This window comes from Klebsiella ornithinolytica NBRC 105727 = ATCC 31898 (assembly GCF_001598295.1).
Lineage (GTDB): Bacteria > Pseudomonadota > Gammaproteobacteria > Enterobacterales > Enterobacteriaceae > Klebsiella > Klebsiella ornithinolytica.
The window spans coordinates 56,072-169,341 of sequence record NZ_BCYR01000005.1 but is presented as its reverse complement, the minus strand read 5'-3'; the positions used below and the strand labels follow the sequence as shown (position 1 = coordinate 169,341).

The following is a 113,270-nucleotide window of genomic DNA, read 5'->3' as shown; positions in this document are numbered from 1 at the left end:
TCTGATCCATAGATATAATTTCCCCTTATGGTTGTGGTTGCATGTATACGCGTCACGTTGCAGATTGCTTCGCTGCCCGCTTCGGGAGCGCTTCTGCGGCCGCCCGATGCAATCTGAATGATTTTGTATTTCTTTTTTTATTATTCGGCCCTTGAAAAGACCGATTTTCCGACTATAACACCGGGAATCGTTAGGCAAGCAAGGAAAAATTATCCAGACAGCAAAATTTATAATCTGGCGTCAGTCATAACTAAAAACGATGACGCCAGTGGCAGGGAATTAGCGGGGAAGATCGGCGGCGCGTTGGGCAATAAACGCGTTCAGTAGCGGAATATCTGCCGGAGCAAGGTCGAAGGCGAGCGCCTCTTGCGGCGTGCACCAGCGCAGCTGACGGTGATAGTGGGCGGCGGGAAGGCCGCTAAAGCGCGCCACCCACCAGGCGTGCAGGTGAATCAGGCGGCCGGAGACCTCCCGTTGATGGCTGGCGATATAGCGCTCAACCTCCGCCGTGATGCCGAGCTCCTCCTGCAGCTCGCGGATAAGCGCCTGCGGCTGGCTCTCGCCGGGCTCCACTTTGCCGCCGGCAAATTCCCATAGGCCGGGCTGATCGGCATGGGGCGGGCGTTGCGCCAGCAGAATTTTGCCATCCTGTTCAATAATGGCGGCTACAACATCAAGCGTTTTTTGCATCTGAATCATCGTTCCGGGCAGGATAATGGCCTATTATCACCGCCTTTATCTTTGCCAGACAACCTTTAGCCCATCGGAGATATGCTGTGCTCGATAGTCATCTGCATCCTCGCCTGAAACCCTTGCTCAATGTTTGCGCCGCGCGGCTGGAGCGCCTCGGCGTCTCTGCCGACGGCGTGACCCTGACGGGCTTCGCCATTGGTGTTCTGGCGCTGCCGTTTCTGGGGCTTCGTTGGTACGGGGCGGCGCTGGCGGCGATTGTCGTGAACCGGCTTCTCGATGGCGTAGATGGCGCGCTGGCGCGTCGCCGCGGGTTGACCGACGCGGGGGGATTTCTCGATATCTCCCTCGACTTTCTGTTTTATGCCCTGGTACCGTTTGGGTTTATTATCGCCGATCCGGCGCAAAACGCCGTGGCCGGGGGCTGGCTGCTTTTTTCTTTTATCGGAACCGGCAGCAGTTTTCTCGCCTTTGCCGCGCTGGCGGCAAAACATCAGATAGCCAACCCGGGCTATGCGCATAAGTCGTTTTACTACCTGGGAGGATTGACGGAGGGGAGTGAAACCATCCTGCTGTTCGTGCTGTGCTGCCTGTTTCCCGCATATTTCGCCTGGCTGGCGTGGTTGTTCGGCGCGCTCTGCTGGCTGACCACCGCCACCCGTATTTACAGTGGCTACCTGGCGCTGAAGCAGCTTCAGCGCCAGGCATAACGCGGTTACTGGCTGTTATCCGGGCCGCGCACGCCGGTTTGCACCGGGTTTTTCGGGTCGCTGCTCCACTCGTACCAGCCGCCATCGTACACCGAGATATTTTTCCAGCCCATGGCGCGGGCGTACATAAAGGTCTCTGAGGCGCGCCAGCCGGTGCCGCAGTAGAAAGAGACCTGCTGGTCGGGACGAATATTCCACTGTCGCCACATGGCGGTGATATCCTCCGCGCTGCGCATGGTGCCGTCCGGGTTGTGGAAGTCTTCCATGTGGGTGGAGTCGCTCCCGGCGTGCCCCCAGCGGGCGCCGGCAATCTCGCCTTTTGGCTTGATATAGCTGTAGCCGCTGGTGGTGCCGATAAACTCCGGCCAGGAACGGATACTGACCAGCGACGCATCCTGACGATGCAGCAGCGCGCGCGCCTGCTCCATATTCAGCATCAGCTGCGGCTGGCCGGGAATCGGCGCGCCGAAGTCAGGCGCCGGTTTTTGTTCCGGCGGCATGCCGCGTTCCACCGGCAGACCGGCATCGGACCAGCTTTTCCAGCCGCCGTCGAGCAGACGCACGTCTTTCACCCCGGCGTACAGCAGAATCTGCGCCACGCGGGCGGCGGCGTAGACGTCGCGACCGTAGAGAATCACCGTGGTGTCATGACGAATGCCCTGTTTCGCCAGCAGTGCTTTCAGCTGGGCATCGGAGACCTTATTCCACAGCGGTTCGCTTTCGACCTCGTTGGTGTCGATATATCCGGCGCCGGGAATATGATTCAGCAGATAGAATTTGGGCGCGCCCCAGGCGGCTTCAATCACTTTCCACTGTCCGGCCGGAGCGGCGGTCACCGCTTTACCCTGCTGGAGATCGTGCAGCCACTGCGGGTAAACCAGCTGCTCAAAGTGCGGCAGTTTTTGCAGACGTTCGGGGTGACTCAGCGCATCGCTAAGGGTACTGAGATGGGTAAACCCGGCGGCCTGCAGGCGTGCGGCGACTTTCGCGTTGTCTGTATCGCTGCCGTACAGCGCAACGGGGGTATCGGCCCGCAGCTGATGCTGTTGGGCCCACGCGCTAAGCTGTTCATCGTTCATGGCGCTGAGCCAACTGGCGGAGAGATTCAGCGCCTGCGGTTCGTGACCCTGCGGGCCGTTAGCCTGTTGGGGCCAGCCGTTGTAGAACGCGCTGAGGCGTGTATCAATCGCGATACCGTGCTGCTGTTGGAGCGCGGAGAGCGTCAGCGTTGGCATGGTTTCAGCGGCGAAGGAGGGGGAAGCAGCAAGCCCGATCAGCAGGGCGAGTGCGGTCAATTGAGAAACACGTTTCATCGAAATGCCCGACAAGAGAAAATTGAGCGCACATTTTCCGCTGCCTCCGTGGGGAATTCTTTGCGATAACGCAGGTTAGCAGGGTTTTCATTGCCAGTCGCGGATATTCAGACAGCGGCCGCGGTCGGGAATATCGCCACTGTCGTGGGTCACCAGCACCGCCGGAATGGCGAGGCGCGCCAGCTCATCAAATACCCAACGGCGAAAACCGGCGCGTAGTTCGGCATCCAGGCGGTTAAACGGCTCATCCAGCAGCAGTGCCAGCGGGCGCGCCAGCAGGGCGCGGAGCAGGCTGACGCGGGCGCGCTGGCCGCCGGAGAGTGTCGCCGGATCGCGGGAATAGAACCCGGCCAGCCCGGCCCGTTCCAGCGCCTGCTGCACCTGAATTTTGCGCGCCGCGCCGCGGATGTCGGCCGGCAGCGCCAGCAGCAGGTTTTGCCCGACGCTGAAGTGGTCGAACAGCAGCGCATCCTGAAATAAAATCCCAATCCGCCGTCGCTCGGTGGGGCGTTCATCGCAGCGTTCGTTGTAGAGCCACAGTTCGCCGCTGGCGTGAAAAGGGGCCTCCAGCGCGCCAATCATCCAGGCGAACAGCGTAGATTTGCCGCTGCCGGATGGCCCCATCAGCGTCAGGACTTCTCCCGGAGAAACGGAAAAGGCGATTTCCCGCAGCAGGGGACGATGATGCAACGTCAGGGTCAGATTGTTTACGGTGAGCACTAGCGTAATCCTCGTCGATAGCGGCCAGCCAGCCATGCCAGCAGGGCGGTCAGGGAAAAGACCATCGCCGGTAGCAGCAGTTGCCATAATGCCTGCGCGGCGAGCGTTTGCGTATCGCCGCCGCTGCTGAGCGCTACGGCTTCGCTGGTTAATGTCGGCGTCCGGCCGGCCCCCAGCCACAGGGTGGGCAGATACTGGGCAATGCTTACCGAGAAGCCGACCGCCAGCGCCATCAGCAGCGGGCGCACCAGCATCGGAAGTTTTACCCGCCAGACGCGTTGCCAGCGTCCCCAGCCAAGGGTTCTCGCGACCAGTTCCAGACGCGGATCGCGGTGACGCCACGCCGGACGCAGAACAAACAGCATCCACGGAACCACCCACAGCAGATGGCCCCACAAGACGGTGGCAAATTGCCCATCCTGCCAGGTATACAGCGCCAGTTGATACTGACCGTCGGCCAGCGGCAGCGCGGGCAGAACCAGCGGTAGCCAGACCCAGCTATCGCCGCGGGAAGGACCGCACTCCAGCCACAGCAGGCAGACAAGCGCCCCTGCCAGAGAGGCGAGAAGCGCCAGCCCCAGGCTGTTCGCCAGGCTATCGCTTAGCGGAGAGGCGCTCTGCGCCAGCGCCGCCAGCAGCAGCGCGCAAAGCAGGCCGCTCAACGGCAGGCCGATTGCCAGCAGCCGTCCGGCAAGCGCGCGCGGCTGCGGACGACGAATGCCTCGCAGGTCAGGGATCTGTCGCTGCCAGAGACGCCATCCACCCCAGGCGCAAACAAGCATCCCTCCCAGGATGAGCAGCAACAGCAGGCTGGCGAGGGCACCTTTCGCCTGCTGCATATCATCACCCTGGTTTAACCATTGCCAGGCGAGTACCGCAAGCGTAGGCGGGTTGCCCGGGCCGATCACCAGCGCGACATCCACCGTCGACAGGCTCCATGCGGTGGTGGCCACCAGAACGATAGCAAGTGAAGGCAACAGCGTCGGCAGTATCAGCCAGTTGAGACACTGCCAGCGGCCGTATCCCTGGCTTTTCAGGACCGTAGCCTGCTCGGCCAGGCGTTTTTCGCTCAGAAGACCGTAGATCGCCCACAGCAAAAATCCGCTCTCTTTGATGGCCATCGTCAGCCCCAGACCAATGCCGTAGCGATCGGCCGGCGGGGAGCAAACGGAACAGACGCGATACAGCCAGCCGCCTTCGGCGAAAAGGAGCAGCGCGCCGGTGGCAAAGGCGACGTGGGGCACGGCTAACAGGAGCGGCAGGCGTCCCGCCAGCTGCCGCCAGCCGCGGGAGGGCCAGAGCGCGGCGACGAGAGTCAGACTTATCAGCAGCGCGCCGCCGACCGCGAGGAGCGTGGAGATCAGGGTCGCTGCCAGCGCCTGCCAAATCTGAGGATCGGCGAACAGCGCCTGCCAGCAGGCGAGGCGGAACGCCGGCGCGAGCATGAGCGCAATGGCCGGGAAGACGGGCAGGTAAATCAGCGCCATGATTCCCCAGGCCAGCAGAATCAGTGGGTACCGTAACGGCGCAGCCATTCCTGCTCCAGGGCATCAACCCAGGCCGCGTGGGGTTCCGCCAGTACCGGCGGCGGGTTCTGCGGAGCCCGCGCCTGCAGGGCCTGGCGCTGGTCGTCGGGTAAGCTCTGCGGGTTCAACACGCTGGGGTCGCCCCACACCGCCGGATCGGCTTTACGCAGCTGCGCCGCCGGGGAGAGCAGGAAGTTGGCCACCACTCTGGCGCCCGCCGGGGCGCGCGCATTGGCTGGAATGGTCACGAAGTGCACATTGCCGAGCATCCCGCGCTCAAAACCAAAGCCATAGCTGTCCTTCGGCAGCTCGCCGCTGACCGCTTTTTGCCGGGCATGCAGCGGGTTAAACGTCAGCGACAGCCGAAGCGTACCGGTTGCCAGCATGGCATCCATGCGGGCCGGCGAGGCCGGGAAGTCGCGCCCCTCCCGCCACAGCAGGGGATGAAGCCGGTCGAGATAGCGCCACAGCGGTGCGGTGACGGCGGCAAACGTCTGTGGCTCCGGGGGGCGACGCAGCGCTTCCGGGCGTTCCGTCAGAGTCATCAACAACTGTTCGAGGAAGGCGGTACCGGTAAAGTCCGGCGGACGCGGATAGGTGACCTCGCCGCGATGCGCGGCGGCAAAGGTCAGCAGCGCCTCCGGGCTGTCTGGCGGCGTCGGCGTCTGCGTACGTCGGGCGATAAAGGTGAGCTGCGCGCTGCCCCACGGGGACTCTGCGCCTTCGGTCGGCAGGGAGAAATCTTCACGCACCGGCTGGCGGGTATCAACATAGCGCCAGTTTGGCAGCGTCTCCGCCCATCCGGTTTGCAGCAGGTTGGCGGTTTTCAGGGTACGGAAGTTCTCGCCGTTGACCCACAGCAGATCGACGGAGCCATGATGCTTGCGCCCGGCGCGGGCTTCCGTTTGCAGGCGCTTTACCGTATCTGCGGCATCGGCGATATGCACAATGCGCAGGTCGATAGCATAGTCGCGTTTCACCTCCGCGCTGACCCAGTCGAGATAGCGATTTACCGCCGGGTCGCCGCCCCAGGCATTAAACCACACCGTCTGTCCGCGGGCCTGGCGGGCGATCTGTTGCCAGCTATCGTCGGCGTGAGCGGCAAGCGGGGCCCACAGCAGCGCCGCGAGCCAGAGTAAACAGTAGCGCATGATCCGCTCCTTATGATTTGGTGTCTTCTGAAGAGGTTGGCTGAGGGATCTGGCACAGGCCCTGAGCCGGGATCGCCATGGCGGAATTAAACCGTGCCGACAAATTTTGTAAGCCGATCAGCGCCGTGAGTTCGGTCAGGGCCTGGGCATCAAATCGCGCCATGAGTTTGCCGCGCAGCGCATCGTCGACGGTTGGCGGCGTAAGGCTGGCGGCTTCGGCATACTCCAGCGCCAGACGTTCGTCTTCGCTGAACAGCGGGCTCTGGCGCCAGCGGACGACGGCGAAGAGCTTCTCGGCGCTGCCGGTGCGTTCAGCCAGCTTCATGCTGGTGATATCCACGCAAAATTCGCACAGACACATCTGAGCGATGCGGGCGCTGACCAGCGCGCGTAGCACCGGATCAAGGGGCGAACGCTTGCGTTCAAGATAGCCGACAAACATCGACACCAGATAAAAGACCAGCGGAATACGCCCCCACCAGCGAATAGGGCTAAGCACCTCGCCGTAGTGGCGACGATGCAGCCAGGCCTGCGGGCGCAGGATCAGGGGGATGGTACGCAGCGGCGGCAACCTCATCAGGATTTCCTCTTATGACGTTCGAGATAGCAGGCTTTAGCAATAAAGATAATCAGCGTCAGCGCAAACAGAACGGATAAGGCGGTCATAAACCAGAATGTCCCGCCGGTTAACTGGCTGCCCACCCACGAGTACACTATCGTGGCGGGCAACTGGCCGATGCCGGTGGCAAACATAAACTGGCGAAAGCGAATCGACGTCAGACCCGCCGCATAGCTGATGGGATCAAAGGGGACAAATGGCAGCAGCCGGCAGATCAACACCGTCTGGTGGCCGTAGCGGTCGAAGAAAGCGTCCATACTGCGCAGCACCGTTTTTCCGGTCAGCTTCTCAACCGCTTCACGGCCCAGCACCCTGGCGATAAAAAAACACAGCGCGGCGCCGGCCATGGCGCTGACCCAGGAAAGGGCACCGCCCCAGAAGGCGCCAAACAGCGACGCGTTTGCGAAGGTGATCAGAAAGGCGGGGAGCGGCGCCACGACAGCCTGCAGGATCATTAAGGCGAAAGAAACCAGGGCCGCCTGCGGACCGTAGGCGTGAATAAAGCGCTCAATGGCGTGCTGATCTAAGGCGGAAAAAACCGCCAGACTGTGCTGAATAAACGCATTCACGGCGGGGATACGCCACCAGGCGACGAGCCCGGCCACGACAATGAGGATCAGCGCCGCGCGAGCGTACCAGATGAGACGGGCGTTATTTTTCTTCATGGCTAACCTGCAGTTTGTCGGGATCGATCTGCCGCCGCCGGGCAAAGATTTTGGCGCCCTGAATAATGCCAAATAAGGCGAGGCCGGCCAGACTCAGTTTCAGCATAAACCCCAACGTAATGCCCTCTCTGGCGAGTTCGCTCGCCATCAGGGTATAGATAAACAGCCCTGGCAGGGTTGTCAGGACCGAGATCAGCATAAATGAGCCGAACGGAATGGCCGTCAGACCATAGGCATAGTTTTGAATGTTGTACGGAAACAGCGGCACCAGGCGGGTAAAAATCAGGAAATCAGTACCGCTGCGGGCAATACCACGTTCAATCGCCTGAAAGGTCGCGGTATGTCCGGCATATTTCAGCAGCAGATCCCGACCCAGCCAGCGGGCCAGCAAAAACGAGAGCGCCGAGGCCACCGTGGCCGCACACAGCGATAACAGGGTGCCCCATACCGGGCCAAAGACCACGCCTCCGACCATCACCAGGATACTGCCCGGAATCAGGCACAGGGTCGCGACGATAAATAAGGCAACATAGAGCGTCCAGCCGAGCGGGCCGCTGTGTTGAATCAGCGACTGGAGATGGCGGAAGTGGGTCACCAGATCGGCAAAGCCGGAGAAGGAGATCATCGCCAGCGTGGCGCAGAGCAGGGCGAAAATCAGCAGCAGCCGGGATTCTGCTTTATGACGGCTTCTTTTCCATGGGGGATCTCCTGTTTTAACCGCGTTCCGTGAACCTCCACCCCGCTTGCCAGGGTGTGCGCGACAGTATAATAAATGGCGAGCTACAACAATGTCTTACCGCGGATTTATTGATTTTGCTCAGGATAAGCGGACTCTCCGCGACCGTCAGGCCGGGAGAGTCGACGGAGAAAACGCGTTACGGTTTGAAGGTGGCCCAGACCGGCGCATGGTCAGACGGTTTTTCCATACCGCGAATGTCGTAATCAATACCGGTTTCTACGCAGCGCTGCGCCAGCGGAGAGCTTGCCAGCAGCAGGTCGATACGCAGACCGCGGTTATCGTCAAAGCCTTTGGAGCGGTAGTCAAACCAGGAGAAGCGATCCTGGTTGTCCGGGTTGGCCTGACGCCAGGTGTCAACCAGACCCCAGTCCAGCAAACGCGCCATCCACTCGCGCTCTTCCGGCAGGAATGAGCACTTACCGGTGCGCAGCCAGCGCTTGCGGTTCTCTTCGCCAATGCCGATGTCAAGGTCGGTTGGGCTGATGTTCATATCGCCCATGATCAGCAGCGGATTATCTTTGTTCAGTTCGCTATCAAGATAGTTTTGCAGGTTCTGGTAGAACGCCGCTTTTGCCGGGAACTTGGTTTCGTGGTCGCGGCTTTCGCCCTGCGGGAAGTAGCCGTTGATCACCGTGACATTCCCGAATGCCGACGGAATTTCCGCCATGATGATGCGGCGCTGGGCCTCTTCGCCATCGTTGGGGAAACCGCGGCGTACGGCGACCGGCGTCTCTTTGGTCAGCAGCGCCACGCCATAGTGCCCTTTTTGACCGTGGTAGAACACGTTGTACCCGAGCTTTGCAACCTCTTCGAGCGGAAACATGTCGTCGTGTACTTTGGTTTCTTGTAAGCCAATGACGTCAGGCTGATGTTTGTCGACGATGGCGGCCAGCTGGTGGGGGCGGGCACGCAGGCCGTTGATATTAAAAGAGAGAAATTTCATAGTCGCTGCCACTGTGCAAGGTGAATAGTGCAGGGATGGTAGCAGAAATTCGCCGGGCTGGCTGCCGGAAGGCATTTTATTGTGCCTGTTGTTCCGATTGGCGTCGCTGACGTAACCCGCGCGCACCATTCTGGCGCAGGCCGCGCTAAAAAAGGGCGGATATCTACGATAAATTTCGTAGAGGATCACAAATACAGAATTATATCTTACCGATGCATAAACTATTTGATTTATTCACTGTTATGGCCGGCGAATAAGATATTTATTCACTATTTATGCATTTATTGTGCATAAAACGAAATCGTAACCTATTGATATTCCTTACTTGACTCTGATTTATGCATTTTCCCCTCTGGCTGGCACGAAGCGTGCAATCTACATTTACAGCGTAATAACCCATAATTTTTAACATTATTCATACTTTTTATTTACCGGAAGAGGTCGATATGTCTCAGTCAATTACGCGTAACAATTTTGATGAATGGATGATGCCGGTCTACGCGCCAGCGGCTTTTATTCCGGTACGCGGTGAAGGTTCACGCCTGTGGGATCAGCAGGGAAAAGAGTATATCGATTTTGCCGGCGGCATTGCGGTGAATGCCCTGGGACATGCTCACCCTCAGCTCATTCGCGCGTTGACGGAACAAGCCGGAAAGTTCTGGCACACCGGCAACGGGTATACCAATGAGCCGGTCCTGCGCCTGGCGAAACAGCTGATTGACGCGACGTTTGCCGATCGCGTTTTCTTCTGTAACTCAGGCGCAGAGGCTAACGAAGCGGCGCTGAAGCTGGCGCGCAAATATGCTCATGACCGTTTCGGCAGCCATAAAAGCGGTATCGTCGCGTTCAAAAATGCCTTCCACGGTCGCACCTTGTTTACCGTCTCCGCGGGCGGCCAGCCGGCCTATTCTCAGGATTTTGCCCCGCTGCCGCCGCAGATCCAGCATGCTGTCTATAACGATCTCGAATCAGCCCGGGCGCTTATCGATGACAATACCTGCGCGGTCATTGTCGAGCCGATGCAGGGCGAAGGGGGCGTGGTGCCAGCCGATCCGGCTTTCCTGCGCGGCCTGCGCGAGCTGTGCGACGCCCATCATGCGCTGTTGATTTTTGATGAAGTCCAGACCGGTGTGGGTCGTACCGGTGAACTGTATGCCTACATGCACTATGGCGTCACGCCGGATGTCCTGTCGACGGCGAAAGCGCTGGGCGGCGGTTTCCCGATTGGCGCGCTGCTGGCAACGGAAGCCTGTGCCAGCGTTATGACCGTCGGGACGCACGGTACCACCTATGGTGGTAATCCGCTGGCCAGCGCGGTGGCCGGCGAAGTGCTGTCGATCGTCAATACGCCGGCGGTACTGAACGGCGTGAAGCAGCGCCACCAGTGGTTTACCGAGAGACTGAACGCCATTAACGCGCGTTATGGTCTGTTTAAGGAGATCCGGGGGCTGGGATTGCTGATCGGCTGCGTCCTCAATGATGCCTGGGCCGGAAAGGCGAAAGCCATCAGTACCCAGGCGGCGGAAGAGGGGCTGATGATTCTGATTGCCGGCGCGAACGTGGTGCGTTTCGCTCCGGCGCTCATTGTGAGTGAGGAAGAGGTCAAAACCGGGCTGGATCGCTTTGAGCTGGCCTGCCAACACTTCCTCGCGGGAGCGTCATCATGATGGTGATTCGTCCTGTAGCCGCCGAAGATCTGGCCGGTCTGATGACCCTGGCCGGTGAAACCGGCGGCGGCCTGACATCGCTGCCTGCCGATGAAAAGACGCTGGCGGCGCGGATTGAACGTTCACAGAAAACCTGGCGAGGGGAGCTGCCAAAAAGCGAACAGGGCTATGTTTTTGTGCTTGAAGAGACCAGCAGCGGCGCGGTGGTGGGGATTTGCGCTATCGAAGTTGCGGTGGGGTTGAACGATCCCTGGTACAACTACCGCGTGGGGACGCAGGTTCATGCCTCGAAAGAGCTGAATGTCTACAATGCGTTGCCGACGCTGTTTCTCAGCAACGATCACACCGGCAGCAGCGAGCTGTGCACGCTGTTTCTCGATCCGGCCTGGCGTAAAGAGGGCAACGGTTATCTGTTGTCGAAATCGCGCTTTATGTTTATGGCCGCGTTCCGCGAACACTTTAATGAAAAAGTGGTGGCGGAGATGCGCGGCGTGATTGATGAACAGGGCTATTCCCCGTTCTGGGAAAGCCTCGGCAAACGCTTTTTCGCCATGGAGTTCTCTCGTGCCGACTACCTGTGCGGGACCGGGCAAAAAGCCTTTATTGCCGCCCTGATGCCGAAGCATCCGCTGTATATCGACTTTCTATCCGATGAGGCGCGCGCGGTGATCGGCGAAGTGCACCCGCAAACGGCGCCGGCACGTGCGGTGCTGGAGAAAGAAGGGTTTCGCTACCGCAACTATATCGACATTTTCGACGGTGGGCCGACGCTGGAGTGCGACATTGACCGGGTACGGGCGATTCGTAAAAGCCGGCTGGTGACCGTTGCGGAAGGGCAGCCCGCACCGGGGGAATGGCCGGTATGCCTGGTTGCCAACGAGCAGTATCTGCAGTTTCGCGCGCTGTTGGTGCACGCCGATCCGGATACCGATCGCCTGCTGTTAAGCGCGCGCGAACTGGATGCCCTGAAATGCCATGTCGGCGACCGGGTGAGACTGGTGCGTCTGATTCCGGAGGAGAAAAAATCATGAGTTTATGGATCAACGGTGACTGGCAGAGCGGACACGGTCCGGCGCGGACAAAAACCAACCCGGTCAGCCAGGCGCTGCTCTGGCAGGGTAACGACGCCGATGCCGGACAGGTGGCGCTGGCGGTCAGTGCCGCGAGACGAGCCTTCCCGACGTGGGCCAGACAGCCGTTCAGCGTCCGTCAGGCGATCGTGGAAAAGTTTGCCGCGCTGCTGGAAGCGAACAAAACAGAGTTAACCGCCATCATTGCCGCGGAAACCGGTAAGCCGCAGTGGGAAGCGGTAACGGAAATCAGCGCGATGATCAACAAAATCGCTATTTCCCTGAAAGCCTACCATAGCCGTACCGGTGAGTCGCAGACGGCTATGGGCGACGGCTCGGCGACGCTGCGTCATCGCCCGCATGGCGTGCTGGCGGTGTTTGGTCCATACAATTTTCCCGGCCATTTGCCCAATGGGCATATTGTGCCGGCGCTGCTGGCGGGGAATACGCTGGTGTTTAAGCCCAGCGAACTGACGCCACACAGCGGCGAGGCGGTGGTGAAGCTATGGGCCGAGGCGGGACTGCCGCCGGGGGTTCTGAACTTGCTGCAGGGCGGACGAGAAACCGGCGAAGCGCTCAGCGCCCAGCCGGATATTGACGGGCTGCTGTTTACCGGCAGCTCGGCGACGGGGTTTCAGCTGCACCGCCAGCTCGCCGGCCAGCCGGAAAAGATTCTCGCGTTGGAAATGGGCGGCAACAATCCGCTGATTGTCGACGACCCGCAGGACATCGATGCGGCGGTACATTTGACCATCCAGTCAGCCTTTATTACCGCCGGACAGCGCTGTACCTGTGCTCGTCGCCTGTTGGTGAAGCGCGGCGAGAAAGGCGATGCGTTTCTTGCCCGTTTGGTGACGGTGTCACAAACTTTGGTGCCCGACGCCTGGGATGCGTCGCCGCAGCCGTTCCTTGGCGGGCTGATCTCGCCCCAGGCGGCGCAAAAGGTTCATCAGGCCTGGCTCGGGCACGTTACTAACGGCGGAAAAACGCTGCTGGAGCCGCGGCTGCTACGGGCCGGAACCTCGTTGCTGACGCCGGGAATCATCGAGCTGACGACGGTGGCGGAAGTCGCCGACGAGGAAGTTTTTGGTCCGCTGCTCAGCGTCTGGCGCTATGACGATTTTGCTGAGGCGATTACTCTCGCGAATGCCACTCGATTTGGGCTTTCCTGCGGGTTGATTTCCGCAGAGCGCGAGAAATTCGACCGTCTGCTGCTGGAGGCGCGGGCCGGAATTGTCAACTGGAACAAACCGCTGACCGGCGCCGCCAGCACCGCACCGTTTGGCGGCGTGGGGGCCTCCGGTAACCACCGTCCGGGAGCGTGGTACGCGGCCGATTATTGCGCGTGGCCGATGGCAAGTCTCGAAACGCCGGAACTGACGCTGCCGGAGACCCTCAGTCCCGGTCTCGACTCCCTGCGAGGTGCCGGACGATGAAAGCCTTTGAGGTAAATTTTGACGGGCTTCCCGGTCTGACCCATCACTACGCCGGACTCTCTTTTGGCAATGAGGCGTCGACACGGCATCGCTATCGGGTATCGAACCCGCAGCTGGCGGCGAAGCAGGGGCTGAAAAAGATGAAGGCGCTGGCGGATGCCGGCTATCCCCAGGCCGTCATTGCGCCACAGGAACGGCCGAATGTTCCCCTGCTGCGCCAGCTTGGATTCAGCGGCAGCGATCCGCAGGCCATCGAGAAGGCGGCCCGCCAGGCGCCGGATCTGCTGTCGGCGGTGAGCTCGGCTTCGTCAATGTGGGTGGCCAACGCGGCGACGGTTTCACCTTCCGCCGATTCGCTGGATGGCCGGGTTCACCTGACCGTGGCCAATCTTAACGATAAATTCCACCGCGCCAGCGAAGCGCCAACGACCGAGGCGCTGCTGCGCGCGATCTTCCCCGATGAGCAGCGCTTTGCTATCCATCCTCCTCTACCGCAGGTGGCGCTGTTTGGCGATGAAGGGGCGGCGAACCATAACCGCCTCGGTGGCGAGTATGGCGCGCCGGGTCTGCAGCTTTTTATTTACGGTCGTCAGCAGGGCGGCGAGGGAGAAAGCCCGCAGCGCTACCCGGCACGGCAGACGCTGGAAGCCAGTCAGGCGGTTGCGCGCCTGAATCAGGTTAACCCGCGGCAGGTGATTTTTGCCCGACAGAATCCGGCGGTGATTGATAAAGGGGTATTTCACAACGATGTGATTGCGGTGAGTAATCGCCAGGTGCTGTTTTGCCATGAGCAGGCGTTCGTCGATCAGCCGCAGCTGATGCGCCAGCTTGCCGGGCAGGTTGCCGGGTTTACGCCCGTTATCGTACCGACTCAGGCGGTGACGGTAGAAGAGGCGGTGGCGACCTATCTGTTTAACAGTCAGTTGCTGAGTAAGCCCGATGGAACGATGCGGCTGATTCTCCCTCAGGAGGCACAGGAACATCCTGGCGTCTGGCGCTACCTGAATACGCTTCTGGCCGCAGATAATCCGATTGATGAACTGCAGGTTTACGATCTGCGCGAAAGTATGGCGAACGGCGGGGGGCCGGCCTGTCTACGCCTGCGAGTGGTGTTGACGGAGGCGGAGCTGCGGGCGGTGAATCCGGCGGTGTTGATGAACGAGGCGCTGTTTGTGACCCTCAATGACTGGGTCGATCGCTACTATCGCGATCGTCTCACCCAGGCGGATCTGGCGGATCCACAACTGCTGAACGAAGGTCGCGAGGCGCTCGATCGGCTGACGCAAATCCTGCAGCTGGGTTCCGTTTATCCGTTCCAGCAGTCGCTGTGACTCAGTTTTCGTTTCAAGGAGGCGTCGTGGACGACTTTCTGGCATTAACTCTGGCGGGGCGTTTGCCTCACCATTTTCATGGCGAAACGGCGCATTTTCGCTGGCACTGGCTGGACTGCGGGGTGTTGCAATTGACTCCGCATGCGCGCTGCGAGCGTTCGCTGGTTCTGTCCGCGGGTATCCACGGCAATGAAACCGCTCCGGTGGAGATGACCCATCTGCTGCTACAGCAGCTGTTTAGCGGTGAGCTGCCGCTGCACTGGCGGCTGCTGGTGATCTTTGGCAACCCGCTCGCGCTGCGGGAAAATAAGCGCTACCGCGACAGCGACATGAACCGGATGTTTGGCGGGCGCTGGCAGCGTTTTCCCGTCAGCGACGAGACGGCCAGAGCGCGTCAGCTGGAGCAGGTACTGACGCGGTTTTATGGCGCCGGCACGGGCAGCCGCTGGCACCTTGATTTACATACCGCGATACGCGGATCGCTGCATACGCGCTTTGGCGTGCTTCCGGCGCGGGAAACTCCGTGGGATGACGGGTTTTTAAGTTGGCTGGGAGGTGCCGGGCTGGAGGCGCTGGTCTTCCATCAGCAGCCGGCGGGGACATTCACCCACTTCAGCTGCGAACGCTTTGCTGCGCTCTCCTGTACCCTGGAACTTGGTAAGGCGTTACCGTTTGGCGCTAACAATCTGACGCAATTTAACGTCACCCAACGGGCGCTAATGCGTTTGCTGGTGGGCGATCTGACGGTCGTTGACGCCGATCCGGCGCCGCTGCGCTATCGGGTGGTGCAGCAAATTACCCGTCATAGCGATAATTTTCATCTCTGTATGTCGGATCAGACGCTCAATTTTACCGCCTTTCCTGGCGGAACCTTGCTCGCCGAAGATGGTGATACCCGCTATGTGGTAGAAAAGGCACAGGAGTTTGTTCTGTTTCCTAACCCGTCCGTGGCGCGGGGGCTGCGGGCCGGGTTGATGCTGGAGCGTTTATCGTAGCCGCTCGCCGAATATTCTGCCGCTCATTCGGGCGGCCGTTTAATTTTGTATAGTCACCTCCTGTGCATAATTTTATTTTTTCGTGCGCGGGGGGCTGATTGCAGATTATTCCTGGATAAATGCTTTGTTTTTAATCTCTGCTGCTTTATAATCCATCAAAACCAATAAAAAACAATGCGTTATATATTTTTTGTTGCAATTCCCTCCTTAATTTCCTTATTTTCTCCACAATTGGTGAGAAAATGTTTTTTACACTTTCATTGTTTTACTCTTGCTCTGACTAATTGACGATAAACGTCGTAAAGTTTATCTCGTCAACACGGCAACACGCCGTAAGAATAACTTAAAGTAAGGACTGGATATGAAGAAGATTACTGCTCTGTTTGTTGCCTCTACACTGGCTCTGGGTGCCGCTAACCTGGCTCACGCTGCTGATACCACCGCGGCTCAGCCTGAAAGCAAACCGATGATGCACCATAAAGGTATGCATGGCGGCCAGCACGAAATGATGTTCAAGGGGCTCAATCTGACCGATGCGCAAAAACAGCAGATCCGCGACATCATGAAGGGCCAGCGCGAAAACATGAAACGTCCGTCCCTGGACGAACGCCGCGCGATGCATGAGCTGATCGCCAGCGATACCTTCGATAAAGCGAAAGCGGAAGCGCAGATCGATAAAATGGAAGCGCAGCATAAAGCGATGGCGCTTTCCCGTATGGAAACCCAGAACAAGATTTACAACATTCTGACGCCGGAACAGAAAAAACAGTTCAATGCGAATTTTGAGAAGCATCTGACAGATCGCAAAGCGCCAGAAGGTAAAATGCCTGCACCAGCTGAATAACTCAGCGCTATGAATGAAGACCGCCGGTCTTGCCCAACATCGCCGTCAGGCATTGGGCAGGACCGGCGGTTTTTTTTGTGCTAGCGAGGGGAGAGCGGATGCAGCGTAAAGCGACCGCTCAGCAGCGGTTTGCAGAGAATTTTGTAGCCGTCATGATCAAAACCGGCCGGCTGGCGCGTTAAGGTCTCGGCCTGCTCCAGCGTCTCGACCGATCCCAGCCACAGCCAGTTATGAATGACGTGATAGTGGGTGAGGTCCGGGCCTTTCTCCTCCAGCGCGACGGCCCCAGGCCACGGCCAGCACACCAGCTGCATCTGCGCCATCCGGGCGCGGAGTCTTTCATGATGTGCGGCAAGACTTTCCCGACCGCAGCAGGCGCCGGCGCAACGCCCCAGCGCGTGTCGGAAACAGGCGCGGCCCGGAGTAAGCGTCTCCAGTCCCAGCAGCCCGTAGCAAAGATGATGTTCGTCAGCGAGGGTTTTCAGCGCCTGCAGCGCTGCCCGCCGGTTTGCAAACAGGCCATACAGATGATTGTGGTGGGAAAAATCAACCTCGCGGGCGTACACCACCTGCGGGCGGATGTCTTCCAACAGCAACGAGCAGAGCTGCTTATTACGCCGCAGGCGTTTATTAAACAGCGGCTGACGTTCTTTAATCAGCTGCGCCTCCAGCAGCAGCGCGCCCAGCTCTCCCGCGGTACGTTGCCAGCTGATGCTTCGCGCCTGACGCAGCATGGCCGCCTCTTCGGGAGTACGCAGGTGCGACAGCACCCGACTGCGGAGATTCACGCTCTTACCGATATACAGCGGGAGCGTATCGCTCTCGCCGTGAAACAGATACACGCCCGGCAGATTAGGCAGTGCCTCGACCCACGGACGCAGATGTTCGGGATATTCATAGATAGCCGCGGCGTCGAATTCCAGACGCGGGGCAGATTGCCTTCTCACCACACGGGCTCCTGATGCTGGTTATATATCCAGTATAACAGGGCGTGCAGGCAGCGAAAAGTGCAAAAAATAACCCCGGCGATGGCCGGGGTCAGAGAAATGCGGGGAGAGCGCGTTATTTTTTCCAGAAGTCATCGAAAACGGTGATCGGCGTCCGGCGCTTATGCTCGGTTTTCAGATACCAGCCTTCAATAATTCGGGCGATGCTCGCATCCAGCGTTTTACCTTCCAGATAGTCATCAATATTGTCGTAGGTTACGCCCAGCGCAGCTTCGTCCGGCAGCGATGGGCGATCGTCTTCCAGATCGGCGGTCGGCAGCTTCTTATACAGATGCTCCGGGCAGCCCAGCAGCGCCAGCAGCTGCTTGCCCTGGCGCTTATTGAGACGGAAGATGGGGTTGATATCCGTGCCGCCGTCTCCGTACTTGGTAAAGAAGCCGGTAATCGCCTCCGCCGCATGGTCAGTGCCTACCACCACGCCGTGGGTCATCCCGGCAATACTGTATTGTGCTTTCATGCGTTCACGGGCTTTCTCATTGCCGCGAACAAAGTCGCTGAGCTCAATCCCGGCTACTCGCAATGCCTGCTCGCTGGCCAGTACCGCACCTTTAATATTCACCGTCAGCACCCGATCCGGTTGGATGAAGGCGATCGCATCCTGGCAATCTTGTTCATCCGCCTGGACACCGTAAGGCAGGCGTACGGCAATAAACTGCAGCTTTTCATCGCCGGTTTCGGCACGCAGTTCATTAATGGCCTGCTGACAAAGTTTGCCTGTCAGGGTTGAATCCTGGCCGCCGCTGATTCCCAGAACCAGTGACTTAATAAAAGGGTAGGTCTGCAAGTACGACTTCAAAAAGTCCACGCTGCGGCGAATTTCACCCTCAGCATCGATCTGGGGCTTCGCGCCCAGCGCCTGAATAATTTCTTGTTGTAGCGTCATCGCGCCCTCCGGAAAGTGAATCTGTTTGGCTGCCAGTAGGGGTTAAAGCTACCTCTTTGCCGGGAAAACGACAAGGATCACAGAATTGAGTGGCGCAAAAGAGAGCAATCAATGACATAGGATTTTTTTATTAGAAAAAGCTTAAATTTGCTCCTTTTGTACCTTCGGCTTGAAAAATAACGGTATTTATTCCAGGCTTATTAACACGCAGAAGAAAAGAGGACGCAATATGAACAAGAATTTAGCAGGATTTCTGGGCGCAGCAGCAGTTTTGACCATGCTGGCAGGGTGTACGGCTTACGATCGTACCGCCGACCAGTTCACTCAACCGGTCGTCAAAGATGTCAAAAAAGGGATGACCCGGTCACAGGTTTTACAGATTGCAGGTAAACCGTCTTCTGAGGTCACCATGATCCACGCACGTGGAACCTGCCAGACCTATATCCTGGGTCAACGAGATGGTAAACTTGAAACCTACTTTGTTGCCCTCGACGATACCGGTCGCGTCATGAACTCCGGCTACCAGACCTGTGCGGAGTACGATACCGACCCGCGCAACAGCAAGTAATGCAACATGCTGAGATCTACGAAAGCCCGACCACTGGTCGGGTTTTTTTATGACCGCTAATGCTTATTTAATTGCGCGAATTATTTGGGGGAAATGTGAAGGTAGTCAAAACACGAGGTCAATGAGAGACAATTTTGATTAACCAGGAATTATCCAGGCCCCGCACGATGCCGTATACTCAATGCATAAACAATACTAATTGAATGATTACCTGTCTTAACCGGCTGTCAGACATCAGATGATACTGAAGCCGCCAGGTCTTACAAATTGAGGAAGCGCTCATGGAAAAGAAACACATCTATTTGTTTTGCTCGGCTGGAATGTCTACTTCACTGCTGGTCTCTAAAATGCGTGCACAGGCCGAAAAATATGAAGTGCCGGTCATCATTGAGGCCTATCCTGAGACACTTGCTGGAGAAAAAGGCCCTGAAGCCGATGTCGTATTATTAGGTCCACAAATTGCGTATATGCTTCCAGAAATTCAGCGGCTGTTACCGAATAAGCCGGTGGAAGTTATCGACTCTGTGCTTTATGGCAAAGTCGATGGGTTAGGTGTACTGAAAGCGGCCGTTGCGGCCATTAAGAAAGCTGCTGCACAATAATTTAATTTTAAAACTCAATATCTTTTTGTTTTTCGCTGAATCAACAGTGCGTTAAAGCATTATCTGATTTTCCTGAATAGCGAAAGGTGAGAGTTTATTTTCCCGTCAAAGAGTAATTTCATACATCTATGCCGTAATGATTCGATTACGGCTTTTAAGGGTATTTGCTATGAGCAAAGTGATTGACTCGCTTGAAAAGGTACTCCTTCCTTTTGCAGTTAAAATAGGAAAGCAACCGCACATTAATGCGATTAAAAACGGCTTTATTAAATTAATGCCGCTGACCCTCGCGGGGGCCATGTTCGTATTAATCAACAACGTTTTTCTGAGCTTTGGTGAAGGTTCTTTCTTCTATTCAATGGGTATTCGCCTGGATGGCTCGACCATTGAAACGTTAAATGGCTTTAAGGCTATCGGCGGCAACGTTTATAACGGGACGTTAGGGATAATGTCGCTGATGGCGCCGTTCTTTATCGGCATGGCGCTGGCTGAAGAGCGCAAAGTCGATCCGCTGGCCGCGGGGCTGTTATCGGTCGCTGCCTTTATGACCGTTACACCTTACAGCGTAGGCGAGGCCTATGCGGTCGGCGCAAACTGGCTGGGTGGGGCAAACATCATCTCGGGCATGATTATTGGCCTGCTGGTGGCGGAAATGTTCACCTTTGTTATCCGTCGCAACTGGGTTATTACCCTGCCGGACAGCGTACCGGCCTCGGTATCGCGCTCATTCTCTGCGCTGATTCCGGGCTTCCTGATCCTCTCCGTATTCGGCATTATCTCCTGGCTGTTGGCCAACCATGGCAGCAACTTCCACCAGATCATCATGGACTCCATCTCCAGACCGCTGGCGTCGATGGGCAGCGTGGTGGGCTGGGCCTACGTTATCTTTAACTCCCTGCTGTGGTTCTTCGGCGTACACGGGTCTCTGGCGCTGACCGCGCTGGACAACGGCATCATGACTCCGTGGGCGCTGGAAAACATCGCGCTGTACAACCAGTACGGTTCCGTTGAAGCCGCTATCGCTGCGGGCAAAGAGTTCCACTTCTGGGCCAAACCGATGCTGGACTCCTACATCCTGCTGGGTGGTTCCGGGGCCACGCTCGGTCTGATTATCGCCATCTTCATCGGCTCACGCCGCGCAGATCATCGTCAGGTGGCTAAACTGGCGCTGCCGTCAGGCATCTTCCAGATTAACGAGCCGATTCTGTTTGGTCTGCCGATTATTATGAACCCGGTGATGTTTATCCCGTTCGTCCTGATTCAGCCGATTCTGGCCGCGATTACGCTGGCTGCTTACTCGATGGGAATTATCCCGCCGGTGACCAACCTGGCGCCGTGGACCATGCCTACCGGCCTCGGGGCATTCTTCAACAGTAACGGGAGTATCGCTGCACTTTGCGTGGCGCTGTTCAACCTGTGTGTGTCGGTGCTGGTTTACCTGCCGTTCGTCGCGGTCTCCAACAAGGCACAGGCGGTTATTGAAGAGCAGGAAAGCGAAGAAGATATCGCTAACGCGCTGAAATTCTGATGTCGAGCGGTACGGGAGCTTTCCTGTACCGCCTGAGAAATGAGGAAATACTATGTTTGATCTGGATAATATCGAAGCGGTTGACGCACCTGAAAATGACCTCGAAGAGGTGGTGATGGGGCTGATTATCAACTCCGGACAGGCCCGTAGCCTGGCATATGCTGCACTTAAGCAGGCCAAGCAGGGCGATTTTGCCGCTGCTAAAAACATGATGGAGCAGTCGCGAATGGCGCTGAGCGAAGCGCATCGCGTGCAGACGCAGCTCATTGAAAGCGATGAAGGCGAAGGCAAAATGAAGGTCAGTCTGGTACTGGTTCATGCGCAGGATCATCTGATGACCTCAATGCTGGCGCGCGAGCTGGTTGCCGAATTGATTGAGCTGCACGAGAAGGTACAATAGGCCATCAACACGATGAGGCAGCCAAAGATGATAACCACCGAGATCAGTACCGCACGGGAACAACAGCTTTTCAACGGGAAAAATTTTCATGTGGTTATCTATAACAAAACGGAAAGCGTAAGCGGGCTTCACCAGCATGATTATTACGAGTACACCATCGTTTTAACCGGGCGCTATTATCAGGAAATCAATGGCAAACGGGTGTTGCTGGAGCGCGGGGATTTTGTCTTTATCCCGATGGGGTCGCACCACCAGAGTTTTTATGCTTTTGGCGCGACTCGCATTCTTAACGTTGGCATCAGCAAAAGTTTCTTTGAGAAACACTATCTGCCGCTGCTGCCGTTTGGTCTGGTTGCTTCGCAGGTCTATGCGGTAAAAAGCACCTTTCTCAGCTACATCGAGTCGGTTATCGCTTCGCTGAACTTTCGCGAAACTGAGTTTGACGAATTTATTGAGCTGGTCTCGTTTTATACCATTAACCGTTTACGGCATTATCGCGAGGAGCCGGTGCAGGATGTCATTCCGCAATGGCTGAAAAATACCGTCGAGGATATGCACGATAAACTGAAGTTTGGTGAAGGCGCGCTGGAGAATATGGTCGCGCTCTCCGGGAAAACCCAGGAATATTTAACCCGGGCAACCCAACGCTATTATGGTAAAACGCCGATGCAGATTATCAATGATATTCGCATCAATTTCGCCAAGAAGCAGCTGGAAATCACCAACTACTCGGTCACCGATATTGCTTACGAATCGGGGTACAGCAGCCCAAGTTTGTTTATTAAAACATTCAAGAAGCTGACCTCATTTACGCCAAGCAATTACCGAAAACAACTGACCAGCATTAATTAACCGGAGCGGATTGTTCCGCGCCAGGACATATTCAATTTAACTTTCCGCCTCCAGGCGGAGGGTGGGCTACGTACAATTCGTAGTGCCCCAAGGGAGAATATAATGAGCCAGAAATTAAAAATTGTCACTATCGGCGGCGGCAGCAGCTATACCCCGGAATTACTGGAAGGGTTTATCAAGCGTTATCACGAACTGCCGGTAACGGAATTGTGGCTGGTTGATGTAGAAGAAGGGCAGGAGAAACTCGATATTATCCATGCGCTGTGCCAGCGTATGGTGGAAAAAGCGGGCGTTCCGATGAAGGTCTACAAAACGCTGGATCGCCGCGCCGCGCTGGAAGGGGCTCATTTCGTCACCACACAGCTGCGGGTTGGCCAGCTGAAGGCGCGTGAAAAAGATGAACGCATTCCGCTCAGCCACGGCTACCTCGGTCAGGAGACTAACGGCGCCGGCGGTCTGTTTAAAGGTCTGCGTACCATTCCGGTGATTTTTGATATCGTGAAGGATGTACAGGAGATCTGCCCGGATGCCTGGATCATCAACTTTACCAACCCGGCGGGGATGGTGACCGAGGCGGTCTATCGCCACACCAACTTTAAGCGCTTTATCGGCGTGTGTAATATTCCGATCGGCATGAAAATGTTTATCACCGATGTGCTGCAGCTGACGCCGGAAGATGAACTGAATATCGACCTGTTTGGTCTTAATCACCTGGTGTTCGTTCGCGATGTGCTGGTGAATGGCAAATCGCGCTTCGACGAGCTACTCGATGGCGTAGCCTCCGGTACCCTGAGCGCCAACTCGGTGAAAAACATCTTCGATTTACCGTTCAGCGAAGGGCTGATCCGCTCGCTGCGCCTGATTCCGTGCTCCTATCTGCTCTATTACTTTAAACCAAAAGAGATGCTGGCCATCGAAATGGGCGAGTATTACAAAGGCGGCGCCCGCGCCCAGGTGGTGCAGAAGGTCGAAAAACAGCTGTTTGAGCTGTATAAAAACCCGGATCTGAAGGTGAAACCAAAAGAGCTGGAGCAGCGCGGCGGCGCCTATTACTCCGATGCGGCCTGTGAAGTGATCAATGCTATCTACAATGACAAGCAGACCGAGCACTACGTGAATATCCCGCATCATGGCCATATTGATAATATTCCGGCGGACTGGGCGGTGGAAATGACCTGCACCCTCGGCAGTGCAGGGGCGACGCCGACGCCGCGCATCAGCCATTTCGATGAGAAAGTGCTGGGGCTGATTTATACCATCAAAGGTTTTGAAGTGGCGGCCAGCCAGGCCGCGATCAGCGGCGAACTGAACGACGTACTGCTGGCGCTCAATTTGAGTCCGCTGATTCACTCTGACCGCGATGCCGAGCAGCTGGCGCGCGAAATGATCCTCGCGCACGAAAGGTGGCTGCCAAACTTTGCCGCGACAATCGAGAAACTGAAAGCGTAACGGGAGAGCTGATGGAACGCGTGTTAATCGTTAATGCCGACGATTTTGGCCTGAGTAAAGGTCAGAACTACGGCATTATTGAAGCCTGTAAAAATGGCCTGGTCACCTCGACAACGGCGCTGGTTAACGGGGCGGCGATTAGCCATGCGGCTCAGCTGAGCCGCTGCGTGCCGGAGCTGGGGGTCGGGATGCATTTTGTCCTGACTCTGGGCGAGCCTTTATCGGCGATGCCGGGTCTGACCCGCGAGGGGCGTCTGGGGAAATGGATCTGGCAAATGGCGGAAGAGGATAGCCTGCCGCTGGATGAAATTGCGCATGAGCTGGAGTGCCAGTATCGCCGGTTTATCGCGCTGTTTGGCTGCGAGCCGACGCATATCGACAGCCATCACCACGTGCATATGATCGCCCGGATTTATCCCATTGTTGCGGCATTTGCCCGCGAGAAGGGGGTGGCGCTGCGTATTGACCGTCAGGTCGCTGAGCGTGATGACCTGGCGCAGGATGCCGCGCGCAGCAGCGACGGTTTTACCAGCGAGTTTTACGGCGAGGCCATCTCGGAGGCGCTGTTTTTACAAACCCTGGATGCCTCTATCCAGCGGGGCGAATCGTCTCTGGAAGTGATGTGCCATCCGGCGTTTGTGGATAACACCATTATGGGCAGCGCCTATTGTTACCCGCGGCTGGCAGAGCTGGAGGTGCTGACCTCGGCATCACTCAAGTACGCGGTTGCCGAGCGCGGGTACCGTTTAGGGACTTACCGCGACGTTTAACGCGGGCGGAGGGGAAGCACACGGCTTCCCCTGATTGCACCCGTGCGTCGGAGATCCGGCGAGGGGGATCCCGCGCCGTCCTTTTCTGTCAGGCCGGAATCGCCGCCGTTTTGCCGGCGCGCGACCACACCCGATGCGCGGCCATCAGCGTGAACAGCGTATCCATCGCCGGAGCGTCAATGGCGTCCGCCTCGACAAGTCCTTCCTCCCCCTGAGTGGCGACCTGCAGCAGAGCCTTAAACTGGCGCCCGTCGCCCGCCAGCACGATCGGTTTTAAATGCTTATAGGCCTCCAGCAGGTAGTAATGTAGCTCCCCGCTGTTGCTGAGAAGGGACATGTCGCCACCCGGGACGATGACCGCATCGACCGTCAGCGATGGCGAGCCGCTAAAGGTCCCGGAGATGGGCAGCCGCGTGCCGTCATCGGCAATCACTTCCCCCATCCGTGAATAAAGCAATCGGGGATGAACCCCTTTCGCCTTCAGGGATTGCAGCAGGGTCAGCACATCCTGCGCTGCCGGGCGCTCGTTGAGCAGCACGGCGACGACGCGGCCCTTGATCTCCCCGCCGGGGATGGCATACAGGCTCAGGCTGGGATCCTTTTTCACCCCGTTCACGTCCGGCGGCGGGGTAATCTTGCACTGTTCGTCGCTCAGCGCGATGCCTGAATTTTTGCCGACGGCCTGCGCCAGCGGGATATCGATGTGCGCCAGCTGATCGACCACCCGTTCGCGGATCCATACCCGGACAACTTTGCTTAACTCGAAGCTAAAGGCATCAATAATATGCTGCTGCTCAACCGGGGTCTGGCTGCGCCAGAACAGCAGCGGGTGGGCGTAATACTCGGCGAACGAGGGGCTACGCTGGCGAATTTTCTCACCGTCGACGCGTTCAGCGTACGACTCAAAACCGCCGCGCTTAGGGGCCGGTGGCGTTTCGCGCGGCCAGTTATCGTTGATCGAGTTTGGCTCGTAGTTGGCGGGGTTGGTATCAATATCCATCCGGTGCATGCCATCGCGCTGGAAGTTGTGATACGGGCAGGTGGGTTTATTAATCGGGATTTCATGGAAATTAGGCCCACCCAGCCGGCTGATCTGGGTATCGGTATACGAAAATAGCCGCCCCTGCAGTAACGGGTCGTTGCTGAAATCTATCCCCGGTACGATATGGCCTGGATGGAACGCCGCCTGTTCGTTTTCGGCAAAGAAGTTATCCGGGTTGCGGTTAAGCACCATTTTCCCGACCCTCTGTACCGGGACCAGCGCTTCGGGGATCAGCTTAGTGGGATCCAGCAGATCGAAGTCAAACGCCTGTTCATCCTCTTCCGGGATCAGCTGCAGACCCAGCTCATACTCCGGATAATCGCCGGCTTCTATCGCTTCCCACAGATCGCGGCGATGGAAATCCGGATCCCGACCGGTCAGCTTTTGCGACTCATCCCAGAGCAAAGAGGCTTTACCGGCCACCGGTTTCCAGTGAAAACGAACAAAGGTAGCCTTACCTTCGGCATTGATCAGGCGGAAGGTGTGAATACCAAATCCTTCCATGGTGCGATAGCTGCGCGGTATGCCGCGATCGGACATTGCCCACATCACGTTATGTAACGTTTCCGGCTGTAGAGAGACGTAATCCCAGAAGGTGTCGTGAGCGCTTTGTCCCTGCGGGATAGCCCAGTGTGGTTCCGGCTTCACCGCATGAACGAAATCGGGGAATTTCAGCGCATCCTGGATGAAGAAGATCGGCGTGTTGTTCCCGACGAGGTCAAAAATGCCTTCATCGGTATAAAATTTAGTGGCGAAGCCGCGAATATCGCGCACCGTATCGGCCGAGCCGGCGCCGCCCTGGACGGTAGAGAAACGGACGAATACCGGGGTTTTCCTCGCGGGATCGCAGAGAAAATCCGCTTTCGTCACGTCGCGCAGGCTGCGATAGGACTGAAAATAGCCGTGCGCCGCCGACCCGCGCGCATGGACGATTCGCTCCGGGATCCGCTCATGGTCAAAGTGGGTTATTTTTTCACGCAGAATAAAGTCTTCCAGCAGCGTGGGGCCCCGGTTCCCCGCGCGGAGCGAATTCTGATCGTCGGCAATCCGTACCCCTTGATTGGTGGTCAGGGGGACGTTTTCGCTGCCTTTGCGCTGGTGAGCCAGCGCGTCAAGTTTGCTGCTGTGGATATCGGGCGCTTTGAGGCTTCCCGGCGCGCTGGGTTCTTCTCCGGGAGCCGTGGGATGCGGCGTCGGGCGCCATGATTGATCGCCCGGAGCCAGAGCGTCCAGTCCGGGTTGTGATTCGCTGCCGTCATGAGGCGCTTTGTGGTTTTGTGGTTTATGGTTCTGATCAGACATTGCTCGTCTCCTGTTTTCATTACTGAAAAATGGTCGTTGCGGTACCAAAACCCTTCTAACTATAGAGCATCTCACCAGATGAGCCGGCAGGAGGCGTGAAAACTATTGCCCGGCGGGCAGAACACACGTAAGGGGCGACGAAAGGCAGGGCAATCGGCTATGATAGCTGTTTCTGTTTCCCGCTTTGTTTAGTGAATCTATTGGTTATGAAAACACTTCGCCAACAAAACCGCCCTGTCATTAGCTACGTGCCTCGGGTGGAGCCCGCCCCTCCGGAACACGCCGTCAAAATGGACGGTTTTCGCGATGTGTGGCTGTTGCGCGGCAAGTATGTCGCCTTTGTGCTGATGGGCGAACATTTCCGCCGCTCGCCAGCGTTTAGCGTCCCGGAAGCGGCGCAGCGCTGGGCCATGCAGATGCGCCAGGAAGGCGAAATCACCTCATGAGAGGGTAGCGAGAAATAAAAAAAACCGCAGATGGCTATCTGCGGTTTTTTTGTGCCTGTTGGCTTAGCGATGCGCCAGTTCGGCGTCTTCTTCGCTGTCGAGAATCGTTTTGTCGGTCTGGCGCAGCCATTGGCTGGTCAGGGTACCGGCCGTCATTGAGCCGTTCACGTTCAATGCCGTACGGCCCATGTCGATCAGCGGTTCGACGGAAATAAGCAGCGCCACCAGAGTCACCGGCAGGCCCATGGCCGGCAGGACGATCAGCGCCGCGAACGTTGCGCCGCCGCCGACTCCTGCAACCCCTGCGGAGCTCACGGTGACGATGCCGACCAGCGTGGCGATCCACAGCGGATCAAACGGGTTGATACCGACAGTCGGTGCCACCATGACGGCCAGCATCGCCGGGTAGAGACCCGCACAACCGTTCTGACCGATGGTTGCGCCAAAGGAGGCTGAGAAGCTGGCAATGGATTCCGGTACGCCCAGGCGACGGGTTTGCGCTTCGACATTCAGCGGGATCGACGCGGCGCTGGAGCGGCTGGTGAAGGCGAACGTCAGGACCGGCCACACCTTGCGGAAATATTTCAGCGGGCTCACGCCGTTAATCGCCAGCAGCAGACCGTGAACCACAAACATAATGCCGAGGCCAATATAGGAGGCAATCACGAAGCTACCGAGTTTGATGATGTCCTGCAGATTGGAACCGGCCACCACTTTGGTCATCAGCGCCAGCACGCCGTACGGCGTTAACTGCATCACCAGACGTACCAGCTTCATCACCCAGCTCTGCAGGGTGTCGATCGCGGTCAGGACGCGCTGGCCCTTTTCAACGTCATCTTTCAGCAGTTTCAGCGCGGCGACGCCGAGGAAGGCGGAGAAGATAACGATGCTAATGATCGAGGTCGGGTTCGCACCGGTCAGATCGGCAAACGGGTTCTTCGGTACAAAAGAGAGGATCAGCTGCGGTACGCTCAGGTCAGCGACTTTACCGACATAGTTGCTCTGAATCGCATTCAGACGCGCGGTTTCCGCGCTGCCCTGCACCAGACCTTCGGCGCTCAGGCCGAACAGGTTGGTCACCAGCACGCCGACCAGCGCCGCAATCAGCGTGGTGAACAGCAGGGTACCGATACTCAGGAAGCTGATTTTCCCCAGCTGCGAGGCATTATGCAGGCGAGCAACGGCGCTGAGAATAGAAGCGAAAACCAGCGGCATGACGATCATCTGCAGCAGCTGGACATAGCCATTGCCGACGATATTGAACCATTGAATGGAGTCTTTCAGCACCTGGCTGTCGGAACCATAAATCAACTGCAGCGCCAGGCCGAACACCACGCCAATGACGAGGCCGAGCAGTACTTTTTTGGCGAGGCTCCACTGTTTGTGGCGGGTTTGCCCCAGCGCAAACAGCAAAACCGCGAACACGATAACGTTCGCTATTAATGGAAAATTCATCCCCGTTCTCCTGATAGGTTTTTATCTGGCTGGTCTGTTACCAGCTCTAATGGCGCAAGGTTAGCAGAAGAGGAATTCATTACTTATATTCAAATGGAATGGGTTATAACTATTTTTACTGTTTTGCCTGTTTATCGTCCGGTCTGGTGACTAATAAAACGATTAAAGGTGATCTGCAGTGAATTAATCATCCCCGAAGACCAGCGCACGGCGCTGTTCTCAGCGAAAGTTTGCGGCATCCATACGGCATAAACGAACAGCGCCATGCACAGCGCCCGCTCCAGCTGGTTGCCTTTTCGCGGCGCGAGGATCGGCAGGCGGAAGCGCCAGCGGCAGGGCCACAGTAGCGGTACGCCCGCCGGGGTGAGCATATCGGCAAGAATATGGCTGAGATAGCCAAGCACCAGTCCCTGCACGGCATCGGCGGGCACGAACCAGCTTTCCGGCACTTTCAGATAAAACAGCGTGATTGCGCCAAAAACCGCCAGCAGGCTATGGGTGAACCCGCGGTGGCCAAAGGCGCGGGCGACGGGCTTCGATATCCAGCTTAGCCGCTGCCCGAGAAATGACTTCGGATGATCGATATCCGGCAGCAGGCAGGTCAGTACCGCTGAGGGAACAATATGCCACCAGTCACCCTGTGCCAGAACGGGGGTTAATTCCGCATTTTTCGCAAATACCGCACAGGCGATAGAAAAGAAGAGATGGCCTTCCGCCGTCATGATAAAAACCCTAAACTGTCAATTCATACAGTATAGGGTTTTTATACAGTGTGTGAAAGAGGTGACGGTGTAACTCTTTGTCACAAAATTATTAACGCGCCAGCCAGCCGCCATCAACCGCCAGCGTATATCCATTGATGTAATCCGCTGCCTGCGACGCCAGGAACACGACCGGGCCCTGTAAATCATCCGGGACGCCCCAGCGCCCGGCCGGGATACGGTCGAGGATCTCTTTACTGCGATCGGCATCATCGCGTAACTGCCGGGTATTATCGGTGGCCATGTACCCGGGGGCGATGGCATTGACGTTGATATTCTGTCCGGCCCATTCGTTGGCCATCAGGCGGGTTAAACCGAGCACGCCGCTTTTTGAGGCAGTATACGAGGGGACGCGAATCCCGCCCTGGAACGAGAGCATGGACGCGATGTTAATGATCTTTCCGCCGCTGCCCTGGCGAATAAACTGCCTGGCGACCGCCTGCGATAAAAAGAATACCGACTTGAGGTTGAGATTGAGGACGTCGTCCCACTCTTTTTCGCTAAAGGTGAGCGCATCGGCGCGGCGTATCGTACCGGCGTTATTAACCAGAATGTCCACCCGGCCCATGGCGGAGACGGCTTTCGCGACGATGTCGGCGATGGCATCCTGGCGGCTGAGGTCAGCCTGAATGGCGGTAAATCGACGTCCCAGCGCCAGCACCTGTTCGGCCGTTTGCTGTGGGATCTTACGATTGACGCCGACGATATCGCAGCCGGCCTGGGCAAGGGCCAGCGTCATTCCCTGGCCCAGTCCGGTGTCACATCCCGTCACGATAGCGACCTTACCCGTCAGGTCGAAGGCGTTAAGTACCATATGCACCTCTGTATGCTGATTTATGCGTTTAACCACGCCGTTTTTTCAAGCATAGAGGGTGCTGAGCGGAAAAACAATTAAAAATGAAACATCGTTTTATTTTTGTGATTGTTCAACCGCTGGACGCCTACCGCTGGCCGGAAAGCAGGCCGCAGAGATCGGTGGCGGTGAGTGACTCCAGCGTCGTGAGCTTAACGTCTGCCAGCACAAAACGCGGATCGTGACGATTTTCCTCGGCCGGAACGACGATAGAGCGCATGCGGGCTGCCTTACTGGCGATCATTCCGTTGACCGAATCTTCCAGCGCGACGCAGGCCATTGGGTCCACGCCCAGGCTGGCGGCACAGTTGAGATAGACCTGAGGATGGGGCTTGCTGTACGGCAGCGATTCGGCAGAGGAGAGGGCGTCAAACTGCTCGCGCAGCTCGAACATGGTGAGGACCTTTTCCAGCATCCGCAGCGGCGAGGCCGATGCGAGGCCAACCTTTAACCCTTGTGCCTTACATAAGGCGACGGCTTCTCGTACGCCGGGTAACAGAGGGCGGGAGGCCTCAACCAGCTCAATCGCGCGGCTGATAATCCGCGCGGTGACTTCAGCACGGTCCGCGCCTTTCCATGGCTGCTGGGCAAACCACAGATCCACCACTAAATCGATGCGCAACCCCAGCATATCGGGCAGCTCATCGCGGCGGCTGATATCGACGCCGAGGCTTTCAATAACCTCCAGCTCCGCCTGATCCCATAGCGGTTCGGAATCAATCAGTAATCCATCCATATCGAAAATAGCGGCATGAATTTGTCGCCTGGCTGACATAAGTCCTTCTCCTGTAGCGCAAGTAGATAACGAATTTGTCCTCATGGTATATCATACCGCGCATTATTGGGCGAAATTCGCCGGTGAGGGTAGACTTAGACGGTGATGAAGGCGTCTTAAACAAGGGGAATCCATGACGTATCAACAAGCTGGACGCATTGCAGTGCTTAAACGTATTTTAGGGTGGGTTATTTTTATACCTGCGGTGATTTCAACGCTGATTTCGGTACTGAAGTTTATGTATGAACACAGCGAAAAAAAACCGGGCATTGATGCGGTGCTGATGGATTTTGCGCACGTCATGATTGAAATGATGCGTTTTAATACCCCGTTCCTCAACTTTTTCTGGTACAACTCGCCGCTGCCGGATTTTAAACACAGCCTGAATATTGGCTTCTGGATTATCTATATTCTGGTGTTTGTTGGCATGGCGCTGCAGGCGTCAGGCGCGCGCATGAGCCGCCAGGCGAAGTTCCTGCGTGAAGGGGTGGAAAATCAGCTGATTCTTGAACAGGCTAAGGGGCCGGAAGGGCTCACGCGTGAGCAAATTGCGGAGCGTATTGTGGTACCCCGGCATACGATTCTGGTGCAGTACTTCCCGCTGTATATCCTGCCGGTGATCATGATTGTTCTCGGCTATGTGTTCTTCTCGCTGCTCGGATTCTTGTAAAAAATGGCCCGGCACGCCGGGCACTTTTTTTATTCGCCAGGTATCGCGCGTGGCTTGCCCTGATTGTCGACCGCCACATAGATAAACAGGGCTTCCGTGGCTTTATAACGTTGACCAATCGGCTCAGACGACACTTTCTTCACCCAGACTTCGATGTTGATGGTGATAGAGGTGTTGCCGCGTTTCACGCAGCGTGCGTAGCAGCACACCACGTCGCCCACGGCCACCGGCCGTAAAAAGGTCATTCCGTCAACGCGCACGGTCACTACGCGACCCTGCGCAATCTCTTTGGCCATGATCGCGCCGCCGATATCCATCTGCGACATCAACCAGCCGCCAAAAATATCGCCATTGGCGTTCGTGTCTGCTGGCATTGCCAGGGTGCGTAAAACCATTTCGCCCTTCGGGGTGAGATCTGTTGTTGTCATTCTGTACTCTGTGCTGGTCAAAGAAGATCAGCGCGATGCTACTATGAAAATGGCAGGGAGAAAACAGGGGAATACGCCCGCGGCTGCGGGCGTGGGCATTCAGAAGGAGAGGGTGACGCCAGCGTAATAGGCGCGTCCGGGTTCGTTATAGGTCGAAGCGCCCGCGTTTTCGCGATAAATTTGCTTATCGAACAGGTTGCTGATGCCGGCATTCAGGCGAAGATCTTTCAGCAGCTGGTAGTTCGCACCGATACCGACAACGGAATAGGCACCGATTTCATTCGTGGCGAGCGTGCCGGTCTCGTTGCGGATCTCCGCATACTGACGCGGTTTCTGCCGGCCGTACATCGTCCAGTTGACGTTCGCCGAAAGCTTGCTGTTGACCTGCCAGTCCAGCATGGTGTTAATCGTATATTTCGGGATCACCGACAGCGGATTACCGGTATCTTTGTTCTCCGATTTGATCATATAGGTCGCATTGGTTCGCCAGTCCAGCGTATCGGCCACAATCGGGATGAGCAGGGTACCTTCCAGCCCTTCGACGATCGCTTTGCCGCCGTTTTGCCATTGCAGGATATTGTTGCCGCTCGAGGTATAGCCCAGCACATCGGTACCGGAGACGATTTTGTTTTTATAATCGTTACGGAACCACGTTACGCCTGCGTTATAGCCGTTGAGGTTAAATTCAAGGCCGAGCTCTTTATTGATGCTGATTTCCGGATCGAGGTCCGGGTTACCGAGCAGGTAGCAGCTGCCGTTGCTGATGGTGTTCGGGCAGCCGTTGCCGCGGGTCGACAGCAGATAGCCTTCGCTGGACTGGTACAGGTTTGGCGCCTTGAAGACACGCGCAATGCCGGCTTTGACTTTGAACATCTCACCAAGCTCCTGCGCCAGGTTCAGGCTTGGGCTCCAGTTACTGCCAAATTCATTGTGGTAGTCGAAACGCAGTCCGGGGATGATATTGGTGCCCGGCGTTGCCTCAATATTATCTTCCAGGTAGAGACCCGTGAGGGTAGCGCTGTTGGTGGTGCTGCGCTGGGAGGCCTCGCCTGAGGTGCCAGGGATGGTCTCGCCAGTAACGTTGGTTGCCTGCATGGAGGCCGGGTCGTTGAGTTCATCGCGGTTCCACTCCATCCCGAGGGTCAGGGTCTGGTCGGCCAGCCAGTGGAAGGGGAGATTCAGCTCGCCGGTTGAACGCCAGGATTCGAGGCGGCTGGTGGCGTACTCATTGCTGTTGATCATCCCCTCCACGCGGCCGGTAGAACCTTCCTGCAGACGCGTGTTATTGGTTTTCTCGTAATAGACTCCGGCTTTGGACTGGCCCCAGTCCCAGATTCCGTTATAGGTCAGCCCCCAGGACTGGCGATACAGACGGTTGGTTTCGTGGCCATACAGCTCGCTGACCAGGCCATCGGGGCTGAGGTTACCGTTGCTGTATTGGGTATCGCCGGCGTAAATATTGCCCTGGCGGCTATAGGCGTAGTTAAAATCGACAATCTGCTGTGGCGTCAGTTTCCATGACAGTAGGGCGTTGATGTCCTTGTTGCGCACCCCTTCGCGACCGGCGGCGTACGAACCATTTTGGGCATGGTTAATGTCCCAGGCGTCAGCATCGGTTTTATTGATGTTACCGTACAGACGCATGGTCAGCGCATCGCCGGCCAACGGTCCGTTGAGGCTAAAGTTGGCGCGATTCGTCGCCCCCTCTTTGTTGTTTTCCGGCTGGTTGGTATAAAACGATAGCGAGCCATGCCAGTCGTTAGTGGGGCGTTTAGTAATGATATTGACCACGCCGCCGGCGGCACCGGATCCGTAGCGGGCTGCTGCCGGGCCGCGCAGAACTTCAATGCGTTCGACCATCTCCGGTGGCACCCAGTTGCTATCCCCGCGGGTATCACGTTCGCCGCGCCAGCTGTAGCGTACCGAGTTACGGGATGTCACCGGAACGCCATCGATCAGGATAAGGGTGTTCTCCGGCCCCATTCCGCGAATATCGATCTGCCGGTTGTTACCCCGGCTGCCGCTGGCGCTGTTGCCGGTTAAATTGACGCCGGGCATTTTACGAATGATTTCCGACAGATCGTTAACCGGTGGATCGCGGGCAATATCTTCAGCGGTGATGACAGATACCCCCGGCTGCTGCTTGAGTGCTTCTTCAGCCGTGCTGTGTACCACCATTGTTTCGGTATCGCGTTCCGCTTCCTCAGCAAAGGCGTCGGGCGTCAGAAAGCCAGCAAATACCAGCGCGAGTGGCGTAATGGCATAATAGTTTTGCGGTCTCATTGTAAATATCCATATCAAAGCGTTAAAAATTGAGACTGCGAATATCAATGATAATTATTATCATTTCAATGCATGCAAATGAATCTTCATTAAATCCTCACAATTGGCGCAACTTTGCCGGGTTATAGCAGAAAGGTGAATAAACAGGCGGGGTTGACGGCGGCAGCAGGGGATGGGGGTCCGCGCCGCGGGAATGCGGCGCAGAGCGGGCGGCTTACCGGGAAGGATGTTTGTCTTCTTTCGTCTCAGACGCGGCGGGCGTTTGCCGCTGATGCCAGGCCGGAAGCTCCGCCAGACGGATACCGGTCGGTACGACACGGTGTTTTGGGCCGGCAATCCGCTGCGCCCGGTAGATCCCCGTATAGCCGGAGACCAGGTAGGCCACCACGCAGGCCAGCGCGGCATACACGCCGATCTCTGCGCCAAACAGTTCAATGGCCATCAGCGTAGAAGCGACGGGCGTATTGGCCGCGCCGGCAAACAGGGCCACGAAGCCGAGACCCGCGAGGAACCCGACAGGCAGGTGCATCAGCGGTGCTAACGTATTGCCGAGCGTCGCGCCGATGTAGAACAGCGGCGTCACTTCCCCGCCTTTAAAACCGCTTCCCAGCGAGATAACGGTAAAGATCAGCTTGCCACAAAAATCCCACGCTGCCAGCGGCGCCATCCGCAGAGGAATGACCTGAGCGGGGTGATGGATCTCTTCCAGAATGAGATTATTACCGGCCTCGACGCGGCTACCATAGCGGAGATAAACCCAGCCGACGCTGAAGCCGGCAACGGGTAACAGCCAAATCATCCAGCGATGGCTTTCGCGGCTGGCCGTTGCCCACTCAAGGGAAAAGAGGAAGGCGGCGGATGCGCTCCCCGCAAGAACGGCAACGATAAAGGCGATAAAAAGCCACTGTCCGAGGAACAAGAGCGTGGTGAGAGGTGAAGTATGAAGCGATCGCATGAACGAATCCTTAGAGGGTTGACCATCCCGGACGCGTTGCCTGCATGATAGATATGCCTGCTCATTCCCGGTCCGGGAATAAAAAGCAGGCATCATTAGCCACATGGCGGTTCAAGGGGGAATGCCATCCCCTGTGAGGCTCATTTTACAAGGTGAAACGCGTCAGCTGAAGCGTTTTCTGCACAAAAGTCGGGACAGGGAAACGGCAAGTCAGGCGATGCTTAAGAGAGATGGTTGCCCATGCTGAAAACGAGAACAAGACGATGAGAGGGGAACATGCCGCGCAAAGAAGGGCGGGGGCAGAAGCGCTACCCCCGCTTCTTAATTAGTGGTTATCGTCCTGCGGCATATGGCGATAGATGTATACGCCGCTCAACAGCGTGAAGACCAGCGTCAGCGCCGTCAGGCCGAAGACCTTGAAGTTGACCCAGATATTCTGCGGCAACCAGAAGGCGATGTAGATATTGGCCAGACCGCAGAGAATAAAAAACAGCGCCCAGGCGAGATTCAGACGCGACCAGACCTGCTGTGGCAGGGTCAGCTCTTTCCCGAGCATGCGTTGAATCAATGGTTTTTTCATCACCCATTGGCTGAACAGCAAAGCGCCGGCAAACAGAGCGTAGATGACCGTGACCTTCCATTTTATAAACTCATCGTTATGGAAGAAAATGGTCAGGCCGCCAAATACGGCAACCAGCACAAAGGTAATCAGCGCCATCTTTTCGACTTTACGATAGCGTACCCAGGTATAGATCAGCACAATAGCGGTGGCGATAATCAGCGCGGTGGTTGCGGCGTAGATATCGTAAAGCTTGTAGAAGGCGAAGAAGACTACCAGCGGTAAAAAATCCAGAAACTGCTTCATACATCGGACCCGTCGTTCAGATAGGGCCGGAAGAGTCCCGGCCCAGGTTAATTTAGTTGCGGATAAGCATATACAGGCGGAACAAATAGATCAGCAACAGCGCAGATATCAGATTGCTGATCGTATTGATTACCACCGCGCCGACGTTCGGCGTCAGTACCGCAAAGCTGGATGCAAACAGCAGCAGGAGTGTTTTCGCCAGCAGCCAGCCAATCACCGCCGGGGCGACCAGACGCATATTGGCCCACACCAGACGCATACTGCTGCGCATGGCGTTAAAAATTCCCAGCTTATCCTGCACCAGCATGACAGGGGCAAAAGCCAGTACGATAGCGAGCAGCACGCCCGGTACCAGCACCAGCATCATCCCCATCTGCACCACAAAGGTGGTGAACAGAATCAGCAGCAGCAGCTTTGGCAGTACCGGCGCAGAAGCGCCGATAGCGCGCAGCGCGCTGACCCGCTGTCCGGCGGAGACCAGCTGAATCATCAGCAGCACGCCGCCGGCAAGAATGGCATTACCCACCAGACCGGAGAAGGTCGATGCGGCCGAGGCGCGCAGCAGGATCTGCTGTTGCTCTGGGGTCATGTTTTGTACCAGCTCAAACAGCCCGGCGCTCCCCGCCAGATTATCCCCTTCGCTCAGAATCGAGAGCTGCTCTTCACTGGGTGAAAAAGCATGGCCAAGGACTACCGTAATTAACGCGCATAACAACGCAATCAGCAAAATGGTGACAAACTGATTACGAAAAAAATTTCCCGTGTCACGGTAGACGGTCTTCGCCGTGATAGACATGCACTCTCCTTGAGTATTGCAGGTGTTAACTAGCCGGCGATTGTACCGCAAATCCCTCGCAGGTAGCAGCCTCTGCCGCTGTCAGGCTAAGTATATCTTTGTAAAGAGGGATGAGCGGCGGCAGGCCGTAGCGGGCGCGGGCCCGGTTGCAGGCTTCGTTTACCTCGCCGCCTTCACCGGACTGGCTGAATTCGCGGCAGGGAGAGGGGCGATGCCGATAAATTGAGCAGTGCACCGATTCACCGATTTCACCTTTGAGGGCGGCGCAGCGGATTTGTCGTTGGTTGGTGCCGCTCATGCAGCGCAGAAAAGGGGTGAGCGGCTCGGTAAGCCTGGTCGGCACAACGCCGCCGGCATCATCGGCTTCCGCCCAGTAGAAAGAGACTCGAAAATACGCACAACAGGCACCGCACGTCATGCACGGGTTGATTTCACTCATGATTACACCTGATAAAAACGCATCAACACAGATTGTCGGCAGATAAATTATCCAGACGCATCGAGGGCGGCAAGAGGCGGGAAAAAATTTTTGCGACTCGAACAGTGAAAATTGATGCGAATGTGAGTTTTTTGGTATCGCCATGAAAGTAAAAATTAATCTGGATCAATAAATGTTAAATCTTACAACTTTATGTGATCCAGAACGGATCAAAGGTAACTCGTTATGGGTATATTGGCCCGCGCTGAATAACCATAATGAGGAAGTGGATATGAAAAAGTTAGCAGCGGTTGGCATTATTTTGAGTACCCTTTCCGGCAGCGTCTGGGCGCATGAAGCCGGGGAGTTCTTTATTCGCGCGGGTTCTGCCACCGTTCGACCGACGGAAGGTTCTGATAACGTATTAGGCAGTCTGGGTGGGTTTAACGTCAGTAATAACACGCAGCTGGGCTTGACCTTCACCTATATGGCGACGGACAACATCGGCGTTGAACTGCTGGCGGCTACGCCATTTCGTCACAAGGTTGGCACCGGCCCGACCGGGACCATCGCCACCGTGCATCAGCTGCCGCCAACGCTGATGGCGCAATGGTACTTTGGCGATGCCCAGAGCAAAGTGCGCCCGTATATCGGGGCAGGTATTAACTACACCACCTTCTTTAATGCAGACTTTAATGACACCGGTAAAAATGCCGGATTGAGCGATCTGAGTCTTAAAGACTCCTGGGGTGCGGCAGGTCAGGTGGGGCTGGATTACCTGATTAACCGCGACTGGTTGCTGAACATGTCGGTGTGGTACATGGATATCGACACCGATGTGAAATTCAAAGCCGGCGGCGTGGACCAGAAAGTCAGTACCCGCCTGGATCCGTGGGTGTTTATGTTCTCCGCCGGTTACCGTTTTTAATTTCTTCTGCAAAACTCCTGCAAAACCCCTCAGCAAAACTGGTCATTATATGACCAGTTTTTCCACTCTTTCCCCCGAGAATCACTGTACCTGTCTGGTATGCCCGGGCAGTATTATGCTGTTAGCCTGAATATTGACATCGAGGCGTTCAGAGCGTGATGTATAAACGCCTCGAAAACGCGCTGCAGCGTGACTTGTTGTTATCCAGCGAACGCCGTGACACCTGCATTTCTGAGTCGCAGGGATGACTAAAGCTCACAGTTAACGCTGAGGGCTTTCTACAGGACAAGTTTTCAATAGTGACGACAGAAGAAAAAAGCTAGAACTTTTTATTTTTTAATTTTAATAAATAATCATAAACTATTTTTCTATTTTCTTTTCCGGAATCATAAAATTCTTTTAAGGGACAAATGAAAGAGACTTTACCCATCTCTTCTTCCTGAAAGGGTGCTATTGAGTCGGTGCGATAATTTTCACCACTTAAGGCTTTCATGTTAAACTGTTTATTCGAATGTGGTTTGTCTTTGAATTTGTTTATGCCTATAAGAGTGAAGCCATTGATTGTTGAATATGCTATGTACCATGCTTTATTGGAGTAAAAAATTGATTTTTTTAGCTTGAATATATCATGGATGTCGAGTTTTTTTTGGAGTGTATTTTTTTTAAAGCTCGCGCTATGCATGTCTTGATCAGTATAAAATCAATTAAGGTGCTTAATATGACTACTGTAAAGAACAGGATTACTGATATAGATGATAAGTAAAGAAAGGCTTCAACGGCATTATCTGAAAAAGAAATGTATGCTATAGAAAAGGCTAGTATTATCCACATTAAAATACCAAATATAGTTTCTTTTTTATTGTGTGATTTCATTATGCTTCTTATCACATAAACCAGGAAGCTTAATAGAATGGCACCAAAAAATATTAAAGAAAAATCTGGCATGTTGTTTTCCCTACGGTTAAGGTTATTCGATGAGTAACATCATACAGTTGAATGAGCATTATTGTAATACTTATGCTTATAGATAATCGAAGCTGGATATTATGCGGTTGACGGCATAATGTTCTGGTCTGTAAGACGTGGACTTGCCAGAACAAAAAACGTTATCGGCCATGCATATGTCATGTGGGCGAAGTCGTTTTTACGAAGGACACCGGTATATAAAGGTGATTTCCGATCGAGAAGGGCGAGCGCTGGACTTAACGGATGATCGCTGGCTATATAAGAGCAGCGTGTATCCACGTGCCCAGAGCATAAGGAAAAGTGGCGAGAACCGAGCGGATAAAGGCGGCGAATAAAGCCGCCGGCTATTAATCCGCGGGGTTATGGTCAGTCAGCCTGTTCATCTTCTTGATACTCAGCGGGAAGAAGAGGAACAAGAGGAATAAGATGAACAGGATTAGCGCAGCAGGACGATCCCGCTGTGGATAGCCAGATAGATCCCCATGACGGCAATCAGCAGGCTTGAAAAATAGGGCGCTCTGCGGGCAAGGGTATGAAAGCCGTCCCAGCGTCTGGCGACCTGACGGACGCCGATTGCGGCACCCACCCCCACCGTCACCAGCGTCAGGGCAAGTCCAATACTAAAACTTACCACCAGCGTTGCGCCCAGCGCCAGGGCTTTGATCTGGATACAAATCAACATCACCGTAATGGCTGCGGGACAGGGGATTAATCCGCCGGTCAGGCCAAAAAGTAAAATCTGCCCGTTGGTGACCTCTTTATCGGTGAACCGTTTTTCAATGTCGTGCGCGTGGGCCAGTTCGTGAGCATCCCGGTACTCTGCGGAATTGATATCCAGTCCTTCAAGTTCCGTATGATCGTGCGTATGTTCATGCTCGCAAAATTCCAAATCGTAATCATGGACATGGCCGCGATGTCCCAGCGACAGTCGAACGACAAAATCATGTGGTTCCGGAATGGGGGATGTTGACTGCAGATAGCTGCCGCAATCGACAAAATCAAATGATTGCGTACCAGCGGGCGTTTCTCGCTGCGTCACTAACGAAACAGTACCGGCATCCCACTCTTTACCGCTGAGCGTGCGTATGCGCCAGTGTGGCGGCTGACCTTGTTCAAAAATGGACAGTTCCACTGTGCCATGACCGGTATCAATCAGTTTTGATTCATCATGATGATGCCGTTCGCTCTCCTGTCGGGCGGCCAGCCAGTCTTTTTCTCCCCTCCAGGTTCGGCAGAACATCCAGACGGCGGTGCCGAGAATGATGATGGCAGAAATCAGCTGCAGCCACGGCTCAGCTGATTCTGCGGTAAAGCGGTTACTGATGTACATTCCGCCAAAAGCAATCAACCAGACGATGGCGGTGTGTGAAAGAGTGGCTGCGAGCCCGAGCATGGCAGCCTGTCTGGCCGTCCCTTTGATGGCGATGATGAAGGCCGCCATCATCGTTTTTGAATGTCCTGGTTCCAGTCCATGAAGCGCGCCAAGGAGCACCGCGCCAGGAATGAAGAACCAGGCGTTTCCCTGCTGGAGCAGCGTTGTAAAGTCGGTCATGAGTCGAATTCTGGGTCGTGGAGGGTGTCTGGATTCTACTCCCCCCCAGTACCAAATACTACCCCCCAGTAGAATCGTAATGGTATAATCAGCATGATTTTTCCATGGGAGATTGCAGCATGTCGCATACCATCCGCGATCAAAAAAAGCTTAAAGCCCGCACCAACAAGATACAGGGGCAGGTCATTGCGCTGAAAAAAATGCTCGATGAACCGCATGAATGTGCCGCTGTACTCCAACAGATCGCCGCAATACGCGGGGCGGTCAATGGATTAATGCGTGAGGTCATTAAGGGCCATTTGGTCGAGCACATTGTTCATGAAGGGGATGAGGCAAAGCGAGAAACCGATCTGGACGTTGTCCTCAAGGTCCTCGACTCCTATATCAAGTAAGCAGCCGGTCGTGAATCATCAAACCGGCTACATGCCCTGAAACAAGAGTCAGGGACGCCGGGATGGTTGTGCGTCGTCCATTAAACCGATCACCACGGCACGGTTCTTCCTTGATAATCCAGGTACTCCAGACCAGGCCTCTGCTGTTTCGCCAGCAGCACGGTAACCAGATGAGGAATCGTCTCTTCGATACTCAGCGGCGCGTCATCGCCACCCAGCGCGGTTCGAATCCATCCCGGTGCCATCACCACCAGCGGACGTGATGCCGAGCGGGCGGCAAAACTGCGCATAAACATATTCAGCGCTGCTTTGCTGCCGCGATAGAGCTCGCGCTGGCCGCGGAGATTATTGGTCAGGCTACCCTGGCCTGAGGACATCGCGCCCAGCAGCCCCTGCGGCGTCACGTGGTGCTGTAGGCGTTCAAGTACCCGCATTGGCGCAAGGGCATTGGTCAGCATCACCTCAACAAATTCCGCGGTGGAGACTTCGCCAATGGTTTGCGTCGGATCGCGATTGGTGGTTCCCGCATTAACAAACAGCATCGCCAGGCGGTCAGCGGAGAGCTTTGTATCCAGCGCGGCCAGCTGGTCATCATCACACACATCCAGCGTTTCCAGGCGTACCCGATCGGGGTTTTCCTGCGCGAGTTGATGAAGCGGAGTGGTGGATTGAATATCGCGAACGGTGCCGATTACATTCCAGCCATGGCGCAGAAATTCAGCAGCCATCGCGTGGCCGAGGCCGCGTGAAGCGCCGACAATCAGTACGGTAGGGCGAACGGTCGTGGTCATAATAAAACTCCTGAGCAAAGCGTGAGTCCATGACTATAGTCATAGGACATATCAGGCGGAAGGCGCAGCATTTGCAGTAATATGCTGCAGCAGACGCCATGACTGAACCCAGGAACTTAAATGACCGATCCCGATTTCAATTTACTCGTGGCGCTGGATATTTTACTAACGGAAGAGAGCGTGGCGGGGGCGGCGCGCCGCTCCGGTCTCAGCGCCTCGGCGATGAGCCGCACCCTGACCCGTCTGCGTGAGGTCACCGGTGACCCGTTACTGGTGAGAGCCGGGCGCAAAATGGTCTTAACGCCGCATGCGCAAAACTTAAAAGCGCGAACGCAAAACGTGGTGTCTGAGATGCGTTCGGTGCTCAACAACGCCGCTGCGCCGCTTCATCTTCCGACGCTGGAGCAAACCTTTACTCTGCGTACCAACGAGGGATTTGTTGACGCTTTTGCCCCGGCACTAATTTGCGCCTGCGCGGCGCAGGCGCCGGGAGTGAAGCTTAACTTCGTCGCCAAAAGTGAAAAAGGGCCGCAGTTTCTGCGCGACGGGAGCGTGGATCTGGAGATTGGGGTGCTGAAAAATATGGGACCGGAAATTCGGCTGCAGGCGTTGTTTCGCGATCGTTTTGTTGGCGTAGTGGCTAAAACACATCCGCTGGCGCAGGGAGGACAAATCACTCGCGAGCGTTATGCCGCCTGCGAACATGTGATTGTTTCCCGCCACGGGATGGTGCACGGACCCGTTGATCAGGCGCTGGCGGAATTGGGGCTGAGCCGCAAAATTGCGGCGGTGGTGCCGGGTTTTACCGCTGCGCTGGCGGTTGCCCGAGGCTCGCAGCTGGTGGCGCTGGTCCCGGCCTCTTGCCTGCGTCATGGCCTGCAGGAGGGCATCGTCGCCTTTGAACTGCCGGTCAGCACACCGGAGATTACCGTCTCGCAGATGTGGCATCCGCGTCAGGAGCTTGCCCCCGGCCATGCCTGGCTACGCCAGCAGGTGTTGAGCGTGTGTCGGCCGGTGGCATGATGGCAAAAAAAAAGCCCGCACAAGTGCGGGCGAAAAATACTGGAAGCAATGTGAGCAATGTCGTACCGAATACCTGAGTGTTTTGCTCAACTATTCGGTAATGAGAAAGATAATGGTTCTCATCTAAGATATCAACCCCATCTTTTGTGCGGAAGCGATTTTTTTTAGCTGAGCAGAAATACGGTCCGTTTCTGGCTGTTATCACGCGGCCATGCGCTCGCTACTTCGCTGAGCGCAAGCGGGGTGGTGGCGATGGTAAAACCACCTGCAACGGCAGCCTGCAGCATTTCACCGGTTGCCGCCAGCAGCTCCGGCATCGACAGGCTACCGATACCACTGCCCATCAGCTGCAGCGGGGCCGCTCTCAGTACCGCGCCGTTGAGCGCAATTTCAGCGCCGGAAAGCGAACCCACCTGGACGTAGCGCACCGGCGCGTTGCCTGGACTGTGTTTCGCCAGCGCCGGCAGCATCAGTTCGGCGCTGCGGCCCCAGAGATAATCCACCACCACATCAACCTGCTGCGCCGCCTGTTCGCTGAATTGTGCCTGTAGCGTCAGATCGTCTGCCGTTAAGTCGATGCAGACGTCGGCGCCGAGGGCGGCCAGCATCTGGGTATTCCGGCCGGTGACGATGATCTTCTTTGCGCCGAGGAAGCGGGCAATCTGTACCGCAAGCTGACCGGCGCTGCCGGTTGCGCCGTTGATCAGTACGCTCTCTCCGGCAGCCAGTCCGGCACGCTTTACGAGCGCCGCCCAGGCGGACATGCCAGGATTTGCCATCGCCGCGGCGGTAATATCATCCAGGTTATCTGGTAAAGGCAGGCAGTTCTCGACGGCGACCGGCGCCCACTGCGCCATGCTGCCCCAGGGCGCAGTGGGGAAGGCAAAATAGACCCGCTGCCCATCGGCCAGCGTTCCAACGCCATCAATGCCGACCACAAACGGTAGCCGGCCGTCGAAACTGTAATGCTTACCGGAGGCGCGACCTTTCACCACATGGCTGATGGCGGCGGCATTCACTTTTACCAGGGAGTGACGGACATCGGCCTGCGGATCGGTAAAATCGGCCCAGACAGGACCCTGTTGCAGATCGAAAACTACGGCTGCTTTCATAATGTTATCTCCTGAAGGCAATTATGTGTAAAATGCACATAATAGATAACGGCACTATACCCGGTTAAAAAATATATGCAAGATGCACATAATGATTACGATATTACCGATTTCCACGGCGCGCTGCTCGATATCATTAGCGTGATGAACCAGCCCGTTCGCGATGAACAGCTGCTTCAGGCCGCGGATGTGCAAATCGATCAAATTCTGTTTCCACTGCTGGTGGCCATCGGACGCTACGGGCCGGTGGGTGTTGTGGAGCTGGCGGATAGTCTGGGGCGCGATTACACCACCGTCAGTCGGCAGGTAAAAAAACTGGAGGCGCAGGGACTGGCGCTCAAACAGCCTAATATCCACGATCGGCGGATCAGCGAAGTCACCTTGAGCGAGCAGGGAAAAACCGTGATTGAACGCATCGCGGTGGCGAGGACACGGCTGATGAATCAGGTACTGGCAGAGTGGGGTGAGGAAGAGGTTGAGGCGCTGTTTCGTCTGACGCGCAAATACGCCGACAGCTTGCAGCGGAAATAACCGCCCGGCACTGGCGCCAGGCGGCGGAGGCAAGTTATGCCGCTTTAGTCGCTGCCTTCAGGCTCTGCACGAATGCTTTGAGCTCGGCCAGCATGGTCTGCGGATCGTTAACATTGCGCTCGATAATTTTCACGATCGCTGAACCGGAAATCGCTCCGGCAGCTCCGGCTTCAAGCGCAGCGGTCACCTGCTCCGGCGCGGAGATGCCAAAGCCCTGCAGCGGCGGTGCGGCGTTATATTCGGCCAGCTTTTCCACCAGGTGGTGCAGCGGCAGCGCGGCGCGGTTTTCCGCTCCGGTCACGCCGGCGCGTGACAGCAGGTAGGTATAGCCGCGGCCCCAGGAGGCAATCTGGCGCAGCAGGTCATCATCGGCGTTAGGCGGGCAGATGAAGATCGGCGCGATATTATGGCGCAGCGCCGCCTGGCGGAACGGGGCGGACTCTTCAATCGGGACATCGGCGACCAGCACCGAATCGACGCCCACTCGCTCGCATTGGGCATAAAATTCGTCAATACCCGGGCTGAATACCAGGTTGGCATACATCAGCAGGCCAATCGGAATAGTCGGGTGTTTGTGGCGAATCGCCGCCAGCATTTCAAAACATTGCGCTGGATTGACACCCGCGGCAAAGGCGCGCAGGGTTGCGCCCTGAATCGTCGGGCCATCCGCCAGCGGATCGGAGAAGGGGATCCCCAGTTCCAGGGCGTCGGCACCGGCTTCAATCAGCGTATCGATGATCTTTAGCGACTGCTCAGGGTTCGGATCGCCGAGGGTGACGAAGGGAACAAACGCGCCTTCCCGGCGGGTTTTCAGTTGTGCAAACAGCGTCTCATAACGTTCCATCAGATTTCCCCTCGCGCTTTCAGAATATCGTGTACGGTGAAGATGTCTTTGTCGCCGCGACCGGACAGGTTAACCACCAGCAGCTGCTCTTTTTCCGGGTTTTCACGCATCATTTTCAGCGCATGTGCCAGAGCGTGAGAGGACTCCAGCGCCGGAATAATCCCTTCATGGCGGGAGAGCGCTTTGAAGGCCTCCAGCGCTTCGTTATCGGTGATTGACACGTAATCGGCGCGGCCGGTACTGTTGAGGAAAGCGTGCTGTGGGCCAACGGACGGGAAATCCAGACCGGCGGAAATGGAGTAGGACTCTTCAATCTGGCCGTCTGCGGTTTGCATCATCGGTGACTTCATACCGAAGTAGATGCCGACGCGACCATGCTTCAGCGGCGCGCCGTGTTCACCGGTTTCAATCCCGTGACCCGCAGGCTCGACGCCGATCAGACCGACGTTGGTTTCATCGATAAAGTCAGCAAACATACCGATAGCGTTGGATCCGCCGCCGACGCAGGCGATGACCGCATCCGGAAGACGTCCTTCTTTTTCAAGAATTTGCGCTTTGGTCTCTTCGCCAATCATGCGCTGGAATTCACGTACGATGGTCGGGAACGGGTGCGGGCCCGCCGCGGTACCGAGCATATAGTGCGCGGTCTCATAGCTGCCAGACCAGTCGCGCAGCGCTTCGTTACAGGCATCTTTCAGCGTGGCGGAACCGCTGTGCACCGGAATCACTTCGGCACCCATTAATCGCATGCGGAACACGTTCGGCGACTGGCGTTCGACGTCTTTTGCGCCCATATAGATGCGGCACTTCAGGCCGAGCAGAGCGCTGGCGAGTGCGGACGCCACGCCGTGTTGACCGGCGCCGGTTTCGGCGATAATTTCGGTTTTACCCATCCGTTTAGCCAGCAGCGCCTGACCCAGCACCTGGTTGGTTTTGTGCGCGCCGCCGTGCAGCAGATCTTCGCGCTTCAGATACAGCGTGGTGCGGGTCCCTTCGGTCAGGTTACGGCATTTAGTCAGCGCCGTTGGACGACCGGCGTAGTTTTTCAGCAGGTCGGTAAATTCCGCCTGAAAGGCAGGATCTTTCTGCGCGCTGACGAACGCTTCTTCCAGCTGGCGCAGGGCGGGCATCAGAATCTGCGGGACGTACATACCGCCAAATTCGCCAAAATAGGGATTAAGTAAAGTGCTCATTATTGCTCCTTAATATGCGCGCAGTGTTTGAAACACCGAAGCCAGTTTGCTGGGATCTTTAATACCCGGCTGCGACTCTACGCCTGAATTGAAATCGAGTCCGGCACAGCCGCTTTTCGCCGCTTCTACACAGTTATCGGCGCCCAGGCCGCCTGCCAGAATGACATTACGCAGGTCCTGGCCCTGCAGCAGCGTCCAGTCGAAACGCTGGCCGCTACCGCCCTGGCCATTATCGAAAACATACTTATCGACATGGGTGAAGTGACGTGAGGGCAGCGTGTCGCTGACGCTGAGGGCTTTCCAGATCTGCACCGACTGCGGAAGGGCCGCACGCAGGGCGTCAATATAGGTCTGATCTTCGCTGCCGTGCAGTTGAATTGCCGCCAGCTGAAGCTGTTCTGCCCGGGCGGCGACCGCCTCGACGGGCGCGTCGCGGAAGACGCCAACGTAGCGCAGCGGAGCGGACTGAATAATCTCTTTCGCCTGGGCGTCGTTGACGGCGCGCGGCGAGGAGGGAACAAAAATCAGCCCGCCATAAATTGCGCCGGATTCACAGGCGATCTGTGCATCCTGAGGCCGGGTCAGGCCGCAAACTTTATTCTCGCCGAGCAGCACGCGCTTCACCGCAGCATCGAGATCCGCCTGTTCCATCAAGGCGGAACCGATCAGGAAACCGTTGGCAAAATGGCTGAGTTCGCGCACTTCGGCGTAAGTATGGATACCGGATTCGCTGATCACCGTCACATCATGATCCAGGCGCGGCGCCAGCTGGCGGGTGCGGTTCAGATCAATCGACATATCGCGCAGGTCGCGGTTGTTAATCCCGACCACTTTAGCCTTCAGCGCAATGGCGCGCTCCAGCTCCTCTTCGTTGCTGACCTCAGTCAGCACGCCCATGTTCAGGCTATGGGCCACGGCGGCCAGCTGACGGTAGCTATCGTCATCCAGCACCGACAGCATCAGCAGGCAGGCGTCGGCCTGGTAGTAGCGCGCCAGGTAGATCTGGTAAGGATCGATGGTGAAGTCCTTGCACAGAATCGGCTGCGGCGCGATGGCGCTGACGATCGGCAGAAAGTCGAAGCTGCCCTGGAAATATTTCTCGTCGCACAGGACCGAGATGGCCGAGGCATAATTTTTATAGACGCCGGCGATGGTCGCCGGGTCAAAATCCTGGCGAATCAGTCCTTTCGACGGAGACGCTTTTTTGCATTCCAGAATAAACGCGGTGCGCGTACCGGCGAGCGCATCGTAAAAATTACGCTGAGTCGGGACGACGTCGTTCTGAAAACTGGCTAGCGGTTGCTGTTGTTTGCGGGCTTCTACCCAAATCGCTTTGTCGGCAACGATTTTTGCTAAAACGGTCTGCATTATTTACCCTCTTGCCGCTAATGCGGTCACTCTGTCATAGGCCGCTCCGCTGCGCAGCACGTCGATCACCCGCTGAGCGTTGGCCTTCAGGTCTTCATGCCCGTACAGGCGCATCAGCATGGCGACGTTGGCGGCGACGGCGGCTTCGTGAGCGGCTTCACCTTTACCTTGTAGCAAGCGCGTCAGAATGTCACGGTTTTCTTCCGGCGTGCCGCCGGCCAACTGCTCCTGATGGTAAGGGGTGAGACCAAAGTCATTGGCCGTCAGCTGATAGCTTTTGATTTCCCCGTTATTCAACTCGGCGACCACCGTCGGCGCATGCAGCGACACTTCATCCATCCCGCCGCTGTGAACCACCGCGGCACGCTGGTAGCCCAGCACGCGCAGGGTTTCGGCAATCGGCAGCACCAGTTCCGGGCTGTAGACGCCAATCAGCGCCAGCGGCGGATGCGCCGGGTTAATCAGCGGCCCGAGCACGTTGAACAGCGTGCGGGTTTTCAGCTGCTGGCGAACCGGCATCGCATGGCGGAAACCGGTGTGATACTTCGGCGCAAACAGGAAGCAGACGCCCAGTTCATCCAGCGCGGTGCGGGACTTGTCGGCATTCATATCCAGGTTGATACCGAACGCCGCCAGCAGATCGGAAGAGCCCGACTTGCTCGATACGCTGCGGTTGCCGTGTTTGGCGACTTTCAGGCCGCAGGCCGCGGCCACAAAGGCGCTGGCGGTAGAAATGTTGATGCTGTTGCTGCCGTCGCCGCCGGTACCGACGATATCGGCGAACAGGTAATCCGGGCGCGGGAACGGCGCGGCGTTTTCCAGCAGGGCGGTTGCGGCGCCGGCAATCTCTTGCGGCTGTTCACCGCGCACTTTCATGCTCACCAGCGCGGCAGCCAGCTGCTCGGGTTTCACCTCGCCACGCACCACCGCAGAGAACAGCAGGTGGCTCTCCTGCTGGCTCAGGGTTTCCGCCTGATACAGCTTCTCGAGGATCGGCTGAATCACGTTGGTCTGCTCGAGTTTCTGCAGCGCCCATGCCAGGGTCTGCTCCAGCAGACGTGCGCCCTGGGTGGTGAGAATCGACTCAGGATGGAACTGGAAGCCGCAAACGCGATCGGCATCATGACGTACCGCCATGACCATCCCGTTAAAGTTGGCGTTGATGGTCAGCCCGGCCGGAATATTGCTGCCCACCAGCGAGTGATAACGCGCCACCGGCAGCGGGTTGGTCAGTCCGGCAAACATCGCCTGGCCATCATGTTCGATGCTGGAGGCTTTGCCGTGGAGGATTTCGCCGGCCTGGCCGACGTAGCCGCCGTAAGCTTCAACAATGGCCTGATGACCGAGGCAGATACCGATGATGGGCAGTTTGCCACGCATCCGGGTCAGCAGCTCCGGCATGCAGCCCGCTTCGCTGGGAGTCCCCGGCCCCGGAGAGAGCATCAGTACCGGATTATCCATCGTACCAATACGCTCAATTAAGGTCTGTGCCGGAACCGAGTTACGGTAAATCACCACGTTATGGCCGTTCGCGCGCAGCTGGTCTGCCAGGTTATAGGTAAAAGAGTCGATATTATCGAGCAGCAGAATGTCGGCCATCAGAAAGTCTCCTTAGCGTGGTGGGCCTGAGCAATTGCGCGCAGCACCGCGCGAGCTTTATTACGGGTTTCATCCGCTTCGGACTGAGGCACCGAATCCAGAACAATACCGGCGCCGGCCTGGACGGTGGCGATGCCGTCCTGCACATAGGCAGAACGAATCACGATGCAGGTATCGAGGTCGCCGTGGGCGGTAAAGTAACCCACCGCGCCGCCGTAGCTGCCGCGGCGTTTGCCTTCGGCGGCGGCGATAAGCTGCATGGCGCGTACTTTCGGCGCGCCGCTCAGGGTGCCCATGTTCATACAGGCGCGATAAGCATGCAGGACGTCGAGGTCGCTACGCAGTTCGCCCACCACGCGGGACACCAGGTGCATTACAAAGGAGTAGCGGTCAACTTTGGTCAGGTCGGCGACGTAGCGACTGCCCGGCGTACAGATTCGCGCGAGGTCGTTACGCGCCAGGTCAACCAGCATCAGATGCTCGGAAAGCTCTTTATGGTCAGTGCGCATTTCCAGTTCGATACGGCTGTCGAGGTCGCGATCCAGCGACCCGTCGGCGCGACGACCGCGTGGGCGGGTACCGGCAATCGGGTAGATCTCAATCTGGCGGCTGACGGCGTCATATTTCAGCGAGCTCTCTGGCGATGCGCCAAACAGAGAGAAGTCGTTATCCTGCATAAAGAACATGTACGGGCTGGGGTTGCTCTTTTTCAGGACGTCGTAGGCCGCCAGCGCCGACGGGCAGGGCAGAGAGAAGCGACGGGATGGCACCACCTGGAAGATTTCACCTGCGCGAATGGCGCGCTGCATTTTGCGTACCACCGCGCCGTACTCTTCATCGCTCTGATCGCAGTCGCAGGTCATCGATTCGACTTTAGTCACCGGCAGCGGCGCCGGCGGCTCGTTAAGCTGCTGGCGAAGCTGGGCAATCCGCTGTATCAGACGCTGTTTTTCATTTTCCAGCGGGGTGAACAGGCTCGACTGAATGCGGGTGTTTTTGGTCTGATGATCGATAACCAGCAGGGTTTCGGCCAGATAGAAGCAGTAGTCCGGACAGGCGGTGTCGCTTTCCAGCGGCGGCAGATTTTCAAAACCGGCCACCAGGTCATAGGCAAACAGGCCGCCGAAGAACATCGCTTCACGCTCGTCCGGCGGAACGGTGACCAGCTCCTGCAGCAGACGGAAGGCGTCAAAAACGGATAAAGAGCACAGGCGGGCATCTTCATCCAGCAGCGCGCTGACGGGCGGGAAGGTCAGGATCCGGCTATTGGGCTGGCGCTGATTGCCGATGCCCGAAGGCAGAGTATTATCCAGTAAATCCAGCAGGGCCGCGCCGTTAGCAGAAAGCGCCTGCAGGGTGACAGTGTCACCTAATGCGGTAATGCGCAGCGCGCTGTCTACCAGCAGCAGGCTTTTTAAATCGTCTTTGCTGTCGATGTCCGCCGATTCCAGCAGCAGCGTGGCCGGGCGGGCGCCGCACAGCTGGTGAAACAGCGCCGTGGGGTTTTCGCGATAGATGGCGTCGCTGGTGAGAAGCTCGAGTGCCGGTTTTGATGTTTGCATTATTGTTCTCGCCTTTCGGTATAATAATTTGTCCAATAAAAAGCCCGCTCATTGGCGGGCCGGGTATCTGTATGCTGAGTGCAAAACGCGATCACGCCGCCCGATATCAGGAGGTGCGCCACCAGCCGTGCAGAGTGATAAATTGCGTTTTCATCGTGATACCCCTTCATGTGAACTTGCGTACTAGTTAACTAGTCCAGAGGAATAAAGTCAACCCCTGTTTGCAGATTTTCTCCGCGAGTCGTTATGATAATGCGCTAATTTAAGTCCATGTCCAGCAGGAGTCTCTTTGAGCGACACCCATTACGCAGTGATTTACGATCTGCACAGCCACACCACCGCCTCTGACGGGCGGCTGACTCCGGAAGAACTGGTTCATCGCGCTCACCAGATGCGCGTCGGGACGCTGGCGATTACCGACCACGATACCGTGGCGGCGATTCCCGCCGCTCATGCCGAAATCGCCCGCGCCGGCTTACCGCTCACGCTGGTGACCGGGGTGGAAATTTCAACATTGTGGGAAAACCACGAAATTCATATTGTCGGGTTGAATATTGATATTGCGCACCCGGCGCTGACCACGCTTCTGGAAGAGCAGAAGGCGCGTCGCCAGCTGCGCGCGCAGATGATCGCCAAACGGCTGGAGAAAGCGCGGATTCCAGGCGCCTGGGAGGGGGCCATGAAGCTTGCCGACGGCGGCGCGGTAACCCGCGGACATTTCGCGCGTTTCCTGGTGGAAGCCGGCTATGCCAGCAATATTGCCGACGTTTTTAAAAAATATCTCGCCCGCGGGAAAACCGGATACGTTCCGCCGCAGTGGTGTACAATAAAACAAGCGATTGATGTCATTCATCATTCTGGCGGCAAAGCGGTTATCGCCCATCCCGGGCGTTACGACCTCTCCGCCAAGTGGCTGAAACGGCTGTTGGCCCACTTCAGCGAGCAGGGTGGCGATGCGATGGAACTGGCGCAATGTCAGCAGGCGCCCCATGAACGTACGCAGCTTGCCGCGTACGCCGTGCAGTTTGGTCTTCTGGGTTCGCAAGGCTCTGATTTTCATCAGCCTTGTCCGTGGATCGAGCTGGGCCGCAAACTTTGGCTACCCGCTGGTGTGGAAGGGATCTGGCACAGCTGGGAAACGGCCGCAGAATAAAATTGAGAGGGAAGTATGAGCCAGTTTTTTTATATCCATCCGGACAACCCGCAGGCACGGTTGATTAACCAGGCGGTGGAGATTGTGCGTAAGGGTGGGGTGATCGTTTATCCCACGGATTCCGGTTACGCGCTGGGCTGTAAGATTGAAGATAAAGGTGCGATGGAGCGTATTTGCCGCATTCGTCAGCTGCCTGATGGCCACAACTTCACGCTGATGTGCCGCGACCTGTCTGAGCTGTCGACCTACGCGTTTGTCGATAACGTCGCGTTTCGCCTGATAAAAAATAACACCCCGGGCAACTACACGTTTATCCTCAAGGGGACCAAAGAGGTACCGCGTCGCCTGCTGCAGGAGAAGCGTAAGACCATCGGGATGCGCGTGCCGTCGAACCCGATAGCCCAGGCGTTGCTGGAGACGCTCGGCGAGCCGATGCTGTCGACCTCGTTGATGCTGCCCGGTAGCGAATTCACCGAATCCGACCCGGAAGAGATCAAAGACCGGCTGGAGAAACTGGTGGATTTGATTATCCACGGTGGCTATCTTGGCCAGCAGCCGACCACCGTCATCGATCTGACCGAAGATGCGCCGGTGGTGCTGCGTGAAGGCGTCGGCGATGTGAAGCCATTCCTGTAAACCTCTTCTCTCCGGGCGGGACTTTCGCGACCGCCCGGCCCAGCCTCCCGCCCTATGTTTATGTGAAGATAACATTCATGTTGCGGTGGATTCTTAGCATCAACGCTATGATATTGCCAGCCTCGCTACGGTATAGCGATCCGTCTCGCGCTCACAGTCGGGTGTTTGAAGGCCGGCGTAAAAAGCCGGAAGAAGATTCACGTGCCGCTGATTGCCGAGGGGATTGAAGACGAAGCGGTGAAGCTGCAGCAGCAGCTGGGCTGCCAGAAAGCTCAGGGAGACTATTTTCACCGGCCGGCGGAGTTCGCCAGTTTCCGCTGTGAAACGGGGGTATTTTATTATCAGAATGACGAGGGGAATGACGGAGCGAAAGAGGAAAAATCTGCCTGAAACGGCGGCGGTCAGCAGGATAAAAGAGACAATCTGGCGCATAATGGAGGCGAGGTGCCGACGATATGCAGAGATGTCGCCAGGCGATTGAAACGCGAAGAAGCATTCATTTTCAAGTTAGTGTAGAATGGCCGCCCACGTATACGGGCGCGTCCGGCTTCTGCGGAAGATAGCGACGGCCTTTGATGCAAAAAGTAGCTACAGAACAATAGGTTATAAATATTAACCTGTTGTTTTATAAAGTATACCAGACGCCTGGGAAGGCGACACCTTAAGGAAGCTCAATGAGCGAGAAATTACAGAAAGTGCTGGCCCGCGCTGGCCACGGCTCCCGCCGTGAAATTGAATCTAAAATCGAAGCTGGCCGGGTCAGCGTCGATGGTAAAGTCGCCACCCTCGGCGATCGTGTAGAAGTGGTTCCTGGTTTAAAAATTCGTATCGATGGTCATCTGATTTCGGTGAAAGAGTCCGCTGAGCAGATTTGCCGCGTCCTGGCCTATTACAAGCCGGAAGGCGAACTCTGTACGCGTAACGATCCTGAAGGTCGCCCGACGGTGTTTGACCGTTTGCCGAAACTGCGCGGCGCGCGCTGGATTGCGGTGGGGCGTCTGGACGTCAACACCTGCGGTCTGCTGCTGTTCACGACCGATGGCGAACTGGCAAACCGTCTGATGCACCCGAGCCGCGAAGTGGAACGTGAGTACGCCGTGCGTGTGTTCGGTCAGGTTGATGACGACAAACTGCGTCAGCTGTCGCGCGGCGTGCAGCTGGAAGATGGCCCGGCGGCGTTTAAAACGATTAAGTTTGCCGGTGGCGAAGGGATTAACCAGTGGTACAACGTCACGCTGACCGAAGGGCGCAACCGTGAAGTGCGCCGCCTGTGGGAAGCGGTTGGCGTGCAGGTCAGTCGCCTGATTCGCGTTCGCTACGGCGATATTCCGCTGCCGAAAGGCCTGCCGCGCGGTGGTTATACCGAGCTGGATCTGGCGCAAACCAACTACCTGCGTGAGCTGGTTGAACTGCCTGCAGAAACCACCTCGAAAGTCGCGGTAGAGAAAGATCGCCGCCGTATGAAGGCGAATCAGATTCGTCGCGCGGTGAAACGCCATTCCCAGGTGGGGAACAGCAATAACCGCCGTTCGGGCGGAAGTCGTAGCAACGGCTAATCTGATTAAATCCGGCGGGCACCCGCCGGATTTCTCTGCGCTACCCTCCTTGCATGTGATTCCTTTCACACTTCTGCATAAAGACAAAAAACAGGAAACGCCCGGACAAATAACGCAAAGTACGGTTTCTGCTATCGCCATATACTGTCGACACTGATTATAAAAACAGGTAGCCAAAAATGGATACAGCAGGAAAGTTATCGGCAAGCTATGTCGTTATCGGCGTGAAAGAGAAAATAGGTTACGGCTTTGGTGACTTTGCTTCCAATTTATCTTTCGGTTTTGTCTCTCTGTTCTTACTGTTTTTTTATACTAATATTTACGGCATCAGTGCGGTGCAGGCCAGTCTGATATTTGTTATAGCCCGGGTTATTGATGCCATTTTTAATATTCTGATCGGTTTTGCTATTGATAAAACGCACAGTCGGTATGGCAAACTACGTCCCTGGTTATTATATGGAGCAATACCTTTAGGGTTTTTAACGGTGTTGTGTTTTGTCCCCTTTGGCGGTGAGGCGAAATTTTACTTTGCGCTGATCTCTTATACGCTCTATTGCCTGGCGTATACCTCGGTCAATACCCCCTATTCGGCGCTAACTAATCGTCTGACGCAACATGAAGCTTCTCGTTCATCGCTGTCGGTATACCGGTTTGTGCTGGCGATTGTCGGTTATCTCATTGTTTCAACCACCGCTGATATGCTGATCTCGCCCTTTACGGATAAGCAATCAGGGTATGTCTTCGCGGTCTCTTGCTTTGCGCTGCTGGCAACCTTTTTGTTCCTCGCCTGTTTCGGCATGACCCGTGAACGGGTGGGCGAAGAGGAGGAGACTCCGGCGCCATCGCTGCGGGAAATGCTGCGGGCGGTGATGGGCAATGCGCCGCTGCTTAATTTATCGCTGTTCACCGTGTTCTTCTATATTGCCTATACCGTGTGGATGGCGATTGCGATCTATTTTATTAAGTACATTATCGGTAGTGAAGGCTATACCGCCACCTTTTTCCTGATTCAGTCAGGGGCCTATATTGTCGGTACCGTTATTTCAGAAAAAGCGATAGCGCTGATGGGCAAAAAGAGAATGACGCTGATGGCACTGCTGATCGGTACGTTGGGGGTGCTGATGCAATATTTTGTTGCCGGGCATAACCTGTGGCTGATTATGACCGGGGTGTGTCTCTACAGTATTACGCTGGGGATGGGATTTGTCGCTATGTGGTCAATGATTGCAGATACCGTGGAATATGCCGAGTGGCATCATGGTGTGCGTACAGAAGGCGCAATTTATGGTTTTTTCAACTTTATTACCAAAATTGCGATGGCGATCGGCGGCGGCTGTGCGGGCTGGATGCTGGACTACTATCAATATGATGCCGGCAATATTAGCGCCAGCGCAATTAACGGGATTAATATTCTGATGACGTTATTCCCAGGCGCAATGTTTGCCATCAGCGCGATATTTGTCGGATGTTACTCGCTGGATGAAAAAACGTATCGCGAGATTGTTCAGAAAATTAGCCTGCGTAAACAGAATGCGCTTTAACCTCAGGGAGCCAGAGATGAATACCGAATTGAATACCCTTATCGCGGCGATGACCGCAGAAGAGAAAGTTGCGCTGTTGACCGGGAGCGGGCTGTGGCGGACGGCATCCCTGCCACAGCACGGCATCGCTGATATCGTGATGACCGACGGTACCTACGGCGTGCGCTACAGCAGCGCGCAGATCGACGGCGACGAAAAATGGAGTATGGACGACTTTATCTCGGTGATCACGCAGACCGCCGACCGGGTCAACGGGGAAGAACCCGCGGCAAAGGGCGGCAGCGAAGCGCTGTTCAGTCCGTCGTTGCCGGCGACCTGTTTTCCCAACGGATCCAGCCTGGCCTGCTGCTGGGACGTCGATCTGGTGTATCAGATGGGGCAGGCGCTGGGGCGTGAATGCCAGCAAATGGGCGTAGGGATTCTGCTGGGGCCGGGAATCAATATTCGCCGTACGCCGCTGGCCGGACGAGGCTACGAATACTATGCTGAGGACCCGGTAGTCAGCGGGGATATTGCCGCAGCGCTAATCAACGGTCTGCAGCAGGAAGGGGTTGGCGCCAGTCTGAAACACTTTGCGGCGAATAATTCCGAATACCGGCGCACCGAAATGGATTCGATCATCGACGAACGGGCGCTACGCGAAATCTATCTGGCCGGTTTTCAGCGGGCCATCGCCAAATCCCGTCCGTGGACGGTGATGTCCTCTTATAACCGGCTTAATGGCGTGCAGACATCGCAGGATCCTTTTTTACTCACTCAGGTATTACGCGATGAGTGGGGCTACGATGGAGTGGTGATGTCCGACTGGTATGGCATTAAGGACCGGCCGGCATCCCTGCTGGCGGGGAACGATCTGGCCATGCCGGAAACCCGCCGCGATAAGCAGACGCTGCTGGCGGCGATTCACGCCGGTGAAGTGCCGATGGCGGTAGTCGATCGCGCCTGTCTGCGGATGTTGACGCTGCTGGATAAGGTTCAGCGCCATCGTCGTCCGCAGACGCAGGCCGATTTCCCGGCGCATCACGCGCTGGCGCAGCAGCTGGCGGCGGAATCTATCGTTCTGCTGAAGAATGACGATAACCTGCTGCCGCTGCGGGCGGAATGCACCCGCCGGATTGCCGTTCTCGGCAAACCGGCGCAGGAGCCGGTGATTCAAGGATCGGGCTGCGCGACCACGGTACCCTGGCTGCTGGATCGCCCGCTCGATGAAATTTTTGACCTTGCCGGGGATGAGTTCAGCGTCTCCTGGGCCATTGGCGCCCCGGACGACCTGCGCAGCGATCCGCAGGCGCTGGCAGAAGCGCGAGCGGTGGCTCAGGCGGCGGACGTGGCGATTATCTTTGTCAGTACCGCCGTCGGCGAAGACGGTGAAAACGGCGATCGTCAGGATTTGAATATTCTGGCGGTACATGAGCAGCTGATTCGGGAAGTGGCAACGGTTCAACCCAATATCGTGGTGGTGCTGGCGAACAGCGATGCGGTGGTGATGCCCTGGCTTTCCGAATGTAAAGCGCTGCTGGAAACCTTCTTCGCCGGGCAGGGGATGGGCCGCGCCGTGGCCGAGATTCTGTTCGGTAAACGTAATCCCTGCGGCAAGCTCACGGTCACCGTACCTGAGACCCTTGAAGAGACGCCCGCCTGGCTGCATTATCCCGGGGAAAACCTGCGTCATCATTACGGAGAGGGACTGTTTGTCGGCTATCGCTATTATGATAAACGCCGCATGACGCCGCGGTTTCCGTTTGGGTTCGGCCTGAGCTACACCCGCTTTGCCTGGCGCGATATCCAGCTTTCGGCGTCGCGCGTCGGGCCCGATGAGACCCTCACCGTCTCTTTCGAACTGACCAACTGCGGCGAGTGCGAAGGCAAAGAGATTGTGCAGCTGTACGTCAGCGCGCCGGTCGGGGAGTTGATTCGTGAAGAGCAGGCGCTGAAAGGGTTCTGTAAAGTGTCGCTCGCTGCCGGAGAAACTCGCCGCGTCACGCTCCAGCTGCCTGTCGCTGAGCTTGCCTGCTATCATCCCGGGCTGGCGGATTGGGTGGTAACGCCCGGGCGCTGGCAGATTCGCCTGGGGAGCTCCTCTCGCGATCTGGCGCTGAGTGCCCAGGTCGAGGTGGACTGTCCGCCGCGCTATGTTCCGCTACGTGATGATAACTCGTTGCAGCAGTTAATCCAGCAGCCGGAGGCGTTCGCGCGGGTGGTGGCGCTGATTGCCCGTAAGAGCCAGCGGCCGCCGGCGCAAATCCGCGAACGGCTGATCCAACTGGCGCCGGACCTGTTCTGCGGGCTGCTGATCGCGCTGACCGAGTTTTTAGCGCTTGATATTGACCGCGATGAGCTGAATGCCGCGCTTAAAGGGACGGAATAATCGTCCCGCGACAGGAGATGATGCGTGTTTCCATTTTCCGTGACACATCCACGTTCGGCGACAGAGACCGGGCGGCATACGGCGAACAGCGGCTATGAGCTGATTGCCTTTGATGCTGAAAAGCTCAATGTTTTTGCGGCCGAGGTACGCTACTGCGAACCTCACTGGCACCCGGCGCCAGAGCTTATCACCGTTCTGAGCGGGCGGTTTTCTATTGTCGTCGGCCAGCAAAGCGTGGAGATGGTTGAGGGAGACATGCTCTACATCAACGCCGAGGCGGTGCACTCGCTGCGTGCGGAAGTGGCGGGGAGTTCGCTGGTGACCGTCCAGTTTTCCCCCGGTTTGTTCGATGAGCTGCACCCGGCGCCGGTTCTGACCTGGTGTACCCGGGGGCGCAGCCAGAGCGCGGCAGACCGACAGGTCCTGCAGTGCCTTTGCGACCTGCTCGCTCAGCTGATTGATAACCGCGCGCCGTTCCAGCGTATCGCGATGACCTATTTGCTGCTCGATGCGCTGGTACAGGCCGGAGAACCGGCCACCCAGGTGGAGAGTTCACTGCGCGAAGAGGCGATGATCAAGAAAGGGATCGATTTTATTAATCAGCACTTCGACCAGCCGCTGACCCTGAGCGAGGTAGCGAATCATAGCGGTATGAGCTATTCGTGGTTTTCGCGCCTGTTCAAAAAGGTCAGCCGGCATAATTTCAAAGAGTATCTCACCCTGGTCCGGCTGAATAAGGCGAGAACGCTACTGCGCGATACCCGCACGCCAATTACCGAAATCAGCCACAGCTGCGGCTTCCAGGAACATAAGTACCTGATTGCCGCCTTCAATAAATACTGTGGTCTGACGCCGACGGAATACCGTAAGCGCTTTGTTTCGCGGCAGAACATGATTGAAAGCGCGCTGGCGTTGGGGGAGGACTGCCTGTGTCTGCCGCTGAATCATGCGCTGCTGGCGCGGCTGACGCTTAGTAATCAATCCCCATCTGGGCTTTGATACCGGCATCGAATGCGTGCTTAACCGGCCGCAGTTCGCTGACGGTATCGGCCAGCTCGATGATCTCCCGGTGGCAGCCGCGCCCGGTGATAATCACCGTCTGCTGTAGCGGGCGATTGCGCAGTGCGGTGAGAACCGTCTCGAGCGGCAAATAGTCGTACGCCACCATATAAGTCAGCTCATCCAGCAGCACCATATCCAGGGATTCGTCGGCCAGCATCCGCTGCGCGTGCTGCCAGACGGCAAGGCAGGCCGCCGTATCGCTTTCACGATCCTGGGTATTCCAGGTAAATCCGGTGGCCATCACCTGAAACTCGACGCCGTGCGGCTCCAGCAGGTTACGCTCGCCGTTGGGCCAGGTGCCTTTGATAAACTGGATGACGCCCGCTTTTTTCCCATGTCCGATAGCGCGGGTGACGGTACCAAAACCGGCCGTCGTTTTTCCTTTTCCGTTACCGGTGAACACGATAACAATACCGCGTTCTTCCTGCGCTGCCGCCACGCGGGCATCAACTTTGTCTTTTACCCGCTGCTGGCGTTCACGGTAGCGTTCATCACTCATTGTGCAATTCCTGGTTTACGCCCTGGCTGGGCATCGAAGGTCATTCCCGTCTTGCGACGGCTGTCATCGCCCATCAGCCATAAATAAACCGGCATAATATCGGCGGGGGTTTTGAGCTTTTGCGGATCTTCCGTCGGGAAAGCGTTAGCGCGCATTTTGGTGCGCGTTCCGCCTGGATTGATACAGTTAACCCGCAGATGACGGCTCTGGTACTCTTCGGCCAGCACCTGCATCATCCCTTCCGTGGCAAACTTGGAGGCCGCATAGGCGCCCCAGTTGGCGCGTCCCTGGCGGCCGACGCTGGAAGAGGTGAAGACCAGCGACCCCGACTCCGACTTGAGTAATAAAGGAAGCAGTGCCTGGGTCAGCATAAAGGTGCCGTTGACGTTGACCTGCATCACCTGCTGCCAGACTTCCGGCTTTTGCCGATCCATCGGACAGACATCGCCGAGCAAACCGGCATTGTGCAGTACGCCATCGAGGCGCGGGTAGTGGACGCCGATCTGCTGCGCCAGCTGTTGGCACTCCTGCGGCGTGCAGGTTAACAGATCCAGCGTGAACCAACGTGCCGGAAGCCCGCCGGCCTGGTCTATTTCTTGCGCCACGCTGCGCAGTTTCTCTTCGTTACGTCCGACCAGCACCACGCTTGCGCTGTAGCGGGAATAGGTCAATGCGGCTTCGCGGCCAATACCGTCGCTGGCGCCGGTCACCAGGATAATGCGATCTTTTAATAAATGATGCTGCGGTTGATAGTGCACGGCGACTCCTTAGGCAATCTGCTGACGATCGCGCGTTGTATTCGGTCTCATACTTTTGCGTTTTATGCCTGAAACAGCCGGGCATTGCAATCAGCGAAAGGGAAACTCTTTGCGGAATGAACATCTTGCAACGATTTCATCGTCGCTGAAAAAAACGGGAAGGGGCCTCGCGCACCACACAAAGCGCAGAGACTTCGTCACGCAGGCTGATGTACACTGTGCTTCAACGTCAGTGGTTTGCACAAGGTGAATACGTGGAATTACTTGCTCAATATGGCCTGTTTTTGGCCAAAATCGCGACCGTTGTCGTCGCCATTGCGGTTATTACCGCCCTCATCGTTAACCTGACCCAGCGGAAGAAACAGCGCGGGGAACTGCGGGTAACCAATCTCAGCGAGCAATACAAAGAGATGCGGGAAGAGCTGGCGGTTGCGCTGCTTGATGGTCCGCAGCAAAAGGTGTGGCACAAAGCGCAAAAGAAAAAGCACAAGCAGGAGGCGAAAGCGGCCAGGGCGCGGGCTAAGCTCGGGTCTACGGAGCCAAACAGCAAGCCGCGTGCCTGGGTGCTGGATTTCAAAGGCAGTATGGACGCCCACGAAGTCGCCAGCCTGCGCGAAGAGATCACCGCGGTTCTGGCGGCGGTAAAACCGCGCGATCAGGTGATCCTCCGTCTGGAAAGCCCCGGCGGTGTGGTTCACGGCTACGGCCTCGCGGCATCACAGCTGCAGCGGCTGCGTGATAAGCAAATTCCCTTAACCGTAGCGGTGGATAAAGTCGCGGCCAGCGGCGGTTACATGATGGCCTGCGTGGCGAACAAAATAGTGGCTGCGCCGTTCGCCATCCTGGGCTCTATCGGCGTGGTTGCGCAGATCCCTAACCTGCATCGCTTCCTGAAGAACAAAGATATCGATATCGAACTGCATACCGCCGGGCAGTACAAACGCACCTTAACGATGCTGGGTGAGAATACTGACGAAGGCCGGCGTAAGTTCCGTGAAGACCTGAATGAGACTCACCAGTTGTTCAAAGATTTTGTCCACGAGATGCGGCCGTCGCTGGATATTGAGGCCGTTGCAACTGGTGAACACTGGTACGGAGTTCAGGCGCTGGAGAAAGGGCTGGTGGACCTGGTGGAAACCAGTGACGAACTGCTTCTGGGGCTGATCGACAATCACGATGTGATCGGCGTTCGTTACCAGCAGCGTAAAAAAATGCTCGACCGTTTTACCGGCAGCGCCGCCGAAAGCGCCGACCGTCTGCTGCTACGCTGGTGGCAGCGAGGGGAAAAGCCGCTGATGTAATCAGCGTACGTGAACAAAACAACGCGAGGCAACTGCCTCGCGTTGGCGTTTTATGCCCGATAAATAATTTATGCCCGCTAAATAATAAGAGGGCTTAATCGGTCAGATGGTATTTCTCTGACAGCGCGTGCGCGAGGTATTTGAACATATTGAATACCGCCGTACTCTTCGCCGTTGGCAGGCCTTGCTCATCAAGATAAAACTCGCCGCTGAATACCAGCACGCCGTTACGCTGAGCGACGTCGGTAGCTTCGATCCCGGCTAGCGTATCTTCATGTTCACGAATGAGTTTGTTGGCTATTTCAAGCAGCGACTGGCGATCGATAGGTTGGGTTGTACCTTGCATAAGTGACTCCTGTGATTCTTCGTCCGCTAGTTTACGCCGCGCGGCGAGATGGGGCAAATTTTCCATTCAGAGTACAGGGTTAATGGCAAAGCTCTAAGAAACATGACTTTACTGGCGGGATTTGCTTTTGCATGCTAATAAAGTTGCGTAACGAATTTTATCAGGTACAGTGTGACGCTTTCGGCGATCTGGCAACAGATTTGCTTGACATTCGGCCAAAAATTCTTCGTGCTATGTCACCTGACGAGCAAAAGTCAGTAAACTCAGCTATCTGGTTTTATGGATGTGAAACTGGACGTGCAAAGGGTTGATATCCATCGACGGCGTCGCAACATTTGACGTACGTCGTCAGCGGATGGTGAATCAAAATGTGCGATGTATTCCTGGATGAATCAAATTAGGTAAAGGTGAATATGGGTAAAGCTCTCGTTATCGTTGAGTCCCCGGCAAAAGCCAAAACGATCAATAAGTATCTGGGTAATGACTACGTGGTGAAATCCAGCGTGGGTCATATCCGCGATTTGCCGACCAGTGGCTCAGCTTCCAAAAAGAGCGCCGACTCTACCTCCACCAAAGGGGCTAAAAAGCCTAAAAAGGATGAACGTAGCGCTCTGGTCAATCGTATGGGTGTAGACCCATGGCATGACTGGGATGCTCAGTATGAAGTACTTCCGGGTAAAGAAAAGGTAGTTTCAGAACTCAAGCAGTTGGCGGAAAAAGCCGACCACATCTATCTCGCAACCGACCTTGACCGCGAAGGGGAAGCCATTGCATGGCACCTGCGGGAAGTGATCGGTGGAGATGAAAAACGCTATAGCCGCGTGGTGTTCAACGAAATCACCAAAAATGCGATCCGTCAGGCTTTTGACAAGCCGGGCGAGCTGAATATCGATCGTGTTAACGCCCAGCAGGCGCGTCGCTTTATGGACCGCGTCGTGGGCTACATGGTTTCCCCGCTGCTGTGGAAAAAAATTGCCCGCGGTCTGTCCGCAGGCCGCGTTCAGTCGGTTGCCGTACGCCTGGTCGTGGAACGTGAACGCGAAATTAAAGCGTTCGTGCCGGAAGAGTTCTGGGAAATCGACGCCAGCACTACCACGCCGGGCGGCGATGCTCTGCCGCTGCAGGTGACGCATAAGCACGACAAGCCGTTCCGTCCGGTTAACCGCGATGAAACTATGGCTGCCGTTGCGCTGCTGGAGAAAGCCAGCTACAGCGTGCTGGAGCGTGAAGACAAACCGACCAGCAGCAAGCCTGGCGCGCCGTTTATTACCTCGACCTTGCAGCAGGCAGCCAGCACTCGCCTGGGCTTTGGGGTGAAGAAAACCATGATGATGGCGCAGCGCCTCTATGAGGCCGGCTACATCACCTATATGCGTACCGATTCAACGAACCTGAGCCAGGATGCGCTGAGCATGGTTCGCGGCTATATCGGCGATAACTTTGGCAAAAAATATCTGCCAGAGAACGCCAACCAGTACGCCAGCAAAGAAAACTCACAGGAAGCGCACGAAGCGATTCGTCCTTCTGACGTGAACGTGATGGCCGAAGATCTTAAAGGGATGGAAGCCGACGCGCTGAAACTGTATCAGCTGATCTGGCGCCAGTTCGTCGCCTGTCAGATGACGCCGGCGCAGTACGATTCCACCACGCTGACCGTCAAAGCCGGCGACTTTAAACTCAAAGCGCGCGGCCGTACCCTGCGGTTTGACGGCTGGACCAAAGTGATGCCGGCGCTGCGTAAAGGCGATGAAGATCGGACGTTACCGGTCGTCAACCAGGGCGAGAGCCTGAGCCTGGTCGAACTGACTCCGGCACAGCACTTTACCAAACCGCCTGCGCGCTTTAGCGAAGCCTCGCTGGTCAAAGAGCTGGAAAAACGTGGTATCGGCCGGCCGTCTACCTATGCGTCGATCATTTCGACCATTCAGGATCGCGGCTACGTGCGGGTGGAAAACCGCCGCTTCTACGCCGAGAAAATGGGTGAGATTGTCACCGATCGCCTGGAAGAGAACTTCCGCGATCTGATGAACTACGATTTTACCGCGCAAATGGAAGATCGCCTCGATCAGGTGGCGAATCATCAGGCCGAGTGGCGTCAGGTACTGGACCACTTCTTCGGTGACTTCACGACTCAGCTGGAAACGGCGGAGAAGGATCCGGAAGAGGGCGGCATGCAGCCGAACCCGATGGTGCTGACCAGCATCGACTGTCCGACCTGCGGTCGCCAGATGGGGATTCGCACGGCCAGCACCGGGGTATTCCTGGGCTGTTCAGGCTATGCGCTGCCGCCGAAAGAACGCTGCAAGACCACCATTAACCTGGTGCCGGAAAACGAAGTGCTCAACGTGCTGGAAGGCGACGATGCCGAAACCAACGCGCTGCGTGCCAAGCGTCGTTGCCAGAAGTGCGGCACGGCGATGGACAGCTACCTTATCGATCCTAAGCGCAAGCTGCACGTATGTGGTAACAACCCGACCTGCGACGGCTATGAGATCGAAGAGGGCGAGTTCCGCATCAAGGGTTACGACGGCCCGGTGGTTGAGTGTGAAAAATGTGGTTCTGAAATGCACCTGAAAATGGGGCGTTTTGGTAAGTACATGGCCTGCACCAACGACGAATGTAAGAATACGCGCAAAATTCTGCGTAACGGCGAAGTCGCTCCGCCGAAGGAAGATCCGGTTCCGTTACCGGAGCTGCCGTGTGAGAAGTCGGACGCCTTTTTCGTCCTGCGTGATGGTGCGGCAGGTGTTTTCCTTGCGGCAAACACCTTCCCGAAATCGCGTGAAACTCGTGCGCCGCTGGTGGAAGAGCTGTACCGCTTCCGCGATCGCCTGCCGGAGAAACTGCGTTATCTGGCCGACGCGCCGCAGCAGGATCCCGAGGGTAACAAAACGCTGGTGCGTTTTAGCCGTAAAACGAAGCAGCAGTACGTCGCGTCAGAGAAAGATGGCAAAGCGACCGGTTGGTCCGCCTTCTATATCGACGGTAAATGGACTGAAGCGAAGAAGTAAGCGTAGTACTCTCTGTGAAGGGCCGCGATGCGGCCCTTTTTCTCACTGATTTCCCTGCCTTATTCGCCATTCTTTGACGCCGGACGGCGGCCTTATAACCAGCTTATTATTTTTCGTTAGTATCTATACACTGTAGATATAAATGATATAGTGGTTATAGCTAATCTCTTTTTTATTATTAAATCGTCTTATACATCATCGTGTTCAGGATGCTTTGTGGCGCCATAACGGCGAGTCGCAGGGACGGCAAACGTGTAGCTTGCCGACAGGCGGCCTGAACGTAAAATGTATGAACGAATTCATTTTACGCGTTAACGGATATCAGCCATGAAACTACAGCAGCTCCGCTACATCGTTGAGGTTGTTAATCATAATCTGAATGTCTCCTCGACTGCCGAAGGCCTGTATACCTCACAGCCCGGTATCAGCAAGCAGGTACGCATGCTGGAAGATGAGCTCGGTATTCAGATTTTCGCCCGCAGCGGCAAACATTTAACTCAGGTGACGCCGGCGGGCCAGGAGATCATCCGCATCGCCCGCGAAGTCCTGTCGAAGGTCGATGCGATTAAGTCGGTCGCAGGGGAACATACCTGGCCCGACAAAGGCTCGCTGTATGTGGCCACCACCCATACTCAGGCCCGCTATGCGCTGCCCGGGGTGATAAAAGGTTTTATTGAGCGCTACCCGCGCGTCTCTTTGCATATGCATCAGGGATCGCCGACGCAAATTGCGGAAGCCGTGTCAAAGGGGAATGCTGATTTCGCCATCGCCACCGAAGCGCTGCATCTCTATGATGATCTGGTCATGCTGCCGTGCTATCACTGGAACCGCTCGATTGTCGTGACGCCTGAACATCCGCTAGCCTCCCGTGGTTCGGTGACGATTGAAGAGCTGGCGCAGTACCCGCTGGTCACCTATACCTTTGGCTTTACCGGCCGCTCCGAGCTGGATACCGCCTTTAACCGCGCCGGGCTGACGCCGCGTATCGTCTTCACCGCCACCGATGCTGACGTTATCAAAACCTACGTCCGTCTTGGCCTTGGCGTTGGGGTTATTGCCAGCATGGCGGTGGATCCGGTCTCCGATCCTGACCTGGTGAAACTTGATGCTAACGGTATTTTCAGCCACAGCACCACGAAGATAGGTTTCCGCCGTAGCACCTTCCTTCGCAGCTATATGTATGATTTTATTCAGCGTTTTGCGCCGCATTTGACGCGAGATGTGGTGGATACCGCGGTGGCTTTGCGTTCGAATGAAGATATTGAGGCAATGTTCAAAGATATTAAACTACCGGAAAAGTGATTCAACCAACAATCTGGCATCCCTGTCGGGGATGCCAATACTTATAATGGCCCCGAATTAAATTTGTAAACCTCGCCTGAATCACAAAAATCGTTATTTCTATTAACACGATTGCAAATATACCCGCTCCGATCAAAATAATAGTTAAAGATAATATCCAGAGGGAAGAATTCACTGGATTAATTCATTAGCTATAATTAAGCTTTAACTGTACCTGATAATTTTAGCGATTGGTGGTGATAAAATGATTAGTGATATCGATTATATGAAGTTGGCGATGTCACAGGAAAGTGACAAAACGGAGATTGATCCTGTGTTGAGGAGCCGCGCCTGGAGTGCCGTGCTCGTTGGGCTGGCGATGTTCTGGAGTATCATCGCGCTCGTAGTCTGTAACGTTTGGATCATCAGCTGAGCGTACATTTTCTGGATGGCTGTATGTGTCATTTTTATGACGGCGAAATCGTGAGAAATTATTTAAGCTAATAACCCGCGGTGACAAGGAGGATATATTTCGCGACACTTTGTGTATAAACAAACATCCCTTCCTGTGAACTAATCGTCAATTAACTGGCGATTAGTTCTTTCTGTACTCATGTACTCGTACAGTTATCCTGCTGCCAGTTCCCCTCTATCAAATTCATTCGATATTTTCTCGTATAATCATTCAGATTTTTTGCTTTAAAACATTTAACCGATTTTAGCAATTTGGGTTGTTATCAAAGTGTTATGCCTGGTATGTGTTATCTTTAATATTAACCCTGAGGAGGATCAGGGCATGCCATCCCTGTGATAAAGGAGGAGCTATGTCGTCAACCCTACGAGCAGCCAGTAAGGATACGCTACAGGTCAAAGATAAAACCTACCACTACTACAGCTTACCGCTGGCCGCTAAAGAACTGGGCGATCTGACCCGTTTGCCCAAATCGCTTAAAGTCCTGCTGGAGAATCTGCTGCGCTGGCAGGACGGTGACTCGGTTACCGCCGAAGATATTCATGCGCTGGCAGGCTGGCTTGAACATGCTCATGCTGACCGGGAAATTGCCTATCGTCCGGCGCGCGTGCTGATGCAGGATTTTACCGGCGTGCCCGCGGTGGTGGATCTTGCGGCAATGCGTGAGGCGGTCAAACGGCTGGGAGGCGATACGGCGAAGGTTAACCCGCTGTCCCCGGTGGACCTGGTTATCGACCATTCGGTCACCGTCGATCGCTTCGGCAATGACGATGCGTTTGAGGAAAACGTGCGTCTTGAGATGGAACGTAACCACGAGCGCTACGTTTTCCTGCGCTGGGGACAGCAGGCGTTCAGCCGCTTCAGCGTCGTGCCGCCGGGTACCGGTATTTGCCACCAGGTTAACCTCGAATACCTTGGCAAAGCGGTCTGGAGTGAAGAGCAAAACGGCGAATGGCTTGCCTGGCCCGACACGCTGGTCGGTACCGATTCGCATACCACGATGATCAACGGCCTGGGCGTACTGGGCTGGGGCGTCGGCGGCATTGAGGCGGAAGCCGCGATGCTGGGCCAGCCGGTCTCGATGCTGATCCCGGATGTGGTGGGCTTTAAACTGAGCGGTAAACTCCGCGAAGGCATTACCGCCACCGATCTCGTGCTCACCGTCACCCAGATGCTGCGGCAGCACGGCGTCGTGGGTAAGTTTGTTGAGTTTTACGGCGATGGCCTGGATTCGCTCCCGCTGGCCGACCGCGCGACCATCGCCAATATGTCGCCTGAGTACGGTGCTACCTGCGGCTTCTTCCCGATTGATGCGGTAACCCTCAGCTATATGCGTCTGAGCGGCCGCAGCGATGAACAGGTGGCGCTGGTGGAGGCCTATGCCAAAGCGCAGGGAATGTGGCGTCAGACGGGCGATGAGCCGGTCTTTACCAGTACGCTGGCGTTAGATATGGGAACTGTCGAAGCGAGTCTCGCCGGGCCAAAACGGCCGCAGGATCGCGTTGCGCTGGGGGATGTCCCGAAAGCCTTTGCCGCCAGCAGCGAGCTGGAGGTCAACCTGACGCAAAAACAGCGCCAGCCGGTCGACTATACGCTGAACGGGCATCGCTATTCGCTACCCGACGGCGCGGTGGCGATTGCCGCCATCACCTCCTGCACCAACACCTCTAACCCCAGCGTGCTCATGGCCGCCGGTCTGCTGGCCAAAAAAGCGGTTGAGCTGGGCCTGAAGCCGCAACCGTGGGTCAAAGCCTCTCTGGCGCCAGGATCTAAAGTGGTGTCCGATTATCTGGCCCACGCCGGGCTGACGCCGTATCTCGATGCGCTGGGGTTCAACCTGGTCGGGTACGGGTGTACCACCTGTATCGGTAACTCCGGCCCGCTGCCGGAACCGATCGAAGAGGCGATCAAGAAAGGGGATTTAACCGTCGGCGCGGTGCTGTCCGGTAACCGTAACTTCGAAGGGCGTATTCATCCGCTGGTGAAAACCAACTGGCTGGCATCACCGCCGCTGGTGGTGGCCTACGCTCTGGCCGGGAACATGAACGTCAATCTGACCCGCGATCCGCTTGGCACCGGCAAAAATGGTCAGCCGGTCTATCTGAAGGATATCTGGCCGAGCGGTCTTGAGATCGCCCAGGCGGTTGAGCAGGTCACGACCGAGATGTTCCACAAAGAGTACGCGGAGGTATTTGAAGGAACGCCTGAATGGAAAGCCATTCACGTCGATCGCTCCGATACTTACGACTGGCAGGAGGATTCGACCTATATCCGTCTGTCGCCATTCTTTGACCAGATGGAGGTTCAGCCTGAGCCGGTGGAAGATATTCACGGCGCGCGTATTCTGGCGATGCTCGGCGATTCGGTCACCACGGACCACATCTCTCCGGCCGGGAGTATCAAGCAGGACAGCCCGGCCGGACGCTATTTGCAGGAACACGGCGTCGCGCGCGCTGATTTTAACTCCTACGGTTCCCGCCGCGGCAACCATGAAGTGATGATGCGCGGGACCTTTGCCAACATCCGTATTCGCAACGAAATGGTGCCGGGCGTGGAAGGTGGGATGACCCGGCACCTGCCGGGCAGCGAGCCGATAGCGATTTATGACGCGGCAATGCGCTATAAAAATGAGGGGATCCCGCTGGCGGTGGTGGCCGGGAAAGAGTACGGCTCAGGCTCCAGTCGCGACTGGGCGGCGAAAGGCCCGCGGTTGCTGGGCGTGCGGGTGGTGATCGCCGAATCATTCGAGCGTATCCACCGTTCCAACCTGATCGGGATGGGGATCCTGCCGCTGGAGTTTCCGCAGGGCGTCACGCGTAAAACGCTGGGGCTGAACGGGGAAGAGCGGATAGATATCAGCAACCTGCAGGCCTTGCAGCCTGGCGCAACGGTTGCGGTGACCCTGACGCGGGCGGACGGTAAACAAGAGGTGATCCTCTGCCGTTGTCGCATCGATACCGCCACCGAACTGACCTACTATCAGAATGACGGTATTCTGCATTATGTGATCCGCAACATGCTGTAAAAAAAAGGGCCAGCAAGCGCTGGCCCTTCATTTTTCTGCCGATTTATTTATTCAACAGATGCCCCATTTTGGCGGCCTTGGTGTCCAGATAGTGGGCGTTTTTCGGGTTGCGCCCGACAATCAGCGGCACGCGCTCAACGATATTGATCCCGGCTTCGCTGAGAATTTCCACTTTTTTCGGGTTGTTGGTCAGCAGACGTACCTGGTCGACGTGGAGCAGTTTGAACATATCTGCGCACAGCGTAAAGTCGCGCTCGTCTGCTGCAAAGCCCAGCTGATGGTTGGCTTCCACGGTGTCATAGCCCTGGTCCTGCAAGGCATAGGCGCGAATTTTATTCAGCAGGCCAATGTTGCGGCCTTCCTGACGATGGTACAACAGGATACCGCGCCCCTCTTCGGCAATATGCGACAGCGCCGCTTCGAGCTGAAAACCGCAATCACAACGCAGACTAAAAAGGGCGTCGCCCGTTAAGCACTCAGAATGTACGCGTGCAAGGACGGGGGACTGGCCCGAAATGTCGCCGAAGACCAGCGCGACATGATCCTGCCCGGTTGCCAGTTCTTCAAATCCCACCATCAGGAAATCGCCCCAGGGGGTTGGCAGTTTGGCTTCTGCCACACGTTTAAGCTGCATGTGATTCTCCAGATTCTGTCAGCACCTGAATGTGCTTTCTGTTTGGCGCTATTTTGCCACAGTGGCGCGACGTTCTCCTAATTACGCACGGCTGCCTGCGCGTAAAGCGCACAAACGTACCACTTTCCGTTATGATAGTCGGAAGAAGAGATAAGGAGATAAGATGCTGTCGATCGCCAGACGAACCGCCATCGGTGCGGCATTGCTTATGATTATGCCCGGGGTGGTGTGGGTCTCCGCCTGGAAGTGGCAGCCAGACCTTCCGCAAGCATGGTTAAAACTGCTCTACTGGGTGACTGAAAGCGTGACCCAGCCGTGGGGCATCATCACCCATACGGTTTTATGCGGCTGGTTTCTGTGGTGTCTGCGTTTTCGTCTGCGCGCCGCCGTGATGCTGTTTGTGATTCTGGGGGCGGCGATTCTGCTGGGGCAGGGCATAAAGTCCTGGATCAAAGAGCAGGTTCAGGAGCCGCGTCCTTTTGTGGTTTGGCTGGAAAAGAGCCGGCAGGTGCCTGTCGATCAATTCTACGCGTTAAAACGCAAAGAACGCGCTAAACTGGTGCATGAGCAGCTGGCGCAAGAGCAGGATATTCCTCGCTTCCTGCGCAAGCACTGGCAGAAAGAGACCGGTTTTGCTTTTCCGTCCGGGCACACGATGTTTGCAGCCAGCTGGGCATTGCTGGGTGTCGGACTGCTGTGGCCGCGGCGACGCTGGGTCACCATCGCCGCGCTGCTGACGTGGGCGACGGCCGTGATGGGCAGCCGGCTGGCGCTTGGCATGCACTGGCCGCAAGATTTGCTGGTCGCCACGCTTATCTCCTGGCTGCTGGTGACGCTGGCCACCTGGCTCACCCAGCGGCTGTGCGGCCCGCTGACGCCGCCGGGAGAAGAGGCGCAGGAGATTAAGACACGGACGATAAATCAGGGATAACGTTGATTTTCGCGCCTGACGGACGCATATCCTGACAGGGTGTCATGCTTTTCCATTTCACCGCTGCAGCGAAAATGATACTTTATAGGGCTGAACGCGGGATTTTTTCGCTCAACCCACAAAACGGGAAGTAGTGTGAAATATTTACTGATTTTCTTACTGGTATTAGCCATCTTCGTCATCTCCGTGACGTTAGGTGCACAGAATGATCAACTGGTCACGTTCAACTATTTGCTCGCGCAGGGTGAATTCCGTATTTCGACGTTGCTGGCAGTGCTCTTTGCCGCAGGGTTTGCTATTGGCTGGCTGATTTGCGGCCTTTTCTGGCTGCGGGTTCGCGTTTCTCTGGTTCGCGCTGAACGTAAAATAAAGCGTCTTGAACATCAGATTGCGCCAACCAACGCCGCGCCGGCCGACGCAGGTGTTCCTGCGGTGAAGGAATAATCATTTATGCTGGAGTTGTTGTTTCTGCTTTTGCCCGTTGCCGCTGCTTACGGATGGTATATGGGGCGCAGAAGTGCACAACAGTCCAAACAGGACGACGCTAACCGCCTGTCGCGTGACTACGTGACCGGGGTGAACTTCCTGCTGAGCAACCAGCAGGATAAAGCGGTGGATCTGTTCCTCGACATGCTGAAAGAGGATACCGGTACCGTTGAGGCCCACCTGACGCTGGGAAACCTGTTCCGCTCCCGTGGCGAGGTTGACCGGGCTATCCGTATTCACCAGAGCCTGATGGAAAGCGCCTCGCTGACCTACGATCAGCGGCTGCTGGCCGTGCAGCAGCTGGGGCGCGACTACATGGCCGCCGGTCTCTACGATCGCGCGGAAGATATGTTCAAGCAGCTGGTGGATGAAACCGATTTTCGCCTCAGCGCGCTGCAGCAGCTGCTGCAAATTTATCAGGCCACCAGCGACTGGCAGTCCGCCATTGATGTTGCCGAGCGTTTAGTGAAGCTGGGCAAAGAAAAACACCGGGGCGATATTGCCAACTTCTGGTGCGAGCTCGCGCTGCAGCAGATGGCGAACAGCGATATGGATAAAGCGATGTCGCTGCTGAAAAAAGGGGCCTCGGCTGACCGCAACAGCGCCCGCGTGTCGATTATGATGGGTCGGGTATGGATGGAAAAGGGCGATTACGCGAAAGCGGTAGAGAGCCTGGAACGGGTCATCAATCAGGATAAAGAGCTGGTGGGTGAAACGCTCGAGATGCTGCAGACCTGCTATCAGCAACTGGGTAAACCCGATGAATGGGAGCTCTTCCTGCGCCGCTGCGTCGATGAAAACACCGGGGCAACCGCGGAGCTGATGCTGGCGCAAATTCTCGAACAGCGCGAAGGCGTGGAGGCTGCGCAGAGCTATGTTACCCGTCAGCTGGAGCGTCATCCGACGATGCGGGTCTTCCATAAGCTGATGGACTACCACCTTAATGAAGCCGAAGAGGGGCGCGCGAAGGAGAGCCTTGGCGTTCTGCGCAATATGGTGGGGGAGCAGGTCCGCAGTAAACCGCGCTACCGCTGTCAAAAGTGCGGCTTCACCGCCCACACTCTGTACTGGCACTGCCCGTCCTGCCGTTCGTGGTCAACGATTAAACCGATCCGCGGCCTCGACGGACAATAGTTTTTAAAACATCGCATTTTAGTTACAACATACTTATCGGTTTTTAGCGTTTGCCCGCTTTAACGCCAGCGCTGCCATCGTCCGCCAGGCGGTAAAAGCAGCCTGTCAATTTCCCTTCATCGCAGGTAGAATGCTGCCCGTTTACCTTTTTTGCGCCAAAACGGCGCCCATCAACAATTAAGGTCTGGTCATGACGTCTACTGCTTCATCTTCGCCTCGCGTTGTCACATCCTCTCCCGTTGTTGTTGCGCTCGATTATGATAACCGCGACAAAGCGCTGGCCTTTGTTGACCGCATTGATCCACGCGACTGCCGCCTGAAGGTGGGCAAGGAGATGTTTACGCTGCTCGGGCCACAGTTTGTTCGCGACTTGCATCAGCGTGGTTTTGAGGTCTTCCTTGACCTGAAATTTCATGATATCCCGAACACCACCGCGCGGGCGGTAGCCGCTGCGGCAGAGCTGGGTGTCTGGATGGTCAATGTTCATGCCTCTGGCGGTGCGCGAATGATGACCGCGGCACGTGAAGCGTTGCTCCCGTTTGGCCAGGATGCGCCGCTGTTGATTGCCGTGACCGTCCTGACCAGCATGGAAGCCAGCGATCTCCAGGATCTGGGTATTACGCTTTCTCCCGCCGATCATGCGGCAAAACTGGCGGCATTAACGCAGCGCTGCGGACTGGACGGCGTGGTCTGTTCTGCGCAGGAAGCGGCTCGCTTCAAGCAGGAGCTGGGGCAGGCCTTTAAGCTGGTGACGCCCGGCATCCGCCCGCAGGGCAGCGATGCCGGAGACCAGCGCCGCATCATGACGCCGGAACAGGCGCAGGCAGCTGGCGTAGACTACATGGTGATTGGTCGTCCGGTGACTCAGTCTGCGGATCCGGCGGCGACCTTACGCAGTATCAATGCGTCACTGAATAAGGGGGCATAATGACCGATTCTAATAGTCGTCTGGTGTACTCGACGGAAAGCGGCCGTATTGACGAACCCAGGGCGGTGGTTGAGCGGCCTAAAGGCGATGGCGTGGTGCGCATTCAGCGTCAGACCAGCGGCCGCAAGGGGAAGGGCGTATGTCTGATCGCCGGTATTGACCTGGATGATGATGCGCTGACAAAACTGGCCGCTGAGCTGAAAAAGAAGTGCGGCTGCGGCGGGTCGGTGAAAGATGGCGTGATTGAAATTCAGGGCGATAAGCGCGATTTGCTCAAATCACTGCTGGAAGCCAAAGGCATGAAAGTTAAGCTGGCCGGCGGTTAATAAACAACAAGGCCACGGTAAATGCCGTGGCCTTGATTCTTTGCCGGTGCGTAAGTCTGTAAGTCTACCGATGCGGATTATTTTTTATCGTTGATCCGGTTCAGGCCTTATTTACCAACCTGGTGACCGATAATCCCGCCAACCGCTGCGCCGCCCAGGGTCCCCAGCGCGCTGCCATCGGTTAATACTGCGCCGCCGAGTGCGCCCGCGCCTGCACCGATTGCGGTATTACGATCGCGTTTAGACCAGTTGGAACATGCGCTCAGAGACATTACTACGGTAACGGCCAGCACAGCTGCAGCCATTTTTTTGCTCATTGAAGTCATCATAATTTTCTCCTGAATAATCTATTCATGGATACAACTTCCTTAAAGCATAGCGTGATGCCGGGTTTTAAGGGCTATTCCATGAAACTTAAGTTGCGCAGGTGTTACTTTAATCACGCGGGTGATAGTCACTTCCTGTTATATCGCTAACATTAATTCTACTTTTTTTAAATTTTACCGGCAGGTAAAAACTCTTAATTGCGGGCTCGGAAAACTCTCAGACAGGGAGTCATGCGGTCTGCGCCCACATGAGTGGGCGGCGGGGGAAGAAAAACGCAGGGCGAAAAAGAGAGTCGGGATGAGTTCAGGAAAAACTGACAATATCGACGGTGAGCCCGCTTTCTGTCAGCTGCTGGCGCGCATCATCGTGCAGACTGCTGTCGGTAATGATGCGGCTAAAACGCGCTACCGGACCGAGCGGATAAGGGTGCACGACGCTGAACTTCGAACTGTCGCTCAGGACAATCGCCTCACAGCCCTTTTCAAGGACGGCATTGACTACATCCGCACGCATCATATCCTTGCCGGTAAACCCGGTTTCCGGCTGCCAGCCATCGATGCCAATAAACGCTTTGCTGAAGTGGACCTGCTGAATAAACTGCCGCGTGAGCGGACCGACCATACTTTCGCTGCGCTTCTGGTAGATTCCACCGAGCAGAATGACCTCCCCGGGTGTCTCTTTAAGCAGATGCGCAATATAGCTGCTCACGGTGATGATGGTAATATCGCCGCGCTCGGCAAGCGTACGGGCGAGGAGGGCGTTGCAGCTGCCGTTTTCGATAAATACCGTCTCACCGGCGTTGACCAGCTCCGCGGCGCGCGTAGCCAGTTCACGTTTGATCGAGAAATGGGTCATCATACGGGTTTCGACATCTTCGCTATCCAGCGGTACGGCGAAACCATGAGTCCGGCGCAGATAGCTCTGCTTTTCCAGTAAATTCAAATCCTGACGAATCGTGACTTCAGAGACACCGGTCATTTTCGCGAGATCGGCCACGCTCATGCGGCCTTTATCGATGACCGTTTGCAAAATACTTTGTTGTCGGGCGTTCATAGCAACATCACAGTTAGGGGACTATTTTGGCTGACAATCGACATCATTGATCGATTGTGGCGATGTGGGCGATCAGATTTCCCAGGGCGCTTTAGGTTGGCCGGGTTTCGCTTCAGGCTCATCGGCAGAAAGCGCCTGAAGCTCCGCTTTGAGGATCTCCAGATTATGAATCGCAGAGTGATAATCTCCGGCAACCAGAATATCCAGCACGGTATCGATACGTTGGGCGAGCAGGCGGGCATTCAGATCAGACATAGCATTATCCTGGTTACAAAAACGAATGAAATCAATGATGCTAAAAACAGATGAAAAAGAGAAGAGAAAAAAACGCACAACGTAAATCATCTGCGATAGATAGTCAGGAAAACGAGGAAAAACGGGACAATATCAGACAACGCGGGGAAAAAATAAGCGGCCCCCGATAACGGGAGCCGCTGACGACGGCTATCAGGCGAACGGACGCGCGATGACGCTGCGGGTTTCCATACGGACTTCGGCAATCTTGACGTCGATAACGTCAGTCACTTTGTAGACGGTTTCGCCTTTGATCTGCACGGTACCGTTTTCCTGGCTACAGACCAGCTCATCACGAACGGCGTGCAGGAACGGTGCCGGGATAAAGGCGACGGCGCCGTTATCCACCAGGCGAACGCGCATCCCGCCGCGGCTGATATCGATAATTTCCGCGGCATAGCGCGTATCGGTACCGGCCTGCGGGCTCAGATAACGGGCGTACAGCCAGTCACCAACATCGCGTTCGGCCATGCGGTTCAGGCGACGGCGCTCGGCCATCTGTACGGCAATCTCATCTTGCGGACGCGTTGCCGTTTCACCTTTGATGATCGCTTTCAGCAGGCGATGGTTAATCATGTCGCCATATTTACGAATCGGTGAGGTCCAGGTGGCATAGGCTTCAAGGCCAAGGCCAAAGTGCGGACCCGGTTCGGTGCTGATTTCCGCGTAGGACTGGAAGCGACGAATGCGGCTGTCGAGGAAACCCGACGGCTGGGCATCAAGCTCGCGACGCAGTTTGCAGAAACCCTCGAGGGTCAGCACTTCAACCGGATCAACGTGGACGTCGTGAGTCTTCAGCAACGTTGCCAGCTGTTCGGTGTTGGCCGGATCAAAGCCGGTATGCACGTTATAAACACCAAAGCCCAGCTTGTCGCGCAGAACGCGGGCCGCGCAGATGTTTGCCGCAATCATTGATTCTTCGACAATGCGGTTAGCGATGCGGCGCGGTTCGGCAACGATATCCAGCACCTCGCCTTTCTCACCCAGCACGAAACGGTAGTCAGGACGGTCCTTGAATACCAGCGCATGGGTTTTACGCCATTCGCTGCGGCGCAGGCAGACATCCTGCAGCAGTTTGATCTGCTGAGCGATAGACTCGCTCTCAGGCTGCCAGCTGCCGGTATTTTCCAGCCAGTCGGAGACGTTGTCGTAGGCCAGCTTGGCTTTTGACTCAATAGTCGCGGCGAAGAATTCGATATCGTCTTCAATCGTGCCGTCAGCCGTCAGGATCATGCGGCAGGCGAGGACCGGACGCACTTCGTTGGCGCGCAGAGAGCACAGGTCGTCAGACAGCTCGCGCGGCAACATCGGGATGTTAAAGCCCGGCAGATAGTTGGTGAAGGCGCGAATTTTTGCCGCTTTGTCCAGTTTGCTGCCTTCGGCAATCCAGGCGGTCGGATCGGCGATAGCGACGGTCAAATGCAGCTTGCCGTCGGCGGCGGCTTCGACATACAGCGCATCGTCCATATCTTCGGTGCTGGCGCTGTCGATGGTGACGAAGTCCAGCGCCGTTAAGTCACGACGTTCCAGACCTTCATCCAGCAATTCGGTCGCCACGCCGTCCGGGGCTTCTTTTTCCAGATTGTGGCGAGCCAGCGTGACCCACCACGGAACGAAATGATCGTCGCTGAAGGTAATAAACTGGGTTAATTCGGCATAAAAACCGCGGTCGCCTTTCAGCGGATGACGGCGCATTTCAGCAACGGCCCAGTCACCCTCTTTAAAATCATGGCCCACGCTACGGTCGGCGCGGCAGGGAATAGCGTCTTTCAGCAGCGGATGATCGGGAACGATGGACAGTCGGTCATCTTTCTTATGCACTTTACCGACGAAACGGGTCAGGAAAGGTTCAATCAACTCTTCCGGCTCGGCGCTTTCACGTTCTTTTTCAGTGTGGATCACGGCGCTGATACGGTCGCCATGCATCACTTTTTTCATTTGCGGCGGCGGAATAAAGTAGCTTTTCTGCGCATCAACTTCGAGGAAGCCAAAACCTTTTTCCGTCCCCTTCACGACCCCTTCAACACGAGGAGTCTGGGAATGCAGTTGCTGTTTAAGCTGCGCTAGCAGCGGGTTGTCCTGAAACATAATTAGGTATTTTCGTGGCTAAAAGAGCGGCTGACATTTTTACGCGATAATGCCTGTTGCAGCAAGCGATGTTTGGCATTTTACGTCTGTTGACGAACGATGCCGAGGGCGATTTTCAGACGATTCATCCAACCACACGCACCGCTCCACGCCAGAATATCGATAATCTGCGCATGGGAAAGCCCCTGTTCAGCGAGGGGCGTTAATTGCGCCGCGCTGAAACGGTCGGGCGCCCGGGTCAAAAGCTGTACCGCCTGCAAGATGACGCGCTCGGTGGGATGGCTTGGTTCCCAGGCTTCTGGCGTACGCTCATCGTGGCGTAATGCATCAGCAAGCTGCGGGGAAACGGATCCGCTTTCGGCCCAGGCGTTAAAACAGCTGGCGCTACCGTTGATGCGCGCGGTCATCAGCGCCACCAGCGAAGCAAAAGGCTGATTTACGCTTAATTGGGTGAGTAATTGATGCTGGGCTTTGAGTATTGTTTCGTGGGCTGCAAGCAGCGGCGCCAGCCCGGACAGGCCAGGATGCGGTAGCCAGTCGGCCAGCAGCACCTGGCGTTCGTCATTGGCATAGCGAAGATCGGTATCGTTGATGTCGGGTGTCCAGGTCAGCTGACCGATCGTAAAATCGTCTGCCGGCGCATCTTCCTGCTGCGGCATTCCCGGCATCCAGCGCACCGGAAAGCCGAGGCCGGCGTGAAACGCGGCAATTGCGCGCGCCTGGAAACCGACGAAACCGACAATCTGATTAATGAGGATCATATCGCGGCTGGTTAACCCGACCTCATCCAGCTGGCTGCGGGAAAGGGTGTTAATGACCGAAGGCGAACCGGCCAGCTGGCGGGCATATTGGGTCATTTGCGCCAGTCGGCGATTGCTCTCACGTGAAGAGTCCGGTCCCGGCAGCGGCGCCAGCCGGGCGGCATAGTGATTACACAGTCGCTGCACGCCATACACCTGAGCGACGGTCAGCGCGGTGCTCAGTCGGTCATAAGCGCTAACGGTTTGTAAGCGATTGACGACGACGGAGGCAGGGAAGAGCGCGTCGGCCAGACATCGCGCTGGCGTCAGCCAGCCCGCATGGGCGTGAAGCCACTCTTCCGGTAACGTCAGATCGAGTAAAAAGCGATCTTCGACATGGGCGGCTTCAGGGACGAGCGGCAGCACATCCACCGGGCAGATTGTTGACTGGGTTTCATGATACCAGTGGTTTTTGCCATACACGCGGCGTTGCTCCATGGGCGTTCCTTGATCGGTATGTGGCGAGCCGCACTTCCGTCGGCCATATATGCATAACTATCCTGGCGTAACCCTGGAGCGGGAGAAAATATTGATACGTGCTAACAAATAGCTGTTTGGAATAACAGGGGTGAATGTAGGTTTCTGGAATGCAGGGAATGCAGGGAATGCAGGGAATGCAGGGAATGCAGGGAATGCAGGGAATGCAGGGAATGCAGGAAATGCAGGAAATGCAGGAAATGCAGGAAATGCAGGAAATGCAGGAAATGCAGGAAATGCAGGGAAGAACGGGATGCCGCGAAGGCAATCCCTCCTCACAGGGTGAGGAGGGAAAGGAACTTATTTCAGTTCCAGCTCGTTCATTGCCGCGATGCTGAAACCGCCATCGACGTGAACGACTTCACCGGAGATACCGGCAGACAGGTCGGAGCACAGGAAGGCTGCGCTGTTACCCACGTCTTCGATAGTCACGGTACGGCGAATCGGGGTAACCGCTTCGCAATGCGCCAGCATTTTACGGAAATCTTTAATGCCGGACGCTGCCAGCGTACGGATTGGACCCGCAGAGATGGCGTTAACGCGCACGCCTTCCGGACCCATCGCGTTTGCCATGTAGCGCACGTTCGCTTCCAGAGACGCTTTTGCCAGACCCATAACGTTGTAGTTAGGAATCGCACGCTCTGCGCCCAGATAGGAGAGCGTCAGCAGCGCGGAACCCGGGTTCAGCATACCGCGGCAGGCTTTCGCCATCGCCACGAAGCTGTAGGCGCTGATATCGTGAGCGATTTTGAAACCTTCGCGGGTGACCGCGTTGACGTAGTCGCCGTCCAGCTGGTCAGCCGGTGCGAAACCGATTGAGTGAACGAAGCCGTCAAATTTCGGCCAGACTTTAGTCAGTTCAGCGAACAGAGAGTCGATGCTCTCATCTTCAGCCACGTCGCACGGCAGTACGATGTCAGAACCCAGTGCCGCGGCAAATTCTTCCACACGACCTTTCAGTTTTTCGTTCTGATAGGTGAACGCCAGTTCAGCCCCTTCACGGTGCATTGCTTGCGCAATACCGTAGGCGATGGACAGTTTGCTGGCAACGCCAGTGACCAGAATGCGCTTACCGGAAAGAAAACCCATAGCTTTAATCCTTATCGTTATTGCTTATTTTTACTTTAACAATCATGGGGTTAAGGTTGTTATTTCAAAATAACTCAAATTTAGCCGAGAATTATATCCCACTGACGACCCCTTGTGTCACGATATTTTCGTGCCTTAACACGTAATGACGACCAGACACACTCCAGTATATCACCGGATATCAGGCTCGTTTTACGCCTCTTGCCCGGCGTTGTGCGGGCTAACGACGAGTTATACCGGTCAGCAAAAGCCGGGCATCAGGCGAGAGTGGAATCAGGGCCCCGGGCGACTGGCTCTGCCACCAGAGCCCTGAGCGCGCGTCATAGCGTTCGCCGGCAAGCTGCCAGCATCCCTGAAGTACCCAGGCGATGCCTTCGTTACCGGGATGCTGTTCACCGGAGACCACGCTGACCTGCGCAGCCGCGCGGGTGCGTTGCGTCATAATGTTAAAATCCAGCCCCGGTGCGGAAATGCTTTCGCTACCCAGCGCCCATTCGCCGGAAAATGCCCACGGCTCCCAGTGTCTCAGATGATGATGAATCCCCTCGCCGCGAAGCCAGAGCGGCTGGCCCTCAATTAAGGTAATGACCCGGTCAATGCCGCTGAACCGGGAAAACGGTCCGTCGTGCTCCAGCGTGGCAATACTGGCTCGCCACAGAAACGGGGCATCGGCGTCAGGCGAGGGCACGCTGACAATTTCGCGGGTTTCGCCGCCGCCGTTTTTCCACGGAGTCCTCGGCAGGGAAGAGAAGTTAAAGGGAGTTATCATCGCAGTTTCACCATCGCCTTGTCGCTTTGTGTAAAGTTTTAGCTACACGCAATTTTCAATTCGATTACAAATTATTTACAGTGCAGCTCACAAATCCATCATCAGGAGGGTGTGCTGATTTGTCAATGCTTGTATATACATGCTCTGTCATCTGAATTTTACGTCCGGCTGGCACCGCCAGAGCGGCATGACTTAAATGAAATCAGGAGAATTATCATGAAGCAGAGCATCACTTTTCGCCAGGTCTGTCTGACAACCCTGTTTTCAGGACTTTTGCTCTGCGGCAGTACGGTCAATGCCAAAGAGTGGAAGTCCATCACCATCGCAACGGAAGGGGGTTATGAACCCTGGAACCTGACGCTGCCGGGCGGCAAGCTCAGCGGCTTCGAACCAGAACTGATGGCTAATCTCTGCCAGCGCATGGGCATTGAGTGCAAGCTGGTGGTGCAAAACTGGGACGGGATGATCGCCGGACTCAACGCCGGGAAATACGATGTGATTATGGACGCCATCGTCATCACCCCGGAAAGAAAACAGGTGGTCTCCTTCACGGTCCCCTATGCCGCAACACCGGCGTCATTTATCGCGGTAAAAGGCACGTTGCTGCCGCCGGCGACCGGAGCCAACCACACCATCAAGCTTAACGATGATGAAAAAGAGATTCAGGCGGCGATTGCGCCATTAAAAGCGGCCCTGAAAGGAAAAACGATCGGTATCGCTTCCGGCACCGTTTATACCCCGTTCATCGACAAATACTTCAAAGATGTGGCCGATATTCGTGAATACAGCAATTCAGCGGACGCTATTTTGGATCTCCAGGCCGAACGTATTGATGCCGTCTTCGACGATATTACCTTCGCCAACACCACCCTTGCGCGTCCGGAAAACAGCAACCTCAACTTCAGCGGCCCGCAGCTGAGCGGCCCCATCTGGGGCGAGGGCGAAGCGATGGGCGTTCGTCACGCTGATGTCGATTTAAAAGCGAAGCTGGATACCGCGATTCAGGCCGCGCTGGCGGACGGAACGGTGAAAAAGCTGAGCGAAAAATGGTTTAAAAGCGATGTCACGCCATAAGTGAGGTTGAAGATGCTTAGTCTGCTGAGTTTTGGTGAGAACGGTTGGGGAACGCTCATCCTGAGCGCGACGCTGACCACGCTGCTGCTGTCTCTCGCCGCGTTAGCGGTCGGCGCCGTGGTCGGCGGCATGATTGCCGCAGCAAAGCTGTCGCCGCACGCCCCCGTGCGCTGGTTCGGCTCCGCCTATTCGGTGGTATTCCGCGGCATTCCTGAGCTGCTGGTCATTTACCTGTTCTATTTTGGCGGGTCTGGACTGGTCTCGGCGATTGGTCAGCTGTTTGGCGCCGACGGCTTTATCGAGGTCCCGCCGTTTCTGATTGGCTCGCTGGCTATCGGCTTAATTTCCGCCTCTTATCAGGCTGAAGTTTACCGCGCGGCGCGCCTGGCGCTGATGCCCGGTGAAGTCGAGGCGGCATCGGCAATCGGCATGCCGCGCTGGCGGATTTTTCAGCGCATCATGCTGCCGCAGATTGCCCGCTATTCGCTGCCTGGGTTGTCAAACGTCTGGCAGATGAGCCTTAAAGATTCGGCGCTGGTCTCGGTGACGGGGATTGCGGAGCTAATGCGCGCCAGCCAGATCGCCGCTGGCTCCACCCGCGAATACTTCCTGTTCTATGTGATTGGCGGCGGCTGCTACCTGATACTCACCCTGGTGTCCAACCGGGCGTTTATTCGGGCGGAACTTCGCCTGAATCGCGCCTGGCTGCGCCGTACCGCGGCTCAGGCTTAAGGAGAATTTATGTTTATCGACGTTGCCTTTCTCAGCGATACCTTCCTCAAGCTCTGTGCCGCGCTGCCGGTCACGCTGGGGCTGTTTATCTGCTCCTTTCTCTGCGGCGGCGTACTGGCGGTGGGGGTTCTGGCGCTGCGCATGAGCCGCTGGCCGCTGCTCAGCAATGTTGCCAAAGGTTACATTCTGGTGTTTCGCGGTTCGCCGCTGCTGATCCAGCTGTTTCTTATCTATTACGGGCTGGGGCAGTTTGGCGTGATTCGCCACAGTTTTCTGTGGCCGCTGCTGCGCGAGCCGTTTATCTGCGCGGTGCTGGCGCTGGCGCTGTGTACCGCCGCCTACACCGCGGAAATCCTGCGCGGCGCGCTGCTGGCGGTGCCCTCTGGCCAGATTGAAGCCGGACAGGCATGCGGGATGTCCCGTTTTCTGCTGCTGCGCCGCATCATCGCCCCGGTGATGCTGCGCTATGCGCTGCCGGCCTACTCAACCGAGGCGATTTTGCTGGTGAAATCCACCGCGCTGGCCAGTCTGGTGACGGTGTGGGATGTGACCGGCGTGGCGCAGCAAATTATCCAGAGAACCTACCGGACGATGGAGGTCTTTCTCTGCGCCGCGGTTATCTATTTGCTGCTCAACTTTATCATCGTACAGCTTTATGCGCTGCTTGAGCGTCGTCTGACGCCGCATACCCGGCAAACCCCGGCCACCGTCGCACTCAAACCGGCCGCCAAAGGAGAATAGTATGCACGATCCCCGTCCCGTGACGCTGTCCGTCAGCGATATCCATAAATCCTTTGGTTCACTTGATGTGCTGAAGGGAATTTCTATCCAGGCGCAAAAAGGCGATGTGATCTCGATTCTGGGCGCCAGCGGTTCAGGTAAGAGTACGCTGTTGCGCTGCATCAACCTGCTGGAAACACCCGATGCGGGCGTGGTCAGCGTGGGGGGTGAAACCATTGAGATGAAACACCATGCGCGCGGCCACCGTTTAGCGGCCAACCCTAAGCAGATCGAACGTCTGCGTTCGCGGCTGGGGATGGTGTTCCAAAGCTTTAACCTGTGGTCGCATATGACGGTGCTGCAAAACGTGATTGAAGGGCCGCATTACGTCCTCAAACGCAGTAAGCAGGAGTGCATTGAACAGGCGGAGCAGCTGCTCGATCGCGTCGGCATGTTGAACCGCAAGGATTTTTACCCGGCCCAGCTCTCGGGAGGTCAGCAACAGCGCGTGGCGATAGCCCGGGCGCTGGCGATGGATCCGGAGGTGATGCTCTTTGATGAGCCGACTTCGGCGTTAGATCCGGAACTGGTGGGCGAAGTATTAAAAGTGATGCGCAGCCTGGCGGAAGAGGGGCGCACGATGCTGGTGGTCACGCATGAGCTAGGCTTTGCCCGCCATGTCTCCAACCGCGTGGTGTTTATGCATCAAGGCACGATTGATTGCGACGGCGCGCCGGAGGCGCTGTTCGGCGCGCATGGGTCGCCGCGTTTTCAACAGTTTATTTCCAGCCATCACCAACCAGGACAATCCGTATGAACCAACAGGTGCTGTGGGGCGACGCCCCGTTATGCTGGCAGGAGGTTGTGCAGGTCGCCAGAGGCCAGGCGCAGCTGGCGCTCAGCGCCGGCGCCTGGGAGCGCATCGCACAGGGGCGAGCGATTGTTCAGCATATTATCGACGCGGGGCAGATAGCCTACGGGATTAATACCGGCCTCGGAGCCTTGTGCAATATCACTCTGCCTGAAGAGCAGCTGAGCCAGCTATCGCGCAATACGCTGTTGAGCCACGCCTGCGGCGTCGGCCCTCTGCTGGACGACGCCCAGACGCGGGCCATTATGTGCGCCGCCGTCGCCAACTACAGCCATGGTAAGTCCGGGATTTCCTGCGCCATCGTGCAACAGCTGCTCGCCTTCCTGAATCAGCAAATCACGCCGCAGGTGCCTTCGCAAGGTTCGGTGGGCTATCTGACGCATATGGCGCATATCGGTCTGGCGCTGATGGGGATCGGCGAGGTGAGCTGGCAGGGGCGGGTGGTTCCTGCTGCCGAAGCGCTGGCGCAGGCGGGACTATCCGCCATTTCGCCGGGGGCAAAAGAGGGATTAAGCCTGGTCAACGGGACGCCGTGTATGACCGGAATGGCCTGTCTGGCCCTCGACGACGCCAGCCAACTGCTGGACTGGGCCGACGTCACCGGTGCGATGAGTTTTGAAGCGCTGCGCGGACAGATCGTGGCGTTTGACGCCGAGATCCTGGCATTGAAGGCCAGTCCTGGCATGCAGCACAGCGGCGCCCGATTACGCCAGCTGCTCGCCGACAGTCCACTGTTGAGCGTCAGCCAGGGGATACGTACCCAGGATGCGCTCAGTCTGCGATCTATGCCGCAGGTACACGGCGCCTGCCGCGATCAGTTCGATCATGCCGAGCGGCAAATTAACACCGAGCTGAACGCCTGTACGGATAATCCCTTGATTCTCGGCACCCTCGAGAACTGGCGAGTGGTATCGCAGGCGCATCCGCATGGGGAATCGGTCGCCATGGCCTGTGATGTGCTGGCGATTGCGATGGCCGAACTGGGCGCGATTGCCGAGCGGCGTCTGGATCGCCTGGTCAACCCGTTAATCAGCGGCCTGCCGGCGTTCCTGGTGGCCAAACCCGGGGTGAACTCCGGGATGATGATCGCCCAGTACGTCGCGGCCTCGCTTTGTGCGGAGAACAAGCAGCTGGCGCAGCCGGCGGTGCTTGATAATTTTGTGACCTCGGCGCTGCAGGAAGATCACCTGAGCCTCGGGACCGGCGCGTCGCTCAAGCTACAGCGCCTGCTGGCCAACCTGTATCAAATTATGGCGATCGAGTATCTGCTGGCCGCTCAGGGGCTGGAGTTTCATGCTCAGGACATGCTGGCAGCCGGCACGCGTCACGCGCTGGCGCTGCTGCGACAGCGCGTGGCGACATGGGAAGACGATCGCTGGCTGGCGCCAGAAATCGCCAAAGCGGTGGCGACCATCAAAAGCCATCGGGCTGACTGGATGGCATCGCGCCTGAACGGTCAATAGCAACAGAATAAGAAAATAAAACACAACAATAACAATAATCTATAGCGAGGAAATAATGTCTTCTTTTTCACCAGCCGACCGGCAGTCAACCCAGCGCGAACAGGGGTTAACGGAAACGCGGTCGATCGATTATATTCCTGACCGCGAACGCCACGGGCATCCCTTTAGCCAGTTTACGCTGTGGTTCGGCGGTAATCTGCAGATTACCGCCATCGTCACCGGTGCGCTGGCGGTGGTGCTGGGGGGCGATGTTGTCTGGTCGCTGATTGGGCTGTTGGTGGGGCAGGTGCTTGGCGCGGCGGTGATGTCCCTGCATGCGCTACAGGGGCCGCGCCTGGGGTTGCCGCAGATGATCATCAGCCGGGCGCAGTTTGGCGTGTTTGGTGCCGTGGTGCCGCTGGTGTTGGTGTGCGTGATGTATGTCGGCTTTTCGGCCAGCGGTACCGTACTGGCCGGTCAGGCAATGGCAAGGCTGCTGTCGATCTCTGACGTGGCCGGCATGTTGTTGTTCAGCGCGATTATTATTGTGATTGCCGTGCTGGGCTATAGGGTCATCCATAAGCTGGGCAAAGTGGCGAGCGTGGTCGGGGTGCTGGCGTTTGTCTATCTGTTCGTGACGCTGCTGCTGTCCGCCAATCTGCCGGCGATCGCGCAGAATAACCATTTTTCTCTGCCGATGTTTTTACTGGCCGTGTCGTTATCATCGTCGTGGCAGATTGCGTTCTGCCCCTACGTTTCCGATTACTCTCGCTATCTGCCGCGCAATGTCTCGGGCGCGAAAACGTTTTTGTGCGTCTTCAGCGGTACGGTGCTGGGGACTCAGGCATCGATGACGCTAGGCGTTCTGACGGCGGCTATCGCCGGCAGCGCGTTTTCCGGCCATGAAGTGAGCTTTATCGTCGGGTTAGGCAAAAGCCAGCTGATGGCGATGGTGATTTACTTTGCGATCTGCTTTGGCAAAATCACCTTTACCACCCTGAACGCCTACGGCAGCTTTATGTCGCTGAGCACCATCGTTTCCGGATTTCGCCGTCAGGCTTCGCTGTCGAAGCGGGCGCGTATTCTCTTCGTGGTGCTGATGGTGGCTATCTCATGCGTGATTGCGTTGTTGAGCGAGCCGGCGTTCTTAAAGAACTTCACCCATTTTCTGCTCTTCCTGCTGGCGTTTTTCGTTCCGTGGAGCGCCATCAGTCTGACCGACTACTATCTGATTTCCGCAGGCGCCGTGGATATTCCCGCGCTCTCCGATCCGCAACAGCGTTACGGATACTGGAACATCTACGCGATTGTCGTTTATGTGGCCGGCGTGCTTATCCAGCTGCCGTTTATTGAGAACCCGCTGTATCACGGCTCGCTGACGTGGCTGTTTGCCGGCAACGATGTCTCCTGGATTATCGGCTGGTTCGGGACCGGGGCTCTTTACTACGCGCTGCGTCGTTTTGATCGTCGCGTGCTGCCGACGCAGAGCGTGTTCCCGGACTAGAGCCGATGGAGCTGCTGCCGGCGCGGACGGTTATTTACCGTCTTTGCGCCAGGCATCGGCGGTCAGCGCCTCGCCAAAGTGGCCGGCAATCAGACGTCGGGTGAGGTCGTGCAGCGGTGACGCCAGCACATCGGCAGTACTGCCGCGCTCGACGACCTCGCCCTGATGCATCACCAGAACCTGGTCGCTGATATGCTTCATCATCCCCAGATGCTGGGTCACGTAGATATACGAAATCCCCTGTTTCTCCTGTAACTCCAGCATCAGGTTGATCAGCTGCGAACGCATCGACATATCCAGCGACGCCAGGGCTTCATCACAGATGATCACTTTCGGACGCAGAATCAGCGCGCGCGCGAGGCCCAGACGCTGCTTCTGGCCGGGAGCCAGCATATGCGGATAGTAGCTCACGTGGTCCGGCAGCAGGCCGACCATTCGCAGCGTCTCAATAATCTGCTTCTCCCGCGCCTCTGGTTCGAGGTCGGTATTCAGGCGCAGCGGGAAGTCGAGGATCTGCGAAATACGCTGCCGCGGGTTCAGCGAGGTCGACGGGTCCTGAAAGATCATGCGGATACGCTGACTGCGGAAAGAGTAGTCGCCAAACGTCAGCGGATGATCGTCAATCAACAGCTCGCCGGATGTCGGTTCGATCATGCCCGCCAGCATTTTCGCCAGGGTCGATTTTCCTGAACCGTTCTCGCCGATAATCGCCAGCGTCTGGCGTTCGCGCAGCGTAAAACTGAGCGGTTTCACCGCTTCCACCATCTGACGACGAAACCAGCCGGTACGGTAGCGAAAGGTCTTACTCAGATTACGGACTTCGAGCAATGTTTCGACCATTTCACTCTTTCTCCATGTTTAGCGGGAAATGACAGGCGTACAGATGCGTTCTGGCTCCGGTCAGGCGCGGCGTTTCAATGCATTCACGCTGCGCGTAGGGGCACCGCGGTCCAAGACGGCAGCCGATCGGCAGCTGCTCGAGCAGAGGGATGGCTCCCGGCAGCGTATTCAGGCGGCTTTTATGCGGGAGCGCGCTGCCAAAATCCGGGATCGCGCGGATTAATGCCTGGGTATACGGATGATGAGGCGTTGTCACCAGCTCTTCGCTGGGCGCCGTTTCTACCGTTTGTCCGCAGTACATGACATTGATTTTATCCGCCCATTTGCTGAGCATCTGCATATCGTGGCTGATCAGCAAAATGGTGGTGTTATTGTTCTGATTCAGACGCGTAAGCAGGCGGATGATTTGCGCCTGGGTTGTTGGTTCCATGGCGTTGGTCGGCTCATCGGCGATCAGCAGACGCGGCTGGTTGGCGAGGGCGATGGCAATCATCACCTTCTGACACTCCCCGTCGGTTAATTCGTAGGGAAAACTGCGCATGGCGTCTTTGTGATCTTTAATCCCGACACGATGCAGCAGTTCGATGGCCCGGCGTTTTCGCCAGCCGATACGCTGCCACCAGCGGCCTTTAAAGGTCCAGCCGGGGATATTCTGCATTAACTGCAGGCCGATACGCTCCGACGGATCGAGACAGGACTGTGGCTCCTGAAAAATCATCGACACGTTGTGGCCAATCAGCTTGCGGCGTTCGCGGCTGGAAAGGCGTAAGAGATCGATATCATCGAAACGCATACGGTCGGCGGTGACCCGCCAGTTGTCTTTGGTGACGCCACAGATCGCTTTGGCAATTAAACTTTTACCGGAGCCGGATTCGCCCACCAGGCCGCGAATCTCACCTTCCGCAAGGGTCAGGCTGACGCGGTCGACGGCTTTGACCCAGCCCTCGTTGGTTTTGAACTCAATGGTCAGGTTGCGAATATCAAGTAACGGCATTATTCCACCCCGGCGATAATGGCGCGGCGGATCCCGTCGCCCAGCAGGTTGACCAACAGGACGCTAATCATAATCGCCGCACCGGGCAGCATTACCGTCCATGGCGCGACGTAAATCAGCTCCAGCGCGTCGCCCAGCATCGCCCCCCATTCCGGGGAGGGAAGCTGGGCGCCGAGGTCGAGAAAGCCCAGGGCAGCGATATCGAGAATCGCCATGGATAATGCGCGGGTGATCTCCGTGACCAGCCCGGAGGCGATATTCGGCAGCACCGCAAACCAGAGAATATTTAATGTCGACGCGCCGTCGAGACGGGCGGCGATGACGTACTCTTTTTCCAGCTCATCATGCACCATGCTGTAGACCGAACGCACGATACGCGGCAGCAGCGCCAGCCAGACGGCGAACATCGCGTGGCTCAGATGCGGCCCGGCGAAAGCCACGACAATAATGGCCAGCAGCAGCGACGGAATCGACAGCAGGGTATCGAGGATATGGTTCAACATCGCCGACAGCAGGCCATGGGTTGAGCCGGCGACGACGCCGAGCACCAGGCCAAACAGCGTCGCCGCGAAGGTGACGACAAAAGCGCCGCCGACGGTCGGCGCCGCGCCGCTCAGCAGACGGCTCAATACATCGCGACCGAGATCGTCGGTCCCGAGGAAGAACGACACTTCGCCATAGCGCGACCATGACGGCGGCAACAGCTGGTAGCCAAGAAACTGCTGATCGATACCATAAGGGGCAAACCAGCCGCCGAAGACGCACAGCAGCACCAGACCCGCGCAGCCGTACAGGCCGATCATCGCAGTCGTGTCGCCGTAGAATTTTCGCCAGACGGTACGCAGCGCCCCGGGCGGACGCTTTTCCAGATACACACTATCGTAGGGCATACCATTCCTTATGTTTCAGCGGGTTAGCCATCGCACCCAGAATATCTGATATCACGTTGACGGTAATCACCAGTGCGCCAATGACCATCACGCCGGCCGAAATGGCGGCGTAATCCTGCTGGCGAATCGCGTTTATCAACCAGCGACCGAGCCCCGGCCAGCTGAACACCATTTCAGTGATCATCGCCAGGGTCAGCATGGTTGAAAACTGCAGCCCAAGACGTGGGATCACCGGCGGCAGAGCGTTGTGCAGCACGTGGCGGTGTAAAATCGTACGTCGCGACACGCCGCGGGTAGCCGCCGCCTTCACGTAGTTGGTGTCATACACTTCGCTGGTGCTGATGCGCATCAGGCGGATCACTTCGGTGGTGGGGGCGACCGCCAGCGTCAGTACCGGCAGCACCATATGGCGAACGGCGCTGACGATCATCTCATGGCGCCACGGCGAATCGGACAGCCAGGCGTCAATCAGCGCAAAACCGGTAACCGTTTTCACTTCGTACAGCAGGTCGAAGCGCCCGGAGACCGGGAACCAGCCGAGGGTCAGAGAGAAAAAGAGCGTCAGCAGCAGCGCCAGCCAGAACACGGGAATCGAGAAGCCAAGCAGCGCGAGGGCGCTGATCAGCGTATCGGGCCACTTGTTGCGCATAATCCCCGCCAGCATACCGACGGGGATACCCACCAGCAGCGCGAAGCCAAACGCGAGGATACACAGCTCCATGGTGGCAGGGAAAACCTCTTTCAGCTGTTCGGAAATCAGCTGACCGTTAATGCTGGAGACCCCGAAGTCCCAGTGCAACAGCCCGCTGAACCAAAACTGCCAGGCGTTCCACAGCGACGCGCCCTGCAGCGGGGCGTGGGGGGTAAAATAGCTCAGGCTGAAGCCGACGAAGGTCAGGAAAAAGAGGGTGACCAGCAGCAGCAGCAGGCGGCGCAGGGTAAAAATAATCATGGTTTTTTCACCTCGTCTTTTTTCTCCCGCGAGACGCCCGCAAAGGAAGCGTTGCCAAACGGACTCAGTATCAGACCTTTCATATCATAGCGGTAGGCCTGCAGACGCAGCGATGACGCCAGCGGCAGCACCGGCAGGTCGCGGGCCAGGATATGCTGCGCCTCTTTATAGGCTTCAATGCGCGACGCCAGCTGCTGCGAGCGCAGGGCCTTTTGCAATACCTCGTCAAATTCGCGATTGCACCAGTGGGCGAAGTTGGTCTGTGAGGCAATGGCCGCACAGCTCAGCAGCGGGCGGAAAAAACTATCCGGGTCGTTGCTGTCCGTGGCCCAACCGGAGAGCGTCAGATCGTGGTTCATGTCCATCAGCCTGGCCTCCTGGAAACGGCCTTCGACCGGCACAATAATCACCTTCACGCCAATTTGCGCCATGTCCGCCTGAATCAGCTCGGCGGTTTTCAGCGGGCTGGGGTTCCAGGCCTGTGAGCTGGTGGGCACCCAGAGCTTGAGCGTCAGCTTTTCCAGCCCCAGCGCTTTGAGCCGCTCGCGCGCTTCTTTTGGATTGTATTCGGTAATTTTAGCGTCGTTATCGTAGGCCCACGAGGCGCGCGGCAACATCGACGCGGCGGTTTCCGCCGTACCGTAATAAATAGACTGCATCAGGCGTTGGTTGTTGATAGCCAGCGCCAGCGCATGGCGAACTTCCGGTTTATCCAGCGGCGGCCGGGCGGTATTGAACGCCAGCCAGGCGATATTCATTCCCGGGCGTAGCGTCAGACGCAGACGGGGATCGTCGCGTAAAATGGTCAACTGGCTGGCGGCAGGCCAGGCCAGAACATCGCACTCCCCGGTGAGCAGTTTCGACAAGCGGCCGGTACCGCCGGAACCGAGGTCGACCACCACCTGCGGCATCAGCGGTTTGCCGCGCCAGTAATCCGGATGGCGCTGCAGGCGCACGTATTGCCCGGCGCGGTACTCTTCCAGCTGGAACGGACCGGTACCGACCGGTTGACGGTCAAGCTGTTCCGGACGATCGGCTTTGGTCAACTGCGCGCCGTATTCCGCAGACATGACCGACGCATAGTGGGTGGCCAGGTGCCAGAGGAACGAGGCATCCGGGCGCTTCAGGCGAAATTCGACGGTTTGGTTGTCCAGCTTACGCACGCTTTCGACGCTGTCGGCGAACTGTAAGCTGTCGAAATAGGGGAAGCTGCTGCCGTTGACGCTGTGCCACGGATCGTCACGGTTAAAAATACGACTGAAGGTGAAAATCACATCGTCAGCGTTAAAGGCGCGGGTGGGTTTAAACCAGGATGTCGACTGGAAAGGGACGTGGCTACGCAGATGGAAGCGGTAAGTCGCGCCGTTATCCAGGACTTCCCAGCTTTCGGCCAGCTCAGGGACCAGACGGTAGGTATAGGGATCGACATCCAGCAGGCGATCGTACAGCTGGGCGGCTAACGTGTCGACAATCAGACCGCTGCTGACTTTCTGCGGGTTAAAGGTATTAACCTGACCGCTGACGCAGTAAACAAAGCCGCTATCGCGAATATCGGCATTCGCAGGCAGCGTGGGCGCGGCAACAGCCTGCCCGCACAGCAGCGATGCTACCGCCAGGAGAGAAGATATTTTCAGGCGCATAATGTTTTTATGATGATAGAGCGGTGCTCTATCTTATTAATATTGAATGACATATTCCATCACCTTCAACGCTCACAGGGACAATATCACGACGGCTGCGCCGCCGTGCTGTTCCGCAGGTTCGAATGCATACCACACCGCTACTTCGAGTATACCTCGTAAAACCACCAGGCGTTTTTATCCTCCATCTCCCTGAATAAACGGACAAAGCGTACGAGAGCACGGGTTGCGCCGATCGTGATGCTGCAAAGGGAGCTGTGGATTGATATTCATCAAAAACCTGAGGGTATGGTGCTCTTTTAGGCGCTTCTCAGCATATTCATGCGGTGTATGGCGGATAATGAAACATGGTATCTTTTTATTGCCACTTTCTCCAGTTAGCTGTTAATTCACCGACGCTTACAGCGGAAGTAAGCGGTTATATCGACCGATATAATCCTTTGGCGTGATTTCGATCGCCATCCCACCCCGATGGGTGGCAACAAAGCTGCGCAGAACCAGTCCGCTGCACTTCTCGCTAATTTCCCAGCCCTGTTCGCTGTAGGAATCCAGGGTTGAACGGATACATAAATCGGAGAAGATCATCATTACGGAGAGGGCGGGCGAACGATGGTTTTTCATCGTGTGGGTCAGGCTGACATGGGCCGCATAGCGACTAAGAGTATGAATATTAACCGGAATCATGTGCGTTTTCAGTCCATTGAACGATGATGCGCAGACTATAATTCACATTGGCACATCTTACCAGTTACAAATAATTAACTCGGAGGGCGGGAGCGCCGGGGGTCATTCAATACCGACGATGCGGGATAATGCGGGCCGGCCGTCTGCGACTTACCCGCATTGTTTCATGCTCTGTCAGGTGAGCGATTGCGACAGATTGGCCAGCGCAAATTTAAGCACGCTGTCGCCGTTGAATGCGGCGTAGGGCAGGCTCTCAATAACCGCAATCTCCTGTTGGTCTTGCAGCACGTTAGCGATCTCATCCCTTTTATATTGAATATGCGGCGCCACTAATACGGCGTTGTAGGCCGGGGCAACGCTAAACACATTCTCCAGGCCTACGGCGCTAATTAACAGATTCAAACCCTGCGCATCCGCTATTTTTTGCATTTTCTTCGCTAAGATGTTCGCTGTCTCGCCGGACAGGCAACATATCAGTAATTTTTTCACGGTTTTATCCTCGATGGAGTACCGCAACTACCTTATTCCGCTCCCGGCGGAGAAAATGCGTGGCCCATCAATTTTGTCTGACAAATTTATCCGGGCGGCGAGATAAAAAAAGGGCCGCCGGCTCAGCGCGCGCTAAGCATACGGCCGCCTTTTTGGTGACATTGTCACTTATCGTGATTCAGGCGACGCAGATCGTCCAGCAGGCCCGGGCCGGTGGGCCGCCAGTTCAGCTGCTGACGGGTCCAGACCGAGGTTGCGCGTAAATCCATGCCGGCGAAGGCGGCAAACCAGCCAAAGTGGGCCGCCGCGCGATCGGCGCTCAGGGACTGCAGCGGCAGGTGCAGTTTCTCCGCCACCGCCTCGGCGATGCGCAGAGAGGGGATCGCCTCTTCATCAACGGCATGATAGCGCCTGCCGGCCAGACCTTGTTCCAGTACCCGCAGATACAGCGCGGCAACATCGCTGATGTGGGCGGCCGACCAGCAGTTATTCCCCTCGCCGACCACGGCCACGACCCCTTTTTCTGCCGCCTGCGCGATGTAATAGGTCAATAAGCCCTGGCGGGTGGTGTCATGCACCTGAGGCAGTCGCACCACCCGGACATCAACCCCGGCATCCAGCAGCCGGTTTCCCGCACGCTCTGAGGCGACGCGCGGGTTCGGGTGCCCGGGGTTGAAGTGCATTTCACTGGCGGGTAGTCCGTTACCGATGTCACCCATGGCGGTACCGGAGGTGATGATGAGCGGCCGCCGGCTGCCTTTCAACGCCGCGCCGATGGCGAGAATAACGCGGTGGTCTTTTTCGCAGTTTTCCACAAAGCGGCTGAAATCATGATCGAAAGCGGTGTGGATCACCGCATCGCAGCGGGCGACCGCCGCCAGCAGCGAGTCCGGATCTTCCAGGCTTCCGTACTGCACTTCTGCGCCTGCCGTCTGCAGCGCGAGGGCGCTGGCCTCTGAACGCGCCAGGCCGGTGACCTGGTGCCCGGCGGCCAGCAGTTCGCTGAGAATACGTGAGCCGATAAATCCGCTCGCGCCGGTGAGAAAAATTCGCATAACCTGCCTCCAGAATGAGTATCCAGGCTATGGTAGTCTTAACGCGATACGATAAAAGTAGAGACATTATCAGGGTATAAAGACTAACAGGCTGAGTATGAGCGACTCTTCAACGTATGCATTGGGTGAATTTCTGCGGGCGCGGCGTTTACGGCTCGATCCGGCAACATTTGGCTTCACGCCAGGCCGTCGGCGCACGCCCGGGCTCCGGCGCGAAGAGGTTGCTCAGCTGGCAAATATCAGCCCCACCTGGTACACCTGGCTGGAACAGGGGCGCGGCGGAGCGCCATCCCGGGAAGTGCTGGGCCGTATTGCCGGTGGATTAAGGCTGACAACGCCGGAGCGTGAACACCTGTTTATTCTGGCATTTGGCCATCCGCCGGAAACCCGGCTGATTGTCTCCGACGACATTACCCCGCGTTTACAGCGGGTGCTGGATGCCTTCCCCGTTCCAGCGATCGTCAAAACCGTCGCCTGGGACGTGATTGCGTGGAATGATGCCGCCGCCCGTGTCCTGACCGACTACGGCCGGCTGGCGCCCGCCGAACGTAATATTCTCCGTCGCCTGTTTACCCACCGCTCTGCGCGCAGCGCGCTGGAAGACTGGTCGTCCGTTGCCCGCCTTATCGTCAGCGCCTTTCGTGCCGATGTTGCCCGGGTAGGCGCATCGCCGGAAAACGAACGGCTCATCGCCGAACTCTGCCGTCAGAGCCCGGAATTTGACACCTTCTGGCGCAGCAATGATGTGGCCGGGCAGGGCGAAGGCTTTAAGCGCATGCATCATCCGCAGCTTGGTATGATTGAGCTGGAGTTTTCCACCTTTACCGTTGATGGCCGCCCGGACCTCACCATGATGGTATTTAACCCGGCAACCGAGGAGAGCCGGGTGAAAATCCATGATTGGGTAAAACAGGGAACGCCGTTATCTGATGGTGGAGAGGTTAGTCACTTACCGGGGTAAATTCGTAGAGAACCAGGGCGTTGCTTTCCAGCGAGTCGACGACATGCCAGCCGTTTTCCTGCCGCTCTTCTGAGACGCTCAGCGCCGGGCGGGCTTTGTGCATTATCCAGTGATAATCCTCTTCTTCCGGCCCGCTCTGGCTGCGGAAGGCGTCAAAAAGCGGGAATAACGCCCCGTGATGGCGATCGAAGAGATGCTGTTTAACCCGCCAGCGGCCCTCCAGCCCCAATAGCTGTACGCTATAGGGCTGGCTGAAGCGTTGGATAAAAGCCTCTTCGCTGGAGAGCCAGGGATTGAACACCACCGTATTACGTAACAGCAGCTGGTAATGTTCCCCGTGGCGTAACAGCAGCAGATTTTTGTCATTCACCAGCACCTCCCCACGCAGGCGGCGCCACAGCCACAGCACCCAGTAAACCGGACGCGGGAGGCCGTGCAGATAGTGCAGCGCCAGGCTCGAGGTATCCAGCTTGCCGTTCGCCCGCGCTTCGCCCTGCAGGCCTGAGTTGAGCCAGAACCCGGCCAGCCACACCTGATCCGCCAGCCCCAGCAGGTTATCCATCAACAGCGCGCCGCGAAAGAAACGGCCGTTGGTGTCGCGGGTGTTGCCGGTCAACGTATTCCAGGAGAGCAGCCAGACGGGAAGCGACAGCTGGCGCTGGCGCAGGGCGCTATGGATCTGGCGCAGTTTATGTACCGGATAGTTTTCGCTGGCGGCCAGTCTGCTGCTATCGAGCTGGGCCAGATCCAGCAGTTCGTTCGCATCGGCCTGACAGGCGAGAAAACTGGCTTCGGTCAACAGCGGCGAACGGAGCAGAGTGTCTTCAGCAATGGCGCTCTCCGGGAAGCGATGCCAGATCCCCAGCTGCGACTGCGGCACTATCGCCCGCAGCGTGTCGCGCTGCTGTTGCCAGGCGTGCTGGCGCGCCTCTTCGCTGGCCTGCGGTGACCAGTGCCAGACAAATCGCCAGCTGGCAAGCGTCGCCGGAGGGAAGTGATTCGCGGCGAGGCGTAAAAAACGCTGTAGCAGATCGCAGCGGGTGGTCAGCCCGGTATGCAAAATCAGCCCCCAGCCCATGTTGGCCAGCCAGCTGAAAATTTGCTGCAGCTGGTACCAGCAGGCATAGCCTGCCATCTGCGGGTCATCCCAGCCGGTGGCGAACAGTCTGCTGCTGAGAAACGGGTCGTGAATATCAATCGCATAGACCGGCAGGGTATCGTGCAGCCGCTCCAGCTCGCGGCGGACATCTTCGCGTAATAAATCGTCCAGTTCGCGCACGGTGACCACGATTCGGGTATGGCGTAATGGCGTGGCCCGGCCCGGTAGCTGACGCAGATCAATCTGGCGGGTCTGCTGCGGATTCAGCCGCGGCGGAGGATTATCCCAGCCGTTTTTCTCCGGCTCATTCAGCCGGGCATAGAGGCGCTCCACGGCTACCGGCTGCCAGATATCGGCCTGGCCTATCCGTGAACGGACGGATTCCTGGTGGCTCTGCGGATGCTGCTGGCGAAACTGACGCGGCGTCAGTTCATGCAGCCGTTTAAACAGGTCGCTCATGATGCGGGTGCTGGCGAACCCCTGCTCCTGGGCAATCTGCTGCACCGACTTGCGGGTGGTGAGGAGCTGTTCCGCCGCCTTGTTGAGACGCAGAGCGGTAATGTACTGCACAAAGCTTACGCCGACCTCCTTGCGAAACAGCCTGGATAGCCAGGCTTCGGAGACAAATTCGGCCGCGGCGACATCGTGTAGCGAAAGCCGCTGCTGATAGTTGGCCTCGATCCGCGCCACCACCCGGGCAATGCGGCGGCTCCACTTCTCCGCTCCGCGCTGTGTCCTGGCGATGACGGGCCGGGTGTAGCGAGTAGCCAGCAGCAGGGCAATTTCACTGAGCCAGCGATTGGCTTCCAGGCGGTAGCGGGACTGGTGATTCACCAGTTCAATGACCAACAGCTGGCGCATCAGATGGCGCAGGTTATCATCGGCATCGCGGGTGGCGTCGGTGACCTGGTAGTCAACGGCGAAAAAATCACCGTCAAGACGCGTCAGCCAGCCATAAGGCAGGGTCAACAGCATCACCGCATTGGCGGCGGCGGCGGTCAGGCTCCAGCGCTGATGACGGTTCACTATCGCCAGGTCGTCAGTATCCAGCTGCTGACGGAGATCGCCGTCATGCAGCCCGACGCGGCCTTCCAGCACCCACAGCAACGTTAAGGCATCGCTATCCTGTTGACTGTACTGACGAACATCGCGAACCACGACGCTAAAATCGCCTGAATGGTGTTCCACCGTAACGTCCCCTCAAAGACAAAAAATAACAGGTTATTTTTTGTCATAACCGATTTTTATGAAAAGCACTCATGAATAATCCGTCAATATAAAACAAAAAATAGCGCATCGTAGACTTTTTAACCGCATAAACTCGGAAGTGTCGCGCAAACCCAATGAAGGAATAACAAAAATGACACATCCACTTATTGAGGCCTTACAGGTTAATGAAGCGCAGTTTATCGCCCTGCGTCGCCGTTTCCATCAGCAGCCGGAGATCGGCTTCGAAGAACATCAAACCAGCGATGAAGTGGCACGCCTGCTGACCGAGTGGGGCTATGAGGTGCATCGTGGTCTGGCGGGAACCGGCGTGGTCGGGAGCCTGACCGTCGGCAGCGGTCAGCGTCGCCTCGGCCTGCGCGCCGACATGGACGCGCTGCCGATGCAGGAGGCGAGCGGTAAAGCCTGGGCCAGTCAGGTCGATGGTCGTTTTCACGGCTGCGGTCATGACGGACACACCACCACGCTCCTGTACGCCGCCGAGTATCTGGCGCGTACCCGGCAGTTTAATGGCACGCTACAGCTGATTTTTCAGCCCGCTGAAGAGCTGCTGTACGGCGGGCGGGTTATGGTGGAAGACGGCCTGTTCGATAAATTCCCCTGCGACCTGATCTTTGGTCTGCACAATATGCCGGGGCAGGCGGTGGGTAACATTGGCCTGCGCGACGGCGCCATGATGGCCTCCTCCGATACCCTGCATATTGAGGTCAAGGGAGTGGGCGGGCACGGGGCGGTACCGGAGCATACCGTTGACGCCACGCTGGTTGCCTGTCACATCACGCTGGCGCTGCAATCCATCGTGTCGCGCAATATCACGCCATTTGAACCGGCGGTGGTGACCGTCGGCAGTATTCAGGCGGGACATGCGCCAAACATTATCAACGATAAGGTGCTGATGAAGCTGACGGTCCGCACGCTGAATGAGCAGGTGCGGGAAACGGTCCTGCAGCGCATTCACGATATTGCCGTTGCCCAGGCGGAAAGCTTTAACGCCACGGCCACCTTAACCCATGTCAACGGCAGTCCGGTGCTGAAAAACGATCCCGCCGCGAATCAGATGGTGCGCGAGGTGGCGACGTCGCTGTTTGGCGAAGCGCAGGTCGGGGAGGTGAAACCGTTTATGGGCAGCGAAGATTTTGCCTTTATGCTCGAACATAATCCGAACGGGTGTTATTTCACTATCGGCGCCGGAGATGAAGCCGATCGCTGTATGGTGCATAACCCCGGCTATGATTTTAACGACGAGATCCTGCTCAAGGGCGCGGCGCTGTGGTGCGGCCTGACGGAACATTATCTGCGCTAACGACCCGCGACCGGAGGACCCTATTTTGACACTCCCCACCCTGAAGGAAGGGGATTCTTGTTTCGCGGAGTCGAACCTGAGCCGCACTAAGCGTTTTAGGATTTACAGACTCTCCACAAGCTAACACTGCCAGTCCGGCAGCTTTTATATTCCGGGCCGCGTTAATGTCACGGTCATGGTCTGCGCCGCATTCAGGGCAGTGCCATTTACGAACATCAAGAGGCATTTTTTGCATGGTGAAACCGCAACAGCTACAGCGTTTTGAGGACGGAAAATACGGGTCAATTGCGACCACGCTACGCCCTGCCCATTCGCCTTTATACCGGAGCTGGCGCACGAATTCGCTCCAGCTCGCGTCTGCTATCGCTTTGGATAGTGACGGGTTGCGGAGCATGTTGTTCACCTTAAGGGATTCGACGCAAACAACCTGGTTATCGTTAATCAGTTTGCGGGTTGCCTTGTGCAAGGCATCCAGTCGGCAATCGGCAATTTTTGCGTAAAGTCGGGCAACTTTTAAGCGAGCCCTGGCGCGGTTTTTCGATCCTCTGGCCTTTTTGCTTAACCGGCGCTGGAGTAGAGCCAGGCGTGCTGCGTATTTAGCAGTATAGCGGGGATTGCTTTGTTTAAATCCGGTATCGGTGACGAACAAATCTTTTAAACCGACATCAATGCCGACGGTGGAAGCGGCGATCGGCAGTGATACAGGTTCAGACTCGCAAAGGCAGGAGACGAAATATCGTCCGGCGGCATCTTTTGAAATAGTGACGGTAGAGGGTGCAGACGGTAATTCACGGCTCCAGCGCACGTCTAAAGGCGCTTTGCATTTTGCCAGTACAACCTGCCGTCACGGTATTTAAACGCGCTGGCGGTCAGCTCTGCCGTCTGTTTATGGCGTTTGCTCTTAAAGGCAGGATATGCGGCACGTCCGGCGAAGAAGTTCGAAAACGCCGTTTGTTGGTGGCGCAAGGCTTGCTGTAGTGGCACGCAGGAAACGTCATTCAGCCAGACAAATTCTGGCTCTTTTTTCAGTGCTGTCAGACGGGCACTGGCTTGTGTATAGCCGATTTTCTCCTGGCGTTCGTAGTAGGCATCGGTACGCCAGCGCAGGATCGAGTTATAGACAAAACGCACGCATCCGAACGTTTGAGCCAGAAGCTCAGCTTGCCCGGGTGTTGGATAAAACCTGTATTTATAGGCGCGTCTCATAGCCTCAGAAAATACGCATAAAAATGTGAAGGATATTGACGATGGTCAAATCAAAAGCAGTCAGGGGGAAACCCAGCTCCTTTCCTCGCCGTCCTAAAAGGACGAAGTATCCCGGAGGCACTCTATGAGCTCCGTATCTCTGACCGACACACCGTTTGTCGGCACCGATCGTCTGCTGGCGGGCATCGTGCTGAGCGTGCTGACCTTCTGGCTGTTTGCCCAGTCGGTTATCAACGTCGTGCCGGCAATGAAAAACAGTCTGGATATTTCCCTGGAGACGCTGACGCTTGCCGTCAGCCTCAGCGCACTTTTCAGCGGCTGCTTTGTTGTCGCCAGCGGCGGGCTGGCGGATAAATTTGGCCGGATGCGCATGACCCATATCGGCTTAGGATTGAGTATTGCCGGTAGTGCGCTGCTGATCCTGGCCCAGGGACCCTGGCTGTTTCTCGCCGGGCGCGTTTTACAGGGGCTGTCGGCGGCCTGCATCATGCCCGCGACCCTGGCATTGATCAAAACCTGGTATGAAGGCAAGGCCCGCCAGCGCGCAGTGAGCTTCTGGGTTATCGGTTCGTGGGGCGGTAGCGGGCTATGTTCATTCGTCGGCGGCGCCATCGCGACCGGTCTTGGCTGGCGTTGGATCTTTGTCTTTTCCATTGCCGTTGCGCTGGTGGCGCTGCTGCTGCTTCGCGGTACGCCGGAAAGCCGTAGCGCCGGCGCGCAGCAGCAAAAGCTGGATATCAGCGGCCTGTTGAGCCTGATCGCGTCGCTGGTGCTGTTGAATCTGTTTATCAGTAAGGGGCACGGGTGGGGCTGGAGCAGCGGCCTGTCGCTGACGATGTTTGCCGGCTCGCTGCTGGCGGCAGGGTTTTTCATCCGCAGCGGCCTGCGCAAAGGGGACGCCGCGCTGATTGATTTTGCACTGTTTCGCAACCGGGCCTACAGCGCCGCCGTGCTGTCAAACTTTCTGCTTAACGGCGCGATTGGCACGATGATGATCACCAGTATCTGGCTGCAAAAAGGGCACAATATGAGCCCGCTGGAGACCGGCGGCATGACGCTGGGCTATCTGGTGACCGTTCTGGCGATGATCCGCGTGGGGGAAAAGCTGCTGCAGCGCTACGGGGCCAGGCTGCCGATGATGACCGGGCCGCTCCTGACCGCCGTGGCGATTGTGCTTATCTCCTGCACCTTTCTCGATAAGTCGCTCTATATCGTCACCGTTTTTCTCAGCAACGTGCTGTTTGGCCTCGGGCTGGGGTGCTATGCGACACCCTCTACCGACACGGCGGTAGTCAACGCGCCGGAAAACAAAGTGGGCGTCGCCTCGGGGATTTACAAAATGGGCAGCTCGCTGGGTGGGGCGATGGGAATTGCGGTGACAGCGTCACTTTTTGCGCTGTTTTTACCGCTCGGTATGGCCAGCGCCGCCCAGTATGCGCTGTGGTTTAACGCGGCGATGTGCCTGGGGGCAACGGTGGTCAGCGCCCTGATGCTGCCGTGTCGGTCTCACAGCTGATGTTTTTTGAGCAGCGCCCGCAGCTGGTGGTAGGTTAACCCAAGCAGCGCCGCCGCCTGTTTCTGATTGTACTTCGCCTGCTGCAGACTCGTCTGCAGCAGGTTTTTTTCTTGTTCCTGCTGGAAGGCCCGCAGATCCAGAGGTAGCGTTGGCCCGGCGGGATTCGCGGCAACGTCTGCGGGGGGCGACTGAAGCGGCAGAGGTTGATGGAACGGATTAATGATGATGTTATCCAGTTCGCTGTCGCTGGTGCCGTGGCGATAGACCGAGCGCTCCACCACGTTTTTCAGCTCACGAATATTCCCCGGCCAGCGGTAGCCGAGCAGCGTTTCGCGGGCGCGATCGCTGAAGCCGGGAAACAGCGGCAGACCCAGTTCACGACACATCTGGATAGCGAACTGGTTTGCCAGCAGCATAATGTCGCTCTGTCTGTCGCGTAGCGGCGGCAGCTGCACCACATCGAAGGCGAGGCGGTCGAGGAGGTCGGCGCGGAAATGGCCGGCCTCAACCATCTGCGGCAGATCGGCATTGGTCGCACACACCAGACGCACGTTGACCTGCAGCGGCTGACTGCCGCCCACGCGCTCCAGTTCGCCATATTCAATTACCCGCAGCAGCTTTTCCTGTACCAGCATCGGCGCTGTCGCCAGCTCATCCAGGAACAGGGTTCCACCGTCGGCGCGCTCAAAGCGTCCCGGATGACGCTTGCTGGCTCCGGTAAAGGCGCCGGCTTCATGGCCAAACAGTTCGCTATCCAGCAGATTTTCATTCAGCGCCGCGCAGTTGAGGGAGATGAACGGTCCCTGCCAGCGCGAAGAGAGAAAGTGCAGGCGGTTGGCGATAAGCTCTTTACCGGTGCCGCGTTCACCAATGACCAGCACCGGTTTGTCCAGCGGCGCCAGCCGCGACACTTGTTCCAGCACCTCGAGAAAGCTGTTCGCTTCTCCGAGCAGGTTATCCTTGTATTCCGCCATGATGAAATTCGCCATTTAATCGTGTGATTCACCAGGTTACTGTAGCAACCTGCTGTGCAGATAACAACCACTCCTTTTAAAATCAACAAGATAAAAAGTTGGCACAGGATTTGTATTAATCAGCGTAAGTATCATCACAGGCCCCGGCCTGAAATCAGAACTATGAGGATCAACGTTATGGGTATTTTTTCTCGTTTTGCCGACATCGTGAACGCCAACATCAACTCCCTGCTGGAGAAAGCGGAAGATCCGCAGAAGCTGGTTCGTCTGATGATCCAGGAGATGGAGGATACGCTGGTCGAAGTGCGTTCGACTTCGGCACGCGCGCTGGCGGAAAAGAAACAGCTGAGCCGCCGAATTGAACAAGCGCTTGCCCAGCAGGCCGAGTGGCAGGAAAAAGCGGAACTGGCGCTGCGTAAGGACAAAGAAGATTTGGCGCGTGCCGCGCTTATCGAAAAGCAAAAGCTGACCGACCTTATCGGCAGTCTGGAAAATGAAGCGCAGATGGTTGATGAAACGCTGACGCGCATGAAAAAAGAGATTGGTGAGCTGGAGAATAAACTGAGCGAAACCCGCGCTCGCCAGCAGGCGCTGACTCTGCGTCATCAGGCGGCCAGCTCTTCCCGCGATGTGCGTCGTCAGCTGGATAGCGGTAAAATTGATGAAGCTATGGCGCGTTTTGAATCCTTTGAACGCCGCATCGATCATATGGAAGCCGAAGCGGAAAGCCACGGTTTTGGTAAACAGAAAACGCTGGATCAGCAGTTTGCCGACCTGAAAGCGGATGATGAAATCAGCGCACAGCTGGCGGCGTTGAAAAGCAAAATGAATCAAAACAACTAATGGCATAGGCCAGCGCCTTCGGGACAGGCAGGCCGGGTCTGGCGGCCTCAGCTAAAGCTGGTCGTGGGTCGATGCCCCGACGTTCTGAAGGATAACGCGTTGCGGCGCTGCTATGCGCCGCCGTTCACTCACTGTAAGGAGTACACATGAGTACGCTTTTTATTGCCATACCCCTGACGCTGTTTGTGCTGTTCGTTTTACCGGTCTGGCTTTGGCTGCACTACAACAACCGCACCGCGAGCGGCAGCTTATCGCAGAATGAACAGCAGCGTTTGCTGCAGCTGACCGACGATGCAAAGCGCATGCGCGAACGTATTCAGACGCTGGAAGACATTCTTGATGCCGAACATCCGAACTGGAGAGACAAATAATGGGCGGACTGGATCTGAATAAAAAACTGTGGCGCGTGCCGCAGCACGGCATGGTAAAAGGCGTCTGCGCCGGTATCGCGCAGTATCTGGATGTGCCGGTCAAGCTGGTACGACTGATTACCGTACTGGCGATGATCTTTGGCCTGTTTTTCTTTGTGGTGGTGGCGTACATCATCCTGACATTCGCTCTTGACCCGATGCCGGAAAGTGAATTGTACGGCGAGAAAATGCCGACCAGCGGTGAGCTGCTGGCCGCGGCGGATCAAGAACTGGCGGCCAGCGAACGCCGCCTGCGCGAAATGGAACGCTATGTCACGTCGGATACCTTTACGTTACGCAGCCGTTTTCGCCAGCTCTAACTGAAATCTGAGGTCACGCATGAATATAAAATGGCAGCAGGCGGGGCAAAAAGTGAAACCCGGCCTGAAAATCGCGGGTAAGCTGGTTCTGCTGACCGCGTTACGTTATGGCCCGGCGGGCGTTGCCGGCTGGGCGGTGAAATCGGTGGCGCGTCGGCCATTAAAAATGCTGCTGGCGGTGGCGCTGGAACCGTTGCTCAGCCGTCTGGCCAATCGTTTTGCCCGCGGGATGAAATGATCGAACGAGGCGATGCGTCAGGCGCATCGTACCGACGTCGACGGGGTGGACGGGGTGAACTCGCGCAGGCGCGCCTGCGCGCAGCCACTGAGGTGAATGCCATCAGCGCTCAGCCTCCGGCATCACGGGCGGGAATCTTGCTACTTATCCTCACCTAATAGCTTATAATCAAAGCACTTTCCTTCAGAGCATAACAGGATGGCAATGAAGCGATTCAAAACTGAATTTAATGCGCTGGTGAACCGCGGCGTTGACCGCCATTTGCGTCTGGCGGTCACGGGCCTGAGCCGCAGCGGTAAAACCGCCTTTATCACCGCGCTGGTCAATCAACTGCTGAATATTCACTCCGGGGCGCGCCTGCCGCTGCTTAGCGCGGTGAGAGAAGAGCGCCTGCTTGGCGTCAAACGGGTTCCGCAACGTGATTTCGGCATTCCGCGTTTTACCTATGATGAAGGGCTGGCGCAGCTGTACGGTTCGCCGCCGGTCTGGCCGACGCCGACCCGCGGAGTGAGCGAAATTCGTCTGGCGCTGCGTTACCGCTCCAGCGAATCGCTGTTCCGCCATTTTAAAGAGACCTCCACGCTGTACCTGGAGATTGTCGATTATCCGGGCGAGTGGCTGCTTGATTTACCGATGCTGGCGCAGGACTACCTCAGCTGGTCGCGGCAGATGACCGGCCTGCTGCAAGGGCAGCGTGAGGCGTGGTCAGCCCGCTGGCGTCAGCTCTGTGACGGGCTGGATCCGCTGGCACCGGCGGATGAAAACCGTCTGGCGGAGATTGCCGCCGCGTGGACGGAGTATCTGCATGCCTGTAAACGAGAAGGTCTGCACTTTATTCAGCCGGGACGCTTTGTACTGCCGGGAGATATGGCCGGGGCGCCGGCCCTGCAGTTTTTCCCCTGGCCGGATGTGGACGCAATTGGTGAAGCGAAGCTGGCCCAGGCGGATAAACACAGCAACGCCGGAATGCTGCGCGAACGCTTTAAATATTACTGCGAAAAAGTGGTTAAGGGCTTTTACAAAGACCACTTCCTGCGTTTTGACCGCCAGATCGTGCTGGTGGACTGCCTGCAGCCGCTGAACAGCGGCCCGCAGGCCTTCAACGATATGCGCCTGGCGCTGACTCAGCTGATGCAGAGCTTCCATTACGGTCAGCGAACCCTGTTCCGCCGTCTGTTTTCCCCGGTGATCGACAAGCTGCTGTTTGCCGCGACCAAAGCCGATCATGTCACCGTCGATCAACACGGCAATATGGTTTCTCTGCTGCAGCAGCTGATTCAGGACGCCTGGCAGAATGCCGCGTTCGAAGGCATCAGTATGGATTGTCTGGGACTGGCATCGATTCAGGCGACGCAGAGCGGGTTGATTGAGGTTAACGGCGAGAAGATCCCCGCGCTGCGCGGCAACCGCCTGAGCGACGGTCAGCCGCTGACCGTCTACCCCGGAGAGGTTCCGGCCCGGTTGCCGGGTCAGGCGTTCTGGCAGCAGCAGGGGTTTCAGTTTGAGAATTTCCGTCCGCAGGTGATGGACGTCGATAAGCCGCTGCCGCATATCCGCCTGGATGCCGCGCTTGAATTTTTGATCGGAGATAAATTGCGATGAGCGAACCCTTAAAACCGCGTATCGACTTCGACGGTCCGCTGGAAGCGGAGAAAATGGAGGCGCTGAAATCGGCACGTGCCTTTGACGGCGCGGAAGCGGCGAAATTTGCCCCGGCGCGAGTGGATGCGCTGGAGGAAGACGAAGGGGCGGCAGAAGCGGTGGTCGAATCGGTTCTGCCGCCAAAACGTAGTTTATGGCGCCGCATGGTCAGCGCCGGTCTGGCTATTTTTGGCGTCAGCGTTGTGGCGCAGGGCGTACAGTGGAGCCTGACCGCCTGGCAAACCCAGGACTGGATTGCGCTCGGCGGCTGTGCGGCGGGAGCGCTGATTGTCGGCGCCGGTGTTGGGTCGGTCGCGACCGAATGGCGGCGACTGTGGCGTCTGCGCCAGCGGGCCCATGAGCGCGACGAGGCGCGGGATTTGATGCACAGTCACGCGGTCGGAAAAGGGCGCGCGTTTTGCGAGAAACTGGCGCAGCAGGCCGGGCTTGATCAGGCGCATCCTGCGCTGCAGCGTTGGTATGCGGCGATTCATGAAGCGCAAAACGATCGGGAAGTGGTCAGCCTGTATGCGCAGCTGGTGCAGCCGGTGCTGGATGCCCAGGCGCGGCGGGAAATCAGCCGTTCGGCGGCGGAGTCCACGCTGATGATCGCCGTCAGCCCGCTGGCGCTGGTGGATATGGCCTTTATCGCCTGGCGTAATTTACGCCTGATCAACCGCATCGCCACGCTGTATGGCATTGAGCTGGGTTATTACAGCCGCCTGCGTCTGTTCCGCCTGGTGCTGCTGAATATCGCCTTTGCCGGCGCCAGCGAACTGGTGCGGGAAGTGGGCATGGACTGGATGTCGCAGGACCTGGCGGCCAGACTTTCAGCGCGTGCGGCGCAGGGGATTGGCGCCGGGCTGCTTACGGCACGTCTGGGGATTAAGGCCATGGAGCTGTGTCGCCCGCTACCGTGGATCGCTGACGACAAACCGCGGCTGGGCGATTTCCGTCGTGAACTGATTGGTCAGCTGAAAGAGACGCTACAAAAAAGTAAAAGCGGTCCGCAGCCCTGATCGCCTTCTGATAACCGCCGGGCGACCGGCGGTTTTAGGACATCTCCCCCGGCGCCCGGGGCTTTGAACGGATATCTTTACGCCATAACGGCCGTTTTTCCGCCATGCTGTCAATAATTGTTGACAGCTATCTTCACGCCAGCAAATAACTGTCCTATTATTCATCCGTCATTGGCCTTTTTAGGGTGAATACTCCCATGCGTCTTGAAGTCTTTTGTGAAGACCGTCTTGGTCTGACTCGTGAATTGCTTGATTTGCTGGTGCTCCGCGGTATCGATCTGCGCGGCATCGACATTGATCCCATTGGCCGAATTTATCTTAATTTTGCCGAGCTGGAGTTTGCCAGCTTCAGCAGCCTGATGGCGGAAATCCGCCGGATTGCCGGCGTCACCGACGTGCGTACCGTGCCGTGGATGCCGTCGGAACGTGAACACCTGGCGCTCAGCGCGCTGCTGGTGGCGATGCCGGAGCCGGTGCTGTCGCTGGACACCAAAGGCAAGGTTGAACTGGCGAACCCCGCCAGCTGCCAGCTGTTTGCGCAGAGCCCGGAGCGGCTGCGCAATCATCCGGTCGCTCAGTTAATTACCGATTTTAACGTCCAGCGCTGGCTGGAGAGCAGCCCGCAGGAGTCGCATAGCGAGCATGTGGTGGTTAACGGCCAGAACTTCGTGTTGGAAATCACCCCGGTCTACCTTGAAGGCGAACACGGCGAACGGGTCCTGACCGGTGCGGTGGCGATGCTGCGTTCCACCGTTCGTATGGGGCGTCAGCTGCAAACCATGACGACGCAGGACACCAGTGCCTTCAGTCAAATCCTCGCCGTCGGCCCGAAAATGCGCCATGTCGTCGAACAGGCTCGTAAGCTGGCGATGCTCAGCGCGCCGCTGCTGATCGTCGGCGATACCGGAACCGGCAAAGATTTACTCGCCCACGCCTGCCATCTGGCCAGCCCGCGGGCAAACAAACCCTATCTGGCGCTGAACTGTGGCTCCATCCCGGAAGATGCGGTGGAAAGCGAGCTGTTTGGCGACGCTATTCAAGGCAAAAAAGGCTTCTTTGAGCAGGCGAACGGCGGTTCGGTCCTGCTGGATGAAATCGGCGAAATGTCGCCGCGTATGCAGACCAAGCTACTGCGTTTTCTTAATGACGGCACCTTCCGGCGCGTCGGGGAAGATCACGAAGTTCACGTCGACGTGCGGGTCATCTGCGCGACGCAGAAAAATCTGGTGGAGCTGGTGCAGAAGGGATTATTCCGCGAGGATCTCTACTACCGCCTCAACGTGCTCACCCTCTACCTGCCGCCGCTGCGCGACTGTCCGCAGGATATCATTCCGCTGACGGAGCTGTTTGTTTCCCGGTTTGCCGACGAACAGGGGATCCCGCGACCGAAGCTTTCCGCCGACCTCAGCACGGTGTTGACCCGCTATAGCTGGCCTGGCAACGTTCGCCAGCTGAAGAACGCGGTTTACCGCGCGCTGACCCAGCTCGAAGGCTATGAGATGCGTCCGCAGGATATTCTGTTGCCGGATCACGATGTGGCCTCGCTACCGGTTGGCGAAGAGGCGATGGAAGGGTCGCTGGATGACATTACCCGTCGCTTTGAACGCTCGGTGCTGACCCAGCTTTATCGCAGCTTCCCGAGCACCCGTAAGCTGGCGAAGCGCCTCGGCGTATCGCATACCGCGATCGCCAACAAGCTGCGTGAATACGGTCTGAGCCAGAAGAAAGGCGAAGAGTAGGCGCTGTCACCGGCGGCTCAGGCGGCCGGTGACAATCTGACGCCATAGAGGCTTCAACCTTTCGCCCGCTTCTGTATATACTCAGTTTTCTTCATCTTTTTCCAGGAATACGGATGTCAACTTCGCCGGGTCATCTGCTTCAGTGGATGAAACTGCTGGGACTCTCTGCCGGACTCTCCGGGGTTCTGTTCGGGCTGCACCTGCCTGCGGCATTGCTGCTGGGGCCGATGATCGCCGGGATAACGTTGAGTCTGCGCGGGGCGAGCATTCGCGTTCCGCGGCCGTTTTTTATTGCCGCTCAGGCCATTATCGGCTGCATGATTGCCCGCACCTTAACCCCCTCTGTTTTTAGCGTCCTCATCGGGCACTGGCCGCTGGTGCTGCTTATCCTCTTCTCCACGCTTGCCGTCAGCGCGCTGACGGGGTGGCTGCTGGTGCGCTATAGCGCGCTCCCCGGCGCGACCGGTGCGTGGGGCAGTTCGCCTGGCGGAGCGTCGGCTATGGTGGTGATGGCGCAGGAGTATGGCGCCGATGTGCGGCTGGTGGCCCTGATGCAGTATCTGCGGGTGCTGTTTGTCGCGGGCGCGGCGGCGCTGGTGGTGCGTTTTGCCCTGGGCGGCGATGCGCAGGCGATGACCCAGCAGATCGTCTGGTTTCCACCATTGACGTGGCAGCTGCCGTGGACGCTGCTGCTGACGATGGTCGCGGGATGGCTGGGGCTGAGAATGCGTTTCCCGTCCGGTGCGATGCTATTCCCGATGCTGGCGGGCGCGGTGGTGCAGGGAGAGGGCTGGTGGATGCTTGAGCTGCCTGAATGGCTGCTGGCGCTGGCATATGCCGCCATTGGCTGGAGCGTTGGACTAAAGTTTAATAAAGAGATCTTCCTGCTGGCCCTGAAAACGCTGCCGCAGATTATCGCCTCCATTATCGGCCTGATTGTGGTTTGTGCGCTGCTGGCGCTGGGGGTGACCCAGGTGCTGCCGCTCGATTTTATGACCGCTTATCTGGCGACAAGCCCCGGCGGGCTGGATACGGTGGCGATTATTGCCGCAGGTACGCGGGCGGATATGTCGTTTATTATGGCGATGCAGACGCTGCGTCTGTTTACCATTTTGCTGACCGGCCCGATGATTGCGCGTTTGATTTCGCGCTATGCGCCGCAGAAATAAACAAGCCTCCGCAGAACGGAGGCTTAACGTAGCCGGAAGGCCGGCGGTGACGCCATTTTCCGGGATAGCTTGTGGTCTTAGCCTTTCAGCGAAGCCAGGGCCGCATCGTAGTCCGGCTCTTCGGTGATTTCGTTCACCAGCTGGCTGTAAACAACCTGGTCATTTTCATCAATAACGACCACCGCACGCGCGGCCAGACCGGCCAGCGGACCGGCTGCAATGGCGACACCGTAATCGGCCAGGAACTGCGGAGCGCGCAGCGTGGACAGGGTGACGACATTGTTCAGGCCTTCCGCGCCGCAGAAGCGAGACTGGGCGAACGGCAGGTCGGCAGAGATGCACAGCACAACGGTGTTATCCAGCTCGGAGGCCAGTTGGTTAAATTTACGAACCGATGCCGCGCAAACGCCGGTATCGATGCTCGGGAAAATATTCAGTACTTTACGTTTGCCGGCGAACTGGCTCAGCGCGACGTCAGAGAGATCTTTGGCGACCAGCGTAAACGGCTGCGCGGTAGCGCCAGCCTGCGGAATGGTGCCCTGAACAGAAACGGGGTTGCCCTGGAAATGCACGGTTTGTGACATGTTTATCTTCCTGTTTACATATAGTTAACGTCACGGGTAGTGTATGACATCCGTTATCGGCACGGCAAATCCTATTTAATGTTTCCCCTGGAGGAACCTGGGAATGCGAAACCTGCGAGTGTACGAAGAAGCCTGGCCGTTACATACGCCCTTTGTGATTGCCCGCGGCAGTCGCAGCGAGGCGAAGGTGGTGGTGGTGGAAATTGAAGAGGACGGCGTAAAAGGCGTTGGAGAGTGCACGCCGTACCCGCGCTATGGTGAGAGCCTCGCGTCGGTCATGGCGCAGATCCTCACCATTGGCGAGCAGCTGGAAAGCGGCATGACCCGCGAACAGCTCCAGCATCTGCTGCCGGCAGGGGCCGCGCGCAACGCCGTAGATTGTGCGCTGTGGGATCTGCAGGCCCGTCGCGTCGGGAAAACGATTCCTCAACTGCTGGGTATCGGACTCCCCAATCGGGTGGTGACGGCGCAGACGGTCGTGATCGGAACCCCTGAACAGATGGCGGCCAGCGCCGCCGCGCTGTGGGAGAAGGGGGCCCGGCTACTGAAGGTGAAACTGGATAATCATCTGATCAGCGAACGGCTGATTGCCATTCGCAACGTGGTGCCAGAGGCGACGCTGATAGTGGATGCCAATGAATCCTGGTCCAGCGATGGCCTGGCGGCGCGCTGTCAGCTGCTGGCGGACATCGGTGTGGCCATGCTCGAACAGCCGCTTCCAGCGGACGCCGACGACGCGCTGGAAAATTTTATTCACCCGCTGCCCATCTGTGCCGACGAGAGCTGCCACACCCGCGATAGCCTGCCGCAGCTGCGCGGGCGTTATGAGATGGTGAATATTAAGCTGGATAAAACCGGTGGCTTGACCGAAGCGCTGTTTCTGGCGCAGGAGGCCGGGGAGCTGGGGTTTGAACGTATGCTGGGCTGCATGCTCTGCACGTCGCGGGCCATTTCAGCGGCGCTCCCGCTGGTGCCGCTGGCGCGTTTCGCCGATCTGGATGGCCCGACCTGGCTGGCGGTAGATGTTGAGCCGGCGCTGCATTTCAGCACCGGGGTGCTTCATCTCTGAGCGTGCCAGCGCAGTAGATCCATCATTGCCGACAGATGCTTTTCCGTCGCTTCGTCGGCTGAGATGGGCGGAAACTCGGCGGTGATGCAGGGCAGGCCGATATCGGCACACCAGCTGCCAAAAGAGCCGGGGGTTTCGTAACCGACGCTGCCGACCAGCGGCAGGGCAAACGCGTCGGCCAGCCACTGTCCCAGCTCGCTGTGGCCGGGATCTTCAATGCAGGCCAGCGGATCGTGGAAGGAGACAACCCACGCCGGGTGGATCTGATGGATCAGCTGGCACAGTGCCTGGGTTTCCGGTTCTGAACCGGGTTTTTCGCCGGTCAGCAGTAC

The 113,270-nt window shown here is 56.9% G+C and carries 111 protein-coding genes, 2 pseudogenes, 1 riboswitch and 1 other annotated feature (2 of these 115 running past the window's edge); of the genes and pseudogenes, 57 read left to right on the top strand and 56 right to left on the bottom strand.

All coding sequences use genetic code 11. From position 1 onward, the window contains the following. Together gdhA and ROR01S_RS12380 are read right to left on the bottom strand one after the other, a co-directional pair. Window positions 1-10: the 5' end (the start) of an NADP-specific glutamate dehydrogenase gene (gdhA, locus tag ROR01S_RS12385; RefSeq protein WP_004860851.1), read on the bottom strand. The gene continues 1,334 nt to the left of window position 1, outside the view; 10 of the gene's 1,344 nt are visible here — the first part of the coding sequence; its start codon is at window positions 8-10; its stop codon lies off the left edge, out of view. Window positions 11-279: 269 nt separating this feature from the next. Further along, entirely contained in the window at window positions 280-690 is a 411-nt protein-coding gene (locus tag ROR01S_RS12380; RefSeq protein WP_064359565.1) for a pyrimidine (deoxy)nucleoside triphosphate diphosphatase, read from the bottom strand. A gap of 86 nt (window positions 691-776) precedes the next feature. Here ROR01S_RS12380 and ROR01S_RS12375 point away from each other — a divergent pair, with 86 nt between their 5' ends. Further along, a complete protein-coding gene (locus ROR01S_RS12375; protein WP_044349466.1) occupies window positions 777-1,400 on the top strand; it encodes a CDP-alcohol phosphatidyltransferase family protein in 624 nt (207 codons plus the stop codon). Between the two features lie 5 nt (window positions 1,401-1,405). On the opposite strand, the gene ROR01S_RS12370 is transcribed toward ROR01S_RS12375, so the two are convergent. The 8 genes from ROR01S_RS12370 to xthA all read right to left on the bottom strand — a co-directional run bounded on the left by ROR01S_RS12370 (window position 1,406) and on the right by xthA (window position 9,076). Next, the gene (locus ROR01S_RS12370; RefSeq protein ID WP_032717261.1) at window positions 1,406-2,713 is read right to left on the bottom strand and encodes a sulfurtransferase; all 1,308 of its coding nucleotides are present in this window, start codon (window positions 2,711-2,713) and stop codon (window positions 1,406-1,408) included. An 87-nt stretch (window positions 2,714-2,800) separates the two neighbouring features. After that, window positions 2,801-3,433, bottom strand: coding sequence for an ATP-binding cassette domain-containing protein (locus tag ROR01S_RS12365; protein ID WP_004860866.1), 633 nt, complete (start codon window positions 3,431-3,433; stop codon window positions 2,801-2,803). Next, window positions 3,433-4,968 (bottom strand): ABC transporter permease subunit, encoded by a 1,536-nt coding sequence (locus tag ROR01S_RS12360; RefSeq protein WP_064359533.1) that lies wholly within the window; start codon window positions 4,966-4,968, stop codon window positions 3,433-3,435. Before ROR01S_RS12360 ends, ROR01S_RS12365 begins: the two co-directional genes overlap by 1 nt. After that, window positions 4,941-6,110 carry an ABC transporter substrate-binding protein gene (locus ROR01S_RS12355; protein WP_048024445.1) on the bottom strand — a complete coding sequence of 390 codons (1,170 nt, stop codon included), beginning with the start codon at window positions 6,108-6,110 and terminating at the stop codon, window positions 4,941-4,943. The genes ROR01S_RS12360 and ROR01S_RS12355 overlap by 28 nt, the downstream gene beginning before the upstream one ends. A 10-nt stretch (window positions 6,111-6,120) precedes the next feature. Continuing rightward, on the bottom strand, window positions 6,121-6,687 hold the full coding sequence (locus ROR01S_RS12350; protein ID WP_004860876.1) for a carboxymuconolactone decarboxylase family protein: 567 nt from the start codon (window positions 6,685-6,687) through the stop codon (window positions 6,121-6,123). After that, complete coding sequence (locus ROR01S_RS12345) at window positions 6,687-7,394, bottom strand: TVP38/TMEM64 family protein (protein ID WP_064359532.1); 708 nt, start codon at window positions 7,392-7,394, stop codon at window positions 6,687-6,689. Before ROR01S_RS12345 ends, ROR01S_RS12350 begins: the two co-directional genes overlap by 1 nt. Next, window positions 7,381-8,019 (bottom strand): TVP38/TMEM64 family protein, encoded by a 639-nt coding sequence (locus ROR01S_RS12340; protein WP_015584591.1) that lies wholly within the window; start codon window positions 8,017-8,019, stop codon window positions 7,381-7,383. The genes ROR01S_RS12345 and ROR01S_RS12340 overlap by 14 nt, the downstream gene beginning before the upstream one ends. Window positions 8,020-8,269: 250 nt before the next feature. Then, the gene (gene xthA / locus ROR01S_RS12335) at window positions 8,270-9,076 is read right to left on the bottom strand and encodes an exodeoxyribonuclease III (RefSeq protein ID WP_015584590.1); all 807 of its coding nucleotides are present in this window, start codon (window positions 9,074-9,076) and stop codon (window positions 8,270-8,272) included. A gap of 446 nt (window positions 9,077-9,522) precedes the next feature. On the opposite strand from xthA, the gene astC reads away from it, so the two are divergent. The 6 genes from astC to spy all read left to right on the top strand — a co-directional run bounded on the left by astC (window position 9,523) and on the right by spy (window position 16,419). Continuing rightward, the gene (gene astC, locus ROR01S_RS12330; RefSeq protein WP_004860887.1) at window positions 9,523-10,743 is read left to right on the top strand and encodes a succinylornithine/acetylornithine transaminase; all 1,221 of its coding nucleotides are present in this window, start codon (window positions 9,523-9,525) and stop codon (window positions 10,741-10,743) included. Next, window positions 10,740-11,774 carry an arginine N-succinyltransferase gene (gene astA, locus ROR01S_RS12325; RefSeq protein ID WP_064359531.1) on the top strand — a complete coding sequence of 345 codons (1,035 nt, stop codon included), beginning with the start codon at window positions 10,740-10,742 and terminating at the stop codon, window positions 11,772-11,774. The genes astC and astA overlap by 4 nt, the downstream gene beginning before the upstream one ends. Beyond that, the gene (astD, locus tag ROR01S_RS12320; protein ID WP_064359530.1) at window positions 11,771-13,249 is read left to right on the top strand and encodes a succinylglutamate-semialdehyde dehydrogenase; all 1,479 of its coding nucleotides are present in this window, start codon (window positions 11,771-11,773) and stop codon (window positions 13,247-13,249) included. The genes astA and astD overlap by 4 nt, the downstream gene beginning before the upstream one ends. Next, window positions 13,246-14,580: an N-succinylarginine dihydrolase gene (astB, locus tag ROR01S_RS12315; RefSeq protein ID WP_064359529.1), complete on the top strand. Its 1,335-nt coding sequence runs from the start codon at window positions 13,246-13,248 to the stop codon at window positions 14,578-14,580. Before astD ends, astB begins: the two co-directional genes overlap by 4 nt. A gap of 26 nt (window positions 14,581-14,606) precedes the next feature. Beyond that, a complete protein-coding gene (gene astE, locus ROR01S_RS12310) occupies window positions 14,607-15,575 on the top strand; it encodes a succinylglutamate desuccinylase (RefSeq protein WP_064359528.1) in 969 nt (322 codons plus the stop codon). A gap of 361 nt (window positions 15,576-15,936) precedes the next feature. Continuing rightward, window positions 15,937-16,419, top strand: coding sequence for an ATP-independent periplasmic protein-refolding chaperone Spy (gene spy, locus ROR01S_RS12305; protein WP_004860902.1), 483 nt, complete (start codon window positions 15,937-15,939; stop codon window positions 16,417-16,419). Window positions 16,420-16,499: 80 nt separating this feature from the next. Here spy and cho read toward each other — a convergent pair whose 3' ends face one another. Both cho and nadE read right to left on the bottom strand, forming a co-directional pair. Beyond that, window positions 16,500-17,369: an excinuclease Cho gene (cho, locus tag ROR01S_RS12300; protein ID WP_015584586.1), complete on the bottom strand. Its 870-nt coding sequence runs from the start codon at window positions 17,367-17,369 to the stop codon at window positions 16,500-16,502. 112 nt (window positions 17,370-17,481) lie between these two features. After that, window positions 17,482-18,309 carry an NAD(+) synthase gene (nadE, locus tag ROR01S_RS12295; protein ID WP_064359527.1) on the bottom strand — a complete coding sequence of 276 codons (828 nt, stop codon included), beginning with the start codon at window positions 18,307-18,309 and terminating at the stop codon, window positions 17,482-17,484. Between the two features lie 229 nt (window positions 18,310-18,538). Between nadE and osmE the strand changes: the two genes are divergently transcribed. From osmE to chbG, 7 genes are all read left to right on the top strand, one after another. Further along, window positions 18,539-18,877 carry an osmotically-inducible lipoprotein OsmE gene (gene osmE, locus ROR01S_RS12290; protein WP_004860914.1) on the top strand — a complete coding sequence of 113 codons (339 nt, stop codon included), beginning with the start codon at window positions 18,539-18,541 and terminating at the stop codon, window positions 18,875-18,877. Window positions 18,878-19,158: 281 nt separating this feature from the next. After that, complete coding sequence (gene chbB, locus ROR01S_RS12285; RefSeq protein ID WP_004860916.1) at window positions 19,159-19,479, top strand: PTS N,N'-diacetylchitobiose transporter subunit IIB; 321 nt, start codon at window positions 19,159-19,161, stop codon at window positions 19,477-19,479. Between the two features lie 169 nt (window positions 19,480-19,648). Continuing rightward, window positions 19,649-21,007, top strand: a complete 1,359-nt coding sequence (chbC, locus tag ROR01S_RS12280) for a PTS N,N'-diacetylchitobiose transporter subunit IIC (protein WP_004860919.1) — start codon at window positions 19,649-19,651, stop codon at window positions 21,005-21,007. Between the two features lie 52 nt (window positions 21,008-21,059). Further along, on the top strand, window positions 21,060-21,407 hold the full coding sequence (gene chbA, locus ROR01S_RS12275) for a PTS N,N'-diacetylchitobiose transporter subunit IIA (RefSeq protein ID WP_004860922.1): 348 nt from the start codon (window positions 21,060-21,062) through the stop codon (window positions 21,405-21,407). Window positions 21,408-21,434: 27 nt separating this feature from the next. After that, window positions 21,435-22,259, top strand: coding sequence for a transcriptional regulator ChbR (gene chbR / locus ROR01S_RS12270; protein WP_004860924.1), 825 nt, complete (start codon window positions 21,435-21,437; stop codon window positions 22,257-22,259). Window positions 22,260-22,361: 102 nt separating this feature from the next. Further along, window positions 22,362-23,708 (top strand): 6-phospho-beta-glucosidase, encoded by a 1,347-nt coding sequence (locus tag ROR01S_RS12265; protein WP_004860928.1) that lies wholly within the window; start codon window positions 22,362-22,364, stop codon window positions 23,706-23,708. Between the two features lie 11 nt (window positions 23,709-23,719). Beyond that, on the top strand, window positions 23,720-24,478 hold the full coding sequence (gene chbG / locus ROR01S_RS12260; protein WP_004860933.1) for a chitin disaccharide deacetylase: 759 nt from the start codon (window positions 23,720-23,722) through the stop codon (window positions 24,476-24,478). Between the two features lie 88 nt (window positions 24,479-24,566). Here chbG and katE read toward each other — a convergent pair whose 3' ends face one another. After that, window positions 24,567-26,822 (bottom strand): catalase HPII, encoded by a 2,256-nt coding sequence (gene katE / locus ROR01S_RS12255; protein WP_064359526.1) that lies wholly within the window; start codon window positions 26,820-26,822, stop codon window positions 24,567-24,569. Window positions 26,823-27,028: 206 nt separating this feature from the next. Here katE and cedA point away from each other — a divergent pair, with 206 nt between their 5' ends. Continuing rightward, complete coding sequence (gene cedA / locus ROR01S_RS12250) at window positions 27,029-27,268, top strand: cell division activator CedA (RefSeq protein WP_004860939.1); 240 nt, start codon at window positions 27,029-27,031, stop codon at window positions 27,266-27,268. Between the two features lie 63 nt (window positions 27,269-27,331). On the opposite strand, the gene ROR01S_RS12245 is transcribed toward cedA, so the two are convergent. From ROR01S_RS12245 to hxpB, 4 genes are all read right to left on the bottom strand, one after another. Next, window positions 27,332-28,723 carry an L-cystine transporter gene (locus tag ROR01S_RS12245; RefSeq protein ID WP_004860941.1) on the bottom strand — a complete coding sequence of 464 codons (1,392 nt, stop codon included), beginning with the start codon at window positions 28,721-28,723 and terminating at the stop codon, window positions 27,332-27,334. A gap of 131 nt (window positions 28,724-28,854) precedes the next feature. Next, window positions 28,855-29,445: a metal-dependent hydrolase gene (locus tag ROR01S_RS12240; RefSeq protein ID WP_004860944.1), complete on the bottom strand. Its 591-nt coding sequence runs from the start codon at window positions 29,443-29,445 to the stop codon at window positions 28,855-28,857. 91 nt (window positions 29,446-29,536) lie between these two features. Next, window positions 29,537-30,298, bottom strand: a complete 762-nt coding sequence (gene kduD, locus ROR01S_RS12235; protein WP_044350896.1) for a 2-dehydro-3-deoxy-D-gluconate 5-dehydrogenase KduD — start codon at window positions 30,296-30,298, stop codon at window positions 29,537-29,539. Window positions 30,299-30,425: 127 nt separating this feature from the next. Beyond that, complete coding sequence (hxpB, locus tag ROR01S_RS12230) at window positions 30,426-31,112, bottom strand: hexitol phosphatase HxpB (RefSeq protein WP_004860949.1); 687 nt, start codon at window positions 31,110-31,112, stop codon at window positions 30,426-30,428. A gap of 133 nt (window positions 31,113-31,245) precedes the next feature. Here hxpB and ROR01S_RS12225 point away from each other — a divergent pair, with 133 nt between their 5' ends. Next, window positions 31,246-31,782 (top strand): YniB family protein, encoded by a 537-nt coding sequence (locus ROR01S_RS12225; RefSeq protein ID WP_064359525.1) that lies wholly within the window; start codon window positions 31,246-31,248, stop codon window positions 31,780-31,782. Between the two features lie 29 nt (window positions 31,783-31,811). Here the strand turns inward: ROR01S_RS12225 and yciA are convergent, their stop codons facing one another. The 6 genes from yciA to ROR01S_RS12195 form a co-directional block, all read right to left on the bottom strand. Beyond that, the gene (yciA, locus tag ROR01S_RS12220) at window positions 31,812-32,210 is read right to left on the bottom strand and encodes an acyl-CoA thioester hydrolase YciA (protein ID WP_004860955.1); all 399 of its coding nucleotides are present in this window, start codon (window positions 32,208-32,210) and stop codon (window positions 31,812-31,814) included. A 99-nt stretch (window positions 32,211-32,309) separates the two neighbouring features. Next, window positions 32,310-34,493 carry a TonB-dependent siderophore receptor gene (locus ROR01S_RS12215; RefSeq protein ID WP_004860958.1) on the bottom strand — a complete coding sequence of 728 codons (2,184 nt, stop codon included), beginning with the start codon at window positions 34,491-34,493 and terminating at the stop codon, window positions 32,310-32,312. 214 nt (window positions 34,494-34,707) lie between these two features. Further along, complete coding sequence (locus tag ROR01S_RS12210) at window positions 34,708-35,448, bottom strand: chloride channel protein (RefSeq protein WP_064359524.1); 741 nt, start codon at window positions 35,446-35,448, stop codon at window positions 34,708-34,710. Window positions 35,449-35,527: 79 nt separating this feature from the next. Further along, a riboswitch (Fluoride riboswitch) is annotated at window positions 35,528-35,589 on the bottom strand. Between the two features lie 184 nt (window positions 35,590-35,773). Next, entirely contained in the window at window positions 35,774-36,313 is a 540-nt protein-coding gene (locus ROR01S_RS12205; RefSeq protein WP_004860967.1) for a septation protein A, read from the bottom strand. A 52-nt stretch (window positions 36,314-36,365) separates the two neighbouring features. Then, the gene (locus ROR01S_RS12200) at window positions 36,366-37,109 is read right to left on the bottom strand and encodes a YciC family protein (protein WP_004860970.1); all 744 of its coding nucleotides are present in this window, start codon (window positions 37,107-37,109) and stop codon (window positions 36,366-36,368) included. Between the two features lie 25 nt (window positions 37,110-37,134). Next, complete coding sequence (locus tag ROR01S_RS12195; RefSeq protein ID WP_004860973.1) at window positions 37,135-37,548, bottom strand: YkgJ family cysteine cluster protein; 414 nt, start codon at window positions 37,546-37,548, stop codon at window positions 37,135-37,137. Between the two features lie 271 nt (window positions 37,549-37,819). Here ROR01S_RS12195 and ompW point away from each other — a divergent pair, with 271 nt between their 5' ends. Beyond that, a complete protein-coding gene (gene ompW / locus ROR01S_RS12190) occupies window positions 37,820-38,455 on the top strand; it encodes an outer membrane protein OmpW (protein ID WP_032717271.1) in 636 nt (211 codons plus the stop codon). A gap of 319 nt (window positions 38,456-38,774) precedes the next feature. Here ompW and ROR01S_RS27065 read toward each other — a convergent pair whose 3' ends face one another. Next, on the bottom strand, window positions 38,775-38,948 hold the full coding sequence (locus ROR01S_RS27065) for a hypothetical protein (RefSeq protein WP_155728886.1): 174 nt from the start codon (window positions 38,946-38,948) through the stop codon (window positions 38,775-38,777). Window positions 38,949-39,500: 552 nt separating this feature from the next. Between ROR01S_RS27065 and ROR01S_RS27535 the strand changes: the two are divergent. Beyond that, window positions 39,501-39,672 (top strand): annotated as a pseudogene (locus ROR01S_RS27535) (ISL3 family transposase); the annotation flags it as partial. A gap of 185 nt (window positions 39,673-39,857) precedes the next feature. Here ROR01S_RS27535 and ROR01S_RS12180 read toward each other — a convergent pair. Then, window positions 39,858-40,973, bottom strand: a complete 1,116-nt coding sequence (locus tag ROR01S_RS12180) for a nickel/cobalt efflux protein RcnA (RefSeq protein ID WP_032717276.1) — start codon at window positions 40,971-40,973, stop codon at window positions 39,858-39,860. A 119-nt stretch (window positions 40,974-41,092) separates the two neighbouring features. On the opposite strand from ROR01S_RS12180, the gene rcnR reads away from it, so the two are divergent. After that, window positions 41,093-41,365, top strand: coding sequence for a Ni(II)/Co(II)-binding transcriptional repressor RcnR (gene rcnR / locus ROR01S_RS12175; RefSeq protein ID WP_004860981.1), 273 nt, complete (start codon window positions 41,093-41,095; stop codon window positions 41,363-41,365). An 89-nt stretch (window positions 41,366-41,454) separates the two neighbouring features. Here rcnR and ROR01S_RS12170 read toward each other — a convergent pair whose 3' ends face one another. Beyond that, complete coding sequence (locus tag ROR01S_RS12170; RefSeq protein WP_004860983.1) at window positions 41,455-42,156, bottom strand: SDR family NAD(P)-dependent oxidoreductase; 702 nt, start codon at window positions 42,154-42,156, stop codon at window positions 41,455-41,457. A 120-nt stretch (window positions 42,157-42,276) separates the two neighbouring features. Here ROR01S_RS12170 and ROR01S_RS12165 point away from each other — a divergent pair, with 120 nt between their 5' ends. Next, a complete protein-coding gene (locus ROR01S_RS12165; protein ID WP_004860986.1) occupies window positions 42,277-43,179 on the top strand; it encodes a LysR family transcriptional regulator in 903 nt (300 codons plus the stop codon). 164 nt (window positions 43,180-43,343) lie between these two features. On the opposite strand, the gene ROR01S_RS12160 is transcribed toward ROR01S_RS12165, so the two are convergent. After that, the gene (locus ROR01S_RS12160) at window positions 43,344-44,291 is read right to left on the bottom strand and encodes a quinone oxidoreductase family protein (RefSeq protein WP_064359522.1); all 948 of its coding nucleotides are present in this window, start codon (window positions 44,289-44,291) and stop codon (window positions 43,344-43,346) included. 75 nt (window positions 44,292-44,366) lie between these two features. Here ROR01S_RS12160 and ROR01S_RS12155 point away from each other — a divergent pair, with 75 nt between their 5' ends. Further along, the gene (locus ROR01S_RS12155) at window positions 44,367-44,822 is read left to right on the top strand and encodes a MarR family winged helix-turn-helix transcriptional regulator (RefSeq protein ID WP_064359521.1); all 456 of its coding nucleotides are present in this window, start codon (window positions 44,367-44,369) and stop codon (window positions 44,820-44,822) included. 34 nt (window positions 44,823-44,856) lie between these two features. Here ROR01S_RS12155 and trpA read toward each other — a convergent pair whose 3' ends face one another. From trpA to ROR01S_RS12130, 5 genes are read right to left on the bottom strand one after another with little or no spacing between them, the layout of a single operon-like run. Further along, window positions 44,857-45,666 carry a tryptophan synthase subunit alpha gene (gene trpA, locus ROR01S_RS12150; protein WP_032724694.1) on the bottom strand — a complete coding sequence of 270 codons (810 nt, stop codon included), beginning with the start codon at window positions 45,664-45,666 and terminating at the stop codon, window positions 44,857-44,859. Then, complete coding sequence (trpB, locus tag ROR01S_RS12145; RefSeq protein WP_004860995.1) at window positions 45,666-46,859, bottom strand: tryptophan synthase subunit beta; 1,194 nt, start codon at window positions 46,857-46,859, stop codon at window positions 45,666-45,668. The genes trpA and trpB overlap by 1 nt, the downstream gene beginning before the upstream one ends. Window positions 46,860-46,868: 9 nt before the next feature. Further along, window positions 46,869-48,227, bottom strand: a complete 1,359-nt coding sequence (gene trpCF / locus ROR01S_RS12140) for a bifunctional indole-3-glycerol-phosphate synthase TrpC/phosphoribosylanthranilate isomerase TrpF (RefSeq protein WP_015584574.1) — start codon at window positions 48,225-48,227, stop codon at window positions 46,869-46,871. A gap of 3 nt (window positions 48,228-48,230) precedes the next feature. After that, the gene (gene trpD / locus ROR01S_RS12135; RefSeq protein WP_004860999.1) at window positions 48,231-49,826 is read right to left on the bottom strand and encodes a bifunctional anthranilate synthase glutamate amidotransferase component TrpG/anthranilate phosphoribosyltransferase TrpD; all 1,596 of its coding nucleotides are present in this window, start codon (window positions 49,824-49,826) and stop codon (window positions 48,231-48,233) included. Beyond that, a complete protein-coding gene (locus tag ROR01S_RS12130) occupies window positions 49,826-51,388 on the bottom strand; it encodes an anthranilate synthase component 1 (protein ID WP_004861001.1) in 1,563 nt (520 codons plus the stop codon). The genes trpD and ROR01S_RS12130 overlap by 1 nt, the downstream gene beginning before the upstream one ends. 34 nt (window positions 51,389-51,422) lie before the next feature. Then, window positions 51,423-51,518: a sequence feature (Trp leader region), on the bottom strand. 159 nt (window positions 51,519-51,677) lie between these two features. Here ROR01S_RS12130 and rnm point away from each other — a divergent pair. The 7 genes from rnm (at window position 51,678) to ROR01S_RS12095 (ending at window position 59,641) form a co-directional block, all read left to right on the top strand. Next, a complete protein-coding gene (gene rnm, locus ROR01S_RS12125; RefSeq protein WP_064359520.1) occupies window positions 51,678-52,541 on the top strand; it encodes an RNase RNM in 864 nt (287 codons plus the stop codon). A gap of 15 nt (window positions 52,542-52,556) precedes the next feature. Next, window positions 52,557-53,177 carry an L-threonylcarbamoyladenylate synthase gene (locus ROR01S_RS12120; protein ID WP_004861005.1) on the top strand — a complete coding sequence of 207 codons (621 nt, stop codon included), beginning with the start codon at window positions 52,557-52,559 and terminating at the stop codon, window positions 53,175-53,177. A gap of 201 nt (window positions 53,178-53,378) precedes the next feature. Beyond that, window positions 53,379-53,567 (top strand): diguanylate cyclase, encoded by a 189-nt coding sequence (locus ROR01S_RS12115; RefSeq protein WP_032688118.1) that lies wholly within the window; start codon window positions 53,379-53,381, stop codon window positions 53,565-53,567. Window positions 53,568-53,851: 284 nt separating this feature from the next. Then, on the top strand, window positions 53,852-54,733 hold the full coding sequence (rluB, locus tag ROR01S_RS12110; protein WP_004861010.1) for a 23S rRNA pseudouridine(2605) synthase RluB: 882 nt from the start codon (window positions 53,852-53,854) through the stop codon (window positions 54,731-54,733). A gap of 179 nt (window positions 54,734-54,912) precedes the next feature. Next, window positions 54,913-56,274, top strand: coding sequence for an MFS transporter (locus ROR01S_RS12105; RefSeq protein WP_064357141.1), 1,362 nt, complete (start codon window positions 54,913-54,915; stop codon window positions 56,272-56,274). A gap of 16 nt (window positions 56,275-56,290) precedes the next feature. After that, window positions 56,291-58,642: a beta-glucosidase gene (locus ROR01S_RS12100; RefSeq protein WP_015584570.1), complete on the top strand. Its 2,352-nt coding sequence runs from the start codon at window positions 56,291-56,293 to the stop codon at window positions 58,640-58,642. A gap of 24 nt (window positions 58,643-58,666) precedes the next feature. Next, the gene (locus ROR01S_RS12095) at window positions 58,667-59,641 is read left to right on the top strand and encodes a helix-turn-helix transcriptional regulator (RefSeq protein WP_015584569.1); all 975 of its coding nucleotides are present in this window, start codon (window positions 58,667-58,669) and stop codon (window positions 59,639-59,641) included. Here ROR01S_RS12095 and cobO read toward each other — a convergent pair. Continuing rightward, the gene (cobO, locus tag ROR01S_RS12090; protein ID WP_004861019.1) at window positions 59,613-60,203 is read right to left on the bottom strand and encodes a cob(I)yrinic acid a,c-diamide adenosyltransferase; all 591 of its coding nucleotides are present in this window, start codon (window positions 60,201-60,203) and stop codon (window positions 59,613-59,615) included. The two genes, ROR01S_RS12095 and cobO, sit on opposite strands and share 29 nt — an antisense overlap. Then, complete coding sequence (locus ROR01S_RS12085) at window positions 60,200-60,961, bottom strand: YciK family oxidoreductase (RefSeq protein ID WP_004861022.1); 762 nt, start codon at window positions 60,959-60,961, stop codon at window positions 60,200-60,202. Before ROR01S_RS12085 ends, cobO begins: the two co-directional genes overlap by 4 nt. Before the next feature lie 254 nt (window positions 60,962-61,215). On the opposite strand from ROR01S_RS12085, the gene sohB reads away from it, so the two are divergent. Beyond that, the gene (sohB, locus tag ROR01S_RS12080) at window positions 61,216-62,262 is read left to right on the top strand and encodes a protease SohB (protein WP_015584568.1); all 1,047 of its coding nucleotides are present in this window, start codon (window positions 61,216-61,218) and stop codon (window positions 62,260-62,262) included. 94 nt (window positions 62,263-62,356) lie between these two features. Here the strand turns inward: sohB and ROR01S_RS12075 are convergent, their stop codons facing one another. After that, window positions 62,357-62,608, bottom strand: a complete 252-nt coding sequence (locus ROR01S_RS12075; protein ID WP_004861030.1) for a YciN family protein — start codon at window positions 62,606-62,608, stop codon at window positions 62,357-62,359. A 413-nt stretch (window positions 62,609-63,021) separates the two neighbouring features. On the opposite strand from ROR01S_RS12075, the gene topA reads away from it, so the two are divergent. From topA to acnA, 4 genes are all read left to right on the top strand, one after another. Next, on the top strand, window positions 63,022-65,619 hold the full coding sequence (gene topA / locus ROR01S_RS12070; protein WP_004861033.1) for a type I DNA topoisomerase: 2,598 nt from the start codon (window positions 63,022-63,024) through the stop codon (window positions 65,617-65,619). A 327-nt stretch (window positions 65,620-65,946) separates the two neighbouring features. Beyond that, complete coding sequence (gene cysB / locus ROR01S_RS12065; RefSeq protein ID WP_004861036.1) at window positions 65,947-66,921, top strand: HTH-type transcriptional regulator CysB; 975 nt, start codon at window positions 65,947-65,949, stop codon at window positions 66,919-66,921. 244 nt (window positions 66,922-67,165) lie between these two features. Continuing rightward, window positions 67,166-67,333 (top strand): YmiA family putative membrane protein, encoded by a 168-nt coding sequence (locus ROR01S_RS26130; RefSeq protein WP_004861039.1) that lies wholly within the window; start codon window positions 67,166-67,168, stop codon window positions 67,331-67,333. A 391-nt stretch (window positions 67,334-67,724) separates the two neighbouring features. Then, window positions 67,725-70,397 carry an aconitate hydratase AcnA gene (gene acnA / locus ROR01S_RS12060; RefSeq protein WP_044349048.1) on the top strand — a complete coding sequence of 891 codons (2,673 nt, stop codon included), beginning with the start codon at window positions 67,725-67,727 and terminating at the stop codon, window positions 70,395-70,397. Window positions 70,398-70,440: 43 nt separating this feature from the next. On the opposite strand, the gene ribA is transcribed toward acnA, so the two are convergent. Beyond that, a complete protein-coding gene (ribA, locus tag ROR01S_RS12055) occupies window positions 70,441-71,031 on the bottom strand; it encodes a GTP cyclohydrolase II (protein WP_004861045.1) in 591 nt (196 codons plus the stop codon). Window positions 71,032-71,194: 163 nt separating this feature from the next. Between ribA and pgpB the strand changes: the two genes are divergently transcribed. The 5 genes from pgpB to yciH all read left to right on the top strand — a co-directional run bounded on the left by pgpB (window position 71,195) and on the right by yciH (window position 74,836). Further along, window positions 71,195-71,962 (top strand): phosphatidylglycerophosphatase B, encoded by a 768-nt coding sequence (pgpB, locus tag ROR01S_RS12050; protein ID WP_015584566.1) that lies wholly within the window; start codon window positions 71,195-71,197, stop codon window positions 71,960-71,962. 135 nt (window positions 71,963-72,097) lie between these two features. Continuing rightward, window positions 72,098-72,406: a LapA family protein gene (locus ROR01S_RS12045; protein WP_004861050.1), complete on the top strand. Its 309-nt coding sequence runs from the start codon at window positions 72,098-72,100 to the stop codon at window positions 72,404-72,406. Between the two features lie 6 nt (window positions 72,407-72,412). After that, entirely contained in the window at window positions 72,413-73,582 is a 1,170-nt protein-coding gene (gene lapB / locus ROR01S_RS12040; protein WP_004861056.1) for a lipopolysaccharide assembly protein LapB, read from the top strand. Between the two features lie 190 nt (window positions 73,583-73,772). Beyond that, window positions 73,773-74,510 carry an orotidine-5'-phosphate decarboxylase gene (gene pyrF / locus ROR01S_RS12035; RefSeq protein ID WP_004861062.1) on the top strand — a complete coding sequence of 246 codons (738 nt, stop codon included), beginning with the start codon at window positions 73,773-73,775 and terminating at the stop codon, window positions 74,508-74,510. Next, window positions 74,510-74,836, top strand: a complete 327-nt coding sequence (yciH, locus tag ROR01S_RS12030; RefSeq protein WP_004861065.1) for a stress response translation initiation inhibitor YciH — start codon at window positions 74,510-74,512, stop codon at window positions 74,834-74,836. Before pyrF ends, yciH begins: the two co-directional genes overlap by 1 nt. A 107-nt stretch (window positions 74,837-74,943) precedes the next feature. Here the strand turns inward: yciH and osmB are convergent, their stop codons facing one another. The 5 genes from osmB to ROR01S_RS12005 form a co-directional block, all read right to left on the bottom strand. Next, window positions 74,944-75,162, bottom strand: a complete 219-nt coding sequence (gene osmB, locus ROR01S_RS12025) for an osmotically-inducible lipoprotein OsmB (protein ID WP_015584565.1) — start codon at window positions 75,160-75,162, stop codon at window positions 74,944-74,946. 304 nt (window positions 75,163-75,466) lie between these two features. Further along, the gene (yciT, locus tag ROR01S_RS12020) at window positions 75,467-76,216 is read right to left on the bottom strand and encodes a DNA-binding transcriptional regulator YciT (protein ID WP_004861071.1); all 750 of its coding nucleotides are present in this window, start codon (window positions 76,214-76,216) and stop codon (window positions 75,467-75,469) included. A 72-nt stretch (window positions 76,217-76,288) separates the two neighbouring features. After that, complete coding sequence (locus ROR01S_RS12015) at window positions 76,289-76,471, bottom strand: YciZ family protein (protein WP_004861074.1); 183 nt, start codon at window positions 76,469-76,471, stop codon at window positions 76,289-76,291. A 192-nt stretch (window positions 76,472-76,663) separates the two neighbouring features. Beyond that, window positions 76,664-78,598, bottom strand: coding sequence for an exoribonuclease II (locus ROR01S_RS12010; protein ID WP_064359519.1), 1,935 nt, complete (start codon window positions 78,596-78,598; stop codon window positions 76,664-76,666). A gap of 80 nt (window positions 78,599-78,678) precedes the next feature. Next, a complete protein-coding gene (locus ROR01S_RS12005; protein ID WP_004861081.1) occupies window positions 78,679-79,836 on the bottom strand; it encodes a carboxymuconolactone decarboxylase family protein in 1,158 nt (385 codons plus the stop codon). 158 nt (window positions 79,837-79,994) lie between these two features. Between ROR01S_RS12005 and ROR01S_RS26125 the strand changes: the two genes are divergently transcribed. Continuing rightward, window positions 79,995-80,213 (top strand): hypothetical protein, encoded by a 219-nt coding sequence (locus tag ROR01S_RS26125; RefSeq protein WP_064359518.1) that lies wholly within the window; start codon window positions 79,995-79,997, stop codon window positions 80,211-80,213. On the opposite strand, the gene fabI is transcribed toward ROR01S_RS26125, so the two are convergent. Together fabI and ROR01S_RS11990 are read right to left on the bottom strand one after the other, a co-directional pair. Next, window positions 80,176-80,964, bottom strand: a complete 789-nt coding sequence (fabI, locus tag ROR01S_RS11995) for an enoyl-ACP reductase FabI (protein ID WP_004861084.1) — start codon at window positions 80,962-80,964, stop codon at window positions 80,176-80,178. The two genes, ROR01S_RS26125 and fabI, sit on opposite strands and share 38 nt — an antisense overlap. Before the next feature lie 220 nt (window positions 80,965-81,184). Next, window positions 81,185-81,733: a HutD/Ves family protein gene (locus ROR01S_RS11990; protein WP_064359517.1), complete on the bottom strand. Its 549-nt coding sequence runs from the start codon at window positions 81,731-81,733 to the stop codon at window positions 81,185-81,187. Between the two features lie 216 nt (window positions 81,734-81,949). Here ROR01S_RS11990 and ROR01S_RS11985 point away from each other — a divergent pair, with 216 nt between their 5' ends. From ROR01S_RS11985 to ROR01S_RS11960, 6 genes are read left to right on the top strand one after another with little or no spacing between them, the layout of a single operon-like run. Continuing rightward, entirely contained in the window at window positions 81,950-82,807 is an 858-nt protein-coding gene (locus ROR01S_RS11985) for a transporter substrate-binding domain-containing protein (protein WP_015584562.1), read from the top strand. 12 nt (window positions 82,808-82,819) lie between these two features. Continuing rightward, window positions 82,820-83,539, top strand: coding sequence for an ABC transporter permease (locus ROR01S_RS11980; RefSeq protein ID WP_032717294.1), 720 nt, complete (start codon window positions 82,820-82,822; stop codon window positions 83,537-83,539). Between the two features lie 9 nt (window positions 83,540-83,548). Next, window positions 83,549-84,280: an ABC transporter permease gene (locus ROR01S_RS11975; protein ID WP_032717296.1), complete on the top strand. Its 732-nt coding sequence runs from the start codon at window positions 83,549-83,551 to the stop codon at window positions 84,278-84,280. 1 nt (window position 84,281) lies between these two features. Then, a complete protein-coding gene (locus tag ROR01S_RS11970) occupies window positions 84,282-85,076 on the top strand; it encodes an ABC transporter ATP-binding protein (protein WP_004861098.1) in 795 nt (264 codons plus the stop codon). Beyond that, window positions 85,073-86,593, top strand: a complete 1,521-nt coding sequence (locus ROR01S_RS11965) for an HAL/PAL/TAL family ammonia-lyase (RefSeq protein WP_064357135.1) — start codon at window positions 85,073-85,075, stop codon at window positions 86,591-86,593. Before ROR01S_RS11970 ends, ROR01S_RS11965 begins: the two co-directional genes overlap by 4 nt. A gap of 55 nt (window positions 86,594-86,648) precedes the next feature. Further along, window positions 86,649-88,076 (top strand): purine-cytosine permease family protein, encoded by a 1,428-nt coding sequence (locus ROR01S_RS11960; protein ID WP_004861109.1) that lies wholly within the window; start codon window positions 86,649-86,651, stop codon window positions 88,074-88,076. Window positions 88,077-88,106: 30 nt separating this feature from the next. Here the strand turns inward: ROR01S_RS11960 and sapF are convergent, their stop codons facing one another. From sapF to ROR01S_RS11920, 8 genes are all read right to left on the bottom strand, one after another. Beyond that, the gene (sapF, locus tag ROR01S_RS11955; RefSeq protein WP_004861112.1) at window positions 88,107-88,916 is read right to left on the bottom strand and encodes a peptide ABC transporter ATP-binding protein SapF; all 810 of its coding nucleotides are present in this window, start codon (window positions 88,914-88,916) and stop codon (window positions 88,107-88,109) included. Between the two features lies 1 nt (window position 88,917). Next, window positions 88,918-89,910 (bottom strand): putrescine export ABC transporter ATP-binding protein SapD, encoded by a 993-nt coding sequence (sapD, locus tag ROR01S_RS11950; protein ID WP_004861115.1) that lies wholly within the window; start codon window positions 89,908-89,910, stop codon window positions 88,918-88,920. Further along, window positions 89,910-90,800 (bottom strand): putrescine export ABC transporter permease SapC, encoded by an 891-nt coding sequence (gene sapC, locus ROR01S_RS11945; RefSeq protein ID WP_004861118.1) that lies wholly within the window; start codon window positions 90,798-90,800, stop codon window positions 89,910-89,912. Before sapC ends, sapD begins: the two co-directional genes overlap by 1 nt. Next, a complete protein-coding gene (gene sapB, locus ROR01S_RS11940) occupies window positions 90,787-91,752 on the bottom strand; it encodes a putrescine export ABC transporter permease SapB (protein WP_004861121.1) in 966 nt (321 codons plus the stop codon). Before sapB ends, sapC begins: the two co-directional genes overlap by 14 nt. Further along, a complete protein-coding gene (gene sapA, locus ROR01S_RS11935; protein WP_004861123.1) occupies window positions 91,749-93,392 on the bottom strand; it encodes an ABC transporter substrate-binding protein SapA in 1,644 nt (547 codons plus the stop codon). The genes sapB and sapA overlap by 4 nt, the downstream gene beginning before the upstream one ends. Before the next feature lie 399 nt (window positions 93,393-93,791). Then, window positions 93,792-94,076 (bottom strand): hypothetical protein, encoded by a 285-nt coding sequence (locus ROR01S_RS11930; RefSeq protein ID WP_004861126.1) that lies wholly within the window; start codon window positions 94,074-94,076, stop codon window positions 93,792-93,794. 174 nt (window positions 94,077-94,250) lie between these two features. Then, window positions 94,251-94,565 (bottom strand): PTS sugar transporter subunit IIB, encoded by a 315-nt coding sequence (locus ROR01S_RS11925; RefSeq protein ID WP_004861127.1) that lies wholly within the window; start codon window positions 94,563-94,565, stop codon window positions 94,251-94,253. Window positions 94,566-94,729: 164 nt separating this feature from the next. Then, complete coding sequence (locus ROR01S_RS11920; protein ID WP_015584556.1) at window positions 94,730-95,620, bottom strand: SDR family oxidoreductase; 891 nt, start codon at window positions 95,618-95,620, stop codon at window positions 94,730-94,732. A gap of 97 nt (window positions 95,621-95,717) precedes the next feature. Here ROR01S_RS11920 and ROR01S_RS11915 point away from each other — a divergent pair, with 97 nt between their 5' ends. Continuing rightward, a complete protein-coding gene (locus ROR01S_RS11915; RefSeq protein WP_004861134.1) occupies window positions 95,718-96,581 on the top strand; it encodes a helix-turn-helix transcriptional regulator in 864 nt (287 codons plus the stop codon). On the opposite strand, the gene ROR01S_RS11910 is transcribed toward ROR01S_RS11915, so the two are convergent. Further along, window positions 96,562-98,868: a helix-turn-helix domain-containing protein gene (locus ROR01S_RS11910; protein WP_064359516.1), complete on the bottom strand. Its 2,307-nt coding sequence runs from the start codon at window positions 98,866-98,868 to the stop codon at window positions 96,562-96,564. The genes ROR01S_RS11915 and ROR01S_RS11910 overlap by 20 nt on opposite strands. A gap of 172 nt (window positions 98,869-99,040) precedes the next feature. Here ROR01S_RS11910 and ROR01S_RS11905 point away from each other — a divergent pair, with 172 nt between their 5' ends. Further along, a complete protein-coding gene (locus tag ROR01S_RS11905) occupies window positions 99,041-100,210 on the top strand; it encodes a M20 aminoacylase family protein (RefSeq protein WP_004861141.1) in 1,170 nt (389 codons plus the stop codon). 79 nt (window positions 100,211-100,289) lie between these two features. Here ROR01S_RS11905 and ROR01S_RS11900 read toward each other — a convergent pair. Continuing rightward, window positions 100,290-101,416: pseudogene (locus tag ROR01S_RS11900) on the bottom strand (RNA-guided endonuclease InsQ/TnpB family protein); the annotation flags it as partial. 124 nt (window positions 101,417-101,540) lie between these two features. Between ROR01S_RS11900 and ROR01S_RS11895 the strand changes: the two are divergent. After that, complete coding sequence (locus ROR01S_RS11895) at window positions 101,541-102,932, top strand: MFS transporter (protein ID WP_064359515.1); 1,392 nt, start codon at window positions 101,541-101,543, stop codon at window positions 102,930-102,932. Here ROR01S_RS11895 and pspF read toward each other — a convergent pair. After that, a complete protein-coding gene (gene pspF, locus ROR01S_RS11890; protein ID WP_162098163.1) occupies window positions 102,923-103,921 on the bottom strand; it encodes a phage shock protein operon transcriptional activator in 999 nt (332 codons plus the stop codon). The genes ROR01S_RS11895 and pspF overlap by 10 nt on opposite strands. Window positions 103,922-104,083: 162 nt before the next feature. Here pspF and pspA point away from each other — a divergent pair, with 162 nt between their 5' ends. From pspA to ROR01S_RS11850, 8 genes are all read left to right on the top strand, one after another. After that, window positions 104,084-104,749 (top strand): phage shock protein PspA, encoded by a 666-nt coding sequence (gene pspA, locus ROR01S_RS11885; protein ID WP_004861156.1) that lies wholly within the window; start codon window positions 104,084-104,086, stop codon window positions 104,747-104,749. Between the two features lie 146 nt (window positions 104,750-104,895). Next, window positions 104,896-105,120 carry an envelope stress response membrane protein PspB gene (gene pspB, locus ROR01S_RS11880; RefSeq protein ID WP_004861160.1) on the top strand — a complete coding sequence of 75 codons (225 nt, stop codon included), beginning with the start codon at window positions 104,896-104,898 and terminating at the stop codon, window positions 105,118-105,120. Then, window positions 105,120-105,479: an envelope stress response membrane protein PspC gene (pspC, locus tag ROR01S_RS11875; RefSeq protein ID WP_004861164.1), complete on the top strand. Its 360-nt coding sequence runs from the start codon at window positions 105,120-105,122 to the stop codon at window positions 105,477-105,479. The genes pspB and pspC overlap by 1 nt, the downstream gene beginning before the upstream one ends. Before the next feature lie 19 nt (window positions 105,480-105,498). Continuing rightward, complete coding sequence (pspD, locus tag ROR01S_RS11870; RefSeq protein ID WP_004861166.1) at window positions 105,499-105,717, top strand: phage shock protein PspD; 219 nt, start codon at window positions 105,499-105,501, stop codon at window positions 105,715-105,717. A 204-nt stretch (window positions 105,718-105,921) separates the two neighbouring features. Next, window positions 105,922-107,319 carry a YcjX family GTP-binding protein gene (locus tag ROR01S_RS11865; protein WP_004861170.1) on the top strand — a complete coding sequence of 466 codons (1,398 nt, stop codon included), beginning with the start codon at window positions 105,922-105,924 and terminating at the stop codon, window positions 107,317-107,319. Continuing rightward, a complete protein-coding gene (locus ROR01S_RS11860) occupies window positions 107,316-108,377 on the top strand; it encodes a YcjF family protein (protein WP_064359514.1) in 1,062 nt (353 codons plus the stop codon). The genes ROR01S_RS11865 and ROR01S_RS11860 overlap by 4 nt, the downstream gene beginning before the upstream one ends. A 197-nt stretch (window positions 108,378-108,574) precedes the next feature. Further along, entirely contained in the window at window positions 108,575-110,116 is a 1,542-nt protein-coding gene (gene tyrR, locus ROR01S_RS11855; protein ID WP_004861176.1) for a transcriptional regulator TyrR, read from the top strand. Between the two features lie 113 nt (window positions 110,117-110,229). Next, a complete protein-coding gene (locus ROR01S_RS11850; RefSeq protein WP_004861179.1) occupies window positions 110,230-111,285 on the top strand; it encodes an AbrB family transcriptional regulator in 1,056 nt (351 codons plus the stop codon). A gap of 77 nt (window positions 111,286-111,362) precedes the next feature. Here the strand turns inward: ROR01S_RS11850 and tpx are convergent, their stop codons facing one another. Further along, on the bottom strand, window positions 111,363-111,869 hold the full coding sequence (tpx, locus tag ROR01S_RS11845) for a thiol peroxidase (protein ID WP_004861181.1): 507 nt from the start codon (window positions 111,867-111,869) through the stop codon (window positions 111,363-111,365). A 103-nt stretch (window positions 111,870-111,972) separates the two neighbouring features. Between tpx and ycjG the strand changes: the two genes are divergently transcribed. Then, window positions 111,973-112,938, top strand: a complete 966-nt coding sequence (gene ycjG / locus ROR01S_RS11840; RefSeq protein WP_004861183.1) for an L-Ala-D/L-Glu epimerase — start codon at window positions 111,973-111,975, stop codon at window positions 112,936-112,938. On the opposite strand, the gene mpaA is transcribed toward ycjG, so the two are convergent. Continuing rightward, a protein-coding gene (gene mpaA / locus ROR01S_RS11835) for a murein tripeptide amidase MpaA (protein ID WP_015584551.1) crosses the window boundary here: on the bottom strand, window positions 112,929-113,270 show its final stretch. The gene runs 372 nt beyond the window's last position; the window shows 342 of its 714 coding nt (coding positions 373-714); its start codon lies off the right edge, out of view; its stop codon occupies window positions 112,929-112,931. The two genes, ycjG and mpaA, sit on opposite strands and share 10 nt — an antisense overlap.

Bases quoted from the DNA above. Each gene is read 5' to 3' on its own strand.
- ROR01S_RS11905 (WP_004861141.1), top strand. From the start codon at position 99,041: ATGACACATCCACTTATTGAGGCCTTACAGGTTAATGAAGCGCAGTTT.
- ROR01S_RS12100 (WP_015584570.1), top strand. From the start codon at position 56,291: ATGAATACCGAATTGAATACCCTTATCGCGGCGATGACCGCAGAAGAG.
- ROR01S_RS12205 (WP_004860967.1), bottom strand. From the start codon at position 36,313: ATGAAGCAGTTTCTGGATTTTTTACCGCTGGTAGTCTTCTTCGCCTTC.
- ROR01S_RS12245 (WP_004860941.1), bottom strand. From the start codon at position 28,723: ATGAATTTTCCATTAATAGCGAACGTTATCGTGTTCGCGGTTTTGCTG.
- ROR01S_RS11975 (WP_032717296.1), top strand. From the start codon at position 83,549: ATGTTTATCGACGTTGCCTTTCTCAGCGATACCTTCCTCAAGCTCTGT.
- cobO (WP_004861019.1), bottom strand. From the start codon at position 60,203: ATGAGTGATGAACGCTACCGTGAACGCCAGCAGCGGGTAAAAGACAAA.
- chbC (WP_004860919.1), top strand. From the start codon at position 19,649: ATGAGCAAAGTGATTGACTCGCTTGAAAAGGTACTCCTTCCTTTTGCA.
- pspA (WP_004861156.1), top strand. From the start codon at position 104,084: ATGGGTATTTTTTCTCGTTTTGCCGACATCGTGAACGCCAACATCAAC.
- sapF (WP_004861112.1), bottom strand. From the start codon at position 88,916: ATGGTCGAAACATTGCTCGAAGTCCGTAATCTGAGTAAGACCTTTCGC.
- sapD (WP_004861115.1), bottom strand. From the start codon at position 89,910: ATGCCGTTACTTGATATTCGCAACCTGACCATTGAGTTCAAAACCAAC.
- sapC (WP_004861118.1), bottom strand. From the start codon at position 90,800: ATGCCCTACGATAGTGTGTATCTGGAAAAGCGTCCGCCCGGGGCGCTG.
- ROR01S_RS27065 (WP_155728886.1), bottom strand. From the start codon at position 38,948: ATGAAAGCCTTAAGTGGTGAAAATTATCGCACCGACTCAATAGCACCC.
- ROR01S_RS12340 (WP_015584591.1), bottom strand. From the start codon at position 8,019: ATGATCTCCTTCTCCGGCTTTGCCGATCTGGTGACCCACTTCCGCCAT.
- ROR01S_RS12195 (WP_004860973.1), bottom strand. From the start codon at position 37,548: ATGAGTGAAATCAACCCGTGCATGACGTGCGGTGCCTGTTGTGCGTAT.
- ROR01S_RS12105 (WP_064357141.1), top strand. From the start codon at position 54,913: ATGGATACAGCAGGAAAGTTATCGGCAAGCTATGTCGTTATCGGCGTG.
- lapB (WP_004861056.1), top strand. From the start codon at position 72,413: ATGCTGGAGTTGTTGTTTCTGCTTTTGCCCGTTGCCGCTGCTTACGGA.
- ROR01S_RS11980 (WP_032717294.1), top strand. From the start codon at position 82,820: ATGCTTAGTCTGCTGAGTTTTGGTGAGAACGGTTGGGGAACGCTCATC.
- sapB (WP_004861121.1), bottom strand. From the start codon at position 91,752: ATGATTATTTTTACCCTGCGCCGCCTGCTGCTGCTGCTGGTCACCCTC.
- ribA (WP_004861045.1), bottom strand. From the start codon at position 71,031: ATGCAGCTTAAACGTGTGGCAGAAGCCAAACTGCCAACCCCCTGGGGC.
- ROR01S_RS11965 (WP_064357135.1), top strand. From the start codon at position 85,073: ATGAACCAACAGGTGCTGTGGGGCGACGCCCCGTTATGCTGGCAGGAG.
- rluB (WP_004861010.1), top strand. From the start codon at position 53,852: ATGAGCGAGAAATTACAGAAAGTGCTGGCCCGCGCTGGCCACGGCTCC.
- kduD (WP_044350896.1), bottom strand. From the start codon at position 30,298: ATGGTACTTAACGCCTTCGACCTGACGGGTAAGGTCGCTATCGTGACG.
- ROR01S_RS11850 (WP_004861179.1), top strand. From the start codon at position 110,230: ATGTCAACTTCGCCGGGTCATCTGCTTCAGTGGATGAAACTGCTGGGA.
- ROR01S_RS12165 (WP_004860986.1), top strand. From the start codon at position 42,277: ATGACCGATCCCGATTTCAATTTACTCGTGGCGCTGGATATTTTACTA.
- sapA (WP_004861123.1), bottom strand. From the start codon at position 93,392: ATGCGCCTGAAAATATCTTCTCTCCTGGCGGTAGCATCGCTGCTGTGC.
- chbG (WP_004860933.1), top strand. From the start codon at position 23,720: ATGGAACGCGTGTTAATCGTTAATGCCGACGATTTTGGCCTGAGTAAA.
- ROR01S_RS12265 (WP_004860928.1), top strand. From the start codon at position 22,362: ATGAGCCAGAAATTAAAAATTGTCACTATCGGCGGCGGCAGCAGCTAT.
- ROR01S_RS12200 (WP_004860970.1), bottom strand. From the start codon at position 37,109: ATGTCTATCACGGCGAAGACCGTCTACCGTGACACGGGAAATTTTTTT.
- topA (WP_004861033.1), top strand. From the start codon at position 63,022: ATGGGTAAAGCTCTCGTTATCGTTGAGTCCCCGGCAAAAGCCAAAACG.
- astC (WP_004860887.1), top strand. From the start codon at position 9,523: ATGTCTCAGTCAATTACGCGTAACAATTTTGATGAATGGATGATGCCG.
- ROR01S_RS12360 (WP_064359533.1), bottom strand. From the start codon at position 4,968: ATGGCTGCGCCGTTACGGTACCCACTGATTCTGCTGGCCTGGGGAATC.
- ROR01S_RS11915 (WP_004861134.1), top strand. From the start codon at position 95,718: ATGAGCGACTCTTCAACGTATGCATTGGGTGAATTTCTGCGGGCGCGG.
- ROR01S_RS12210 (WP_064359524.1), bottom strand. From the start codon at position 35,448: ATGCGATCGCTTCATACTTCACCTCTCACCACGCTCTTGTTCCTCGGA.
- ROR01S_RS12075 (WP_004861030.1), bottom strand. From the start codon at position 62,608: ATGCAAGGTACAACCCAACCTATCGATCGCCAGTCGCTGCTTGAAATA.
- ROR01S_RS11970 (WP_004861098.1), top strand. From the start codon at position 84,282: ATGCACGATCCCCGTCCCGTGACGCTGTCCGTCAGCGATATCCATAAA.
- ROR01S_RS12350 (WP_004860876.1), bottom strand. From the start codon at position 6,687: ATGAGGTTGCCGCCGCTGCGTACCATCCCCCTGATCCTGCGCCCGCAG.
- ROR01S_RS12155 (WP_064359521.1), top strand. From the start codon at position 44,367: ATGCAAGATGCACATAATGATTACGATATTACCGATTTCCACGGCGCG.
- trpCF (WP_015584574.1), bottom strand. From the start codon at position 48,227: ATGCAGACCGTTTTAGCAAAAATCGTTGCCGACAAAGCGATTTGGGTA.
- ROR01S_RS26130 (WP_004861039.1), top strand. From the start codon at position 67,166: ATGATTAGTGATATCGATTATATGAAGTTGGCGATGTCACAGGAAAGT.
- osmB (WP_015584565.1), bottom strand. From the start codon at position 75,162: ATGACTTCAATGAGCAAAAAAATGGCTGCAGCTGTGCTGGCCGTTACC.
- ROR01S_RS11860 (WP_064359514.1), top strand. From the start codon at position 107,316: ATGAGCGAACCCTTAAAACCGCGTATCGACTTCGACGGTCCGCTGGAA.
- ROR01S_RS12215 (WP_004860958.1), bottom strand. From the start codon at position 34,493: ATGAGACCGCAAAACTATTATGCCATTACGCCACTCGCGCTGGTATTT.
- nadE (WP_064359527.1), bottom strand. From the start codon at position 18,309: ATGACGCTACAACAAGAAATTATTCAGGCGCTGGGCGCGAAGCCCCAG.
- pspF (WP_162098163.1), bottom strand. From the start codon at position 103,921: ATGGCGAATTTCATCATGGCGGAATACAAGGATAACCTGCTCGGAGAA.
- pspB (WP_004861160.1), top strand. From the start codon at position 104,896: ATGAGTACGCTTTTTATTGCCATACCCCTGACGCTGTTTGTGCTGTTC.
- ROR01S_RS12015 (WP_004861074.1), bottom strand. From the start codon at position 76,471: ATGTCTGATCTGAATGCCCGCCTGCTCGCCCAACGTATCGATACCGTG.
- chbA (WP_004860922.1), top strand. From the start codon at position 21,060: ATGTTTGATCTGGATAATATCGAAGCGGTTGACGCACCTGAAAATGAC.
- ROR01S_RS12130 (WP_004861001.1), bottom strand. From the start codon at position 51,388: ATGCAAACATCAAAACCGGCACTCGAGCTTCTCACCAGCGACGCCATC.
- tyrR (WP_004861176.1), top strand. From the start codon at position 108,575: ATGCGTCTTGAAGTCTTTTGTGAAGACCGTCTTGGTCTGACTCGTGAA.
- pspD (WP_004861166.1), top strand. From the start codon at position 105,499: ATGAATATAAAATGGCAGCAGGCGGGGCAAAAAGTGAAACCCGGCCTG.
- spy (WP_004860902.1), top strand. From the start codon at position 15,937: ATGAAGAAGATTACTGCTCTGTTTGTTGCCTCTACACTGGCTCTGGGT.
- trpA (WP_032724694.1), bottom strand. From the start codon at position 45,666: ATGGAACGTTATGAGACGCTGTTTGCACAACTGAAAACCCGCCGGGAA.
- yciH (WP_004861065.1), top strand. From the start codon at position 74,510: ATGACCGATTCTAATAGTCGTCTGGTGTACTCGACGGAAAGCGGCCGT.
- ROR01S_RS11895 (WP_064359515.1), top strand. From the start codon at position 101,541: ATGAGCTCCGTATCTCTGACCGACACACCGTTTGTCGGCACCGATCGT.
- ROR01S_RS12005 (WP_004861081.1), bottom strand. From the start codon at position 79,836: ATGGAGCAACGCCGCGTGTATGGCAAAAACCACTGGTATCATGAAACC.
- fabI (WP_004861084.1), bottom strand. From the start codon at position 80,964: ATGGGTTTTCTTTCCGGTAAGCGCATTCTGGTCACTGGCGTTGCCAGC.
- ROR01S_RS11985 (WP_015584562.1), top strand. From the start codon at position 81,950: ATGAAGCAGAGCATCACTTTTCGCCAGGTCTGTCTGACAACCCTGTTT.
- ROR01S_RS11930 (WP_004861126.1), bottom strand. From the start codon at position 94,076: ATGATTCCGGTTAATATTCATACTCTTAGTCGCTATGCGGCCCATGTC.
- ROR01S_RS12345 (WP_064359532.1), bottom strand. From the start codon at position 7,394: ATGAAGAAAAATAACGCCCGTCTCATCTGGTACGCTCGCGCGGCGCTG.
- ROR01S_RS11920 (WP_015584556.1), bottom strand. From the start codon at position 95,620: ATGCGAATTTTTCTCACCGGCGCGAGCGGATTTATCGGCTCACGTATT.
- astD (WP_064359530.1), top strand. From the start codon at position 11,771: ATGAGTTTATGGATCAACGGTGACTGGCAGAGCGGACACGGTCCGGCG.
- astA (WP_064359531.1), top strand. From the start codon at position 10,740: ATGATGGTGATTCGTCCTGTAGCCGCCGAAGATCTGGCCGGTCTGATG.
- cysB (WP_004861036.1), top strand. From the start codon at position 65,947: ATGAAACTACAGCAGCTCCGCTACATCGTTGAGGTTGTTAATCATAAT.
- acnA (WP_044349048.1), top strand. From the start codon at position 67,725: ATGTCGTCAACCCTACGAGCAGCCAGTAAGGATACGCTACAGGTCAAA.
- katE (WP_064359526.1), bottom strand. From the start codon at position 26,822: ATGTCTGATCAGAACCATAAACCACAAAACCACAAAGCGCCTCATGAC.
- astB (WP_064359529.1), top strand. From the start codon at position 13,246: ATGAAAGCCTTTGAGGTAAATTTTGACGGGCTTCCCGGTCTGACCCAT.
- ROR01S_RS12160 (WP_064359522.1), bottom strand. From the start codon at position 44,291: ATGAAAGCAGCCGTAGTTTTCGATCTGCAACAGGGTCCTGTCTGGGCC.
- ROR01S_RS12355 (WP_048024445.1), bottom strand. From the start codon at position 6,110: ATGCGCTACTGTTTACTCTGGCTCGCGGCGCTGCTGTGGGCCCCGCTT.
- yciT (WP_004861071.1), bottom strand. From the start codon at position 76,216: ATGAACGCCCGACAACAAAGTATTTTGCAAACGGTCATCGATAAAGGC.
- ROR01S_RS12120 (WP_004861005.1), top strand. From the start codon at position 52,557: ATGAGCCAGTTTTTTTATATCCATCCGGACAACCCGCAGGCACGGTTG.
- trpB (WP_004860995.1), bottom strand. From the start codon at position 46,859: ATGAGCACTTTACTTAATCCCTATTTTGGCGAATTTGGCGGTATGTAC.
- xthA (WP_015584590.1), bottom strand. From the start codon at position 9,076: ATGAAATTTCTCTCTTTTAATATCAACGGCCTGCGTGCCCGCCCCCAC.
- ROR01S_RS26125 (WP_064359518.1), top strand. From the start codon at position 79,995: ATGCAGGGAATGCAGGGAATGCAGGGAATGCAGGGAATGCAGGGAATG.
- ROR01S_RS11865 (WP_004861170.1), top strand. From the start codon at position 105,922: ATGAAGCGATTCAAAACTGAATTTAATGCGCTGGTGAACCGCGGCGTT.
- cedA (WP_004860939.1), top strand. From the start codon at position 27,029: ATGAAAACACTTCGCCAACAAAACCGCCCTGTCATTAGCTACGTGCCT.
- chbB (WP_004860916.1), top strand. From the start codon at position 19,159: ATGGAAAAGAAACACATCTATTTGTTTTGCTCGGCTGGAATGTCTACT.
- ROR01S_RS11990 (WP_064359517.1), bottom strand. From the start codon at position 81,733: ATGATAACTCCCTTTAACTTCTCTTCCCTGCCGAGGACTCCGTGGAAA.
- ROR01S_RS12170 (WP_004860983.1), bottom strand. From the start codon at position 42,156: ATGACCACGACCGTTCGCCCTACCGTACTGATTGTCGGCGCTTCACGC.
- trpD (WP_004860999.1), bottom strand. From the start codon at position 49,826: ATGGCCGACATTCTGCTGCTCGATAATATCGACTCTTTTACCTATAAC.
- hxpB (WP_004860949.1), bottom strand. From the start codon at position 31,112: ATGTCAGCCAGGCGACAAATTCATGCCGCTATTTTCGATATGGATGGA.
- ROR01S_RS12380 (WP_064359565.1), bottom strand. From the start codon at position 690: ATGCAAAAAACGCTTGATGTTGTAGCCGCCATTATTGAACAGGATGGC.
- ROR01S_RS12180 (WP_032717276.1), bottom strand. From the start codon at position 40,973: ATGACCGACTTTACAACGCTGCTCCAGCAGGGAAACGCCTGGTTCTTC.
- pgpB (WP_015584566.1), top strand. From the start codon at position 71,195: ATGCTGTCGATCGCCAGACGAACCGCCATCGGTGCGGCATTGCTTATG.
- ycjG (WP_004861183.1), top strand. From the start codon at position 111,973: ATGCGAAACCTGCGAGTGTACGAAGAAGCCTGGCCGTTACATACGCCC.
- ROR01S_RS12010 (WP_064359519.1), bottom strand. From the start codon at position 78,598: ATGTTTCAGGACAACCCGCTGCTAGCGCAGCTTAAACAGCAACTGCAT.
- pyrF (WP_004861062.1), top strand. From the start codon at position 73,773: ATGACGTCTACTGCTTCATCTTCGCCTCGCGTTGTCACATCCTCTCCC.
- chbR (WP_004860924.1), top strand. From the start codon at position 21,435: ATGATAACCACCGAGATCAGTACCGCACGGGAACAACAGCTTTTCAAC.
- osmE (WP_004860914.1), top strand. From the start codon at position 18,539: ATGAACAAGAATTTAGCAGGATTTCTGGGCGCAGCAGCAGTTTTGACC.
- ROR01S_RS12240 (WP_004860944.1), bottom strand. From the start codon at position 29,445: ATGACGGCGGAAGGCCATCTCTTCTTTTCTATCGCCTGTGCGGTATTT.
- ROR01S_RS11960 (WP_004861109.1), top strand. From the start codon at position 86,649: ATGTCTTCTTTTTCACCAGCCGACCGGCAGTCAACCCAGCGCGAACAG.
- yciA (WP_004860955.1), bottom strand. From the start codon at position 32,210: ATGACAACAACAGATCTCACCCCGAAGGGCGAAATGGTTTTACGCACC.
- tpx (WP_004861181.1), bottom strand. From the start codon at position 111,869: ATGTCACAAACCGTGCATTTCCAGGGCAACCCCGTTTCTGTTCAGGGC.
- ompW (WP_032717271.1), top strand. From the start codon at position 37,820: ATGAAAAAGTTAGCAGCGGTTGGCATTATTTTGAGTACCCTTTCCGGC.
- ROR01S_RS12225 (WP_064359525.1), top strand. From the start codon at position 31,246: ATGACGTATCAACAAGCTGGACGCATTGCAGTGCTTAAACGTATTTTA.
- ROR01S_RS12370 (WP_032717261.1), bottom strand. From the start codon at position 2,713: ATGAAACGTGTTTCTCAATTGACCGCACTCGCCCTGCTGATCGGGCTT.
- pspC (WP_004861164.1), top strand. From the start codon at position 105,120: ATGGGCGGACTGGATCTGAATAAAAAACTGTGGCGCGTGCCGCAGCAC.
- rcnR (WP_004860981.1), top strand. From the start codon at position 41,093: ATGTCGCATACCATCCGCGATCAAAAAAAGCTTAAAGCCCGCACCAAC.